We start from the raw sequence: 115,343 nt of genomic DNA, 5'->3' as shown, positions 1-115,343 counted from the left end.
TCAACGGCGGCCTCGGCTTCGATACCCTAAATGGTGGCGCGGGAAATGATATCCTTAACGGCGGCGACGGCAACGACCACCTCAACGGTGGCGCGGGCGACGACATGCTGGACGGAGGCGCCGGTAACGACGTGTTGGATGGTGGCAGCGGCGCGGACGTGTTGATCGGCGGCGCGGGAACGGACACCGCGACCTACGAAAACGCCGCCGCCGGAATGACGGTGGATCTGGCGACGGGCACGGCATCCGATGGCGATACCCTTAGCGGCATCGAAAACCTGATCGGATCGCAATTTGCCGATACTCTCTCCGGCGACGCCGGCGCCAATGTGATCGAAGGGCGTGGCGGCGACGATGTCATCGACGGGCGCGCCGGCAACGATACCCTGCGCGGTGAAGGCGGCAACGACATCCTGATTGGCGGCGCGGGCGACGATATTCTGGACGGCGGCGCGGGCAACGACACCCTCGACGGGGGTGCAGGCAACGACACCCTCAACGGCGGCCTCGGCTTCGATACCCTAAATGGTGGCGCGGGAAATGACGTCATCGACGGCGGCGCAGGCGATGACTTTATCGTCGGCGGCGTGGGCGCGGACCGCCTTAAGGGCGGGGCCGGTATTGACACGGCGTCGTATTTGGCATCCACGGCGGGCGTGGCGGTAAGTCTCGTCGCCGGGATGGGCACGGGCGGTGACGCCCAAGGCGATACGCTAACGGGTATCGAAAACTTGATCGGCTCTGAATTTTCGGACCGGCTTACCGGCGATAATGGCGCAAACGTTATCGGGGGCCGTGCGGGCAGCGACGTCATCAATGGTCTCGGCGGTAACGACACGCTCTACGGCGGGGCCGGAAACGACACGATCGACGGTGGCGCCGGCAATGACGTGATTTCCGGCGGCCTCGGCAACGATATCTTGAGTGGTGGCGTTGGTAACGACACGATCAGCGGAGGTGACGGGAATGACTTCATCGTTGGCGGCGCAGGCGCGGATGCCCTGGACGGCGGAGCGGGAATCGATACCGCATCCTATGAGACATCGACGGCAGGCGTCGACGTTAACCTTACCACCGGTCTTGGCGCGGGCGGCCATGCCCAGGGCGATACGCTGACGGGAATCGAAAACCTGATCGGCTCCACATTCGATGACCGATTGACCGGCGACGCCCATGCCAACCTGATCGAAGGGCGCGGCGGCAACGACACGATCCGTGGTCTTGGCGGCGACGATACGCTGCGTGGTGAGGGCGGCAACGACATCATCTTGGGCGGTCTTGGCAATGACCGCCTCGAAGGCGGCATCGGTTTCGATACGTTGAACGGCGGTGCGGGCAATGACACGCTTGAAGGCGGGCAAGGTGCCGACGTTCTGTTGGGAGGCGACGGCAACGATACCGCCGCTTACGACCGCTCATCGGCAGGCGTGACCGTGGACCTAAATTATAACTTCGAGGACGACCACGAACATGACGGCGAAGGCGACTATGGAGACGACGGTCATGGATATGGCGTTGCGCCGACTTTGAACCATGTCATGTCGTTGATCGGTCCTGATGTCTTGGCCGCCATGCCACGGCATGCGGACGATGGTGGGGACTATGGAGATGATCATCACTACGACGATCTGCCGCCGATTGGCATCGGTTTTGGTGGCGAGGCCCAGGGCGATATTCTGTTTGGGGTCGAAAATGTAATCGGGTCCAATTTTGCCGACCTTCTTAAAGGCGATCGCAACGCCAATATCTTGCGTGGCCTTGGCGGCAATGATGAAATCGACGGTCGGGGCGGCAACGATCTGTTGGACGGCGGTGCCGGCAATGATGAACTCGACGGTGGTTCCGGAAACGATCTGCTGTTGGGCGGTCTTGGCGATGACAAGCTTGATGGCGGTTCCGGCAACGATATTCTTCATGGCGGGGCCGGTAACGACGTGCTTAAGGGCGAAGGGGGCAACGATACCCTCTATGGCGACGCCGGAAACGACATCCTTAAAGGCAGTGGCGGAAACGACGCTCTCTATGGCGGCTCCGGCGACGACATTCTGCATGGCCAAGGCGGCAGTGATATCCTCGATGGCGGCGCGGGCAATGACATCCTCAAAAGCGACGGCGGCAATGATGTCCTTAAGGGAGGAGCCGGTGATGACATCCTGACCGCCAAGGGTGGGCACGACACTCTGTCCGGCGGAACGGGCAACGATGTGCTCAATGGCGGCGGCGATGGCGACACCTTCCTGTTTGGTCTTGGCGACGGTCGGGACCTCATTCTCACGGGCCATGGTAGCGGTCATGGCGAGGGTGGCGAGAAACACGACGACAAGGGCGACGCTGGAAAAGATGGCTCAAACGCTAAACTCAATGTTCTGGTTCTAGGTAAAGGGATCACTGCCGACGAGGTCTGGTTCGCACGCAGCAACTATGATCTGCAGATGTCCATCGTCGGCACCAAGGATCGGGTAAGTGTGCACAATTGGTATAAGGGAAAATCCAGTCGCCTGGACGAAATCCGCCTGGCTAATGGCGCTGTTCTGGTTGAATCTCAGGTTGAACAGTTGCGCCTAGCCATGGCCGCCTTCGCGCCGCCCGTCGGGTCGGATTCCAGCCTGCCGCCTGACGTTCAATCCGCACTACATCCCATGATCGCAGAGAGTTGGCAACCGTCACACGGTTTGTAATTTCCACTTGATTGGTATGAACCGTGCCGATGTGTTGTTTCGCCCGATAAGATTCGAACTCAAGGGCGCTGCCTCTAGTCTGCTTTGGGCAACGGGCAAGGTTGCGAACATGTCCGCTCCAAGGTCAACACCGGGCCCAGCACGGGGCCGTGGCGGATGGGTACGATCTGCATGATGCGCAGGTCGTCACGGCTGAGATAGAGGTCGAACGTCGCGCCGTCCCAAAGAATTTTGTGGCTCTTTTTAAAGCCCATGATAGGGACGGTTTCGACACGAAGGCGGTAGGCCGGGTATTTTTTTTCCATGATTGTGCGCGTGATCGGCCCCAGATAGCGGGCTTTCAGATCGAGGCGGCGTTTGCCGTCGAATACGGCGATGCTAAAATTCGCGGGCCCGCCGGAAAGATGTTCGCGCACGCCCTCGATTAATTGCGACAGGGCGCTTAACGGGTCGGTAACGTCGGTACGCAGTCGAGCGGGGATGTCCTTGTCGGCGGCCTTGTTCTCGATTTTCCCCGGGTGTCCGGGTAGTGGACGCGATCCCTTGCGGGCGTGCGCCGGGGCGTGGGGGGCGGAAAAGGTAATTTTGATCCAGCGCAATGCGTTCTTGGTGGTGTAATCGACACGATATTCTTGCGCCGTGTAGGTCGCCGCGGCGTCGTTTCCGGGGGGCGATTGGTGTAGCCCCGTCGCCGTCGCCGCGATATCGAAACGGGTAAACCACCCAAGAAGGCCACGGGTGACTAAGTGAAACGTGTTGACGTAGCGCCCTTTTTCATCGTCGAAGCCGAGAGTGAAATCGGCGACGTGCAGCCCGCTCCAGTTCGCCTGATAGCGTAGGTACGTGGTTCGCGCCAACCCCGGGCTCGGCGCGACTCCCACGAAAACCGTTGCGCATAAGACGGCGCCGGTGATGGTGCAAAATAATCGCCGCATGAGGCAAGGATACGTCCTTTGCGGGCGAAGGAAAAGGCAAAGTACCGTGTGCGACAAGCACCATTGCTCTTTCACAGTCAGAAAACAACAAGGGCGCAAGCGTAAAAAGTAAAATAAAAACAATATGTTTTTATAAAATGCAGTAATTACCCTCGATTGTGCGCGCGTAAAAATTATCATTTTTTTGACAATCAGGCCCTTGTTTAACACGGTTGAAGCGGTCATAAATTCTGGGCGCGCCTTTTCGATGGGAGATTAAGGTGTTCACTGGGGGGAAACGGGAACCATCCAATATGAAAATAGCGATACCGAAAGAACGCCGCACGGGCGAGAAGCGCGTCGCCGCCTCGCCCGACGTGGTCAAGAAACTCGTCGCCCTAGGGTTTGACGTGATCGTGGAAAAAGGCGCCGGTGTCGGCGCCGCCATCGAGGATGCGGCGTTTAAAGACGCCGGCGCCACGATCGCCAAGGACGCCGCGACAGCCTTGAAGGACGCCGATGTGGTGTTGAAAATCCAACGCCCGATCGTCGAGGGCGACGCCAATGAACTGGCGCTGATGAAAAAAGGCGCGGTGTTGATCGCCCACCTCGGCGCGCTGGCCCACCAGGAGGACGTTAAGGTCTATGCGACGCAGGGCATCACCGCCTTTGCGATGGAGTTGATGCCGCGCATTTCGCGCGCCCAGTCGATGGATATTCTCTCCTCGCAAAGCAACTTGGCCGGCTATAAGGCGGTCTTGGATGGCGCCGCGGAATACGGTAGCGCCTTTCCGATGATGATGACCGCGGCGGGCACGATCGCGCCGGCGAAGGTGTTCGTCATGGGCGTCGGCGTCGCCGGCCTGCAGGCGATCGCCACCGCCAAGCGCCTGGGCGCGGTGGTCACCGCAACCGACGTTCGTCCCGCCACCCGCGAACAAGTGGAAAGCCTGGGCGGCAAGTTCCTGACCGTTGACGCCGAAATGGAAAAGGACGCCGAAACCGAGGGCGGCTACGCCAAACAAATGCCGCCGGAATATTTCGAAAAACAAAAGGCGGTGGTCGCCGAACACATCAAGAAGCAAAACATCGTCATCACCACGGCGTTGATTCCGGGACGCCCCGCGCCCGAATTGGTCAGCGCCGACATGGTCGCAAGCATGGCCGCGGGCTCGGTGATCGTCGATCTCGCCGTCGAGGCGGGCGGCAACTGCGCCCTGGCCAAGCCGGGCAAAGTGGTGACGAGCAAGAACGGCGTTAAGATCGTGGGGCACGAAAACATGCCCTCGCGCCTGCCCAAGGACAGCAGCGTGTTGTTCGCTAAGAACTTGCTTAATTTCCTGACTCCGCATGTGGACCGGGAAAACAAGACCATCGCGTTTGATTGGGAGGATGAAACCGTCGGCGGGACCTGTGTCGTGCGCGACGGGCAGATCGTCCATCCCTTGCTGAGCGGGGAAGGAAAATGACCATGGATGCCGCAACCCTTTCAAATCAAATCAAGCAACTGGCCGATCAGGCGGCGCAATTGGCGGCCCAGGCCCATGACGCGGCTTTGTCCGCCGCCGGGCTCGCCGCGCAGGCGAACGGGGCGGGGCACGGTGAGCCGTTCATCTTTTTGTTCACGGTTTTTGTCCTGGCGTGTTTCGTCGGTTACTTCGTGGTGTGGTCCGTGACCCCGGCGCTGCATTCGCCGCTGATGGGCGTCACCAACGCCATTTCGTCGGTGATCATCGTCGGCGCCCTGATCGCGGCGGGGCCGGCGGATCTCAGCATTTCCAAGGTGCTCGGTTTCGTCGCCGTGACGCTGGCCTCGGTCAACATTTTCGGCGGGTTCATCGTAACCCAACGGATGTTGTCGATGTTCAAGAAAAAGAAGGCCTAGGGGGAAGCGGCACATGACCGGATCATACAGCGCGTTCGCGTATCTTATCGCCTCCGTTTGTTTCATTCTCGCCTTGCGCGGACTGAGTTCGCCCGAAACGTCGCGCAAGGGCAATATTTTGGGCATCATCGGCATGGCGATCGCCATCGTTACCACCCTGGCGGACCCCGACGTCGTCGGCTATGGGACAATTTTCTTGGGTCTGCTGATCGGCGGGTCGATCGGCACGCTTCTGGCGCTTAAAATCAAGATGACGGCTTTGCCGCAATTGGTGGCGGCGTTCCATTCCTTGGTCGGTCTGGCCGCCGTTTTCGTGGCCGCCGCGGCGCTGTTTCATCCGTCGGCCTACGGTATCGGTGAGATCGGCTCGATCGAACCGGGAAGCCTGGTCGAAATGGGCCTGGGCACGGCGATCGGCGCGGTGACCTTCACCGGCTCGCTAATCGCTTTCGCCAAACTTCAAGGCTTGATGTCCGGCGCGCCGATCACCTTCCCGATGCAACACAAGCTGAACGCCGCGTTGGGAATCTTGCTGGTCGTTTTGTTCGTGCTCTTTGCCGGTTCGGAATCGCACACGGTCTTCTTCTTGCTGGTGGCGTTGTCTCTCGCGCTCGGGTTCTTGATGATCATTCCGATCGGCGGGGCGGACATGCCGGTGGTGGTCTCGATGTTGAATTCCTATTCCGGTTGGGCCGCCGCCGGTATCGGCTTCACCCTGGGCAATCCGTTGTTGATTATCACCGGGGCGCTGGTCGGCTCGTCGGGCGCGATCCTCAGCTATATCATGTGCAAGGGCATGAACCGGTCGATCTTCAACGTCCTGTTGGGCGGCTTCGGCAGCTCCGGCGGCGGCGCCCCGGCGGGCGGCGGCGTCCAGGGCGACCGCGCGGTCAAGTCCGGCAGCGCCGACGATGCCGCCTTCATCATGAAGAACGCCTCGAAAGTGATCATCGTCCCCGGTTACGGCATGGCCGTCGCCCAGGCGCAACACGCGCTTCGCGAAATGGCCGACGTGCTGAAAGAAGAAGGGGTCGAGGTGTCGTACGCCATTCACCCGGTCGCCGGGCGTATGCCCGGGCACATGAACGTGCTGCTGGCCGAGGCCAACGTGCCTTATGACGAGGTCTTCGAACTGGAGGAAATCAACAACGCCTTCGCCACCGCCGATGTCGCCTTCGTCATCGGAGCCAACGACGTCACCAACCCGGCGGCGAAAACCGACCCGTCCAGCCCGATCTACGGGATGCCGATTTTGGACGTGGAAAAGGCGGGCACCGTTTTGTTCGTCAAACGCTCGATGGCGTCGGGATACGCCGGGGTGCAGAACGAATTGTTCTTCCGCGACAATACGATGATGCTGTTCGGCGACGCCAAGAAAATGACCGAACAAATCGTTCAGGGGTTGGGCTGACCTCGATCTGAATTTCGCAAAAACATCGAAATGAAAACGGCGTCCTTCCTTGGGGCGCCGTTTTTATATGCCCGCGCAGCTACAGCCACTTCATTTTTTTGAAAACCACCACTTCGATCACCGCCAGGGCCAGCAGGCCAAGGGATAACACGGTGAACCCCCAGGGCGAATTGGCGCCCGGGATACCGCCGACGTTGACCCCCAAAAGACCGGTCAGGAAGCTGAGGGGCAGGACGATCGTGGCGACCAGGGTGAGCAGGTAGATGGTTCTGTTCATATGGTCCGAAATCAGGTTGTAGACTTCGTCCTGAACCACGCTCGCCCGCTCGCGCAGGGCGTCCAGGTCTTCGACATTGCGCATTGTGCGGTCGGCGATTTCGCGAATGCGCCCGCGGTGCGTGGCGTCGAACCAGGGCGGCATTTCGCTGTGCAGGCGCACGAAGGCGTCGCGTTGGGGGGCCAGGTAACGCCGCAGTATGATCGCCTGCTGACGCAAGCGGGGCAATTCGCGGCGAATTTCTTGGGGCGATCGGCCTTCGGCAATGGCTTCTTCCAGATCATCGGCCCGTTCTTCCAGGGAATCGATGACCGGGCGCATCCTTTCGAGAAGGCGCTCGGAAAGTTGGATCAGAAAATCGGGGGGGGTTTGCGGGCCGGTCGAGGCGACTATTTTTTCATGAAGATCCCGGACCGCTTGAAGATGGCGCACGCGCACGGCGATAACGCGGTGTTCCTCGATCCACAGACGGATCGACACCATATCCTCGGGCGACGCCTCGGGATGCAGGTTGACGCCGCGAATGATGACCAGGATACCGCCGTTGATGGCGATCGACCGCGGTCGGGTTTCCTCGGCGAGCAGGGCTTCGCAGACGATCGGACTGATGGCGCTTTTGTCGATCAGCCAGCGCCGTGCGATTTCACTGGTTTGGTCGAGGAGCAGCCAAAGAGGGCCTTGCTCGGCGCGCCAATGGTTGATGTCCTTCCAGGTCAGTTCGGCGCCGCCACCGTTGCCGTCGAGCAGAAAGGCGAAGTCGTATCCGGGATGATCGGCGATAACGGCGTGATCCGTCATGGGACGTCTCCTGATGGGGGCGCCAGTATGCAGGGAAAAAGAGACTTGGCCAAGACTGACGATGTGATCGTGGTTGACGATGCGATGGGGTGGAGAAAATAAAAACGGCGGTCCTGAGTTAAAGACCGCCGTTTTTTATCTGCGTGCTTGCGTGATGACCGTGTTGCGATACGGCAAAGCGACGGCAAAAAATACCGTCAACTTCCCCGAAAACATCGTCCCGACCGTTGGTTGACCCTCGAATTAGGCATCCAGGGTCGTCGGCGCGGGAAGAAAAGCATGGTTCGTCGCGTGAATGAGGTCTTTATTAAAAGCCCTCACGCTCCAGACGCTTGCGTTCCATCTTGCGGGCGCGCGATACGGCCTCGGCCTTTTCGCGGGCGCGTCGTTGAGACGGCTTTTCAAAGGATTTACGCAGCTTCAACTCGCGAAAAATTCCTTCACGCTGCATTTTCTTTTTCAGGACTTTCAGGGCCTGATCGACGTTGTTGTCGCGAACGCTTACTTGCACGTTAAATCAACTCTCTTTCAAGAAGTGGGTATGACAAAGCCTTGTTGGCGATCGTTCCTGCCGAAAATCGAGGAAATTGCGTCAAAAACCGGCAAGAGGTGGGGTTCATATCACACTTAACGGGCGATGGAAACCTTTTGCTTGCGCCTCGGGCGGGACGTTTCGGCGCGCTTTACGCGTCCCGGCGGCGGGGCGAGGGCGATGCGGCCTCTTCCCTCTGTGGGTCGGGCGCGCTACCATCGCCCCATGACTTTATTGAAAATCGCCCGCATGGGCCATCCCATATTGTCGCGCGTCGCCGATCCGGTCGCCGACCCCGGCGCTCCGGCGGTCAAGCGGCTTGTCGATGACATGATCGAGACCATGCTCGACGCGCCGGGCACCGGCCTCGCCGCGCCACAGGTCCACGTTCCGTTGCGCGTCGTCGTTTTTTTCGTCTCGCCGCAGCGGGCGGGACAAAGCGGGGCCGAACACGACACCCCTTTGGAGCTGACCGCGATGATCAACCCCGAGATCGTTCCCCTGGATGCGGAGAAGGCCGACGATTTCGAAGGCTGCCTGTCGATTCCGAGGATGATCGGCAGGGTGCCGCGGTTCAAGAAAATTCGCTATAGCTATTGGACCTGCGCCGGCGTGCGGGTGGCGCGCGTAGCCGAGGGTTTCCATGCCCGCGTCGTGCAACATGAATGTGACCATTTGGACGCAATCTTGTATCCTCAACGGATTGAGGATTTGCGCAGCTTCGGTTTCGTCGAGGAAGTCATGCGCGCGCGATCTTCTCAGGACGGTAATGAGGCCTCTAACCCGCAGGCGGATGGATCATGACGGAAACAACCACACAGCGCGACGCCATCATGTTCGCCATGGCGGGGCACGTTCTTTTCGACGGCTGGAGCGACCTCGCCTTTCGCGCCGCGCTGGACGAGCTCGGCCTGAGCCTGGGCGAGGGGTTGCGCATCTACCCCAAAGGCCCGATCGACGTGCTGTCGCGCCTCGCCGATTGGGCCGACGAGCGGATGGCCGAAGGCATGGCCAAACGCGACCTTGAGCGCATGCGCGTGCGCGATAAGGTGGCCGCCGGGGTGCGCTTGCGCCTGGAGGCCCTGGCCCCCTACCGCGAGGCCGTGCGCCGGGGGAGCTTGGTGCTCGCCCTGCCGCAAAACGCGGCGTTGTCGTGCCGCCACACTTACAAGACGGTGGACGCCATTTGGCGTGCGGCGGGAGACACTTCGGTGGACTTCAATTTTTACACCAAGCGCGGGCTCCTGGCGGCGGTCTATGTGCCGTGTGTTTTGTATTGGTTGGCCGACGAGTCGGAGGATTTTGCCGATACGTGGGATTTTCTCAACCGGCGGATCGCCGACGTTCTGAAAATTCCGGGTCTTAAAGGAAAGCTCGAACGGCGCTTGAAATCCGCGCCCTCGCCGCTACGTCTATTGAAGAACTTCACCGCTCGAAGCGGGCGGCGCTATTGTTGATCGGAAGCGTCCTTCCGGGGCTGAAAAGGCGATGCTGACGTGATGTTGGACGGCGTAGATAGCAAAGATCAAGGGGGCGCCTCGGCGCGGGTGCGTTCCGGCGCGCCGCCGACCCTGGCCGATCACTTTGTGACGTGCTCTAAGCTGGGGCGCTACCTGACGCTGCCCAAAAGCCGTCGCTTCGTGATTTCCGACGATGTGACCGGGCAGACCCGAATGCGCACCGACGCCATCGCCATCGCCTCGATCTGCTCGCGCGACGCGCTGGTCGCCCAGGCGGCGATGTTGCCCCTGGGTCGGGCGGCCCTGGCGTCGCGGGCGCGCAAACGGGCCCAGTACGAAGAACTGTTCGACTTGATCGAACGCCAGGCCTTGGACGCCGACGTCAAGACGACGGCCCAAGGCCTACTTGAGGAAGACTTCGCCGAGGCGCGCATCCGCGCCCTGCAGGCCGATATCGGGGCTTTCGTTTCTCCGGCGCGAATGCGCTATCGCGCCTTTTTGGAGGTCGTCGGCGAACTGGTGAAGGGGCGGGTGTCGTCGGGCTATTTCCTCGATGAATTCGCCGACTTCACCAAGGCCGTGGCGGGGCGGCTGGATTTCGGCATCTACAGCTTCTGCCTCGACCGCCTGTTCGCCCTGGCGCGCATTCCGATGAAGGTGAAGAAAATGCTGGTGGCGGAAATCCTCGTCTATCCGCCGTTGATCCGCCGCGAATTGCTCTCTAATCTCTTGACCAATGCCCAGGCCGGACCGGGACTGATCGATTTTTCCCGTCAGGTGATGCATTTGAATCTAAGCAAGACCGACGTTCTCGAAATTGAATTGCTCGAAGCGGTGAAAAATCAGCGCATTACAATGGGCGAGATCGAAACGAGGTTTGCGCAAAACGCCGAGTCCTGAGGGTCTACCCGGATCGTTGACGTTCTTGTGGGGGAGACTATGCGAAGCATATTCGTGTCCGTGCTAATGGCGGCAATATTGATGGCGTCGCCGCTGCCCGCGCGCGCCGCCGCCGCCGCCGATTTTAACAAGGGGGTGCATGCCTACAACTCGGGAAACTATGCCGAGGGACTGAAATGGTTTCGCAAGGCGGCGGATCAGGGGTTTGCCCTGGCGCAAAATAATCTAGGTCTGATGTATCTTAATGGTCAGGGCGTCGTCCGCGATGACACGCAGGCGGCGAAATGGTTTCGCAAGGCGGCGGATCAGGGTGATGCTCTGGCGCAGAATAATATGGGCCTGGTGTACCTTAACGGTCGGGGTGTCGTCCGCGATGACGCGCAGGCGGCGAAATGGTTTCGCAAGGCGGCGGATCAGGGGTATGTCCAGGCGCAGCTCTTTCTCGGTGCGATGTATGACAAGGGACGGGGTGTCGCCCGGGACGAGGCGCAGGCGGCGAAGTGGTATCGCAAGGCGGCGGATCGGGGCGCTATCCGCGCACAGTACAATCTTGGCCTGATGTACGACAAGGGGCAAGGTGTCGCCCGGGACGAGGCGCAGGCGGCGAAATGGTTTCGCAAGGCGGCGGATCAGGGAGATGCCCTGGCGCGGAACAATCTAGGTACGATGTACGAGAAGGGCCGGGGCGTCGCCCGTGATTATGGGCAAGCGCTGAAATGGTATCGCAAAGCCGCGGATCAGGGGGTGCCCCAGGCGCAGAACAATCTTGGTCTGATGTATCTTAATGGCCGGGGCGTCGTCCGCGATGATGCGCGCGCGGCGAAATGGGTTCACAAAGCGGCGGATCGGGGGTACGCCGATGCGCAGCTCATTCTTGGTGCGATGTACGATAAGGGTCGGGGCGTTGCCCGGAATGACGCTCAAGCGATGAAATGGTATCGCAAGGCCGCGGACCAGGGGGACGCCCGGGCGCAGTTCATTCTTGGTGCGATGTATGACAAGGGCCGGGGCGTCGCCTGGGACGAGGCGCAAGCGGTGACATGGTACCGCAAGGCCGCGGAGCAGGGTATGCCCCGGGCGCAGAACAATCTTGGCCTGATGTACGCCATGGGCCGGGGCGTCGTCCGGGATTATGAGCAAGCACGGATGTGGTACCGTAAGGCCGCGGACCAGGGGGACGCCCGGGCGCAGAACAACTTGGGTACGATGTACGAGAAGGGGTGGGGAGGGGTTAAAAATATTGTTTCGGCGTATATGTGGCTTAGTATCGCGGCGTCGGGAGAGCTTCAAGAAGCGGCGCAACGCAGGGACGCCTTGGCGAAAAGGATGACCGCCGCCGATATTTCGCGCGCCCGCGCCCGCGCCCGAACGTGTCTGGCCTCAAAATATAGGCAGTGCGATTGAGAGGAGTGTCCCTCTGCCGATCCGTTCCGCATCGATTTCGCCCGCCGGATGATGCACTCGAACCCGAGTAAGGCCGATGTTCTTAAGATTGGACTGCGTGAAGCCGTTAAAAATCGGCGCATCACGATGGGCGAAATTGAAAACGGATTTCGCCAAAGCGCCGTGGTGAAAGATGAGGCCGCACGCACGCATAATTTTGGGTCTGGACGGGTAGGAAAATTTTAAGGAATCCGGATTATTCATGGAATTGCTAGCCTCGCCGTGCCGCGATTCCGTCGGCATGCCCCATCCAGAGAAACCGCCGAAGGTGGTCGAAATCCAACTTTTCCGGAGTCGCAACCCGACCGTCCGGTTATACTGAGCCGTTTCGATATGCGTGCCGCCGCGATATGTCCGCAGCCGCGGTTTCACGGTGCAATCGAGCGGGCTTGCATCTTTCAATCGGGGGGCGCTTCGGATCGATATCTCCCTGTGAATGTTAAGGAACGCCATGTCAGACGACTTAAGGAAATCCGCCCTGAAATATCACCGGGAGCCCCTGGCGGGTAAGATCGCCATCGCCTCCACCAAATCGCTGGTTAATCAGCGCGACCTGGCGCTCGCCTACTCGCCGGGGGTGGCCTATGCGTGCGAGGCGATCGTGGACGATCCCGCCCAGGCCGCCGTGCTTACGGCGCGGAGCAATTTGGTTGGGGTCGTTACGAACGGCAGCGCGGTCCTCGGTCTGGGCGATATCGGGCCGTTGGCGGCGAAACCGGTGATGGAGGGTAAGGCCGTTCTGTTCAAGAAGTTCGCCGGCATCGACGTGTTCGATATCGAACTCGACGCCAAGGACCCGGAACGAATGATCGAGATCATTGCCGCCCTCGAACCGACATTCGGCGCCATAAACCTGGAGGACATCAAGGCTCCAAACTGTTTCGAGATCGAAGAAAAACTGCAAGAACGCATGCGTATCCCGGTTTTTCACGACGATCAGCACGGCACGGCAATCGTCGCCGGCGCGGCGTTTCTCAACGGCCTTCGCGTCGTCGGCAAGGCGATCGATCAGGTCAAACTGGTGTCCACCGGCGGCGGTGCGGCGGGACTGGCGTGCCTGGATCTGATGGTTCACATGGGACTTCGGCGCGAGAACGTGACCTTGATCGATCGCGTCGGCGTTGTTTTCGAGGGGCGCTCCGAGGACATGAACCCGCGCAAGGCGCGGTACGCCCGGAAGACGCCCCATCGCACGCTGGGCGATGTTATGGCGGGCGCCGATGTGTTCCTCGGTCTTTCCGCCCCGGGGATACTCAAACCCGAGATGGTTAAGGTCATGGCCGACAAACCTCTGATCCTGGCGCTCGCCAATCCAACGCCTGAAATTATGCCCGATGAAGCCAAGGCGGTGCGCCCCGACGCCGTCATCGCCACCGGGCGATCGGACTATCCCAACCAAGTCAACAACGTGCTGTGCTTTCCCTTCATTTTCAGGGGCGCTCTTGACGTCGGCGCGACCACCATTAACGAGGAGATGAAGCTGGCCTGTTTGCGCGCCATCGCCGACCTAAGCATGGCCGAATCCTCGGAAGTCGTGGCGGCGGCCTATAGCGAAGAAGACCTCATGTTCGGTCCCGAATACCTGATCCCCAAGCCGTTCGACCCGCGCCTTATTATGGCGATCGCACCGGCCGTGGCCAAGGCGGCCATGGACAGCGGCATCGCCACCCGTCCGATTGAAGATTTCGACGCCTATCGTGAGCGGTTGAATCGCTTCGTATTTCGTACCGGCATGTTGATGCAGCCCGTGTTCGAACGTGCTCGAAAAAATCCGAAGCGCCTAATTTTCACCGAGGGCGAGGATGAACGGGTCCTTCGCGCAGTTCAGATTTTACGCGACGAGGGTCTCGCCCGGCCAATTTTGATTGGCCGGACCGAAGTCGTTGACATGCGGATCAAGAAGTTGGGACTGCACATCAAGCCGGGCGAAGACGTTGAGGTGGTCAATCCCGAGAGTGACCCGAGATACGACGCTTACTGGCGCTCGTACCATGAAATCATGGAACGCCGAGGCGTCTCTCCAGACACGGCGCGCACGGTCGTGCGCACGAACACCACCGTGATCGGCGCGCTGATGCTCCGATGCGGCGAGGCCGACGCCATGATTTGCGGCGCTTACGGTCAGTACAGTTGGCACCTGCGCCATATCCGCAATATCATCGGCCTTAAGGAAGATATCGCCGATTTCTCGGCTCTCGGCGTGTTGACCTTGGCGAGCGGTACTTTTTTCTTCTGCGACACTTACGTCAATTCCGACCCAACCGTCGAGGAAATCGTAAGCGCGACCATCCTTGCCGCCGAGGAAATCAAACGCTTCGGTATTCAGCCGAAAATCGCGCTGCTCTCCCATTCCAACTTCGGATCGGCGAATACGCCCACGGCGCGTAAAATGCGCGAAGCGGCGCGTATTCTTAACGAACGCGCGCCGAATCTTGAGGTCGAGGGCGAAATGCACGCCGACGCCGCCCTGAACGAGGAGTTGCGTCGGCGTATTTTCCCCAACGCGCGTTTCGAGGGGACGGCGAATTTGTTCGTCTTTCCCACGCTGGAGGCGGCCAATAACGCCTTTAACTTGGTTAAAATTCTGGGAGGCGGGCAGCCGGTGGGGCCGATTCTCATCGGTGCGGATAAGCCCGTTCATATCGTCACTCCGTCGGTTTCGGCGCGTGGTCTGGTCAATATTTCCGCCGTGGCCGTCGTTGACGCCGGTCTCGGGTCGGCGACTCCGCCTTCGTCGCCGGACCGCCATTGACAAGAAGGCGCCGCCTTCCGATATCAAACCCGTGACCGGCGATGGAGTTCGCCTTTAACCGCCCCGTGGGCTGATGACTCCTTTTTTGGCTGATTTTATTTTGCCGAAGGAGATGTGTGACGTGCCCGTTCCGCCGGTCGATCCTGCCTCTGATTCTTGCGTGGACGCTCCGGGCGCTTGCGGCGGAGTTTCCGCGCCGGGCGCGCCCCTTGCGCCCGGTGTCGCCGTTTTGCGCGATGTTTCCGCCGTCCACGAACAGCCTCATGACAACGTCCGCGAGGAGACCGCGGTTCCTTTGGACGAGGACAATCGTTTCCACGAGCACCGCGCCTGGGATGAGGACATGGCGTTCGAAAGTATCCTGTGGCCTCCGGCGCGCCGGGGAGAAAGCCCACGGGCCGCGGATCGTGGGGATATTCCGGCGTATTTTCGGGACATGAACCTCGATCAAATTGTCTCGGCGGTCGTCGCGGGTAAAGAGTCGTACGAACTTTCTTCTTTTTTTTATCGCCCGCTTCACGACATCGCCGCCATTGACTACCGCCATCGGATCTTTCGTGATCTCGAAAATCCACCTTTGTTTGCGATTGTCGAAGAGTTCGCTCGGTCGATGCACATTTCGCGAGAATATATCGCGCAGGTGGATGGGTTTTACTCCGTATATCAGAAGGCGTTGCGATTTCTCGACGGCATTGCGGCGTATTGCGATGCGCTCGAAACGCTGGAGCGGCGGTTGCGGGCGTCGAACCTGGGGTCGCGGGGCTTTCGCGCGTTGCGCGCGTATCTCGCCAAACATATCGGGTCGGGCCGGCATGCGGCGCTGGCCGCCGAGGTCGGGAAACTTAAAACGGAGTTGGCCGGCGTCACGTACTGCCTGCTTATCAAACCGGGCAAGATCGTCGTCGATACCTGCGTGGGGGAAAACGACTACGGTGCGCGGGTCGCACGAACGTTCGCGAAATTCGAACAAGGCGCGGTCAAGAGCCATCTGTTCGATTTTCCCGACGATATTCGGATGAATCACATCGAGGAGAGCGTACTCTCGATGGTCGCCAAACTGTATCCGGAGATATTCGCGCACCTCGATGCGTTCGTCGAAGGCAACAAGACGTTTGTCGATCCTTTGATCGGCGCGTTCGATCGGGAGGTTCAATTCTACATGTCCTATATCGAGCACATGGCGCGCCTGAGGCGGAGCGGGCTCGATTTTTGTTATCCCAAGATGTCGCGCACCGACAAGGCGGTTTTTAACAAAGATGGTTTCGATTTGGCGTTGGCGCACAAACGCACCAACGAGGGCTCACCCGTCGTATGCAATGATTTCGCGTTCGAGGGGGCGGAAAGGATCGCCGTCGTGTCCGGTCCGAACCAGGGCGGGAAAACCACCTTTGCGCGCACGTTCGGTCAGGTGCATTATCTTGCAAGTCTCGGCTGTCCCGTGCCGGGCAGCTCCGCGCGGCTCTTTTTGTTCGACGCCCTGTTTACGCATTTCGAGCGTCAAGAGAACATCACGGACCTCCGCGGGAAGCTCGAAGGGGATCTTGTGCGGATTCGCGACATTCTGCGAAAGGCGACGCCCGACAGCATCATCGTGCTCAACGAAATCTTCAACTCGACGACGCTCCGGGACCAGATTTATCTGGGCGGAAAAGTGTTGGAGAAGATCGTCGATCTCGATGCGTTGTGTGTTTGCGTCACGTTTATCGAGGAATTCGCCACTCTGGGCGAGAAGACGTTCTCGATGGTGAGCACCGTCGCCCCGCAAAACCCCGCCGAGCGGACGCTTAAGGTCGTGCGTCGCCCAGCCGACGGATTGGCCCATGCAATGGCGATCGCCAAAAAACACGGCGTCTCCTACGCTCAGTTGAAGGAGCGGTTTAAACCATGAAGACCTTTCTTCTTTATCGCGAACGGGACTTCGATTTCGATCGGGCGTTACCGCCGGGCTCGGATGACGTGATCGAAGATCTTGAACTAGAGACCGTATTCGGCGCGATGGCGCGCGGTGACGCATTTTTCTTCGACACGGCCAAAAATGTCCTACTGTCCGGGGCGCGAAACGACGCGGCGACGATCATTTATCGCCAGCACGTTCTTGAGGACTGTCTGCGTCACGGCGCGGCGGTTCGGGACGTCTACACGCTTTGTCTCGAAGCGATCGAACGGGAGAGAAAGAATCATTTTGGAATTTTTGGCCGCACCCCGGGAACGATACTGCATCGGTCCATCGAAGTGATGGCGATGTTCGTCGAGGTTCTTGGAAAACTGCGCCGTGTCGCCCACGCCAATGCCGATAATTTTAAGTCCGAAGGGTTGACGACTTTCGTCGCCATGCTCGAGCGCGAATTTAGCGATGACTATTTTTCCGAAATCGAGACCCATTTGGAGCAATTGAAGTTCCGTGGCGGCGTCGCGATGCGTGCGGTGTTGGGGGCCGGAGGGAAGGGAGAGGACTACACTTTAAGGGCGCCGGTGAAGGATTCTCGGAACTGGTTCCGGCGCGTTTTTTCGCCCGCGCCTTCGGGCTATACGATCACCCTCCATCCGCGTGACGACGCCGGGGCGCGGGCGCTGGACGAACTTCGCGATCGGGGGATCAATCAGGCCGCCAACGCACTCGCCCAGTCCAACGATCGTATCTTGAGTTTTCTTCAGATGCTCAAGGCGGAATTGGCCTTCTATCTCGGTTGTGTGAATTTGCATGAAACGCTGAGCGAAATTGCGGGACCTGCGGTCTTCCCAGAACCAGTTGAGGCGGTCGGTTCGCGCTGGAATTGCGCCGAGCTTTACGACGTTTCGCTGGCATTACGCATGGGCGAAAAAGTCGTGGGCAATACGGTCAACGCGGACGGCAAGCGTCTGGTGGTCGTCACGGGCGCGAACAGGGGCGGTAAATCGACCTTCCTGCGCAGCGTCGGAACGGCGCAGTTGATGATGCAGGCCGGCATGTTCGTGGCCGGGGAAAAATTTTGCGCGAGCCCGTGCGACGGGCTTTTCACGCACTACAAGCGCGAGGAAGATCGAACCATGACGAGCGGAAAATTCGACGAGGAACTGGTTCGTATGAGCGATCTTGCCGAGGCCGTCACGCCGCGATCGATGGTCCTGTTTAACGAATCCTTCGCCGCCACCAACGAACGGGAAGGCTCGGAAGTCGCGCGGCAAATCGTCGCGGCGCTCCTGGAAAACGGGTGTCGGGTATTTTTCGTCACGCACATGTACGAGTTGGCGCACGGCTATTACGAGAAAGCGCCCGAGGATACGGTATTTCTTCGCGCCTATAGGGAAGAAGATGGGTCGCGAAGTTTCAGGTTAAAACTGGGGGAACCTTTGCAAACCAGTTACGGCGAGGATCTTTATAGGACGATTTTTTCCACGGCGGCGCCCGAGGGTGGGTCGGGGGACGTCGTTAATTTATAGAAATTCACCAAATCGATTAAAGGTTCGTCGGATAAAATGGAGAACGCCATGTCTGAAAAAATTAAATCCGTGGATGCTTATGAAATTCTCGATTCCCGAGGCAACCCAACGGTGCGTGTTCGCGTCCACCTCGAAAGCGGTCACGTCGGCGTCGCGTCGGTTCCCTCGGGGGCATCGACGGGGGCATACGAGGCTATTGAGCTTCGCGACGACGACGCACGCCGTTATGGTGGGAAGGGTGTGCTGCGGGCGCTTTCCAACATCGCCACCGAGATCGCGCCGCGGATTGAGGGCATGGACCCGTTCCGCCAAGTCGAGATCGATCGTCTGATGATCGATCTCGACGGGACCGAAGACAAGTCGAATTTGGGCGCAAACGCCATCTTAGGCGTTTCGATGGCCGTCGCCAGAGCCGCCGCCCGAGCGGCGCGGACGCCCTTGTACGCCTATCTTGGAGGAAAGGACGCCTGTCGACTGCCGGTGCCGATGATGAATGTGATCAACGGCGGCGCGCACGCCGACAATTCGCTCGATTTTCAGGAATTCATGATCGTGCCGCACGGCGCGCCTACGCTTACCGAGGCGATTCGTTTCGGGGCGGAGACGTTTCATAGCCTAAAGCGGCTTTTGAAGGCGCGCGGTTATGCGACCAATGTTGGCGACGAGGGCGGGTTCGCTCCCGATCTGAAAAGCAATGAAGAAGCCTGCGAGGTGATTGTCGAGGCGATCGAGGCGGCGGGCTTCGTTCCTGGAAAGGACGTGGCGATCGCCCTGGATCCGGCGGCCACCGCTTTCGCCGTCAATGGCGAGTATAACCTGAAAAAATCGGGCGGCGGCGTCAAAAGTAGCGGCGAGATGACCGAACTTTACGCCGGCTGGATAGGGAAATATCCAATTGTTTCCATCGAGGATGGTCTGGGCGAACGCGACTGGGATGGGTTTCGGGATCACACGCGGACGCTTGGCGAACGGATTCAAATTGTTGGCGATGATATTTTTGTAACCAATCCGAAATTCATTCGTCGAGGCATCCGCGAACGGTCGTGCAATGCGGCCCTGATCAAACTCAATCAGATCGGCACCGTTACCGAGACGATCGAGGCCATCGAATTATGCCGCGAGGCCGGTTGGCGTTTCGTCATTTCGCACCGCTCGGGCGAGACGGAAGACACCTTTATCGCCGATTTCACCGTCGCCATGGGGGGCGGTCAAATCAAAACCGGTTCTCTTTGTCGCAGCGAACGGGTCGCCAAATACAACCGTCTTATGGAAATCGAGCGCGCGTTGGGTCCCGTGGCGACGTTCGATAGCCCCTTTGGCGACGGAACGTCCTGACCTTGGGAGGCTTCCGACACCGCAATGACGGCGTGCCGGTCCAGCGCGGGCTCGGCGTGGGGGGCATGGGGCATGACGGGGCGCGCGGGCAACGGGCGGCGAAGAAAACGAGGCCGCCCAATTCGTCGTGACGAGGGTCTCGCGTTGACAAAATTTCGACGCAATGTAACAGTTACAATCAATGATGGCGATGGAGTTCGCCTTTAACCGCCCTCGGGGCTGATGACTCCTTACTTGCGTCAATTGGCGAAAGGGAGGAGCTCGCGTGAAAGTCACCCGCAAACGTATCCGCGACGCGCGTGCGCATTTTCTCCCCTCCCCGACAGAGGGGAGCCGGTCGTGAGCGCGCGCGACGTTTTGCTTCAAATCGCACAAGTCGTGACCGTTATGAGCCTCGCCCCGTTGATCCAGGGCGTCATCGCCCAGTTCGAGGAACGCATACAACGGGGGCGGGGTCCCGGCGTTTTGCAGCCATATCGAGATCTCTGGAAGTTGTTTCACAAGGGCGTCGTCGTTCCGCAGACCGCATCTTGGCTGTTCTGGGCGGCGCCCGTGATCGCCTTCACCGCCATGCTTACGGTGCCGTTGCTGATTCCGGTTCTCACCAATTATCCGCTACCGCTCTCGGATATGGGCGACATTCTTGGGGGCGGGCTGATCCTCACGCTCGGCTCGTTCGTGCTTGTCCTAGCCGGTCTCGACACATCGAGCGCCTATGGCGGCATCGGTTCGAGCCGGGCGGTGATGGTGGCGATTCTCGCGGAACCGACCCTGATCGTTGTTTTCGTCGGCATCACGCTTTTGGCCAAGGCGATGTTGCCTTTCGTCGTCAATCATCTGTTGGTGGAAAACTGGGCGGCTTACTGGAGCCCGGCGCACTTGTTCGTGGTGGCGGCGTTCTTCATTCTGTTGCTCGTGGAGACCGACCGGATGCCCATTCATTCGAGCAGTTCCTTCGAGATCTACATGATCGAAGAAGCCCGTATCCTCGAATACTCCGGCCCCTTGTTGGGCCTGATTCGATGGGCTTCGATGATGAAGCAGTTCATTTTGTACACAATTTTCTGCAACGTTCTCGTGCTGCCGTGGGGATTGTCGGTCGAGGGAACCGGCCTGGGCGCGCTTGGTGCGGCGGGGGGGCTTGTGATTAAATTCATACTCGTCGCCGGGGTCGTCGTTACGGTCGAGACGGCCCAGTCGCGGCTTAGATTTTATCGTTACCAGGAACCGCTCGCCGCATCGTTCCTGCTGGCGGTTCTTTCCATCATCAGTACGCAGATGAGTTGAGCCATGTTGATTGAGCATCTTGATCCGGTCGCCTCGTCCCTCTTCAGCTTGTTGGCTATCGCCAGCCTGTTGCTTGCGTTTGTCATGCTGGGGTCGGGCTGGCTTAAGAATTATCTTTACGCCTTCGCCGCCGAATCTTGGGTCATCGCCATCATATCGGCGGCCAGCGGCTTTTACGGACACTATCCAGAACTTTACGTGATCGCGGTCCTGACCTGGCTTTTTCGCGGAATGTTGCTCCCTTATCTGATCTGGCGGATCATTCATCGTCTCGACGTCAATCGTGAAATCCATGTCATTTTGCAACCGAGCATGAGCCTTGTCATCGGAGCGTTGTTCGTCATGTTTGCGCTCGCCGTTTCCAATCGGGTGGCGACGGTTTTTCATCTCCAGCTTACGGTGGCGGTTTTGGCGTTGACCGTGATGCTATCGATGAAGCTCATCGGATTTCTCATGCTCGCCGTACGCCATGAGGCGATTAGTCAAATCCTCGGCCTACTCGTGCTCGAAAATGGCATATTTCTCGGTTCGCAGGTGTTGGTGCCGGGAATGCCCTTGCTCATTGAAATGGTTATCCTGTTCGATCTGCTCATCGTCGTCGTTTGTTTTGGCGTGCTGGTGCGCTATCTTAAGACCCACGCCGGAACGACGAGCAGTCTCGACCTTAAAAGGCTTGTCGGATGATGGTAGGCTGGCTCGTCCTTATTCTCGCACTCGCCCCATTGCTCGCCGTCCTGGGGTGTGTCGCCACGCGCCGGCCCCGCGTGAGCGAGAAGCTCAATCTCTTCGCAAGCGTCATTTCCTTCGCGGCGGCGCTGCCGTTGCCGTTTCTGACCGGCGCGCGCGCCGTCTTTTTTTTGAACGGCTATGTCATCGTTGACCGAATGGGCGCCTGGGTGGTTCTCTGCACCGCGATCGTCTACGCGTTGTCGTCGATTTACGCCGTCGGCTATATGCGCCTGTTGGGCGAAGACGCGCGGCTTGCCGACTTTTATGCCCTCTTCGCCGGCTTCGCCTTGACGACCCTCGTGGCTCCACTCATGAACAATGTCGGCATCTACTGGATCGCCATTGAACTGACCACGCTGGTCAGCACCTTTCTTGTGGCTTTCGAGCGCGCCGCCGAAAGTATGGAGGCGACGTGGAAATACATCATGGCGGTTTCGGCGGGCATTACGTTGGCGCTGCTCGGCACCGTTCTGTTCTATTGGGGGGGGACCTTCGTTTTCGGACCGACTTATCAGATGACGTGGGCGGCGCTAGCACGGGCGGCGCCGAAGATCGATCCCGTCTTGATGAACCTCGCCTTTCTTCTTGTCCTGGTGGGATACGGCACCAAAGTCGGTCTCGCCCCCATGCACAATTGGCTTCCAGATGCGCATAGCGAAAGTCCCGCGCCGGTTTCCGCCATGCTTTCGGGCGCGCTCCTCAACACCGCGATAATTGGCATCGCGCGCTTTCTCGGCGTCATGCATTCCGCCCAATTGGGTGCGCTTTCGGCGTTCGCGCTCGTTGTTTTAGGCGTGCTGTCGTTGTTGATCGGGGCGCTTTTCATCGTGCGACAACGGGGAATTAAGAGGCTGATGGCTTATTCCAGCGTCGAGCACATGGGCGTCATCGCGCTAGGCTTGGGTTTCGGCGGTCCTTTGGGTATCGCCGGCGCGCTCTACCACATGCTTAACCATTCATTGAACAAGGCGCTCATGTTTTTCGGCGCGGGCGTTATGATGCGCGCTTACGGGACCAAGGAAATCGAGAAAATTCGGGGTGTCTTTACTCATTTTCCCCGTTCCGGCGCGCTCTGGCTCGCCGGGGCCGTCGCCATAACGGGCGCTCCCCCGTTTGGATTGTTCATGAGCGAGTTCGCCATCATGCGCGCGGGCATGACGCCGAGGTTCTCGTGGGCGGTTTATGTCATGGCGGTTCTTCTTATCGTGATCTTCATCGGGTTTCTCAACCATTTTCGCGCCATGTATTACGACAATGCGGAAGATGGCGGCAAGACGGGATATCCCGCGAAGACGGAAGGGGTCTGGTGTATCGTCCCCATGGGCTTGGCCCTGGTCCCGCTTCTCGTGTTTGGCTTGTGGTGGCCGCCGGATCTTTGGCTCTATCTTGCATCCATTGCCCACAGCTTGTCTCCGGTGACGCCATGAGCGATGTGAAAGATATTGCGTCCCCGCCGGTGGAGATGCGCACCATCGATCCCGCGGCTTTGCCGGAGGCGGTGGGGGCGCTGATCGAAGGCGGGGGACGGATGCAAATGGCCTATGCCTTGCGCGACGGTTCGGGTGCGCTTGAACTGCGTTATCTTGCAAGCGGCAGACCGCGGGAGCCGTTTCTCGCCTGGCGCTGCCGGCCAAAGGATCCGGTGCCGAGCGTTGCCGCCGTCAGCCCGCTTATCGGTTGGTACGAGCGCGAGATCACGGACCTTTTCGGCGTGCGGTTCACCAACCAGCCCGAGCCGTATCCTCTTGTCTTACATCGCGGAGCCCATCCTCTCGTGCCGCCGCTGGATCCGGGCTATCCGGGCGACACGCCGATGGCGTTCCGCGAGACGGAAGGGGCGATGCCGGAAACCGACCATCCGGATATCCAGAAATTGCCGTTCGGACCGGTCCGCGCCGATGTCGTGGAGTCGGCTCAGTTTATTTTTCTTTACGTCGGCGAACATATTTTGCACCTGCAACCGCAACTTTTCTTCAAACATCGCGGTATGGAAAAACGTTTCGAGGGCAAGCCGCTTAGTCATGGGGTCATCCTTGCCGAGCGCGTATCCGGGGTGGGGGGCGTTGCTCATGCGCTGGCCTTCTGCCAAGCGGTGGAGCAGGCCGCCGGGTGCGCGGTTCCTCTCCGCGCGCGGATGTTGCGCTCTTTGCTGGCGGAACTGGAGCGCCTTTATAACCATCTTCACTACTTCGGGCATCTCGCCGACACCACGACGCTCAAGGTTGGTCAGGCCGAAGGGAAACTGTTGGAGGAGCGGGTCAAGCAGATCGGCGCCCGGCTGACCGGCAGCCGATTCTTGCGTGGCCTTCTGACTCCGGGAGGATTGCGCCGCGATCTCGACCCCGGGGCGAAAATGGGCGCCGAGCTTGACGCCTTGCGGCCCGCAATTGCGGATTATTTGCGCCGTCTCGACGGGACCAACAGTTATCTTGATCGGTTGATAAGCACGGGAATTTTGAGCCATAAGGTCGCGCTGGATCAGGGCGCCACCGGCCCGATCGAACGGGCGTCGGGGATCGATCGCGATTTGCGCCGCGATCATCCCTATGGCGGGTATGCGGAACTTTGCGTGACGGTGCCGGTTAGGGCGGAGGGCGACGCCCATGCCCGCGCCCGGGTGCGCATGGCGGAAATCGACGCCTCCCTTGCGCTCATTGAGCGGGTCGTGCGATCGCTGCCCGATGGTCCGGTGCGCGAGGCCTGCGTGCCCCGCCCGAATACCGAAGGATTGGGTTGGGCGGAATCGCCCCGGGGGTCTTTGTACTACGCCGTCCACATCGGGGCCGACGGCAGGCCGTCGCGTGTCAAGATCAAATCGCCGTCCTATTCGAATTGGCGGACGTTCCCCTTCACCGTTCACGACAGTAACCTCATGGACTATGCCATCAATGAAGCGAGCTTCGGGCTGACCGTGGCGGGATGCGATCGATAGGAGGCGACAATGCCGGCATGGACTCTTTTTGGACTTCTCAAAGGCAAAGCCACCACCGCTTGGCCCGGGCGCGACGCGGCGGGCAGTGAGGAATATAGCGGGCAGGACGGCCTTCTCGGCATGCCCCGCTTCGCTCCGCAACATTGTGGGGATGGATGTCGAATGTGCGCCGATGCCTGCCCAACGGACGCCATTTCCGTGAAAAACGACAGCAAGGGCGCCGAAAGATTGAGCGTTGATTACGGACGTTGCGTGGTTTGTCAACTTTGTATCGAGGCATGTCCCAAAGGCGTGGCGCGGGCGTCCTCGGACTGGGCGTTTGGCGCGCGCAACCGGAACGACCTCCAATTTCTTGTGGGTCCCGGCGGCGTGGCGGGGGGAGAAAAAAAGCCCACCGAACCGCGTGACGGATTTCGGCGGAGCCTGCATATTCGTCACGTCGATGCGGGATCGTGCAATGGGTGTGAATCCGAACTTCAGGCGCTTAACAACCCTTTTTACAACCTGCATCGTTTCGGTGTTTTTTTTACCCCCTCGCCCCGCTTCGCCGACCTTCTTCTGGTTACGGGATCGGTTACTTACGCCATGCGCGAACCGTTGCTGCGAACGTATGAAGCGATGGCGGAACCGCGTTGGGTCATGGCGTGCGGCGCCTGCGCCGTTTGCGGCGGGATCGCCGAAGGCGGTTATGCTTGTGGCCATGGCCTTGAGGGGGTCTTGCCGGTCGATCTTTATCTTCCGGGTTGTCCGCCCAATCCGGCGGCGATCATCGAGGCCGTGCTGATGTTTCTCGATCGCACGCGCCAGCGCGTGAAAGGAGGACGTCTTGTCGAATGAACTGGTCCTCGTCGCTCCGCTGACATGGGGCGTCGCCGCTCTCCTCGCCCTCGTCGGGTGGAGGATTGCGTTCGCCCGTATTTTGCTGGCCGTTGGGGGATTGTCGCTTTTGGCCGCCATCGTGATGCGCCTTCCAGGGGGGATGTCCGCCGTTCGCACGCCTCTGGGTTTTGACGGCGCGGTGTTTCAATTGACGCCCGATGCGCTCTGGCTGATGGGCTTCGGGCTTCCGGGGGCGGTCCTTGCGGGTTGGTTGGGAACGACGGCCCGCCGGCAACGGATGTGGATCGTGGGCGTCGCCCTCAGTCTTATCGGCGCGCTTGGTGTTTTTGGCTTGCAGGACGCGGTGAGTTTTGTCATCGCCTGGGAAATTATGAGCCTTGGCGGCGCGATTATGATTCTGGGCGAGCATTTACACGCCGAGACGGGACGTCCGGTTTTGTTCATGCTCGCCTTGCTCGAGGTCGGTGCGGTCGCGATGATTCTCGCCTTTGTCATGATCTCGGCCCAAGGTGGCGATATCTCCCTCTTCGACTTTGCCGCGCAAATGAAGGCGATGCCGCGCACAGAGCAGCTTTTCGTCGGGTTGCTCCTGTTGTTCGGCTTTGGGGCCAAGCTTGGCATGCTGCCGTTTTATGAATGGTTTCCGGGTGCTTATGGCGCGGGCAGTGGCGCGAGCGGGGCGATTTTATCGGGCGTCGTGCTCAACGCCGCCTTCTTCGGTTTGAGCCGGGGGGTTGTTTCCTGGCTGCCCGTGGGCGCCGCGTTCGCGGTGTCCTTACCGGGAATTTTTCTTGTCGCCATCGCGGTGATAAGCGCGATCTTGGCCGCGCTTTACGCCTTTCAGCAGGAGGATTGGCGCAGGTTGTTGAGCTTCTCGTCGGCGGAAAACGGGTCGATTGCGATCTGTTTACTCGGCGTCAGTTTGATGTTCCGCCACGATGGGCTGACCGACCTTGCGGGTCTCGCCTGGACCGTGGCGGCGATCCATCTCGCCGGACACGCCCTTGCCAAGGGGGCGATGTTTTTGGTGGCCGACGGCGTTTACCGCGCCAGCGGGAGCTACAGGATAGTGGGGCGCGGGTTTGTCGCGAAAAGTTCCTTTATTTTTGGCGTCGGCGCATTCTTTGCCGCCATGAGTCTCGCCGCTATGCCCCCGCAAGCCGGGTTCGTTAGCGAGTGGTTCTTGTTTCAGACGGTATTCCAGGGGTTCCACCTCACCAGTTTGGCCAGTCGGTTGACGGCGGCCCTTGCCGGCGCCGGTCTCGCCCTGACCGCCGCCATCGCCTTCGCCACTTATGTCAAGGTCTTTGGCATTGGGCTGCTGGGGCACAATGCCCAATCGAAATACCGGATGCCGGGGGCGACTTCGGCGGCGGTGGGCGCCTTGGGGGGGCTTGTCCTCGCGTTGGCCGTGGGCATGCCCGTCTGGCTTGGCGGTCTCGAAAAGGGGGTCACCACTTTGTTCGGTAGCGACGGCGTCTCGCGTATGCGCGAGGGCTGGCTCTTGGTGCCGCTGACGTCGAAATTCGCCTTTATTTCGCCAAGCATGCTCGTCATCGCCATGCCGCTACTTGCAATCATACCCCTTGGTCTGTTGCTTTTATCGCGCCGTAGAGCCGTCCGCGTCGTGCCCGTCTGGTACGGCGGCACCCGTCCCGATCCGGCGCGGGCGGCGACGACCACGCTGACGTTTTCGAACGCCTTGCGCACGTTCTACAGCTTTATTTACCAGCCGACCGTCACCACGGAACGCGAAGCCGCCCACGAAGGAAACGGGCAACCTTATTTTACCCGGCGGTTGATTTTCTCGCATGACGTGGCCCCCATTTTTGGACCATACCTATTCGCGCCACTGGAGAAATTCGTCGTCGCCTTGGCCGCGCGCCTGCGGGTTATTCAATCCGGTCATTTGAACGTGTATCTGGCGATGATCGGCTTACTTCTGCTTATTATCCTGCTCATCACCCTCCTGTAGGAAACAAGGGCAAATTAGGATATATTTCCTGAAACATCCAACGTCCGTCAACGACGGCCATTCGGATATGCGGGCCTCTTCCAACGGTCGGGCCGTCTTCAGGCCGCTGCGGTTTTCAAGCCCGGCGCCGCCCGAAGGCGGACTCCGCTGCTTTGGTAGCGCGAACGTCCACTTTGCCGTAAGCAGATGCTCACGACTTCTGCCTGTCTCGAACCTTTTTCTCGGCGCTGTCGTTCTTGCTCATGGGTTTTTATCTTATCTTCATTCCCCTAAACGACACCATTGCCCGAACGGGGCGTCGGCCCAGTTTGCTCGCGCGTGTGTTTAAAACAAATCGTATCCACACCCTGGTCATGTTGACGCCTAACGCGACGAATCCTTTTTTCGCCGAGGTTCCGCGTGGCGTGGAAGACGCCTGTTATGCGCATGGCGACAGCTTGATTTTATGCCGCCATTTCAAGTTAGAAGCGTTGACAGCGCCGCTGCGGGGGATTGTTTCAATGCGGGTCTGGCATACGGTTTGGCGGAACGGTGGCGCCTGAAAAAATCGGTTCGCTTCGCCGCCGCGTGCGGGTTGGGGATAAGGAATATTCATTCACTGCGCTTGGCGAAGGTGGGTTTCGGCGTGGGTCAGACCAAGAATTCGGATTTCGCTTCGAAAATAGGGCGTCATTCAAGCATATTAAGGTAGTGGTAACGATCGGTGCGGCAGCGGCTGATGCGGATTTCGATCGGTTGACGATCGAGATTGAAGGCGATGCGGTCGATTTCTAAAATCGGGGTTCCGACCTCGATGCTCAACGCGTCGGCGTCGTCTTCGTCGGCGCCGACGGCGCGAAGGCTTTCCGCGGCGCTGGTCACCGTCGTGTCGTATTTTTCCTGATACAGTTTATAGAGCGTGTTGGGCAAGCTTTCGGACATGTCCTTCAATGAGCCGAACGTCGCGGCCGACAACAGCACGGTTTCGTTGATAACCGGCGCGCCGCCGATGTCGCGCACGCGTTTGATGTCAAGCAAGGAACTTCCCGCCTTCAGCCCTAGGCGAGCGCACTCGGCGCTGAGGCCGCGCCGGATGCGAATCCGCCGCACCGCGCTGTGCGGAAGCTCGCGTCGATTTTGCGCGTCCACCAAGTGGAAAAAATAAAACAAACTGTGATCTGCGGTGTGGGTGGCGATGAAGCTTCCCTTGCCCTGTTGGCGGATGATGATGTTTTGCGTCACCAATTCGTCGATCGCTTTGCGCAGCGTGCCCTGACTGACGGAAAATTCCTCCGCCAGTTGATGCTCGGAAGGCAACATTTCTCCGGGTTTCCACCGGCGCGCCCGAATGGCGTCCAGTATTCGTTGTTTTACCTGAATATACAAAGGGTTGCGTGTCGGTCGCGTGGATGGGAATTGGCTTGCGGTGGAAGGGTCAAGCATCTCTATGATCCATTTTTGTCGTTGGGCCGCACGACGCGGCGTTGAGGGCAGGATTTCGCGAGACTTGTTCTTTCAGTATAGCACACGAGAAGTCAATGAATATAGATTTCATATGTCTTATATAAGACTTGATTGACTCATGTGTATTTTGCCTCTTATGATACCCCGAGCTTTCTTACTTAAAACCATGGAGGAACGTATGCCTGCTCCACAATTTATCGTCCACGACGCCAAAGATACGGTCGGCGTGGTCGTTGTCGAGGGCGTCAAGAAAGGCGCGGCGCTTGACGGCTGGGTCATGGAAAATGACAGCCGGATAGCCATCGCCGCTGCGGAGGATATCCCCCTGGGGCATAAAATCGCCCTCGGAGAAATCAAGAAGGGGGAGACGGTGCTCAAGTACGGCCACGATATCGGCAAGGCCGTCGCCGACATTCCGGCGGGCGCGCATGCCCATGTTCATAACGTCAAGACAAAGAAGTGGTAACGGCCATGTCGAATAAAACTTTTATGGGCTATCGCCGTGAAAACGGCCGTGTGGGCATTCGCAATCATGTCGTCGTTTTGCCGCTGGACGATTTGTCCAATGCGGCGTGTGAAAAGGTGGCGAACAATATCGAGGGCTGCCTTGCGTTGCCTCACGCTTACGGTCGTTTGCAGTTTGGCGAGGATTTGGAGTTGTTCTTTCGCACCTTGATCGGGACGGGGTGCAACCCCAACGTCGCGGCGGTCATCGTGATCGGGATCGAGCCAAAATGGACCGGGCGTATCGTTGATGGCGTCAAAACCACCGGCAAGCCGGTCGAGGGATTTGCGATCGAAGGACATGGCGAAATCAAGGTTGTCGCCGACGCGTCGCGCAAGGCGAAGGAGCTGGTTCAATGGGCGACGGAGCTGCAACGCGAAGAATGCGCATTGAACGAATTGTGGGTGTCCACGAAGTGCGGAGAATCGGATACGACCTCGGGCCTCGCCTCGTGTCCGACGGTAGGCAATCTGATCGATAAGATGGACGCCATCGGGGCGTACACCTGTTTTGGCGAAACGTCCGAAATCACCGGCGCCGAGCGCGTCTGCGCCGAACGCGCCGCGAGCCCTGAGATCGGCGAGAAATTTCTCAAGGTCTGGCAAGCGTACATGGATGAAGTTATCGAGCCGTACAAGACCTCGGATCTTTCGGAAAGCCAGCCGACGGCGGGGAATATCGCCGGGGGACTGACCACGATCGAGGAAAAGGCGTTCGGAAACCTTCAAAAAATCGGCAAAAACGCACGGTATATCGACGTTCTCGAGCCGGCCGAAACCCCCGGTCGGGGCGCGGGCCTTTACTACATGGATACATCGTCGGCGGCGGCGGAATGCGTCACCTTGCAAGCGGCGGCGGGATATGCGGTACATCTGTTTCCGACCGGACAGGGCAATATTATCGGCAATCCCATCGAACCGGTGATCAAAATAAGCGCCAACCCCAAGACCGTGCGCGAAATGGGAGAACATATTGATCTCGATTGCTCGGCGATTTTACGCGGCGAGATGGATCTCGATCAAGCGGGCGAAGCCCTAATCGAGCTTATGCTCCGCACCGCAAACGGTCGTTTGACGGCGGCAGAAGCGTTGAAGCACCGCGAATACGTCATGACAAAACTCTATCGAAGTGCGTGATGGTGAGGGGGGGGGGGACGCCCCATGGGCGAGTGGTTGCCCGGATGGTTCCCCCTTCATTTCTTTTAGGTCGCCGCGCGCGTCCCCAACGGCCTGAACGGATGGCCGCAATAATGCTCGGCAAAGAGCGCAAAATACGCATCAAACAGTTGGAGGTATCGGTATGTTTTCACATTTCAGGTTTAAACCCTTCCTAACCGCGTGGGCGCTTTCGGCGGGGGCGTTCTCGGCGCTGGCGTTCGTCGGTTCGCCCATGGGGGGCGTTGCGTCCGCCCAGGCCGGCGAGTACCCGGACAAGCCCATCCATTACATCATCCCCTTCGGTCCCGGGGGAGAATCCGATATTACGGCGCGCCTTCAGCAGGCATATTTCACCAAGGATTTCGGGCAGGATCTGGTGATCGAATACAAACCCGGCGGCGGCGGCGCCGTGGCTTGGTCACAGCTTAACGGGTATAAGGGCGACGGCTATACCTGGATGGGGGTGAACCTCCCGCACATCATCATCAAGCCGCGCCAGAAGAACGTTGGCTTCAAGACCGATGATTTAACCACGGTCTACATGTTTCAATATACTCCCGACGCCATTGTGGTGCCGAAGGACAGTCCCTTTAAGACCCTGCAAGATTTTATCGATTACGCCAAGGCCAACCCCGGAAAGTTGACCATGTCCGGTTCTGGAAAGGGGACGGCCAATCATTTGGCTAACGTGCGTTTCGATAAAATGGCGGGGATCAAAACGACCTATGTCGCCTTCAAGGGGACGGCGGCGGCCGTTGCCGCGGTGTTGGGCCATCAGGTCCGGGCCGAATGGGGATACACCTCGGTTGCGGCGACCCACGAGGGGAAATTTCGCCTGCTTGCCGTGGCGATGAATAAACGTCACCCCAAATTTCCCGATGTCCCGACGTTCAAGGAATTGGGCTTCGATATGGTCTCGGGGACGTATCGCGGTGTCGCGGTGCCCAAATCCACGCCCGAAAGTCTGCGGATCAAAATTTCCGACATGCTGGGAAAGGTCAACGCCAATCCCGAATACCGTAAGCGTATGAGGGACGACGGCATGGCTTTGTTGGATGTCGGCTACAAGGATATCCCCGCGTTCATGGCGAAAAAAACCGTCGAGGAGGTCGCCGCGGCGAAGAGTGCCGGTATTCTCAAATAATCCGCGTGCGAAGATTAAGGGAGGGAGAGGTAAATGCTTCCGGGTCTTGACCACCTTGTCGCCGCACTGACCCCCCTGAACTTGGCGTTCGCCTTGTTCGGGGTGGTTGCGGGGACCGTTATCGGCTCCTTGCCGGGCCTGACGGCCACCATGGCCATCGCCGTGTTGGTGCCTTTAACCTTCACCATGGTACCGACAAGCGCCCTGATTTTAATGGGCGCGATATATACCGGAGCGATCTATGGGGGGGCGTATTCGGCGATACTTCTCAATACGCCGGGGACGCCTTCGGCGATCGGCACGACGTTTGATGGCTTTCCGATGGCCAAACGCGGCGATGGCGATCTTGCGATTACGTTGGCGTGCTTGGCGTCGGTTACCGGGGGGCTGGTTGGGGCGGCGGCGTTATTGGTGATTGCGCCGCCGCTGGCCAAGGTGGCGCTGGCCTTCGGCCCGGTCGAGTATTTTTGGCTCGCTATTTTCGGATTGTCGCTGATTTCCGCTCTTTCGTCGGGGAACCTCCTCAAAAGTTTGATCGGCGCATGCTTGGGCCTGTTGATCTCGACGATCGGCGTCGCCACGGTGTCCGCGGATGTCCGCTTTACGTTCGGATCGCCCATCCTGTTGGGCGGGGTGGAGAAAATTTCCGCCCTGATCGGACTTTACGCCGTGCCCGTGTTGATCGATTTGGTCGCGACGCCGGCGCGTCACCTTGAGGTCGCCGCCGAGCCGCGTGGGTTTCGCCTTCTAGAGGCCTTGAGGATTTCCTGGGCCGGAAAATTCAACCTATTGCGCAGTTCGTTGATAGGCACCTTCGTTGGGATTCTTCCCGGCGCGGGGGGGTCGATCGCCGCCCTGGTTTCTTATTCGGAGGCGCGCCGCGCCTCGAAAACGCCGGAAAGGTTCGGAAAGGGGGAACCTCAGGGTATTCAGGCCACCGAGTCGGCCAATAACGCGACGGTGGGCGGCGGATTTATTCCGACGCTCGTTTTGGGCATACCCGGCACGCCGCCCGACGCCGTTATCTTGGGCGCGCTTCTGGTTCAAGGCGTGCGCACGGGGCCGGAACTGTTCACCGACAAAGGGTCCATCGTTTACACCTTCGTTTACGGTCTTTTTCTCGGCACCGTTTTGATGCTTCCGGTCGGGTTGGTTATCGGTCGTTACGCCTATAAGTTCATTATCCACGTACCAAAGGCGCTGTTGGTTCCATCCGTCGCTTTCATGACGGTGATCGGTTCCTACGCCATACGCAACGATATCTCCGACGTGGTGATCATGACGGTGTTGGGCGTTTTTGGGTGGGTTCTGGACCGTTTCGGGTTTTCCCCTTCGCCCATCGTATTGGGGTTGATTTTGGGCAACATCGCCGAGCAAGGCTTCGTTCAAGCCTGGACCATAGGGTCGGCGACGGACAATCTGGGGGGGATGTTTTTTGGGCGACCGATTTCGTTGGCCATCATTGCGTTCACATTGTTGTCGCTATTTTATCCCTTGATCGCCCGTTTGATCCTCAAGCGTGGGGACGTATGGCCCAAAAAGGCGCGAGGAGGGTCGTCATGAACGCGCCATTATCTCCACGACCGCAAAATAAGGATGCGCCGGGAACCATTTTGGCGGTCGTCTTCATCGCCATGGGATGTCTGGCTTGGTGGGATACCTATTCGATGAGCGATGCGGATTCTTATATGTTTCCGCGCGCCATCATCGTGACCCTGATTTTGTGCTGTCTGCTTCTTATCGGACGCAATCTGATATGGGGGGGCGGTCGGCGAGGGCAGCCGTTGCGTGGTTCTTTGTGGCGGCGGGCCGCTCTGGTGCTGGTCATGTTGGGCGCGGCGTTGGCGATGCCCGTGGTTGGCTTCGTTCCCGTTGGGTTGGTGTTGTTCGCCGTTTCGATGTTGCTCGCGATGTTCGAACCGTGGACCCGCAAAAAGGCGATCATGTATCCGCTGATCGGTGTTGGGGTCGTCGCGATGTTCTACGCCCTGTTCGCCATGCTGCTTAACGTCGCGCTACCGACGGGTGTGATGTTCTCGTGAAAAGTTGCGCAAGAGGAGAAAAAAAGGAAGAGAGATGGCGGATATTGTGATTTCGGAATTCATGGACGAAGACGCCGTCGCCACGCTGGCGGATGGTTATGAGGTTCTTTACGACCCGCATTTGGTTGACGATCCCGATGCGCTCGCCCGTGCCGTGTGCGACGCCAAGGCGTTGATTGTGCGCAATCGCACTCAGGTGCGAGAAAAACTTCTGGCGTCGGCGAAGGTGCTGAAGGCGGTCGGTCGCCTCGGCGTCGGTCTTGACAATATCGATCTCGATGCCTGCGCGCGCCGTGGGATCGCCGTTCTCCCGGCCAAGGGGGCGAATGATGACGCCGTGGCGGAATACGTGATCGCGACGGCGATGATTTTGTTGCGCGGATGTTATTTCGGCTCGGCGCAGGTGGCGGCTGGGCGGTGGCCCCGCCAGGCAATGATCGGCAGGGAAATTATGGGTGCGACGATCGGGTTTATCGGTTTTGGTGGAATAGCGCGCGCCACGGCGCGGCGCGCCAAGGCGCTTGGCATGAAGGTCGCCGCCTACGATCCCCTCCTCTCAAAAGACGCCGATGTATGGCGCGATGTGCGCCGCTGCGCCACGTTGCAAGAGGTATTGTCCGCAGGTGAGGTGGTCAGCGTTCATGTTCCGCTGAACGCGCAAACTCGGGGGCTGATCGACGCGCCCGCCTTGGCGCTGATGAAAGAAGACGCGGTATTGATCAACACCGCGCGGGGCGGCGTCGTCGATGAGGATGCATTGGTTCACGCGTTGAAATCCGGAAAATTGCAGGGCGCCGCCATGGATGTGTTCGAAGACGAACCTTTATCGGTGGATGGCGGAAAAAAATATGCGGGCTTGGACAACATTATTCTGACTGCGCACATCGCCGGGGTAACGGCGCAGTCAAACGTTCGGGTCAGCGCATTAACGGCGGAAAACGTTTTGCGTGTTCTCGGGGGATGAAAATGAACGATAAAACCTACTCGGTCGCGCATCTGCGCGATCTGGCTATGCGTGTTCTCATGGCTCATGACGTCGGCTCGGCCAACGCCGCATTCGTTGCCGACGCCCTGATCGCGGCCCAGGTTGACGGTCACGGCGGCCATGGTTTGTCGCGTCTCGCCGCCTACAGCGCCCAGGCGGCCAGCGGCAAGGTCGATGGTCACGCCGTTCCCGTTTTGCGCGAAGTCGCCCCGGCGGCGGTACGCATAGACGCCGCCAACGGGTTTGCCTACCCGGCCATGGTCCTGGCGGTGGACGATCTTGTCGGGCGGGCGACGAAGACCGGAATCGCGGCGGCGACGGTTTGTCGTTCCCATCATTTCGGTGCGGCGGGCTATCACGTCGAAAAGTTGGCGGCCAAGGGATTGATCGGTTTGGTGTTCGGCAATAGTCCTCGGGCGATCGCGCCATGGGGCGGGCGTAAGGGCGTGTTCGGGACCAATCCCATCGCCTTCGCCGCGCCGCGGGCGGATGGGGCGGCGCTGCTGATTGATCTCAGCTTGAGTAAAGTGGCCCGGGGCAGGGTGATGCTCGCCGCGAAATTAGGCGACGCCATTCCCGAAGGATGGGCCTTGGATAGGGACGGACATCCAACCACCGATGCGAAGGCCGCCCTGGAAGGAACCATGCTGCCGATGGGCGGCGCCAAGGGCGCGGCGTTGGTGTTGATGGTTGAAATCCTGGCGGCGGCTTTGTCCGGGGCGCATTTCGGCTACGAGGCGTCGTCCTTTTTTGAAGCCGAAGGCGCGCCTCCCGGGGTTGGGCAGTGCCTTATCGCGATTGATCCCGCGCCGTTTTCCGGGGGCGGGTTCGCCGCCCGATTGGAAGCTCTCTTGGCGGAGATGCTCTCCCAGGACGGTGTTCGCCTGCCCGGCGCGCGCCGCCTTCATGCCCGCGAGGCGGTACAAAAGGACGGCGTGCCCGTCCCTAACGTTTTGTATGACGAACTGGTGCGCCTGGCCGGATGATCGCCCCCTGTCGTGCGGCGAGATAAAAGGCCGACAACCTCCCCCCATCGCGCGCCGTTCGGACTCGCGATGGGGGGAATAGATTAATAGATTCTGACCCCAGTCTAACCGACTTGAGAGATGGTCGTTTTTACCGTCATTATTTTTTGGCGGGTTCTTTTGTTTTAAATCAACACAAATTAAATGTGTTTTTTGTTGCATGGGTTTTTGACGGCTTTGGGCGGACGGCGCAAGCGGTCCCGACCCTAATCAGAACGTGTGGATATTGAATTTGACAGACGTAAATCGCGTATGATAGCATATTTTTGAAATTGATTTTCGTAATATGAAAATCTCTCTGAATAAAATAAAAAAAGATGAAATGCGCCGTACGGTTTGGCGCGGTCGGAGCGGAAATCCGCGAGTATTGGGGAGGTATGGTTTTGAACGGTAAGGTGTCGCGCGCCGCGTCTTCTTCGACAGGCTCGCCAAAAGGCGCTGTTTTGCGCACGAAGACGTCAGGCGTCGGCGCCGTGCGCGCGTCCGTCAAGGTGGCGACCAAGAAGGGCGGAACGATCCAGTCGGTCGCGCGCGCTTTTAAGATTCTCGACATTTTGGCCCAGGGGGATGGTCCCGTTGCGCTGACCGCGATTTCCTCGGGTGCGGGGCTAAACATCAGCACATGCCATCACTTGTTGAACACGTTGTCCCAACTGGGCTGCGTGTTTCAAGATCCGCGCACCCGAGAGTACGCGTTGGGAAATAAATTATTCGAATTGAGTAACGCGCGTATCCGGCAGATCGATTTGGGTTCTCTGGCCATGCCTTTTTTACGCGACCTTAATAACCGCACCGGAGAAGCGGTTCATCTCGCGGTGATCCAGGGGGTCGAGCTCATGACGCTCGCCAAGCTCGACACCTTGCACGCCGTCAAGGTCGATAGTGGTTATGTCGGTAAAAGCAAGGCGGCCCACGCCACGGCGACGGGTAAGGCGATATTGGCTTACCTGGGTGACGCCGACTTCAAGCGTATTATTCTCGCGGAGAAACTGGAACGGTTCACCGAACATACCTTGTGCTCCAGAAAAGCCCTGCTGCAAAACCTCAAGGAGGTGCGCAGCCTGGGGTATGCCGAGGACCGTGAAGAATTCCAGCCCGGCGTGCACTGTGTCGGCGCGCCGATCCGCAACAACGCCGGTGAGGTCGTCGCCTCGGTCAGTTGTTCCGTGCCGACCATGCGCGCCACGGCTGATTTTTTTGACCAAGTGCGTGGTTTGGTGATCGAGACCGCGGCAAAAATTTCACAAGAACTGGGATACCTCACCCCGGGCTGAGGCCGCGCAGGAAACGATAAATAAGAAGATCCTCTAAGGGACGAAAAAAAGCAAACAGGATGTATCGCGTAAGTAATGGGCGCTGATCTAAAGCGTTCCTTGGGAGACCGTTTAATGACGAAGACGATATCAGGCGCCAACCTCGGTGGAACCGCGGAAGGTTTCGATGTTCCCGAAACGATGAAGGCATGGGTTTTGGGCGATCCCGAAGAGTTGACTTTGGTGGATAAGCCCGTCCCCACGCCGGGCGCGGCCGAAGTTCTCGTCCGTATCGACGCCATCGCGGTGTGTGCGACCGATATCGAAATCATTCGTCACGGTCCCCCGGCGCAGATCGAGGGAGGGTTGCCGTTCAATAAAAATTTCACCCCCGGGCACGAATACATGGGCACCGTGGTCAAGTTGGGGCCGGGGGTGGACGAGTATCGGCTCGGCGATCGGGTGACGGTGGAGATCCATGCCGGTTGCGGGCGTTGCGAGCGTTGCCGTATGGGCATGTACACGTCGTGTCTGAATTACGGCGAAAATTATGAAGGGCACAACAAGGGGCACCGCGCCAACGGTTTCACCACCGACGGCGGTTTTGCCCAGTACGCGGTGAACAACGTCAATACCTTGGTTCATGTCCCCGACGATATGAGCGATGAAGAGGCCACTTTGGTGGTGACCGCGGGAACGGCCATGTACGGCTTGGACGCCCTGGGCGGCCTGGTTGCGGGCGAGCCCCTGGTGGTGACGGGACCGGGGCCGATCGGCTTGATGGGCGTCGCCGTGGGCAAGGCCCTGGGGGCCGATCCCGTGATCTTGACCGGAACGCGGGATTCGCGCTTGGAAATGGGGATCAAGTTGGGGGCGGATCACGTCGTGAACGTGCGCAACGAAGATCCGGTGGAGGCGGTAAACCGGATCACCGCCGGCAAGGGCGTGCATTATGTTCTGGAATGTTCCGGCGCCCCGAACGCCTTGAACGAGGCGGCCAAAATGGTCAACCGGGGCGGCAAAATATGTCTCGCGGCGTTCCCCGGCGCGCCGGTCCCGGTCGATGTCGCCCATCTGGTGCGCAACAATATCTATGTCTTCGGCATTCGCGGAGAGGGCAAAAGCGCGACGCATCGCGCGGCGGCGTTTATGAAGCAAAAGCGCTTCGATGCGTCGATTATCCACACCCACACGTTCGCGCTCGAAGACGTTCCCGAGGCCCTGCGTTACGCCAGGGAACGTATCGAGGACGCCATTAAAGTGGTCGTCAAGATGCGCTGATGCGACGCATGGCCAGGAAGAAGTAAACACCATGTTGCAATGCGACACATATGTTGTCCCCAAAACCCTGGGAGAGGCCTTCGACGCCATGGCGCGCCATGGCGCGGCCTGCCGATTGCTTGGCGGGGCGACGGACATTCTGCCCCATGCCAGGAAAGAACGGCGGGAAGACGCCCATATTCCTTGTGTGATCGATCTTTCCCGCGTGCCTCAGATGCGCGCCGTGTCCCTTGAGGCGGGCCGTCTCGTTTTGGGCGGGGGCGTTCCCTTTCAACGGTTTCTCGACCAAGAAATCCTTGTAAAAAACGCCGCCGTCATGGGGGCGTGCGCGGCGTGGTTCGCCGACGCTCAGATTCGCGAGCAGGCGACCATCGGCGGCAATATCGTCAACGCCTCTCCCGCCGCCGATGGCGTTCCGCCATTGCTGGCGCTCAACGCCGAGGTGGTTTTGCACCGCCGCGTCGGGGGAAATATCCTCGAACGCACGGTGGCGTTGGCCGATTTCGTCACCGGACCGGGAAAAACGCTGATCGGCGCGGATGAGATCCTCACGACCGTTCGCGTCGATGCCCTGCCCGGTTACGGCGCGGCGTTCGAGAAGGTCGGGCGTCGCCGCTCCTTGGTTATTTCCACGGTTTGTCTGGCGGCGGCGGTCGAACTCGACCCGTCGGGAACCGTCATCGCCGATGCGCGGCTGGCCCTGGGCGGTGTCGGGCCGGTTGCGGCGCGCCTTGACGAATGCGAGGCCATGTTGATCGGCGAGACGGTAACGGCGCAATTGATCGAGGCCGTCGCCCAAAAACCGGTGGAGCGGGTCGCCTCGCGCACACGCCGGGCCTATCGCCGCGACGTGGTGCGGGGCTTCGTCATGCGTGCGCTCTACGGCGCCCTGGAAAATGCCGGGTGGGCGCAGGACGTCCCCCTTCGAACGGAGACCTCGTGATGACCGAAACCATTTTGCGCATGACCGTGAACGGCCGCCCCGTCGAAAAGGCGGTCAGTCCGGATCTGCGCCTTGTCGATTTTCTCCGTGATACGCTGGACCTGACGGCCACTAAGGAAGGCTGTGGGGCGGGCGAATGCGGGACGTGCTCGGTGTTCGTCAACGGCGCGTTGGTGAAAAGTTGCCTGACGATGGCGATGAAGGCGGATGGGGCCGACGTCGTCACCCTCGAAGGGATCGCGCGGCCGGGCGCCATGTCGGTCATTCAAAAAGCCTTTCACAAAGCCGGCGCCAGTCAGTGCGGCTATTGCATTCCCGGCATGGTGATGGCGGCGACGGCGACGCTTCGGCGCAACCCGAACGCCGGACGCGAGGAAATCAAGGAAGGTTTGGGCGGTAATATTTGTCGGTGTACCGGCTATCAGAAAATTTTCGACGCGGTCGAGCTTGCGCGCGATGTTTTGAACGGCGCCGCGTCCGAGAGCGCGCTTGAAGAAGATGGCGACGAGGGCGCCTTCATCGGGGCCAACGTGCGGCGTATCGACGCCCCGTCCAAGGTGACCGGCGCCTTGCGCTATGCCGGCGATATGACGATGTCGGGAATGTTGCATATGCACATTTTGCGCAGTGATCGGCCGCACGCCAGAATTGTTTCGCTGGACCCGTCCCGCGCCATGGCGATCCCCGGTGTGGAAGCCGTCGTTACGTGCGACGACGTGCCCGGCGAGGACGGTTTCGGCGTGTTCGTCGAGGACCAGCCCGTTTTGGCGCGCGGTAAGGTGCGTTTTGTCGGCGAGGCGGTGGCCGCCGTGGTCGCCGTCGATGCGCGCACGGCGCGCCGTGCCGCCGCTGAGATCAATCTGGTTTACGAAGACCTTCCTTGCGTTTTTGATCCCGAGGAGGCGATGCAACCCGGCGCCCCGGTGATCCACGAATACGCCCCGGACAATCGGGTTAAGCATATTCCGCTGCGCAAGGGGAATGTCGAAGACGGCTTCGCGAAATCCGATTTGATCGTCGAGGAAACCTATACCACCCAAGCCATCGAGCACGCCTATTTGGAGCCCGAGGCGGGGCTGGCCTATCTCGACCACGACGGCGTGATGACGATCCATTCGCCGAGCCAGAACATCACCCACCACCGCCACATGCTGTCCAAGATATTGGCGATGCCGATCAACAAGGTGCGCATGATCATGAGCCCGGTGGGCGGCGGTTTCGGCGGCAAGGAAGACATGATCTACCAGGGCATCTTGGCGCTGGCGGTGCTCAAGACCCACCGTCCGGTGCGTTGCGTGTTCACGCGCGAGGAATCGATCCTGGCGAGCGCCAAACGCCACCCCGCGCGGATCGGCTACAAGATGGGCTTATCGCGCGAGGGTAAAATCCTGGCGAGTGAAATCCGTATGATCGCCGACGGCGGGGCCTATGGCTGTTCGACCGAGGGGGTCATGCGCAAGGCGGCTATTCTGGCGGCGGGGCCTTATGCGATCGCCAACGTTAAGGTGGACACGATCGGTGTGTACACCAACAACACGCCGTCTGGGGCCATGCGCAGTTTCGGCGCATTGCAGGCCGAGTTCGCCACCGAAAGCCATCTTGACATGTGCGCCGAAAAGCTGGGGATGGATCCGATCGCCTTGCGTCTTTTGAACGCCATGGAAGATGGCGCGGTGACGCACACCCAACAGAAATTGGGTTCGGTCAGCCTGCGACGTTGCCTGGAGGAGGCGGCGGCGGCGGCGGGTTGGGAGCCGGGACCGTCGAATGTGCGCGGCGGCGCGCGCGGCGATCTCGATGGGCCGGGAACGCGCGCGCCGGCGACCCCGGGCGCGGCGCTGCGTGCGCGAGAAAACGAGGAAAAGAGCTGTGCGTGAGGATTTGAAGAAGACGAAAAAACGCGGCCGGGGCGTCGCCGCCGCTTGGTATGGAATCGCCCGCACGGCGGCGATCGACCGCGCCGGCGCGTGGGCGGAATTGGACGATGGCGGAACGGCGAAGATCGTCACCGGCGTCACCGAAATCGGCGAGGGCATCTTGACCGTTCTCGCTCAGGTGGCGGCCGATGAACTGGGTGTGCGCCCGCAGGACGTGACCATCGGCGACAACGATACCGCCCGCGCGCCCGAGGCGGCTCACGCCGGGGCGACCCGGCAGACCTACATGATCGCCAATGCGGTGGCGCTGGCGAGCCGGGATGCGCGGGCCAAGCTGTTCGCCGAAATCGCAGATCATTGGGGGGTCCCCGAAGATGTAATTAACGCCCACGGTGGGGAAATTTGGGCCCGCGATCATAATTTGAGAATGACGATGGACGAGGCGGTGGCGATCTGTAAGGGGCGCGGCGTGGTGCCTGTGGGCAGCGCCTCGTTTACCGCCCATCATACCGGTCTGGATGCGCGCGACGGCAGCGGAAAACCGTGGCAGGCTTATGTTTTTGGCGCCCAGATCGCCGAGGTCGAGGTCGATACCGCAACCGGTGAGGTCCAGGTCCTGGGGGTCTGGGCGGCCCATGATGTCGGCCGCGCCGTCAACCCGAAGGGTGTCGAGGGCCAAATCGAAGGCGGTGTCGTGCAGGCGATCGGGCAGGCGCTGATGGAAGAGTACGCGCTTAAGGACGGCTATACGACGACGCCGGATTTCGCCAAATATATCCTACCGACGTCGCTCGACATTCCTGAAATCACATCGTGCATCATCGAGGATCCCGACCCGCTCAGCCCCCTGGGGGCGAAGGGAATTGGCGAGCCGTCGATGATTCCGACCGCGCCGGCGATCGCCAATGCGATTTATGACGCCATAGGCGTGCGTATGACCGCCCTTCCCGCGACGCCGGAAAGGGTTTTGGCGGCTTTGAGGGCGCGCGAGGCGAAAAACGCGTAAAGCGTAGGCAGCCTCTAAAAAGAAACGAATGACGGGCAGAAAAATGTCCGCATCTTGGCTTCATTTAAGGAGAGCGGAGACATGTTTTCTAGGTATGCGTTTATTAAGAAAGTGAGTGTGGCGATCGCGCTCGGTGCGGTGGCCGTTTATGCCGGATCGAGTGCGACGGCGCGCGCGGAATATCCCGATCGTCCAATTGAAATGACGGTCCTGTTCGGCGGCTCGGCACTGGCCACCGCGCAGGTTCTGGCCGAAGGGATGAGCCAGCGGTTGCCCCAGCCCGTGGCCGCGGTTAGCCGCACCGGCGGCGGCGGGGCGGTCGGCTATAGTTATGTTCATTCCATGCCCGCCGACGGCTACAATATCGTGTGGAACTCCAACTCCATCAGCACGACCTATCACAAGGGGAACATGCCGTTCGACTACAAGGCCTTCGATCCCGTCGCCCAAGTCAGCGTCGAGGTTCCCGCCCTTGCGGTCAACGCGTCCTCGGGGTGGAATTCCCTCGCCGACCTGATCAAGGCGGCGAAGGCGAAGGGCGGCAAGCTGAAGGTGGGCATTTCCGGAAAGGGAAGTTTCACCCACCTGACCTCGGAGGCTTTATTTTCCAAGGCCGGGGTCAAGGTCATTTATGTGCCGTATGGCAAAGGCAGCGCCCAGGCCGAATTGTTGGGCGGGCGTATCGACGCCGCGGTGCAGTGGCCGTCGCAGTTCATCTCTTTGGCGCAGGCGGGAAAATTGAAAATTCTCGCCGTGACCAGCGCCAAGCGGATCGACGCCTTGCCCGACGTTCCCACCGCCAAGGAACAAGGGATCGACATCGACATTAAGATGTGGCGGGGAATCGCCGTTCCCAAGGGGACGCCGAAACGGGTCATCGGACGGCTCGAAGAGGTGATCCAGCACGTCGTCAACAGTAAGGCGTTCCGTGCGGCGGGTAAAAAACTCGGGTTCAAGCCGGCGTATCTTCCCGCCAACATTTTCGGAAAGGTCATCGCCTCCGACGACACCAAAATCGCGGCTCTGATGGAAGAGCTGCACATGAAGAAGCAGTGACATGATGAGCCAAAGCGCCATAGACCGCGTCTTGGGCGGGGTCTTGTTCGCGATTGCCGTGGCGTGGACGTGGGGCGTGGTTGACACGATCGCGCCCGCGTCCGGCCCGGCGATGTCCGGTCCCCGCTTTTTTCCTCTGGTTCTCGGAATTCTTTTAGGCGTGCTTGCCCTGGCGGTTGTCTTGTCCACGTTTTCGGGACGCGCCGCGGCGAAGATTCCCGATGCCGCGGATCAGGTTTTCGTTCACGAGCGCGAACCGTTGAGCAAGGAAGTGCGCATCGTCGTGTCGGTCTTCGTCTTGATGGTGGCGTATACCTTTTTCATGGACAAGGTCGGTTTTTTGATCGCGACCCCTATCGCCGTTGTCGTGGCGCTCAACGGTATCTTGAGGATCAAGTCCTGGAAGGCGTCGATCCTGCTCGCCTTGGGGATGACCGTGGGGTGTCACCTGATTTTCGACGTTTTGATGAACGCCTATTTGCCGCGCGGCACATGGCTTCATTTCTTTTAGGAGTGAGACGGCGATGGATCCTCTGATACACGCCCTACATATGGCGCTTTCAGCCAACGCCATCGGTGCGGTCGCCATCGGTTCGGTGGTGGGGCTGATTTTCGGCTCGATTCCGGGACTGACCTATTCGATGGCGTTGGCGTTGATTTTGCCGGTAACCTTTTCCATGGGACCTACTCCGGCGATCGCCTTGTTGATTGGCACCTATATCGGCGGTATGACGGGAGGCTCGGTGTCGGCGATTTTGATCGGCGTTCCGGGGACACCGTCCGCCGCCGCGACCGTGATCGACGGGCATATGATGGCGAAAAACGGCAATGCGGGCGTCGCTTTGGGCACCGCCGTGATTGTGTCGGTTTTTGGCGGCCTGTTCAGCCTCGTGGTGATGATCGTTTCCATCCATTTGGTGGCGAAAATCGCTATCACCTTTGGCCCTCAGGACATCTTCGCCTTGGTTTTCTTCGGTCTGTCAACCATATGCGGATTGGCCGAAAAGTCTCTGGTCCGTGGGTTTATCGCCGGGGTCGTCGGCTTGATGTTGATGACCATCGGCATGGATCAGATCGAAGGCACCGCGCGAATGACCTTCGGCAGCATTCAGCTTCTGCAAGGCATAAATCTTCTCGTGGCGATGATCGGTCTGTTCGCCGTGCCGCAGATTTTGTTCACCTTCGTCGATCACGGAAAGCCCGATGAGTTGGGTCCGATGACGAAAAAAATTACGGCGAAGTTACCCTCCATCAAATTGCTGTTAAGCAATTTCTGGCTGATGGTGCGCTGCGCCGTGTTGGGAACGGGGATCGGCGCGATTCCGGGAACGGGCGGCCCGGTCGCGGCGTTCCTGGCTTACGATCACGCCAAACGGTTTTCCAAGCATCCGGAGACATTCGGCAAGGGAGAATGCGCCGGGGTCGTCGCGCCGGAAACCGCCAACAACGCGGTGACGGGCGGGGCGATGATCCCCTTGTTGAGCTTGGGAATTCCGGGCGATCCGGCGACCGCGATCGTCCTGGGCGGTTTGTTGATCCACGGCATCAATCCCGGCCCGATGTTGTTTCAAACGAACATCACCCAAGTTTACACGATCTATATCGCAATCATGCTGGCCTACGCCGTGGTGCTGGTGGTCCAGCTTCTGGGCATTCGCCTTTTGGTGCGCATATTGCACATCCCGTCTCATTATCTGGCGGTCGGTATTTTGGTGATGTGCGTCGTGGGTTCATACGCCATCCGCCATTCCTTTTTCGACGTTTACACGATGTTGGCGATGGGGTTCGTCGGGTACCTTTTTCAACGTCTCGACATTCCGGTAACGCCGGTCATCTTGGGCATGGTTTTGGGCAAAACTTTGGAAAACAAGTTTCGTATGGCCCTGATCATGACGGACGGCGATGCGACGACGTTTTTTACCTCCGGGACTTCGGCTTTTTTTCTTTCCCTTTCCGCGCTCGTCATCGTCATGCAGGTGATTTCGATGCGGCGCAAGAACAAGAAGAAGCGCGAGGCGCTTCATGTCTCCGCCCAACCGGGCAACTAGGCTTCTCACTTTGATTATGGATCATTGAACATGGATACGCAGAACTCTTCGTCGTCCTTGCAAGACAAAACCGCAGCCATGCGCGCCCGCGCCCGCGCGATTCTCCGGGCCGGGGGCGTGAACCAAGCGATCCGGGACGGATCCTTGACACGCCTGTTTCAGTGCACGCTGTCCGAGGCCTTGGTCCTGGGGTTGTTGAAACAGGGCGTGCGCAAGTATCTGGCTATTTTCGGGCATGGTTCGACGGATCTGGGCGAGGTTTTGCGCGTCTACGAGGAAGAAGGCGTGACCAAGACCTATAACTTTCGCAACGAAGTCGCGATGGCCCACGGGGCGACGGCGTTGTCGTGGCAGTATGGGGAAATTCCCGCCGTGATCACCTCGATCGGGCCGGGCGCGCTGCAGGCGATGTCCGGTTCGCTGGCCGCCGCCTCCAACGGGGTGGGCGTTTACCATATCTACGGTGACGAGACGACCCACGGCGAAGGCTACAACATGCAGCAGATACCCAAGCCGGAACAGGGCCTGTACGGTCGTCTGACGGCGTTGATGGGTGAATCTTACGTTTTGCACACCCCCGAAGCCCTGCGCGACGCCCTGCGCCGGGGGACCCAACGGGTGCACCATCCTTATAAGGCCGGGCCGTTTTATCTTCTGCTCCCGCTCAATACCCAGCCTCGGGAAATGGTCCTGAATTTGGAACGGATGCCGCAGCGCCTCTCTCTCGAAGCGGGTGCGCCCTCCGGGGAGAGGCCCTACCTGAAGGCGCTCGGCATGTTGCGCGCGCACCGACGCATCGTCATCAAGGCGGGCGGCGGCACGCGCCCCTTCGCCGACGCGGTACGCCGTCTCGCCCACGCCGTCGGCGCCGCCGTGGTGCTGTCTCCGGGGGCGTTGGGGGTTCTTCCCGACGGCGACCCGCGGAACATGCATGTCGGCGGCTCGAAAGGTTCGATCAGCGGAAATTTCGCCATGCGCGAGGCGGATTTGGTGATCATGATCGGTTCGCGCGGGGTCTGTCAGGCCGATTGTTCCGGGATCGGGTACGACAAGGCCGAGGCCGTGATCAACATCAACGCCGACGTGAACGATGTCGCCCACTATAACCGGACGATGGCGCTGTGCGGCGACATCGGCGCGGTGATCGACCGTCTTCTTGAGGTGACGGAACGTTCCGGCGGTTTGGAATTGGACGACAAGCGCCCTTGGTTGGAGGCGTGCGCCGAACAAAAGGCGCGATGGACCGCTTTTAAAAAGGAACGTTACGCGAGCCCCCTTCTGAGCGACGACGCCTTTGACGCGCCGGTGTTGAGCCAACCGGCGGCGATTAAAATCGTCGCCGATTTCGCCAAGTCGATCGACGCGGTGAAGTATTTTGACGCCGGAGACGTGCAGGCCAACGGCTTTCAGATCGTCGAAGACGACGACCCTTTGCAAACCATCACCGAGACCGGGGCGTCTTACATGGGTTTCGCCGTCAGCGCGTTGGCGGCGGGCGGCATCGCCGAGACGCCACGTTACGCGATCGCCTTCACCGGGGACGGTTCGTTCATGATGAACCCACAGATCCTAATCGACGCGGTGCGCCATGGCGTGCGGGCGATGGTCGTGATTTTCGACAATCGGCGCATGGCGGCGATTTCGGGCCTCCAGTGGGCGCAGTACGACCATGATTTTCGCACCGACGACGGCATCGCCGTTGACTATGCGCGTATGGCTTCGTCGGTGGAAGGCGTCGCGGCCTTCACCGTCGATGGCGCGGGCGGCGGTGACGCCGAGGCCGAGGCCGAGACCCTAAAATCGGCGCTCGCGCGGGCGCATGCGCATGACGGCCTGTCGGTCGTTCATGTCCGCGTTTACGGCGGGCGGGACGAACGCGGCGGCATGGGGGCGTATGGTTCGTGGAACGTCGGAAATTGGGTTGACGATGTCCAGCGCCACTACCTCGAACGAGGGCTTTGAACGCAACGCTACCGTTTGGTGGACCTATTTTTTTTCTCTCTCAGGAAGACGATAAATGATCAAAAAACACGGCTTGTATATCGACGGACAATGGCGCGCGGCGTCGGATGGGCAAACGAAGGATGTTTACAATCCGGCGACCGAAGAGGTCATCGCCACGATCGCGGCGGCGACGCAAGAGGATTTGGACGCGGCGTTGGCGGCGGCCCGGCAAGCCTTTAAGGCTTGGCGCAAGACGTCGCCTTGGGAGCGGTCGAAAAAACTGCGGGCGGTGGCCGAACGAATTCGCGCCCGCGCCGAGGATATCGGCATGACCATGACTCTCGAAACCGGCAAGCCGCTGGCCGAAGCCGTCGCCGAGACCAATGCCGCGGCCGATCAGTTCGAGTGGTACAGCGAGGAAACCAAACGCATCTACGGGCAAACCATCGAGGGGCGCACACCGGATGTCCGCATGAGCGTGGTTTATCAGCCGGTCGGCGTCGTCGCGGCGTTTTCGGCGTGGAATTTTCCCGCCTTGTTGCCCGCGCGCAAGATGGCCGCGGCCATGGCGGCGGGCTGTTCGATCATCATCAAACCCGCCGGTGAAGCGCCGGGGTCGTGTTTCGCTTTGGCCGAAGCGTGCCATGACGAAGGAATTCCGGCGGGTGTCGTCAACGTGGTCAGTGGGGCGTCGTCCCTGATCGCGCCTTATCTCGTAAAATCCCCGATTGTGCGTAAGGTGTCGTTGACGGGATCCGTTTCGGTGGGCAAGCAGATTTTGCACATGGCCGCCGACGGCGTGAAAAAGGTGACGATGGAACTGGGCGGGCACGGTCCGGTGATCGTTTTCGCCGACGGCGACGCGGCGGCGGCGGGAAAAGCGTGCGCGACGACGAAATTCCGCAACTGCGGACAGGTTTGCATTTCGCCCAGCCGGTTTTTCGTACACGAAAGTCGGTACGACACATTCTGCGCCGCCTTCAGCGAAACGGCCAAGGGGTTGAAAATCGGCCCCGGCGTCGAAGAAGGCGTGCAGGTCGGCCCGATGGCCAATCGGCGCGGGCTGGAAACCGCCCGCGAGATGATCGACGACGCCGTCGCCCGCGGTGCGGAAATCCTTTCCGGCGGCAAAACGCCGGACGGCCTGGAGAAGGGCTTCTTCATCGAACCGACGGTTCTCGGTCGGGTGTCCGACGACGCCAAGATCATGAACGAGGAACCCTTCGCGCCGGTCGCCCCGATCACCACGTTCACGGATTATGACGATGTGATCGCGCGCGCCAACGCCCTGCCGTTCGGCTTGGCCGGGTACGTCTTTACGCAATCCTTGCGTCTGGCGCACATGGCCTCCGACGATTTGGAGGTGGGCATGGTCGGGGTCAACGAGATGCTGCTCGCGACGGCCGAGGCGCCATTTGGCGGCGTCAAGGAAAGCGGCATGGGCCGCGAAGGCGGCGCGCTGGGTATCCACGATTACCTGGAGCCGAAATACGTCAAAATGAAACTCTGAGGGCGATGCGATGAACAACGAAAAAAAACCCCAAGATCGGGTCCGGGCGCAAAACCGGGATCAAGACCGAGATGCGCCCCAAGCCCACGGCTTGGCTCGGGGGTTGACCAATTATGGGGATACGGGTTTCGCGCTGTATCTGCGGCGCTCTTTCGCCAAATCGATGGGCTATTCCAGCGAGCTTCTGAAAAAGCCCATCGTCGGCATCGCCTATACGCCAAGCGGGTTTAACAATTGCCACCGCCATTTTCCGGAACTGCTTGAGGCGGTAAAGCGCGGCGTGATCGCAGAGGGAGGGTTGCCCCTGGAATTTCCGACGATCTCCCTCGGCGAGGTTTTTCTCAATCCGACCAGCTTGAAATTTCGCAACCTCATGTCGATGGACACCGAGGAAATGATCCGCGCGCAGCCGATCGATGCCGTGGTGCTGATGGGCGGGTGCGACAAGACGGTGCCCGCCCAATTGATGGGGGCGTCCTCGGCGGGCGTTCCCGCCATTCAATTGGTCGCGGGGCCGATGATGACCAGCCGCTATAAGGAAGAGCGCCTGGGCGCATGCACCGATTGCCGTCGATTTTGGGCGAAATACCGCGCCACCGAGGTGTCGTCCGACGAAATCCAGGTGATCGAAGGCAGTTTATCGACCACGGCGGGGACCTGCGCCGTGATGGGCACCGCCAGCACCATGGCGTGCCTGACCGAGGCGATGGGCATGATGTTGCCCGGCACCGCGGCGATACCCGCCGTTCACGCCGACCGGCTGCGCGCCGGTGAAGCGACCGGGCGCCGGGCGATGGCCTTGGTCGGTAGCGCCTTGACCCCCGATCGGATCATCACCCCCGAGGCGATCGAAAACGCCTTGCGGGTGTTGCTGTCCATCGGCGGATCGACCAATGCGATCATCCATTTGACGGCCATCGCCGGGCGGCTGGGGATCAAGGTGCCCCTCGACAAGCTGAATGCGCTGAGCGACGGTACGCCCGTTCTGGTCAACCTGAAGCCGACAGGCGAACATTACATGGAGGACTTTTTCGCCGCCGGCGGTATGTCGGCGGTGTTGCGCGAGCTGAAGGACCTTTTGCATCTCGACTGCATGACCGTCACCGGAGAAACCCTGGGTCAGCGGATCGCCGCCGAGGAAGGGGGCTACGTCAACCGCACCGTCGTGTGCGCGCGCGCGGAGCCGGTCGAAGAAGTGGGTGGGTTGGTCGCCTTGTTCGGCAATCTCGCCCCACGTGGAGCGATCTTGAAGCGTTCGGCCGCCGATAAATCCTTGTTCGAAAAGGAAGGTCGCGCCGTGGTCTTTACCTCTCTGGAGGATCTGGCCGCGCGTATCGACAGTCCAGACTTGGACGTCACCGCGGACGATTTTCTGGTGTTGCAAAATGCCGGACCGGAAAGTTCCTCGGGCATGCCGGAGGCGGGGTACCTTCCGATACCGGGGAAGCTCGCCCGGACCGGCGTCAAGGATATGGTGCGTATTTCCGATGCGCGCATGAGCGGGACGGCGTTCGGCACGGTGGTCTTGCATGTCTCTCCGGAGGCGGCGGCCGGCGGGCCGCTGGCGTTGGTGAAAAACGGCGATAAAATCCGCCTGAGCGTAAGCAAGCGAACCTTGGATCTTCTTGTTGACGATAAAGAACTAGAGCGCCGCCGCGGCGAATTCGAGGCGCGCGCCCAGACCGCCCCGCCGCCGCGCGGATATGCGAGATTATACCGTCGAAGCGTGCTTCAGGCCGACGAAGGGTGCGATTTCGATTTCTTGCGCGATGCGACGATCGTTTCTTAAGAGGTTCTGAGCCTAATTCGGAGCCGGCGGAAAGCCGCATAAGGACGGGTGAAAAAAATGGCAATCTCCACGGTCTCGATCACTGCGGTTCTTCTCGCCGCCGGTCGTTCGCGTCGTTTCGGCTCGGAGAATAAGTTGCTCGCCGACATGGGGGGCGCGCCGATGGTGCGCCGGACGGCGGAACGGCTGTGTGCCGGCAAGGCGGCACGGGTCGTGGTCGTGGTCGGACACGAAGGAGACCGGGTGGCCGCCGCCCTCGCCGGATTGCCGGTGGCGGTGGTGCGCAATGCGCGTCACCGCGACGGTTTGGCCTCCTCGGTTCGCGCCGGCCTCGCGGCGGTGGACGGCGATGCGGCGGGGGCGATGATGTGCCTGGCCGACCAACCGCTCCTGGAGCCGGAGCACTACAATGCCCTGATCGACGCTTTCGCCGCCCGCCCGGGGCGTATCCTCGTCCCCTATTTCGAGGGAAAAAGAGGTAATCCCGTGATCCTGCCCGCGGCGATATTGGGGGCGGTATTGGGCACGGCCCTCGAAGGCGGGGCGGACAGCGGATTTCGCGTCTTCATCGACGCGCACCCCGATTGGGTCGATCGTCTCGAAATGGGCAGTCCGGCCTACACGATCGATTTCGACACGCCCCGAGCCCTGGCGGCATTGGATAAGGCGAATAAGGATGGGCCGAAGGATCAACACCTCAAACGGGCGATGGAGCCATGACGATACACACGGGCGATTATTTACTGGATCACGCCAAAGCATGGTCGCGTGACGGGCTGGGCGTTGCCTTGGCGACGGTGGTTCAGACGTGGGGCTCCTCGCCGTGTCCTACCGGCAGCCAGATGGTGATCAACGCCAAGGCCGGCTTCGAAGGCAGCGTGTCGGGGGGGTGTATTGAGGCCTCGGTCGTCTCGGAGAGTCTGGAGGCCCTGAAATCCGGCGCTTTCGAGATTGCAGAATACGGCGTTTCCAAGGAAATGAGCTTTGCCGCGGGGCTGTCGTGCGGCGGCTCCGTGCGGGTGATGCTGGAAGTTTTGGACGATGCGCTTTTGGCGGCGCTCTCGGGGCCGCGTCCCGCGGTGCGTATCGTCGATATGAGGGACGGAAAATGGACCGTCGTTCGTGGCGAGGCGGCTATGGGGCGCTTGCCCGCCGACGGGGACATGATCGCGCGCGCCGCAAAGGTCCTCTCCACGGGACGGGCGTGCATTGCCGAAGGATGCGAGGGAGGCGACTGTTTTTACCAACCATTGCTCGCGCCTTATCGCATGTTGGTGGTCGGCGCGGTGCGTATCGCTCAGATTCTCGCGCCCATGGCCGCTGAAGTGGGCTTCCATGTCACCGTCATCGACCCACGGCGGGCTTTTTCCACCGACGCGCGCTTCCCCGAAACCGACATGGTTCGCGAATGGCCGGATAAAGCGGTCGCGAAATTGGGACTCGATGCGCAAACGGCGCTGGTCGCGCTGACCCACGACGCCAAGCCCGACGACATGGCGCTAGGCTTGGCGGTACGTTCCGATGCGTTTTATGTGGGTGCGCTGGGCAGCAAAAGGACACACGCCTCGCGCGTCGCACGACTGCGCGAGGCGGGATACACCGAGGCCGAGATTGGGCGAATTCACGCGCCGGTCGGCCTCGATATCGGGGCGCGCACGCCGGGGGAAATCGCGGTGTCGATCTTGGCCCAGGTGATTGCCGCCAGGAACGGTCGCGCCTGAGGGCGCGGCCCGCCCCGACGCCTATTCGTCGGGCGCATTTTCCGGGCACGCGGTGGGCTGAGAATCGGGTTCGCTCAGGGTGACCTCGGGCAAGACGACGCGTGGCCGTTTGATTTTTTCCATCGGGGCGATGACCAGGGCGGCGCCCTCGATGACGGTGGCGCCGTCTTGGTTGGCGCAGACGCACGCGAATTTCACGCGATGGCGCTTGGCGTCTTTTTCTTGCGCCGTCACGGTGACGGTGACCGTATCGCCGAGGCCGATCGGCGCCAAGAAGCGCAAGCTTTGATCGAGGTAGATCGTTCCCGGTCCGGGCAATTCGGTGCCCAACACGGTGGAGATCAGGGCCCCGCCCCACATGCCGTGGGCGATGATCTTATGGAACATGTCGCTTTTGGCGAACTCGGGATCGACGTGCGCCGGGTTGACGTCGCCCGACATGACGGCGAAAAGTTCGATGTCGCGTCGGGTCAGCGTCCGCGTCAGGCCGGCCGTCTCGCCGATCGCAATTTCATCGAAGGTGCGGTTTTCGATACAGGGATCGTTCGGTGTCATTGATGGCGTCCCATAAAAAAGCAAAGACCAAAGAGCGTCGTGCGCGTGTTCATTCCATGAGAACATATGTGCCGGGCGCGTCGCAGAGCGGAGGGTATCCCGCTTCCGCCTTGCCCATGGCGGGCGGTTTTCTCCGCGCGCCGGAGTGCTTGACCAACCATGCTTGCCAGGCGGGCCACCACGAACCGGGATGTTCCTCCGTGGTCTCGATCCAATCTTCGGGCGATATGTAAGGGTCGCACCCTGGTTTGGTGGCTATACGATGATGGCGGCGCGGATGGTCGGGAGGACTGATGATCCCGGCGTTATGCCCCCCGCTGGTGAGCAGAAAAGTAACCTCGACATCGGCGAAGAAATTGATTTTATAGACCGATTTCCAGGGCGCGACGTGGTCTTTTTCGGCCCCGACGGCGAAGATCGGAACGCGGATGTCGCTTGGAGTTGCGGGCTTGTCGCCGACGTAATAGTGCCCCTCGGCGAAGGCGTTCTTGAGGAAGAGCTTGCGCAGATATTCCGAATGCATGCGGTAGGGCATGCGCGTCGCGTCGGCGTTCCAGGCCATCAGATCGATCATCGCCCGACGATTGCCCAGCAAGTACTCATGCACGATGCGCGACCAGATGAGGTCGTTGGAGCGCAACATCTGAAAGGCGCCGGTCATTTGTTTGGTGTCCAGATAGCCCTTATCCCACATCAGATCCTCAAGATAGGCGATCTGGCTTTGGTCGATGAACAGCATCAATTCGCCGGCCTCGGTGAAGTCGGTCTGCGCGGCGAATAAGGTCATGGACTTGAGCCGGTCCTCGCCGTCCCGTCCCAAGGCCGCCGCCGCGATAGACAGTAGCGTGCCGCCGATGCAGTACCCGACGGCGTGAACTTTTTCCTCGGGGACGATCGCACGGACCGCCGCCAGCGCGGCCGTCACGCCGCCGTCAATGTAATCGTCCATGCCGAGGTTGCGGTCTTCCTCGTGGGGATTCTTCCACGAAATCATGAATACGGTGTGGCCGCCATCGACAAGGTATTTGACCAGGGAATTGTGCGGCGAGAGGTCCAAAATGTAATACTTCATGATCCAGGCGGGAACGATCAGAACCGGCTCGGGATGAACCGTTTTTCCGCTTGGCGCGTATTGGATCACTTCGATCAAATTGTTGCGGTAGACGACTTTTCCAGGGGTGATCGCGACGTCCTTGCCGACCCGAAAATTTTCCGTTCCCAGAGGCGGCTTTTGCAGGGCGGCGCGTGCCCAATCCTCGAAAAAGTTCTGTGCGCCGCGCACCAAATTCATGCCTCCCGACTCCAGCGTGATTTTAAGCGCCTCGGGGTTGGTTAGAAGAAAATTCGACGGCGCGAAGACGTCGAGAAACTGCCGCGCGCAGAACGCCACGACATCCTGGTGGTGGTCGGAAACGCCTTCCACGCTGGTGGTGGCGTTATGCCACCATTGTTGCAGAAGTAGGAACGCCTGATAGTAAAAGATGTAAGGCGGGCGGCGCCAATCCTCGCCGCGAAAACGATTGTCTTGCGCCAATGGCTCGATACACGGGGTCCCCTCTTTTTCCAAGAGAGCTTCGCCGACGTGGGCATTGAATTTGAGGCTCTTGCGAAATGCCTTTTCGAACAGTTCGCCGATCTTACCCGGTGAATTGGCGAGATGGGCGGCCCAGTCCAGATAGGCCGACAGGGCGGACGATGGGGATAGGCCCGCGGTCAGCCGGGCCTCGCCCGCGTGCAAGAAGCGATCTATGGGAAAAACATGCTTGGGCGTCGTGGGGTGTTCCATCGTCATGGCTCTCCGGGGTTGTCCTCGATATGTTTGTTCTAGGCTAGTGGTGCAGCCGCGCCTCGATTCGCCGGATATGGCGGGCCTGCGCCGACACGCGGTGGCGGATGAGGCGACGTACGAACACCTTGGCGGCGTTCTCGATCGGTATCCACAACAAGGCATAGCCCCAGACCGCGAGGGCGTATTTCCAGCCGATCGGCGCGCCGCCCGCCCAACCGTATACGGCAGCCAGCGTGCCGAGAATTTGAGTGAATTCGGTGGTGGCGAAAAGTTTCCAGTCGGGCCAGGGGCGTTCCCAAAACCAGCCGTCGCCGCGCGCTACATAGAGGGTCAGATGGCCGGCGACGAGAAGTTTAAGAAAAATAATCGTCTGGATAACGTCCCTGGGAACGGCGAGATAGGTATCCACAAACCAGAACAGCAAGAACGTCTCGATCACGCCGACGACACCCAGCACGATGCTCAAGGTGAGGACGCGATGCATGTTCCAGCGTACCGGGCGCTTCGCCACGGGGGCGTTGTCGTAGGCGATCATCATGATCGGGAAATCGTTCAAGATCGCCAGCAACACGATCATCGCCGCCGTGACCGGGTAAAAATTGAAGACCAAAATCGAAAGCGTCATGAACAAAAGCACGCGGATGGTCTCGGCGATGCGAAAGACCGCGTAGTTGTTCATGCGCTCGAAGATTTTTCGCGACTGCTCGATCGCTCCGGTAATCACGCCGAGGCCGACGTCGGTCAAGATAAGATCGGCGGCGGCGCGCGCGGCGTCGGTGGCGCCGCTGACGGCGATGCCGATGTCGGCCTGTTTCAGCGCCGGGGCGTCGTTGACCCCATCGCCGGTCATGCCGACGATATGACCGCCGGCCTGCAACGCCTGAACGATCTTGAACTTGTGTTCGGGAAAAACCTGGGCGAAGCCGTCGGCGGCTTCGATCTGGGCGTTGTCGCTGCGCGCGGTGTCGCCGAAGGCCTCGGAGGCCGCGACGATATTGGTCCCCAGGCCCAGTTGACCGGCGATTTCTCGGGCGATGGCGGCGTGATCGCCGGTCACCATGCGCACCTCCAACCCCATGGATTGGGTCTCGCGGATGGTTTGGCGGGCGTCGTCGCGCGGCGGATCGGATAGGGGCAATAGGCCAAGATAGGACCATGCCTGGTGCGCGTCGGCGCGCGCCACGCCCAGTGTGCGGTAGCCCTTGTCGGCCATGGCGTCGATCTCGGCGGTGATGCGGGCGCGAAGCGCGCGATCGGCCTCGACGAGGTCGGCGATCGCTTGCGGCGCGCCCTTGGCGACGCGAAAGGCGCCATCCTCGGCGGCCACCTCGGCCTCCGCCCGCTTGGCGACGGGATCGAAGGGGGTGAAGGCGCGCACCCGATAGGTCTCCAGCGCGGCGCTGTCTTTTAGGCCCTTGATAATGGCTTGGTCGATGGCGTCCGGGTTTTCGCGTTCCGAGGCGAGCGCGGCGGCCAAGACGACGTCTTCGCCATCGTGGGCGGCCAGGATGACCGGTGCGCCCAAAAGCAGTTCGTTCTTGGTCAAAGTGCCGGTTTTGTCGGAGCAGAGAATATCCATTCCGGCCAATTCCTCGATCGAAACCAGGCGCGAGACGATCGCCTTCATCCGCGCCAGCGTCACTGCGCCGACGGCCATGGTGACGGAAAGAACGGCGGGCAGGGCGACGGGGATCGCCGCCACGGTGAGGATCAAGGCGAATTGAACGGTTTCGATCAAAGGGTCGTGGCGAAACAGGGCGACGATCAAAATCAACGCCACCATGCCCAACGTCGTCAGAATCAAGAAATTGCCGATTTTGAGGACGGCGGTTTGAAAATGCGACGACGTTCCCGCGCTCGCGACCAGCTTTGCCGTGCGTCCGAAATAGGTTTCCTCGCCGATCGCCGTCACGATCGCCGTCATTTCGCCCATCCTGGCGATGGAACTGGAATAGGCGGTGTCGCCGATGGACTTGTCTACCGGCAGCGATTCGCCGGTCAGCGCCGATTGATCGACGCTCAGATACGCGCCCTGGACCAGTTGGACGTCGGCGGGAACGATATTGCCCAGGCGTAGTGAAATCACATCACCGGGCACCAGATCCCGCGCCGCGATGTGCGCCCAAACGCCGTCACGCAAGGCGTAAGCCTTCAGCGCTAGGGTTTTTTTCAGCGCCGCGATGGCGCTGTCGGCCTTGAATTCCTCCCAGAAGCCGACCCCGGCGTTGATCAAAAGCATGATGAGGATGATCGTGAAATCTTCCCAATGGCGCACCACCGCCGACAGGATGGCGGCGGTTCCGATCATCCATGGGATGGGGCCCCAAAAATAGGACAGGAACTTGAGTAGGGCGTTGGTGTGTTCCTCATGCAGGGCGTTGGGACCGAAACGCGCCCGGCGGCGCGCGACCTCTTGTGCGCAAAGCCCCGTTTGAAGGTCGGTGTTCAGGTTCGGGTCCGGCGTGGCGGGAGCGAGCGACCCTTCGGGCGCGGGGGAGGCGAGGACATGGCGTGGCACGAGAATGGCCCCTTGAAACCGGCGCAAGCACCTTGACGCGGATCGTGTCTCGGGGTCTTGCCTGGATGAGCGTGAGACACACGGAACACCGTGTTTTTGCGGCCTAAAATGACGCGGGCGAAGGAAAACGTCCCACGACGCAAGGCCGCCACCTGAGATTGTATATCCACTGTCGGCGAAGGGCTAATCAATTTTTCGGGTAGCCCGAACGACGATACGTGGGTCGGCGTCCATCGGCGCCGACGAGATCGTGAATTTTCGTCGTCAGGTCGCCACGGCGGCATCGGGAAAGGCGAGTTGCTCGCGGTCGCGCCAGTTTTGCACATAGTTGATCTCCATGAGTCGGCGCACCCCTTCGATAGGGCGTTTATCGAAGCCGTGCCATGTGTTGTCGCCGGGAATGAAAATCACCGCGGAGTTAAACTGCGCGGCCGCCCGTCCGACCCACTTGCGATCGGCATCGTAGATATCCGTGCCCCAGTCCTGTGCATCGGGCCCGGTGCACAGGTAGATCACCATCGAGAACAACTTGTCGGGGATATCTCTGTGCGGTTCCAGCCAGGCGCCATCGATATCCTGGATATATTCAATTCGCAGAGAACTTCCGTCGGCGTTAATGCCAACCGTTTCTTCCAGTTGTCGCGCGACATCGGGGCGCTGCAGAGCGTCCGCAAGAACGCTGCAGGTCGGGAACTGTTCTCTTCGTTCCGGCGTGAAGAAGGCTCGGCTTTTATTATAGCTATCGCGCGTCCCATCCGTATCGCCGAGCACCGGCGGGGCGATCGGCAATGTGAGTATTCCCGTGCACATGTCCACGGGCAACACATCGGTCAGTTTCCAATGCAGGTAGGGGGTTTCGGCGCGCTCGGCATTGCGCAGGGAATGACAAAAATGCTCGGCGACGCGCGCGGCGTCGGGTATCGGCGGATAGGTCATGGATAAATCTCCTGATAATATGCTCTAGAACATGGGTAAATCGGGTCTCGCGCCGCGCGCCACCGCGACGCCTTCGGCCTCGACGAGCCACTCGGGGCGACAGATCGCTCCCTTGACGATGAACATCGGCAAGTTGGGGTAATGGGTATCGAGATACGTCTTGACGCGAGTGTAGTCGCTCGGGTCGCGTAGATAGACGATCAGATATTTCATATCCTCAAGGCGCGCGCCGCCCGAGAGCAGAAGCGCATCAATGTTGTCGAGCGCCCTTTCGAGTTGACGCATGACATCGCCGGGGTGAACGACTTGGCCATACCTGTCGATACTTGCGGTGCCCGAAATGAAGTATTGCGAGCGTTCGGCATAGGCGATCCGGGTGCCCCGCTCGAAGGTGACATTGTAGTCCTCCGTAGGACAAAGGTGGTCGAAATCGTTAAGATGGGACACCTGCTTTGGGGCGAGACCAAAAACCGAATAGGCGTCCATTCCCACCAAATCGTGGCGATGGGCGCACGCGCCTTCGATTCCGGTGCTGGCGATATAGTGGGTATCGCCGTTCATGCCGTTGCGGACAAACAGTTCGCTGCGGCCATCGACCATGCCTTGGTAGAAAACGTCCACGTCCTTCAGGTAGATCCATGTCCGCATGCAGTTGTCTCTCAGGGTGCCGCCCTGCCTTCTAAGCGCGCCGATCAGATCGTCGAAGACCTGGTGTGTCTGGCTGCCGACCGAACGTGATCCATGGTCGCTTCCGGTGCATAGTCTCGTGCTCCAAAGGTGCCTCAGCCCGTTCTTCGCCATCACGATGTGTTTTTCCGATAGCCTCGTCTTCGTCATCGGCGTGGGGCTTTCAATGTGGTAGGCCAGCATCGAAATTTTCGCCCCTCGCAGGGGCGGTTGCTGAACAATGGATACCGCGACGGGGTTGTCGGGAAGGCCGCAGGCCAGTTCGGTATCGCTCAAAAACGGCGCCTGGTTCATGATGTCGCTGAGGAACAACCGCCGAAATATCGCCGTCTCGGGACCAAGTCCCAACGCGTTCGCCGCCGCCTTATAGGTCTCGTCGAGATGGCTAACTTGCTCTTCGAAAGTGCCTCCGGGAGGCGGTGAGACGGCGATGAAATGTTCCGTTCCGCTTCTTGGGTCGCTGAAGGCGCTATGCGCAATCGGGTCTGTTGCCGACATTTTGGTTCGTCTCCCGAGGGTATTCTTTCCGACCACGCCCCGGCTTCTTGACGGCGCCCTCGGTCCACAAGGCGCGCACCCGCATTTCCAACGCTCCGCATCTCCAAGATTTCGTGATTTTGGAGTACGTCTCCGATCATCTGGAGGGCACTTTACGAAAAGTGTCCACAACACTCCGCAAACAGCCTCGGCCACCCTACCCTGGGTCCGGGGATTTGGTGATCGGGTCGGTGATGGGCCGGGCTGACAATGGATCGGGCCGAGTTTGAATCCATGGGGGACGTTTGTCCAGCATTTACAAATGAATTCGTTGTGGCGATCGTCTGCATTATCGCTTGGGCGGAGGGGCGGGTATCGCGCCCATTCGTGTAAAAATTTGTCCGATACCCGAGGGATATCGGTTTGCACCTCCTTCACAAGCCTCGTCACCGTCTCCGGCGGCGACAATTTTGGGGATGGGCGGTCTTGATTCGGTGTCCCGATCCAGCCGGCTCATATGTCGAGGGAGCTTCCCTTGGGGTGCAGCCTGTTGACGTGGCCCATCTTGCGCCCCGGTCGGGCTTCGTGCTTGCCGTATAGGTGCAGTTTGTTGTCCGGATCGCCGAGAATATTTAGCCAATCGTCGGCCTCGCCGCCGATCAGGTTTTTCATCACCGTGTCGCTGTGGCGGGCGGGAGAGCCTAGGGGAAGGCCGCAGACGGCGCGAATAAACTGCTCGAACTGCGAGGTAACCGCGCCGTCTTGGGTCCAATGTCCGGAATTGTGCGGGCGCGGCGCGATTTCGTTGACGCTTAGCCGATCGTCGGGGGTGAGGAAAAACTCCACCGCGAGCAGTCCGACCAAATCGAGAGCCTGGGCGATTTTCTCGGCGATCGCGGTTGCCTCCGTAGTGACCGTGGCGGGGATCGTGGCGGGGGCGATGGTGGTGTTCAAAATACCACCGACGTGGCGATTTTCGACGGGATCGTAGGCGGCCGTCGCGCCGTCGGGTCCGCGTGCGACAATCACCGACAGTTCCATCTTGAAATCGACAAAGCCTTCAAGCACGGCGCTGGTGGTTTCCAGGGCGGCCCACGCCGAGGCGCATTCCGTGTCCTTATCGACACGGATTTGCCCTTTGCCGTCATACCCCAAGCGCGCCGTCTTCAAAATCGCCCGTTCGGGGATGTCCTTAAGGGCCGCGCATAGATCTTCGCCGCCGTGGATCGCGCGCCACGGGGCGGTGGCGACGCCCAGGGCGTTGAGAAAGGTCTTTTCGACGATCCGGTCCTGGGATGTGGCTAGGCTTTTCCAGCCGGGGCGCACCGGCGCGCGCGCGGCGAGCCACTGGACGCAGGTCTTGGGGATATTTTCAAATTCGAAGGTGATTACGTCGCAGGCCTCGGCGAAGGCTTTCAGGGCCCGCTCGTCGGTGTATGCCGCGCGGGTATGGCGTGCGGCGACTTGAAACGCGGGGCCGTCTTCCTCGGGGGCGAAAACGTGGGTGCGGTAGCCCAGTTCCGCCGCGGCGACGGCGCTCATCCGGCCCAACTGTCCGGCCCCGATGATGCCGATCGTTGCACCGGGCGCGATGATCGCGGTCATGGTTTAGCCCTCGAGCGGCGACGGCGTGGCGGCGACGGCGGCGCTCTGGCGTGCGCGCCAATCGTCCAGGGCATGGGCGACGTCGGGATCACCCAGGGCGATCACGGCGGCGGCGAGCAGCGCGGCGTTGATCGCGCCCGCCTTGCCGATGGCCAGGGCGCCGACCGGGATTCCGGCGGGCATCTGGACGATCGAAAGCAGGCTATCCATGCCCTTTAAGGCCCGGCTTTCCATGGGGACGCCGAATACCGGAAGGGGCGTCAGGCTGGCCGTCATGCCGGGCAGGTGCGCGGCGCCGCCCGCGCCCGCGATCACCACCTGAAAACCCCGCTCGCGGGCCGTTTTGGCGAAATCGTAAAGGCGCTCCGGCGTACGGTGGGCGGAAACAATCCGAGTTTCATAGGGGATGCCCAGAGTTTCAAGGGTTTGCGGGGCGTGACGCATGATCTCCCAGTCCGACTGACTGCCCATGATAACGGCGACGAGAGGAGGACGTTCGGTTGCTGATTGCGTCATCGTGTGGTCCTTGTGCGGGTGTCCTTGTGCGTGACGATCGCCCGGTAATACGAAAAGTGCGCGCGGGGGAAATTCTACGCTAGGTAAAGCGGGCAATTATAGGGATCGCGCCCGTCGGCGCAAGGGGGGGGGCGCATCGGTGTTTTTTATCGTTCTGTGCTATGCTGAGCGGGTCAAAGTCGAGACAAAGACCATCGCAAGTGAAATAACGTCGGGAGCAAGGCATGGACGTCAATCCGATGGATCCCAAAACGCCACCGTCCGCGGTGGGGTCCGGGGGGCGTAGAAGAAATGAAGAACGCCCGGAAAAACGCCATTTGGGGGCCTCGGGACATGACGCCCATTCCGGCGCGCCGCCCGCCGAGCGTAATTTTGACGACGAAGTGTCCTTGCTGGGGATTCCCCGTAAAGACTTGAGCGCGCCGGTGCGCGCGGCGATACAAGAGCTTTTCGATGAAATTAATGAGTTGCGTCAGAAATTATACCAAAGCAGGGGGCATGAGGCGTACCTGGAACGCCAGGTGGAGGAAGACGCGACGCTGGGCGTGCTGAACCGGCGCGCCCTGTTGGGGCGACTGGCGCGATTGTTGGCCTATATGGCGCAAAACGGCGGATCGGCGTCGTTCGTGTATATCGTAATGCGAAATGTTGGCGAAATTCATTTGGTGCACGGTCACGGCGCGGCCAGCCGAGCTATGGTCGAGGCCGCGAGTGCGCTCAAAGAAGTCCTGCGCGACGGAGAGGTGCTCGGGATGCTCGATGCCTCGGGGTTTGGCGTTATCCTACCGACGCTCGGCGCGAAAGAGGCCCGCGCGCGCGGCGAACAATTAGCCCGGGTGATCGCCGCGCGGATATTTTTCTGGAACACCACCCCCGTGCGATTAGGCGCGTCCTACGGGGCTTATGAAATTGCCCCCGAAGACGATATCAATAGCGTGATCGATGCCGTCGATGCGGACTTGATCGCCCGGTTTAAAGAGGAATTTTCCTGAATAGGGTCCTGACCTTAGGCGATAATGTCCGGGACAAGTAGGCTTTGCATTTTTGCGATCTGATCTTTTAGGGCCAGTTTCCGTTTTTTCAAACGTTGCAATAAAATGCGATCGGACGCCGGGTCATCGATGAGATGGGCGATGACGTCGTCCAGATCGCGATGCTCGATCTTCAATTCCTCCAGATCGTCGGATAGGGATTTTTCGGTCATGGCGTCCATCGTTATGAGGGGGCGTGCGGAGGGTGAAATGCACGCAAAAACCGCACCTTCCCGTGGCGTTTGAAAAAAAACGGGGTGCGTCGCAGGAGAGTTATAGCATTTTGCGACCAAAGAACAATCGACCCAATTGTATATGGCGTCGTGGGTTCTTATATCTATTGTCCGCACCGTGGGAGATAGAGAGAGGCACGCTTTTCGGTATGTACGCGGCCGTTAAGTAAAGCGTCAGGTGGGGGCGTGGAGGGGTTTCTTTGTCTGTCATAATTTTGTAAAATGGCGATGCTTGAAATTTAACTTTTAGGGAGAAATGCGATGAGCATGGAAGGCCGGATCGACGCACTGAAGGCGAAGCACCAAGCCCTGGAAGACGCGATCATTAAAGAAACCGCGCGCCCCAATCCCGATATCACAGAGATCCATGCCCTCAAAAAAGAAAAACTTAAAATCAAGGATGAATTAAATTTCCATCCCTAATCTCCGCGAGGAGGCGCACAGGCCGTGGGCGCGTACATCCAAAGATGCGCGCAGGCCGAGATAAAGCCAAAAAACGCCGCGCCCCCCGGTGGGGATATCTTCCCCACCGGGGGGCGCATTCACTCCGCGAGTGGGTTGCTACGCGCCTACTCTTTCACGCAATTTGAATTTTTGAATTTTTCCCGTCGATGTCTTGGGCAAGGGGCCGAAGACGACGTGGCGGGGGCATTTGAAGTGGGCCAGGTTGTCCCGGCAAAAGGCGATGATCTCCTCGCTCGTTGGTTCGGGCGCGTCGTCTTTCAGCTCGACGAAGGCGCACGGCGTCTCCCCCCATTTTGGATCGGACTTGGCGACCACGGCGGCGGCGAGGACGGCGGGATGCTTATAGAGCGCGCCCTCAACCTCGATCGAGGAGATGTTTTCGCCTCCGGAAATGATGATGTCCTTGGCGCGGTCCTTGATTTCGACGTAACCGTCGGGGTGCATGACCGCAAGGTCGCCGGAGTGAAACCAGCCCCCCGCGAACGCCTTGGCGCTGGCGCCGGGATTTTTCAGGTATCCTTTCATCACCACGTTGCCTTTGAACATGATCTCGCCGATGGTTTGCCCGTCGCGGGGGACCGGGACCATGGTGTCGCCGTCCATGACCTCAAGGTCTTCGAGCACCGGGTAACGCACGCCCTGGCGGGCGCGCAGGCGCATTTGGACGTCATGGTCTAGAGCGTCCCACGGTTCCTGCCAGGCGTTGTAGACGGCAGGACCGTAAGTCTCGGTCAGGCCATAGGCGTGCGTGACGTCGAACCCCATCGCCTCCATGGCGTCCAGGGTCGCCGGTGGCGGCGGCGCGGCGGCGGTCATGACGTAAACCGTTTGCGAGAAATCCCGCCGTTCATCAGCCTTGGCGTTGATCAGCAGATTGTGGACGATCGGCGCGCCGCAATAATGGGTGACTCCCAAGTCGGCGAAGGCGTCGAACATGGCCTTGGCGCCGACCCGGCGCAGGCAGACGTTGGTTCCTCCTAGCGCAGCGAGGGTCCAGGGAAAGCACCAACCGTTGCAATGAAACATGGGCAGAGTCCACAGATAGATCGGGCGGCTGGGCATGTCCCAGGCGATGATGTTGGACAGGGCGTTCAAATAGGCGCCGCGATGATGGTAGACCACGCCCTTGGGATTGCCGGTGGTGCCCGATGTGTAATTGAGGCTGATGGCGTCCCATTCGTCGGCGGGTAGCGCCCAGGCGAAATCGGGATCGCCGGAGCGTAAAAAAGATTCGTAGTCGGTCTCGCCGAGACGTTCGCCGGGGCCGTCGTATTCGCCATCGTCGATGTCGATCACGATCAGCTCGCGTCCCAGCCCGGCCAGGGCATCCTTGACGGCGGGGGCGAATTCGCGGTCGGTGATCAGGACCTTGGCCTCGCCATGGTTCAGGCAAAACGCCAAGGTGGCGCCGTCCAGGCGGATGTTGAGCGGGTTGAGCACCGCGCCGGCCATCGCGACGGCGAACGCGCACTCGTACATTTCCGGGGTGTTCGCCCCCATCACCGCGACGGTGTCGTTCTTGGCGATGCCGCGCTTGTTCAAGGCCGAGGCCAAGCGTGTCGTGCGTTCCAGGGTTTCGGCCCAGGTATACCGTCGTCCGCCGTGGATCAGCGCCGTTTTGGTGGGGAAGATGTCGGCGGCGCGCCGCAGCAGGCTGAGCGGGGAAAGCGCGGTGAAATTGGCCGCGTTCTTGTCGAGATGGTCTTGATATGGGTTGGTGGGCGCGCGCAACGCGCCGTGATCGTTGGTCATTGGCGATGTCCTCCCTGACATGCTGTATTGTTTCCCGGTACGATGGTATACGCCCGCGTTGCAAAAAACGATTAATTGAACGAAACTCTCCACAGTATGGATTTAAGAACACGGCGTCGAAAAAAGATACGCCAGGGGAGGAGTCGCCAATGGACCGCTACCAGGAAGCCTATACACGATCGTTGCAAGACCCGGCCGGTTTTTGGGGGGAGGTGGCCGAGGATGTGCGTTGGGTAAAAAAGTGGGACTGCGTGCTCGATGACGCCAACCCGCCGTTTTACCACTGGTTTTCCGGCGCCGAGGTCAACACGTGCTTTAACGCCCTGGACCGCCATGTCGAGGAAGGCCGCGCCGAACAGGCCGCCCTGATCTACGACAGTCCGATGGCCGGGGGCGTCCGGCGGACCTTTAGCTATCGCCAATTGCGCGATCGGGTCGCTTTGGTCGCGGGCGCGCTCGCCGATCTGGGGGTAGTCAAGGGCGACCGGGTGATCCTTTACATGCCGATGATCCCCGAGGCGGTGATGGCGATGCTGGCCTGCGCCCGTCTGGGTGCGGTGCATTCGGTGGTGTTCGGCGGCTTCGCCGCCAACGAACTGGCGGCGCGCATTGACGACGCCAAACCGAAAGTGGTTATCAGCGCCTCGTGCGGGTTGGAGCCGGGGCGGACCATCGCCTACAAGCCGCTGCTCGACGCCGCGATCGACATCGCGGCGCACAAGCCCGATCATTGCGTCGTCGTTCAACGCCCGGAGGTCAGCGCCGACTTGCATCAGGGGCGCGATCACGCCTGGGCGGACGTTGTCGCCCGCGCCCGGCCCCACGACTGCGTCGCGGTCGCCGCGACCGATCCTCTGTACATTCTTTACACTTCGGGGACGACGGGCCGACCTAAGGGAATCGTGCGCGATAACGGCGGGCATCTGGTGGCCCTGAAGTGGTCGATGAAGGCGGTTTACGACCTCGATCCCGGCGACGTCTTTTGGACCGCGTCCGACGTCGGCTGGGTGGTCGGTCATTCCTATATCGTTTACGGCCCGCTGTTTCAGGGCTGCACCACGGTGATGTACGAGGGCAAGCCGGTCGGCACGCCGGACGCCGGGGCGTTTTGGCGGGTGATCGCCGATCACAAGGTCAAGGTCTTGTTTACCGCGCCGACGGCGTTTCGCGCCATCAAACGCGAGGACCCCGACGGCGCCTTGATCGAGAAATACGATCTTGGAGCCTTTAAAATGCTGTTTCTCGCCGGTGAGCGTACCGACCCCGCGACGTTGGCGTGGGCCGAGGACAAACTGAAGGTCCCGGTGATCGACCATTGGTGGCAAACCGAAACGGGTTGGGCGATCGCGGCCAATTGCATGGGGTTGCACCCTTACCCGGTGAAGCCCGGATCGCCGACAAAGGCGGCCCCGGGGTGGGACGTCCGGGTGTTGGACGACGACGGCAATCCGGTCAAGACCGGCGAGATCGGGGCGATCTGCTGCCGTCTGCCGCTGCCGCCGGGGGCGCTGCCCACCTTGTGGCGCGCCGACGCGCGCTACAAGGAGGCCTATCTCGACGATTTTCCCGGTTTTTACAAAACCGGCGACGCCGGGTATGTGGATCGGGACGGCTATGTCTTCGTCATGTCGCGTACCGATGACATTATCAACGTGGCCGGCCACCGGCTGTCCACCGGGGCGATGGAGGAGGTTCTCGCCGCCCATCCCGATGTCGCCGAATGCGCGGTGATCGGGGTCGCCGACGAGCTTAAGGGGCAACTGCCGCTGGGGTTTCTGGTTCTCAGGGCCGGCGCCGCGCGCGCCGAACGGGAGATCGTCGCCGACGTGGTGGCCGATGTTCGCGGCAAGATCGGACCGGTGGCGGCGTTCAAGACCGCCTGCGTGGTGGGCCGCCTGCCGAAGACGCGTTCAGGAAAAATTCTACGTGGGACGATGCAAAAAATCGCCGATAATGTACCCTATAAAGCGCCGGCGACGATCGACGATCCGGCGATTTTGGACGACATCGAAAGCGCCCTGCGCGGTGTCGGCTATGCCGGGGGGCGGGCGTGAGCAGAGCGTGGAAATCGATGGCCTGGAAGGTATGCCGATATTATGAAATTAGACAATAAGGTTGCGATCGTGTCGGGTGGGGCGCAGGGGATCGGCCTCGCCTGCGCCCGGCGTTTCGTGATGGAAGGGGCGAAAGTCGTCATCGCCGATATCGACGAGACTCAGGGCGACAGCGCCGCTCATGCCCTCAAGGGGATCGGCGGCGAAGCCGCGTTCATCAAATGCGACGTTTCGCAAAAAGATCAGGTCGATCGTTTGGTGACGCGCACGGTGGATCTCTACGGTCGGATCGACGTATTGCTAAATAATGCGGCGGTGGTCCACGTCTGCGATTTTCTCGACCTGGAAGAAGCGGATTTCGACCGCGTCGTCGATATCAATCTGAAGGGCTATTTTCTGTTGGGCCAGGCGGTGGCGCGCGAGATGGTGCGCAGCCGGAACGGCGGGGCGATCGTCAATATGTCGTCGGTCAACGCGGTGATGGCGATCCCGTCGATCGCTTCGTACGTGGTGTGCAAGGGCGGCGTCAACCAGTTGACAAAGGTGATGGCCCTGGCCCTGGCCAGCGCCAATATCCGTGTCAACGCCATCGGCCCGGGCACGATCATGACCGATCTCGCCGCCAAGGTGATGGAGGACCCCGAAGCGAAAGACCGCATCATGTCGCGCACCCCGATGGGACGCCTGGGCGATCCCGACGAAATCGCCGCCATCGCGGTTTTCCTCGCCAGTGACGACGCCAGCTATATGACAGGGCAATGTCTGTACGCCGACGGTGGGCGCATGGCGTTGAACTACACGGTCCCCGTCGAGGCGTGATTGTGTCGTCGAGGACGCCATCTTTTAGAATAAAAATAAAAAGACCGCCTGAGCGGGAGGATTGTCCTCGGTCAGGCGGTCTTTTAGACTTTATCTTAAATTTTACGCTGTCAATGGGCGCGAAGTTATTTCTCTCTCGTTTCGGAGATCGCTGTGTCGAGAGGTTCCGCCGGCGCGGCGCCACCGCGAGTAGTGCCGGCGCGGGCGCGGGCGATGGCGACCTGTTTTTCCAGGTCGGCCTGGGCGCATAAGCCGAGGCTGACGGGATTTTGCGCCTTGATGTTGGCGATGTTCCAGTGCGACCGGTCGCGAATTGAAGCGATCGTCGATTTTGTGGTGCCGACCAGCTTGGAAATCTGGCTGTCGCCCAATTCGGGATAATTCTTGAGCAGCCAAGCTATTCCGTCGGGACGGTCTTGGCGTTTGGAAACCGGGGTATAACGGGCGCCTTTCGCCCGTGCGCGGGCTTGGGGAAGTGTCGCCTTGGTCATCACGAGGTGGGCGTTGGGGTCGGCGACGCAACGATCGATTTCTTTTTGCGTCAGGATGTTGGCCGCGATCGGGTCCATGCCTTGCATGCCAACCGCGACTTCGCCGTCGGCGATGGCTTGAACTTCCAGTTCGTGCAATGCGCAAAACGCGGCGATCTGGCCGAACGTCAACGCGGTATTTTCCACCAGCCACACGGCCGTAGCCTTGGGCATAAGGGGGTGTGTCATCGATGTTGTCCTTTACTTTATTATCCAGATGACAGGGGCGCGTATATTCAAGCCCCTAAAAAGTGAACGCTTAGCCCCTTTATAACCTTGCTTCAAGCACAAGGTCAAACCCCTCTACATCCCACAACACGCGGATTTTCGCGCGTCCTCAAAGGGTCAGAACGATCTTTCCTATGTGCTGGCCTTGTTCCATCATTCGGTGGGCTTCGGCGGCGTCATCCAGGGCGAACGTGGCATGGATGACCGGTCTTATTTTACCATCTTCGATAAGCGGCCAGACGTTTTTTCTCAACGCATCGGCGATTTCCCCTTTGACGTCGATCGCGCGCGCGCGAAGGGTCGATCCGGTTAGCGTCAAGCGCTTGAGCATGACCGCCATAAGATCGACGGTAACTTTCGAGCCGTGCAGAAAGGCGATATTGACCAGGCGTCCGTCGGGGGCGAGCGCCTTGATGTTGCGTTGAACGTAATCTCCCCCGACCATGTCGAGGATAACGTTGACGCCCTTGCCGTCATTGAAGGTTTTGGCGTGCTCGACAAAGTCTTGGGTCGGATAGGTGATGGCGAGGTCCGCGCCCAGCTCGCGGCAAACTTGGCACTTTTCCTCGGTGGCGGCGGTGGTCATAACCTTTGCGCCGAAGTGGTGGGCCAGTTGAATGGCGGTGGTGCCGATCCCGCTGGAGCCGCCGTGGACAAGCAGCGTTTCCCCGGCGGTGAGCGCGGCGCGTTCGAAAATATTGTTCCAAACCGTGAAGTAAGTTTCGGGCAGGGCGGCGGCCTCGATATAGGTCAGGCCTTTGGGTATGGGCAAGCACTGGGGAGCGGGCGCGATGGCGTAGGCGCCGTAGCCGCCGCCCGTCAACAGCGCCGTGACTCGTGCGCCGAGGCTTGGCGTCGCGACGCCTTCGCCCACGGCGTCGATCGTTCCCGCCACTTCCAGACCGGGGATGTCACTGGCTCCCGGCGGGGGTGGATATTTCCCCTCGCGCTGTAGGATATCCGGACGATTCACGCCGGCGGCGGCGACCTTGATGCGCACCATGCCGGGGCCGGGGGAGGGGATGGGACGCTGGGCCGGGACCAGCATTTGCGGGCCTCCCGGTTGTTTTATTTCGATGCACCGCATCAGATTGCTCATCGTGAACGAACTCCTTGGGGAAATGCATTGAGGATGGGTGGCGAGGATGCCCCCCGGGGAGGCCGTCAGCGTACAGTCCAGGGGCTTGATCGGCAATGATTTGCTCGGTGATGGTGGCGTGTTCTCGCCCTGTGGGTTCACGCCGTGATCGTCATCGCGGGCGCTTACGGGCAATTTTTCTCCGCATCAATGCGCGCTTAACCGCCCCCCATGGACGACCGTCAATGGCCGCGAGGCCGATGCCGATCAACGCCATGCCGACGAGATGTTCGGGGCGTAGGTTTTCGCTAAGAAAAAGCACACCCAGAACGATTGCGCTGACCGGAATAAGAAAGGTGACCAACAGGAGGTTTGTCGCCCCGGCGGTGGCGAGAATGCGAAAATATAAGATATAGGCGAGCGCAGTCGAGAAAATGGCGATCCCAAACAGGGCCGCCGCGCCCCCCGGACTAGTGGTTTGAGTTTAACATTTGAGTCTGATGCTATTGGACACAAATGTGTGAAGAAATCAAACTGCAACAAAAAGATAGATAGTGGTCGGCCCGATGGTTCGCGGGAGCGAAACGTCGGAGTCGATCCACTAGGCGGTGGTAACGTCCAGGGACGGTCGATCAATCCCATCAACGGGAACAGCATCAGGCTCGACGCCGTCACCTGACCCGTCGCCGTGGCGATCGGCGCGATCCCCAGGGCGCGAAAGCGTCGCCCGTAAACACCGGCAAAGGCATAGGACAGCGCCGCGCCGAGGACCGCGATTTGGGCCACGACGTCAACGCCGAGCGCGTTTCGGGCCGTCTCCCCGATCATCGCCGCGACACCGAGGAGTCCGGCGGCGACGCCTATCAGACGGGATGGCGTTATCTTTTCGTCGTGGGTTAGCCGATGGCCGACAAGAACCGTGAAAAAGGGCGTCGCCGCGTTTAAAATCGCCGCCACGCCAGAGGAAATGTGTCCCAAACTCCAAACGATCAAGGTGAATGGTAGGACGTTGTTCAAAAACCCCATGATGAAAAAAGCCGACCACACCCGGCGGTTTCGGGGCATCTTCAAACCCCGGAGCCGCACGACGCCCCAAAGCGCCAAGGCGGCCAACGCCATCCGGCCGAAGACGATGGTTAGCGGCGGAAGCTCGCGAACGATAATCCCATTTAAAAAAAACGCGCCCCCCCAAAGCATGGAAAGGGCGACAAGCATGCCCCATTCGAGAGCCGACATTGACGCGTTGATCCGGGCGTGCGAAGACATCGAGTATCCTTATCTGTATCCGTGTCTGTATCCGTGCGTGGCGCGATGCGGAATCTGTTTTGCACGGCCTTGCGCGGTGGGGCATCCCGTTTCTTGCGTCTAAATTCAATAAATTTTGGGCGCAAAAGAAAAAGGCGCTTGATGCCCTCCGTCTTCCTGCGGTTCATAATGTACGGATGAATGGCGACGCGCGCGATGGGGCGGCGCTGTCGCGTTTATGCGAAAACCCAGCTAAGGGAGATAAGAGGGACGCGATGATGGATGAAGAAGAACAAACTTCCCGACGAGGGCGCCCACCACAAAAAAACTTGGATGAGATGTCGATCGAAGCCCTTCAGGGTTATTTGCTTGAACTCAAAGAAGAAATTGAACGTGTAACCAAGGTTATCGACGACAAGGTCCAGGCCCGTAGTGGCGCGGAAGCCTTTTTCAAAAACTGACGCCGACCACCTTGAATGCAACTTATAATATATTATTTTATTGCAAATGCCCGCACAGTTAAGTAATGATTAACCCGCGACACATACCCTGAGGCGGCGTCGGACGGGGTGTATTCGATACGCTCGACGCCTCCCTGTTAAACTCGCGCCACCCTCTATTCGGGTGGCGCCTTTTTCGCTTTGTTTCAAATTGTTTCAAATGGTCCTTGACCGACGCAGTTATATTTGGTTACAGTCGCAACTATAAACAATAAGAGTATGCGAGTTTAACAGGCTCGAGGGGTAAAGACAGGGTCGCCGTTGGCGGCCCTTCTTCTTTGGTTTGGAGATGGTTTTTTCCGCCCGTTCGGATGCCTTAATCTTGTCGTAAGACGCCGACCTTGAAGTATCCCCTGAAGCAAGCCCCCAGGAGTGTGTTATGGCGGCCAAAAATGATCGTTTTGTCCGGCGTGCCGATTTTCCCTTGATAACCGATGTTCAGACGCGTTGGGAAGACAACGACATGCTGGGGCATGTTAATAACGTCGTTTTTTATTCATATTTTCAAGCGGCGGTGATGCACTTGCTCGACGCCTGCCCCTTGGATTGGAGCGGCGCGCCTCAGGTCGCCTACGCCGCCGAAACGCAATGCCGTTTTTTTCGCCCCTTGAGCTATCCCGAGACGGTAGAGGCGGCGATCGGCGTCACCCGGCTGGGAAACACCAGCCTGAGCTATAAGGTGGCCCTGTTTTCCAAGGGAATCGAGGACGCGGCCGGAGTCGGACGCTTCGTTCATGTTATCGTCGATCGCAAAAGCGCAACCCCGTGTTCGATACCGGCCTATATGCGTGAGGCGCTCGAACGCTTTGTCATGAAAGGCGACGCGGAGCAATCCCAAACGATCGCCTGAAGGCAAGCCGTCGGGTCGAACGGGCACGCCCGCCCCAGCCGGACGGGCGGAACCCACCCGGCTGAGGCCGGTTTTATGGACAGTTCGGAAAGTTAGGCCAAAGAACTTAGACCGGCAATTAGTCCGGAGGGGTATCGTTCTTGGTACGGCAGGTGTTCATGCCAAAAATCGCATACGGTGGGCACCATCCGATCAAGGCCGTTCCCAGGGGGATCAATCCGACAAGCGCCCAATACCGCGCATTGCCTTCGAGGATAAAAAACAACGATAAGATCGCCAATCCCAAAATGATTCTGATGATGCGATCCGCGCCGCCAACATTCTTCTTCATTGCGTCCCTCTCTCATTTCAAATTGTACAAGATAAAACTATACAACTCGAAGAAAGAAAGGCCAATCGCCTCGTGCGCCCAACCGGCATATTCACGAGGAAGTGATCCCCCGTGGTGGGTGCAAAACCCAGCACGGGGGAGAAAAAGAGCCTCAAGGGCGCGATAAAGGCCCCAGTGGATCGATACCGACGTTTCGCGCCCGCGAACCATCGGGCCGACCACGATCCCTCTTTTTATTGCGGTTTGATTTGTTCACACGTTTGTGTCCAACGGCATCGGACACAAATGGTAAACGCAAACCACTAGGCGGCTTTGTTCTCAATGGATTTTTGAACGTTCCCGCCGGGCTTTGCCGTGATTTCTATTTTCCGCGGCTTCATTTCCTCGGGGACTTCTCGTTTAAGATCGATATGCAATAGGCCATTGGCCAAATCGGCGGCGACAACCTTGATGTGGTCGGCCAATTCGAATCGGCGTTCGAACGTTCGTCCCGCTATGCCACGGTGGAGGTACTTGACTTCCGCCTCGGGGTGATCTTGGCGACCGGAGACGACCAAGGTGCTTTCCTTGACCGTGACGTCCAGGTCGCCGGCGTCGAAACCCGCGACGGCCAGACTGATTCGATAGTCATTTTCGCTGCGCGCCTCGATATTATACGGCGGATAGGATTGGGTGGTCTCGTCCAATCGGCTGAGCGTATCCAGCTGGCGCTGCATGTGATCGAAACCGACGGCGAAACGGTGAAGTGGGGAAAGATCGATAGTACGCATTTCTGTTTCTCCTTTGATAAGCAAGATACATGTTCGGCCCACCAAAACGGCTGGGCGCGCGATTGCTCGCATTCAGGGATCCGAAAAATGGCATCGCTGAACAGTGCTGATGTATGAGGGTAATGATCCCCACGCAAGGGGGGGAGCGCTGAAAAGAGATGCGGCAAACGCGCCTGTGGCGTGCAAGCTTCCGGTCTTATGCGTTTGTCGGCGCCTTGGCGGGCGGCGCGGCGGGAGAAGAAGAGGCGCGCGTCTGCGCGGCCCCGTCAGTGAGCACAGTGGTCGCGTCGCTCGGTGTCGGGGAAGGCTGGGAGGCGATGGGGTCGGGGGACGCCTCCGGAAGACCGGCGGCCCGGGCCAACCGGGCGTTTTCCGCGGCGGCCTCTTTTTGCAGTACGGGAATGTCGGTCCGGCTATCCCAGACGACTTCGTATAGATAAGCGGGGCCGTCGATACCCTTCATCATGTACGGTCCGCGTTTGATAAATTGAATATCGCCGCCCTTGGACATGCCGTGGACGGTTTCGGAAACCAAAATCTGATCGGCCTGCGCCTTATCGACGATGCGCGCCGCCAACTGCACGGTAACGCCGTAAAGATCGTTCTCTTCGGCGAGGGCGCGCCCGACGTTGACGCCGATTTTTATTTTCAGTGGCGTATCGGTGTTATTCTGGTTGTGAAGAGCGACTTGGCGCTGTATCTCGGCGGTGGCGAAAACGCTTTTTTGCACGTTTTCGAACGAAGCCATGATGCCGTCGCCGGTGTGCTTGACCTCATGTCCGCCGGTGCGAGAAAGGATGTCGCGAACGATCGTATTATGGGCGCGTACGATTTCCTGGGCGCCTTTGTTTCCTTTTTCGTGAGTCATCGCGGTCGAGCCGACCAAGTCGGTGAACATCACGGTGACTTCTCTTTCCGGGTCGTCGGGTTCCTTCGGTTTGTTCCAGGCAAGCAGCGCGTTCGACAAGCCGGTTTCCTCGCCATTCATCGGCTTGCCATCACCGGGCGCGCCGAGATATTGGTTCATGTCGAGGCGTCCGGATTGAAACATTTGCATGTAGCGGCTGTCTTGCAAAAGGTAATCGTGGTAACGCTCGGAAAAGGTTTCGGCGTTTTCTTTTTTAAATCCCATGATTTGGACGCTTTCGCGCAGGATATGGGCGGTCGCGGCGGGCTCCAGTCCGCGTTCGCTTCCCAGCGTTTCTGACGCGCCGGCGAGGTAGAGATTGACCCCAAATTTGTTGTAAGTATCCATTTTTTTCTGGGCGGCGGTTAACGTGCCCAGTGCCTGTCCGAAGAAGGTCATCATTTGCGCCTTTTGTTTTTCAACGAAAGGCGTGAGTACGGGATCTTTTTCGGGCTCGGGCTCGGGCTCGGGTTCGGGTTCGGGTTCGGTGTCTTCCTCCGTCTCGGGTTCTTCGGTCTCGGCTTCCGCGTCTTCCTCTTCCTCTTTCTCGGTCTCGGGGGCTTCCTCGGTTTCGCTTTGCGCCTCTTCGTCGTCGGTGCTCGCCTCTTCCCGGTCGTCGTCGGTCTGCGCGGCCTCGTAGAGAGGTTTTTTCGGTTTTTTCTTGCGCGCGCGAGGGGCCTTCAGGTCATCCTTCGAAATGAAGGCGACGGCCGAGGACAGCAGAGTAAATAGGAAGAAAACAATAAAAAAACCGAGAAGGGCGTTCGAACGCGTTTGGCCGTAAAATGCAATACCGAAAATTTTCTCGGCGGGAAGCATTTCGCCGGCGATGATGGTGATCAAGGCGGCGACAACCATGCTAAACAACGTCACCAAGACCAATTTTGTGAAAAAACCCGGGCCACGTTTTTTACCGTTCTTGCTTGCGCCCCCCGAGGGGGTTAAGCCCAGGTCAATATCCACATCGGAGGCGGTGGAACGCGATTTCCAGTTTTGCTGCGCCCCGGCGCCCCGTGAAGCCCCCACCGAAGGCCCGCCCCAAAGACCGGAACCGGAGCCGCCGGTCATCATACGGGTATGTTTGTAAACGACGTGCTCGTGGCTTTCGCCGGTGCGAGAATTATAGACGTCGCTGACCACCTTGATATCGCCAAACCCCCGAATTTCCTGAAGTGATTTGGCTTCGTCTATGGCGTCTTCTTTTTGAGTGGCGGGGTATTGGGCATGAATCATCCACCGCCCAGATTGAAAAACCTGGATTTCATATGTCTTGGAGCCACTCTGGCCAGGGCGTTTCATTCTACCTCCGCTATGCGCGGTCTCGGCCGCAGTTCATGCACGGGTTCGTCAAGAGCACGTTGGATATGGGAATTGCGCGTAAGGATTTCATCGTTTGCGGTCGTGAAACGTTCCAATGAAATTTTTCGAGGAAAAAAACTTGGACGATTGTAGGTAAAAAGCCTTTCCCCGAGAACCTTATCCTCGCAACCTCCCAAAAGTAAATGGAGCTTCCGGTGCGGTCGCACGCCCGACTACCCTAGAGACAACGGAAAATGGCGCGAGGATAATCCACCCTCGCGCCATTTTTTATGTCCGTGCATGACTTCGATCAGTTTTTAATGCCGAAGTCTTTGAAACGCTTGTTGAATTTGGCCAATCGACCGCCGCTGTCCATAAGGCGATGCACGCCGGTCCAGGCGGGATGCGTTTTCGGATCGATGTCCAATTTCAAGGTATCCCCTTCGGCGCCCCAAGTGGATCGCGTCTTGAAGGAGGTGCCGTCGGTCATCACGACAGTGATTTCGTGATAGTCAGGGTGAATATTTTTTTTCATGAGTTCGCTCCGGAAACAAGGCGCTCTATATACCCAAGAGCAGGCTTGGGCACAAGGCTTTCCTGGCTTAATGCAAAGGTTTTTTCATCTCTTGCGCTGGAAAGGGGCGAAAGGGCACAATATTTTCACCGTTTCGATGCTTCCATCTCCCCAAAATGAAAGAGAAAATGACCATGGACGAAAAGACGTTTCATCTTCGCGCCGACGAGACCCTGGAAACCGTGTTCGATAAAATCGAAGCTCAGTTGGGTGACCGCGCGGATGTCGATTGGGAGGAGGGCATTCTTACCGTGGCATGGGATGGAGGGGAAACCTACGTCATCAACAAACATGCGCCCAATAGCCAAATATGGATGTCTTCTCCACTCAGTGGGGCTTCTCATTTTTCCTGGGACGCCGCCGCCGCGGCCTGGTGCAATACCCGCGGCGGAGAAGAGCTTTTGCAGACCCTGGAAGAGGAGTTGACGCGCACGGCCGGGGCGCGGGTGACGTTGCGTTAGCCCCGGATCGCGCGACAACGCGCCAGCGCCCGCACACGCCCCGCCCCCGCACACGCCTATGCGCCCGCCTACTCGCCTTGGGGCGGGTTCACGTTGACGGCGGCGCGCTTCGCCTCGATATTCGCCTTCATCGAGACAATGGCGATCACGCCGACCACAACCATGATGACCGCACCGCCATAATAGGGCCACGCCTTGCCCAGGGACGCAAACAGGAAACCGGCCCACAGCGGCCCTATGACGCGGGCCATAGTGGTCGCCGAGCGGGTCACGCCCATGGTCGAACCCTGATGAACATTGGTGACTTGAAGCGAAATCAAGCTGTTCAGCGAGGGGTTGATGACGCTGAATCCATAAGCGACGATGGTCATGGCGACCAGCAGAACCGGCAAACTGGTTGAAAAGGGGATGATCGCCATGCCGAGGGCCAAGGCGAACGCGCCCTGGATGATCAAATTCGCCTCGCCGAAACGTTTCGCCAGTCGACCGACCAGTCCGCCCTGAAGCAAGGCGGCCATGACGCCGATGTAGGCGAACAGGTAGCCATTTTGTTGCGGACCCCAGCCGAATTGACGGCGCGACCACATGGCGAAGGTGGTTTCCATGCCGGAAAAGACGAACGTGGCGAGAAACGACAGTCCGATCAGAAGCGCGATGTTGGGGATCGTGAGCGCGTCCTGGAATTGGGCCCAGCGGCTTTTCTTCGGTTGAGCACGGGCGTGGGCGCGGGCCTCGGCGGGGAGGGACTCCTTGAGAAAGATCGCGGTCATGATCAGGGCCAGACACGACAGCCCGGCGGCGGCGAGGGCCGGGCTTTGAAAGTCGGCGTTGACCGGGTCGGGGCCGGCCAGAATGCCGCCCAATGCCGGTCCGGCGATAAATCCAAGACCGAAGGCGGCCCCGATTAGACCCATGCCCCGGGCCCGATTTTCCGCGGTGGTGACATCGGCGATATAGGCGAAGGCGGTGGATATGTTGCCGGCCATCAAGCCGCCGAAGGCGCGCGCGGCGAACAACATCAACAGACTGCCGGCGAACGCCAAGCCGACGTAGGACAGAACCGCGCCGCCCAGGCTGAGAATGAGAACCGGCCTACGTCCGATACGGTCGCTCAATCCGCCCCAAAAGGGGGCGGCGATGAACTGGGTCAGCGAATAGATCGCCATCAACATCGCCACGGTGAACGGCGTTGCGGCGAAATGTTCGCCGTAGAACGGAAGCAGGGGAATGACCACGCCAAAACCGACCAAATCAATGAACACGATCAGAAAAAGAGTGAGAAGACCGGAACGCTTGGAGCGGTCGGATTTGGTTTTGTCGCGGGTCTGTGTTGGGCTCATTGTCGGCATAATCCAAATCTATGGGACAGGGGCCTGGCCTGGGTCGTGGGGTGGGGATGACCAAAGTCAGCGGACGATGTCCTGGGGTTTATCGGGGCGAAGGTCCCGTGCGAAAAAACCGTAGGCGCGGACGGTGGCTCATGGTGAGGTCCGCGCTGAGGGACGCCGGGAGGTTCGCGAGAATTTACATTAGGAACGCTCTAATTATTCAGAACCATCAGCGCTGTGTCAATTTAAGTTCGATGCGCCGGTTGCGTCGATAAGCGATTTCGTCGTCCCGATTGTCGATCGGCTGGTATTGGCCAAACCCGGCGGCGACCAGCCGGGAAGGTGGAATTCCCTTAGATATTAGATACTTAACGACGGATATCGCGCGCGCCGAGCTGAGTTCCCAATTCGATGCGAATTTATTGTTATGGATCGGCACCTTGTCTGTATGGCCATCGACGCGCAGCACCCAATCGATACCTTTGGGAATTTTTTGCGCCAATTCACGCAGGGTCGTCGCCAGTTTGTCCAACTGCGCCTGGCCGTTCGGGCCGATGTCGGCCTCGCCACTGGCGAATAGAACTTCCGATTGAAAAACGAAACGATCGCCGACGATGCGAATGCCCGCCTGATTGCCCAGAACTTGACGCAGGCGACCGAAAAACTCGGACCGATAGCGCGACAGTTCCTGGACCTTGGAGGCAAGCGCCGAATTCAGCCGTTTGCCGAGGGCGACGATTTGCACGTTTTGCGCCTTGGCGCGTTTTTCCGAAGCGTCCAGGGCGGCCGAGATCTGCGCCAGTTGGTCGCGTAGCGCCGCCATTTGTTGGTTCAGCAAGGCGACCTTGGCGCGCGCCGAGTTCGAGATGTCCTGTTCGCGCAGCAACGAACCCTTGGTTTCATCCAATTTCGAGGCCATCTGCGCGATCTTGCTTTCCAGATCCTTCTTCAGGGCCGAAAGGCTGGCGACGTCTCCGGAAAGCGCGGCGATTTTTTCCTGGGCCTTGGTGGTCGCCGTCTTCAGAGTGTCGCGTTCGGACAAGGTCGATTGGAGTTCCGTGCTGAGGTCGTTGACGTTGGCGCGCAGGGCCTGATTGCTCTTGCGCTCCAGGGCCAGAAGGTCGCTCAATTGCGAGACCTCGCCGCCGAGTTTCTTAAGTGCGCTTTCGCGTCCGCGCAGCGTCTCGCCCAACAGAATCTGGGCGAGAGCGAAAACCAAGACCAGAAACACCACGACCATCAACAGCGATGCTAAGGCATCGACGAACCCGGGCCAGGTGTTGGCGGTATAGCGGGATCTACGGGATAAACCGGGCATCGCGGATCACTCGTTCGAACGGGCGGCGATGGTGCGCGCCAGAAGTCGGAATTCCGAACGCAATTGTTCGACCAATTCGCTGCGCCCATTGCCGATTTCCTCAAGCAGGCGCGCCACGTAAACGTCCAGGTTGCGGATATGGGCGCGCGTAGCCCCGTCCATGGTCGCTTCGTCGCTTGTGGAGCGATCGACGATCTTGGTCAAAATGGCTTTCAACTCGATCTGATTTTCCGCCATTTTCTTCATCAGCATCTGTTCGGTCTGCATGAAGTCGTTAAGCACGCCCAGTTTGTCGGTCAACTGGATAAGATGGGTGTTGGCGGAAATACGGTTTTCCTCGCCGCGGGCGAGGGTGCGCTGCAAATTGTCCAGGCTGTCGGCGGATTGTTCGAGCAAGGCCTGCACATAGGCGGGCACCGATTGATCGCCTTCGATGCTCAACGATCCGCTGGACAGGCGGGTTAGGCTGGATAGCCAGTCTTCCAGTTCGGTGTAGAAGCGATTCTGCGCCTGCCCCGCCTGAAGATCGAGGAAACCCAGGATCAAAGATCCCGCCAACCCGAAAAGAGAGGACGAAAAGGCGGTTCCCATGCCGGTGAGCGGCGCTTCGAGGCCGCTTTTCAGATCGGCGAAAACACGGGTGACGTCGCCGCCGCCGACATTCAGTCCGGCGATCACGTCGCGAATCGCCCCCACGGTGGACAGCAGCCCCCAGAAGGTGCCGAGAAGACCGAGGAAAATCAGCAGCCCAATGGTGTAGCGTGCGATATCTCGGGTTTCCTCCAGGCGTGAGGCGATCCCGTCCAACAGCGATCGCATCGACAGGGTGGACAGGCTGATCGAATCGCGTTTTTCCCCGAGCATGGTGGCCATTGGGGCGAGCAAACGGGGCGGCGTTTGCGAGGAGACGGACGATTGGTTGGTGCGAAAATTTTCAATCCATTCGATTTCCGGGACAATCGAAAAAACCTGCCTGAAGTTGTAAACCGCGCCCAGGATGAACACGCCGACGATCATGCCGTTGAGTGGCGGATTGCCCATGAACGCCGATTTTAGAGGCACGTACAAGACGGCGGCCGCGACGGCGACAACCATCAAAAACATAATCATGCGTATGAAATACAAACGGGGCCGACTCATCGAGGGCGTCTCCTTGGAGGTTGACGTCGTATGTGTCCCGTGTCCCGTCGGCTTCGTCGCGCGGGCTTGGGGCCGTGCTTGTGGGGTAGGCGGCGGTCTCCCCCCGAGCGGGTCAAAATTAACGTTCCACGATTGTGATATCGACCCGGTTCGGATCGCCCTTCGAAGATTTATCGCCCAGCGCACGGACATCGATACGGGTGCTGCGCACGCCGCTTTGAATCAGGTGCGAGCGTACGCTCAAAGCGCGCGAGAGAGAAAGTCGGCGCGCCTTGCTGGCGTTTAAATCCGCGCCGCCGGCATAGGCCAGAAGCTGCAGACGCAAGGCGTCGTTCCCTTTCATTCTTTGCGCCAATGTCCCGAGAGCGTTCAAAGCGTCGTCGGGAATTTTGGTTTGTTCGGGAGGGAACAGGACCTGCATCGTGTTGCCCTTCACGACGGCGTCCGGCGATGGGGGTGTCGCCGTTTGTTGTTCCGGCGCGGTTTTCGGCGTCAGCCGGGCCTGCAAGGAACCGTCGAGCGCGCCCGTGGCGGGCGTCGCCTGCGCGGATTGTGTGGAAGGTGCGCCCGTGGCGGGTTTTTTCGGGGGCGGCGGAATATCGAGTACGACGGAAGGCGATGGCTGGGACGGCGGCGGGGGCACGTTTAAACCGCCTTGCGGAAGATGGGTGGTGGACGGTTCCGTGGACGGCGAGCTCTCCCCCATGGGGGCGGCGGGGGCGGCGGGGGCGGAGCTGGGCGCGCCGGGAGCCGGGAGCCGTTTCATTGCTTGGGGCGCGATGGGCGCTGTGGGCGCCATGGGTGTCGGTGGCGTCGGGAGCGCTTTCACCGTGTTTTCCGTCGCCGCTCCGGTCTTTTTCTGGGCGCTTATGTGCGGTGATGTCGGCGCTGTGGGCGTCTGAACGGAAGGTGTCGCGATGGAAGGGCTCGCGATGGAAGGGCTATGGACCGCGGTTTCCGTCGAGTTCAGTGCGGTCATCCGATCTGCGGCGGGTGCGCCCTTCGTCGTCGCGACGGAGGGCGGCATTGGCGCGGGTTCCGGAGCCTTGGCGATGACCGGAACGGGCGGTATAGCGGAGGCGGGCGCGTCGGGCGCACCCGACGTTGGTTGTGCCGGCCTTTGCACCGTGGCGGGGGGCGTCGGTGTCTCCGGAACGGGCATCTTCGGCGTTTCCGAGAGCGTGATCGGCGCCGGTTTTTCGCCGGGCTTTGGCGGTGCGATCGTGACTGTGTCCGATGCCACCCGGGTAGGAGGCGATTCTTCTGTCGGAGGGGTCGCCAGGGCAACCGGTCGTGGCGCCAAATGTCGAGGTGCGACAATCCTAACCGGCTTTTTCGGCTGTACCAGCAATTGGGAAACCGGCATCTTCGCTCCAGGCATGCGGTGAGGAAGAGCATTGTCCATTGGGGTCGGCGAAACGCCCGCGCCGGGAACCCGTCCACCGTCGGTCAAGACGCTGAGGTCAACGACCACGCTGGGGTCGCTGACATCGACCGTGTTTTCTTGCGCCCATGCCGAGGGAACGAAAGATCCCGGCCCCCCGCTCAGGGTAACGCCCTGGACCGTCAAAACGCCCGCCACCAAAAGGGCCTTTAGCGAAACGTCCGCCACCACGACGCCTAAGGATTTATACATGAACGCGCTCCGGGCTTTGCGCACGCCGAAAACCCTAATTTTGGAAGGTATCACCACCGCATCCGTCTTCATTGCATCCGCCATAAGTCGATCGCTCCCCCTAAAACGAAGTCTTTCACGCCTTTACCCCTCCGTCAACGCGCCGCCGGCCCGTCGCGCAGCCCCCGCCGGGGCGATGCGTCTGTCGTGATCACACGACCGTCCGGCGTGTGCGCCATTGTTTACCGTTTTTGTCGCCTCCGCAACATTACCAACACTAGGTGCGGGTTGCGTATGGTTTTCACACTAACGGACCTTACCCAAGGGGAAAGGGTGAGACAACAGATTAACGCCACGCCACGCGTCGCAGTTTGGCCGGCATTGACGGCAAAAATATGACAGGGCGTCGGCGCATAAAACTTCTATGAACATTGGGAGCATTGGGCGTTCGGCCCGGGATAAGCTCAGGGCGCTCACCTAGCGAAGAAGGCGCGTAAGCGGTTCGTGAAGATTGGCGTTGGCGGCGATCACCGATCCATTCGACAGCATGTCCTTGGTTCCGTCGATGTCGCAAACATATCCTCCGGCCTCGCGCACCAGAACGATTCCCGCGGCGATATCCCACGAACACAGACCGGCTTCCCAATATCCCTCGTAGCGTCCGGCGGCGACGTAGGCGAGGTCCAGGGCGGCCGACCCGAAACGGCGCACGCCGGCCGTTTGGTTCATGACCGCCTCCAAACGGCTCAGAAACTGGGCGTCCTTGTTGGCGCCGAGGAACGGGATACCCGTGGCGAATAGAGATTCTTGGAGGTTCGCCCGCGCCGAGACCCGTAGCCGCCGACCGTTTAGGAAAGCGCCCTGGCCTTTTTCGGCCCAAAACATTTCATCGCTGATCGGGTTGTAGACGACCCCGGCATGGGGCGCGCCATCACGCACCAGGGCGATCGAAATTGCGAAGTGGGGAATGGCGTGAAGGAAGTTCGTGGTGCCGTCGAGGGGATCGACGACCCAGGTGTTGGAACTGTCCTTACCCTTGACCACGCCGCTTTCTTCCATGACGAAGCCATAGGTCGGGCGCGCCTTGGCCAGTTCGTCGCGGATCGTCTTTTCGGCGGTATGGTCGGCGGTGCTGACAAAATCGGCAGGTCCCTTACGAGAAACTTGAAGATTTTCGACTTCGCCAAAATCACGGACCAGTTTGCGCGATGCTTTCGTCGCGGCGCCGGCCATGACATTGATAAGGGCGGAACGTGGGTGGGCCATTGCGTGCCTTCTCTGTTTTCTACAAGTTCAAATATTTTAGCGGCGTTTGTCGCCGAAGGGGATGCGCGATGCGCCGGTATGCCTAATCCTTGGCGCGCTCGACGTAGGACCCGTCGGCCGTGTTGATGATCACCCGCGTGCCGGTTTCGATATGCGGCGGCACCAAGGTGCGCACGCCGTTTTCCAACAGAGCCGGCTTATAGCTCGACGATGCGGTTTGCCCTTTAACGACGGCGTCGGCCTCGACGATATCCAGGGCGACGGTGTCGGGCAACTGCATCGCGATCGGGTCGTCGTCATGGCTTTCGATGGTGACGGTCATGCCTTCTTGGAGATAGGGGGCCTGATCTTCGCCGATCAAATCGCCGCTTAGGGTGATTTGATCGTAGGTTTCGGTATCCATGAAGGTGAACATATCGCCTTCGGAAAAAATAAACTGATAATCCTTTTGATCGAGGCGCGCGCGTTCGACCGTTTCGGACGACCGAAAGCGGTCGTTTAGTTTGGTTCCGCTGCGGATGTCTTTTAATTCGACTTGGAGATACGCCCCGCCCTTACCGGGTTGGGTGTGTTGAATTTTAACCGCACGCCAGAGGCGGCCTTGATGTTCGATGACCATGCCGGGGCGGATGGCGTTACCGTTGATCTTCATGCTCTGATCCCGTGAAAGCCTTGATGCGTTGTCGTCAATGTATCCGAAGGCGCGGAAGCTATCATCACGTTTGACGATAAGCAAGTTCGCTAAACCGCCGAAGACACCCTATCCACGGTAAAAAGCTAGGCGGAATGGGATGCGGGGCGAATCAGGGAATGTCGCTGTCGGACACGACGCGGTTTTTACCCTTGCGTTTGGCGTTGTACATCGATTGGTCGGCGCGGAAAATCATTTTATGGGGGTTGTCGCCCGCGCGAAAGGATGAAACCCCGATGGATAGGGTGACTTTTCCTAGTTCCTCGCCGGTTTCTTTGTTGCGGATCGTACGCTGTTCGAGTCCGCCGCGGACGTTATCGGCCACATGCATGGCGTTGGCGTTGGTGGTGTTGGGCAAAATCGCAGCGAATTCATCTCCGCCCCAACGCGCGATAATGTCGCTGCCCTTGAGATTTCGAGCGAAATTTTCCGCCACCAGACGCAATACCTGATCGCCGACGTGGTGGCCGAGGGTGTCGTTGATCGATTTGAAATTGTCGATATCCGCCAGCAGGACGGAAATTTGATTGTTGAATTCGCTGATCTTGCCCAAGAACAGCTTCAAGGCCTCCTCGAATTTACGCCGGTTTCCGATGCCTGTCGTCGGATCGACCATGGCTTCCAGCTTGGTTTTTTCCAATTGCCGGTTCAGGTGGATAATTTCCTTGCCGTATGCGGTAATACGCTTCTCGAAGGCATGACCGATATTGACGATATCGGAGACCTGAGTGTGGATCGTGCTCAGCAATTGGGCTATGGGATCGCCGGTTTTATTGGGTTGCGCATCTTCATGGCTTTCGTTGAGGAAGAGTCTGTTTTCCGCCGCAACGTTCTCGATCGCCGCGATGACGTCTTCCAAGCCATGGGTAATTCGGCCAGCGCTGCCCTTCAGTTCTTCAATACCGCGCTCGAAGCTGTTTTTTTGCTGGTCCATTATCCATCCTGTAGGGCAAAGAAAGGGGGAGGTAAGATGAAGCTATGCCAGCGCCCGGCACACAGTGTCATTTTGCACCAAGGCTGTCCATAAGTTCATTGAAAAGGCGCACGGCCCGGGCGGGGCCTTGGGGGTGGCTCCAAATGCCGTTGCTGACGGCAAGGAAATCGGCTCCCGCTTCGATCAATGGCGTGCAATTTTCGGTCGTGATTCCGCCAATGGCGACGCAAGGTACTTGCGTGGCGGTACTCCAAATTTGCAGCAATTGCGGCTCGGCGGTCGTCTTTGGGGTTTTTGTCCGGGTGTCGTAAAAGGCCCCGAAGGCGACGTAATCGGCGCTCTGTTCGGCGGCCAACATCGCGAGGTGGCGCGAATTGTGGCAGGTCGCGCCGATGATGGCCTCCTCGCCCAGGATATCGCGCGCCCGGACGATGGAGACGTCGTCTTGACCCAGGTGAACGCCGTCGGCTCCACTCTTTTTGGCGATATCGGGGCGGTCATTGACGATCCAGGCGACATCGTGGCGGTGCGCGATCGGCATTAAAATTTCGCAGGCGTCGAGAAGTTCCCGGTCGGAAACGTCCTTCAAGCGCAATTGAACGCAGGCGACGTCGCCCGCTTGGAGAGCCGACGAGAGAACGGGGGCGAATGCGGTGGGAGCCAGGGTGGGAGGGGTGATAATATAAAGCCGGGATCTCATCGCGAGGGGGGTCTTCCTGTGCGCGGGGAGCGCCATTCTCGCACCCCTCTTTTTATGTCTCCATCAAACCACTATACGAGGGGATTGATCAAGGCTCGGTGCGAAAATGCAGATGGCGAGGGTAAAAACGGAGGCCGAAAGCGCCCTGTTACGGGGTCGGAAGACATCAAAGATCGGCTTAAAGGCCCTTCGTCCGAGATCGACTTTTGACACAAAAGCGGGGCCGTTAGGCCCCGCTTGAGTTTTTGTGACGTTGTAAAAGGAACCGTTATCCGACGTTATGCAAGGCGACGGCGGTGTCGGACATGCGGTTGGAGAAGCCCCACTCGTTATCGTACCACGACACCACGCGCACGAAGTCGCCCTCGCCCATGACTTGGGTCTGGGTGGCGTCGAAGATCGAACTGTGAGGGTTGTGGTTGAAATCGACCGACACCAAGGGCGCGGTGTTGTAAGCCAAGACGCCCTTGAGGTGGCCTTCGGCGGCGGCCTTGATGGCGGCGTTGACGTCTTCGACCGAGGTGTTTTTCATCGGCACGAATTTCAAATCAACCATCGAGACGTTCGGCGTCGGCACGCGCACCGAGGAGCCGTCGAGCTTACCGTTCAGTTCCGGCAGCACCAAGCCGACGGCCTTGGCCGCCCCGGTCGAGGCGGGGATCATCGACAGCGATGCGGCGCGGGCGCGGCGCAGATCCTTGTGCAGGGTATCCACGGTGCGCTGATCGCCGGTGAAGGAGTGGATGGTGGTCATGTAACCCTGCTTGATGCCGATCGCCTTATTCAAGACGTCGGCCACGGGGGCCAGACAGTTGGTGGTGCACGAGGCGTTGGAAACGACTTTGTGCTCGGCGGTCAATTTGTCATGGTTGACGCCATAGACGACGGTCAGGTCGGCGCCGGAGGCGGGCGCCGAAACCAAGACCTTTTTAGCGCCGGCGTTCATGTGTACGGCGGCTTTGTCGCGGGCGGTGAAAATGCCGGTGCATTCATACACGATGTCCACGTTCAGATCCGCCCATGGCAGGGCGGAGGGGTCGCGTTCGGCGATGACCCGGGTTTTTTTGCCGTTAACGACCATGCTGTCGCCTTCGACGTGAACGTCGGCGGGCAAGGTTCCGTGCACGGAATCGTATTTTAAAAGGTGGGCGTTGGCGTCAACCGAACCCAGGTCGTTAATGCCCACGACCTCGATATCCGTGCGCCCGGATTCGACCAAGGCGCGAAACGCCAAGCGTCCAATCCGTCCAAAACCATTAATAGCAACGCGAACCGCCATACCGTCCTCCTGAATAAATGTTGCGGCAGAAAAATACCATGAAGCCTTAAATCAATTTGCCGTTTTCTAGCACAAACGGATGGTTATCACGAACACTCTCGTGGGGAGGCTGCAAACCCACCTTAAAGTGTGGCATTCGCGAGGCGTCAAACACAATCAAAAAAACACGTGGGGTTGGGCGAGCGGTTGGGGGAAAACCCGGATCACTCGGCGCAGGGCTGTTGACGCTTACGATGGGGAAACTTACTGTTACGATTGTATTGCAGAAGATTCGTTCCAGTGACCATCATGGCGTCGCGGTCTTCGGGAGATCCCACCCGAGGGAATTTCCTTTCCGTGTAACGTGGCGCCATGTCGGGCCGGTTGGCGTGTTCGCCCGGTTCCGTAATGGGCTGATGGGGTGTCATGCGGTCGCGGCAAAGAGTGCTTTTCATGACGACCGCCCGCTATACGAACAAGCATAAGGGGGAAGCCTTACCGTGAGTGATGTCGCAACATCAATGGGGACGGGTCTCGTCGCTGAAAGAACCGCCACCGCGCGGCCCGGCGCCGGACAAGATGGTAAGGATGCGTCCGAAACCTCCGAGGATGCGCAGACGATGGACGCCCAGGTTTCCGACGCCCAGGTTTCCGACGTCAAGGCGCGCCTGGAGAGCGCCTTGGCGCGCCTTGAGAACGCCTTGCACGAGAAAGCGGAGCGCGACCTTGCGACGGGAAGTGACCCCGCGGACGGCGGGCTCAAGAATGGCGGCGTGTCGGCGGAACTGCAGCGCCGGCTTGACGTCCTGACGACAGAAAACGATCGGCTTCAGCGTAAGCACCAACTGCTGGGCGAGCGCTTGGACGCGACGATCGACCGGATTAAACGCCTGATGCAAGGATAAGCCGCCGCCATGGCCCAAGTCGCGATAACGATTAATGACCAACCCTATAAGATCGCCTGTGATGACGGACAGGAAAGCCACCTCTTGGATTTGGCCGATTATGTCGGCAAGCGGGTCGATCAACTCGCCGCGGCCGTCGGTGATGTCGGGGAAAGTCGCCTGCTGGTGATGACCTGCTTGCTTATCGCCGACGAATTGAGCGACGCTTTTCGGGAAGTCGAGGCGTTGCGCGCCGGGACCGCGGGGGGCGGCGTTGCCCCCGCGCCGAAAGACCCGTCTTCCGCGGTCGAGAAGGGTGCGGACGGCGTGCCGGTCGATGTCGCTACCCTGGATTTTTGGGCCGGGCGGATCGAAAAGATTGCGCGGCGGATCGAACAGTCATAGATACTAGGGCAGGGGCGGTGCTGTGGAGTGCGTTAGGCCATTTTTCCCTGGGGCTTTCTTTCTCTAGGGAGCTGTCCCTGTCGGACCCCTGGGTTCGGTATATGGCGCCCACCTGCACATGCAGGCCACAGAGGATCTATCGTGCCGACGGCTCATATGGCTCCGCCCTGTTTTTCGTTCCGCCTTACGCCCGGGAGGGTTCGTGACGTTGGGTGACGCTTCCCCTTCTCCCCTTGATGCCGCAAAGACGTTGTTGCGCGCCCAGGCGCGGGCGCGGCGCGAAGAGATCGCCCCGGATGCGCGCGCCCGGGCCAGCCGGCGGCTGTGCGCCCGTTTCCTGGCGATGATGGCGGACGGGGTCATTCCCTTGCGAACGGGCGAAAGCATTGGCGGCTATTGGCCGATGGGCGCCGAAGTCGATCTGCGTTCCTTGTATGAACGCCTGGCCAAGCGGGGCCATTTTCTTGCGCTGGCGCGCGTGCGGACCCGGGACGCGCCCTTGGAGTTTCGTCGCTGGCGACCGGGGGACCCCTTGGAAACAGGCGTTTACGGCACGTCTCATCCTCTCGACGGTGCGCCATTGGTATTTCCCCGACTCGTATTGGCGCCGCTGCTGGCGTTCGATCGCTTGGGGGGGCGTTTGGGCTATGGCGGGGGGTATTACGATCGCACCCTTGAAAAAGATCGCAAAACCGGCGATATCACGGCGGTGGGCGTCGCCTTCAGCGCCCAGGAAGTCGCGCGTGTTCCGGTGGATCGGCGCGATCAACCGCTCGACTGGATCGTGACCGAAAAAGAGGCCATTCAAAAACCATGAAAATTTTATACTGCGGCGACGTCGTCGGACAGTCCGGGCGGCGGGCGGTGATCGACCACGTGCCGACGCTGCGCCGGGAACTCGATCTCGATTTCGTTATCGTCAACGCCGAAAACGCGGCCCATGGCTTTGGTTTGACCGGGAAAATCTGCCAGGGGTTCTATGACATCGGGGTCGATGCGATTACCACCGGTAACCACGTTTGGGATCAGCGTGAGATTATCGACTACATCGCCCGCGATCCGCGTCTGCTCCGACCGTTGAACTATCCGGAAGGAACGCCGGGGCGGGGCTGGAACATATACGACGTCGCAGGCGGGGCGAAAATCATGGTGGCGCAGGTGATGGGGCGTTTGTTCATGGACCCCTTGGACGATCCTTTCGCGGGCGTCGATATTGCGCTTTTGAATAAACGCCTGGGCCACGGCGTGGCGGCGATCATTGTCGATATCCATTGCGAGGCGACCAGCGAGAAGATGAGCATGGGGCATTACCTGGACGGTCGGGTTTCCGCCGTGATCGGCACCCACAGTCACGTTCCCACGGCGGATGCGCAGATTTTGCCGGGGGGGACGGCATACCAGACCGATGCCGGTATGTGTGGGGATTACGATTCGGTGATCGGCATGGTTAAGGATGGGGCGATCTCGCGATTTCTCAAAAAAATACCGTCGGCCCGCCTGCAACCGGCCTTGGGTGAAGCGACCCTGTGCGCGGTATATATCGAGACCGACGATGCCAGCGGCCTCGCCCGCGTCGTCGCGCCGCTCCGCCGGGGCGGGCGTCTGGCGTCGTGCACGCCGCAGGGCGGCTGAATACGCTGGTCGCGAAATAGATACGGATTGAAAACGCCCCAATGCTGCCATATTGCTCTGGCAGCTTAAGGGCTGTATTGAATGGCCGTTATCCCCCCCTACCGCGTGCGGAAACATGGTATATAAAGCGATCATTAGGGAAAGGGTTCCCGATTCCGTGGCGCTCCGCCGAGAGCGCGGTGGGGGTTGCAGTGACGTTAGACAGAGAAAAGAGACATGGCCGGTCATTCCAAGTTTAAGAACATCATGCACCGCAAGGGCGCGCAGGACGCCAAGCGGGCGAAAATTTTCGCCAAGCATGCACGTGAAATTTTCGTAGCGGCGAAGTCGGGCTTGCCCGACCCCGACCAAAACGCCAGTTTGCGCGGCGCGGTGATCGCGGCGCGCGCGGTCAATATGCCCAAGGACAACATCGACCGCGCGATCAAAAAAGCCGCCGGCGGCGATGGCGAAATGTACGAAGAGGTGCGCTACGAAGGCTATGGGCCGGGCGGCGTCGCGATGATTGTCGAGGTGTTGACCGATAACCGCAACCGCAGCGCTTCGGACGTGCGGTCCGCCTTCACCAAGCACGGCGGCAACCTGGGTGAAACGGGCAGCGTCGGGTTCATGTTCGATCGCGTAGGTGTGGTGCGCTTCGCCGTCGGCGTGGCCGATGGCGATACCGTCTTCGAAGCCGCCCTTGAAGCTGGCGCGGATAACGTGACCAGCGACGAGGAGGGCCACGAGATCACGTGCGCTCCGGACGATTTCAGCGCCGTGCGCGATGCCCTGACGGAGCGTTTCGGCGACCCCGAAGAGGCCAGTTTGGATTGGAAGCCGACAACCACGACCGAGGTGGACGAAAGCACGGCGCAGACCTTGTTCAAGTTGATCGACGTGCTTGAAGACAACGACGACGTTCAACGCGTGGCGGCCAATTTCGAAGTGTCCGACGAGGTGATGGAAAGGTTGAGCGCCTAACGACATCGGGCGACACGACGCCCGGGAGGATCCTGGGAGGGTGTTGCAACACGCCGCGGCCGCGGGCCGGGCGCTGAAGGAGCGGTTGAAGACGATATGCGGTTAATCGGACTTGATCCTGGGCTTCAACATACCGGATGGGGCGTGATCGACGTGGAGGGCAATCGGTTGCGCTATGTCGCCGACGGCGCGGTATCGACCGACAGGACCCGATCCTTGCCCGACCGTTTGGTGCAATTGTTCGAGGGCGTCGCCGCGGTGATCGCGCGCTTCACCCCCGACGAGGCGGCGGTCGAGGAGACGTTCGTCAATAAAAACCCGTCCTCGACCCTGAAGCTGGGGCAAGCCCGCGGCATCGTCTTGCTGGTTCCCGCGCAGGCGGGTCTTGTGGTCGGCGAGTATTCGCCCAACCTGATCAAGAAAACCGTCGTCGGCGGTGGTTTGGCGGGTAAGGCGCAGGTCCAGATGATGGTCAAGACCCTGCTGCCCGGCTATACCTTTTCCGGCGCCGACGCCGCCGATGCGTTGGCGGTGGCGATCTGCCACGCCCATCACCGTGAAACCGCCAGGCGCGTCGCGGTCGGTAGCGGGGCAATAGGTAGCAGGGCAATACCGGTAGCGGGGCGGGAAACCGGGGGCGGCGCGTGGCGCGAAGAGGGTGGGGCGATGATCGCGAAACTTAGCGGAACGATAGACCAACTGGGCGACGACTGGACGATTGTCGATGTCGGGGGTGTCGGCTATTTGGTGTTTTGCTCGGGGAAAACCCTGTCGCGGCTGTTCGTCGGCGAACCCGCGCGCCTCAGCATCGAAACCCATGTTCGCGAAGATCATATCCATTTGTACGGCTTTTACGATGCGCACGAGCGGGACTGGTTCAAATTGTTGACCACCGTTCAGGGGGTCGGGGCGAAAGTGGCGCTGGGAATCTTATCGGCTTTGTCGGGGGATGAATTGACGCACGCCATCGCCGCCGCCGATAAGGCGGCGATTTCCCGCGCGCCCGGCGTCGGCCCCAAGCTGGCGGCGCGCATCGCCAGCGAATTGAAGGACAAGGTCGCCAAACTGACTTTGGGTATGGCGCCCTCCGGCGCTTCGCAAAAAAGCCCTCCCCCGCTCGGTGCGGGCGGTGATGACGCCGCCCTGCGCGACGCCGTTTCGGCGTTGGTCAATCTGGGTTACGGCGCGTCCGATGCGCTGGGCGCAGTGGCGCACGCGGCTTCGACGTTGGAGGATCCGCCACGGGTGGAGGATCTGATCCGCCTGGGTTTGGGTGAGCTTGGCCTGAAAGAGGGGCTGTGATGGTCGATGAGGATCGCCTGGTGGCGCCTGCTCCGCAGGGGGATGATTTCGGCGAAGTCAGCCTGCGTCCGACCAGCTTGGACGATTTTGTCGGCCAGCGCCCGGTCTGCGAAAATTTGAAAATTTTTATCCAGGCCGCGCGCGCGCGCGCCGAGGCGATGGACCACACCCTGTTTTACGGTCCGCCCGGCTTGGGAAAGACGACATTGGCGCAAATCGTCGCCCGCGAACTGGGGGTCGGTTTTCGCGCGACCTCCGGGCCGGTGATCGCCAAGGCCGGCGATTTGGCGGCGATCTTGACCAATTTGCAACCCCGGGACGTTCTGTTCATTGACGAAATTCACCGCCTTAACCCGGTGGTCGAGGAAATTCTCTATCCCGCGATGGAGGATTTCCAACTCGACCTGATCATCGGCGAGGGCCCGGCGGCGCGGTCAGTGCGCATCGACCTGCCGCCGTTCACCCTGGTGGGGGCGACCACCCGTTCGGGCCTGATCACCACGCCGCTGCGCGAGCGCTTCGGCATACCGCTGCGCATGATGTTTTATTCGCCCGAGGAACTGATCGGCATCATCAAACGCGGGGCGCGGTTGCTGGACGTGGAGATGACCGAGGACGGCGCGATGGAGATCGCACGGCGCGCCCGCGGCACGCCCCGGGTGGCCGGACGCCTGTTGCGCCGGGTTCGCGATTTCGCCGGCGTCGCCGAGAATACCCTAGTTGATGAGACCGTGGCCGACGGCGCGCTCAACCGTCTCGAAGTCGATAAGGCCGGGTTGGATGGCATGGATCGGCGCTATTTGATATGCATCGCCGAAAATTACGGCGGCGGGCCGGTTGGCGTCGAAACCTTGGCGGCGGCGCTGTCCGAACAGCGCGACACCATAGAGGAGGTGATCGAGCCGTATTTGATTCAGCAAGGGTTTTTATTGCGCACCCCGCGTGGACGCGCCTTGGCGCCGGGGGCCTATGGGCATCTGGGCTTGAATTTTCCGGCCTCCGGGGCGCAACTCGAATTGATCGGCCAGGACGATGACTAAGACGTTAAACAAAGAAATGTCCGACCCGCGGCTCGGCGCAAGGGGCGTGTTCGTGCTGCCGGTGCGCGTTTATTACGAAGACACCGACGCCGGCGGCGTCGTTTATTACGCCAATTATTTAAAATTCGCCGAGCGCGCGCGCAGCGAAATGTTGCGCCGACTGGGCATTGAAAACGCCACTCTGCAAGAGCGCCATCGTTTGACCTTTGTCGTGCGCTCCGTGTCGGCGCAGTATTTCAAGCCGGCGCGCCTGGACGACCTGCTGGATGTCGGGTTGCGCCTGACCAAGGTCGGCGGGGCCTCGCTGGAGGGGGTGCAGTCGATCCGCCGGGACGGCGAGGAACTGGTGCGTCTTGAAATTCGCCTGGGGTGCATGAAGCTGGATGGCGGTCCGGGGCGCATGCCCGAGGCGATCCGGCGCAAGCTGCAAGATTTTATTAAAGCCTGATGAGAGATGATCGGGCGATGCGCAACGCACGCCCCGTTACCGAGGATAAAGTATGCAAAGCAATGTCATCGATGCCGTTAACCTGGGGGCATCCGCCGCTCAAATGAATTTTTCCGTGTGGGCGCTGTTCATGCGCGCCGACTGGCTGGTCAAGACGGTGCTTTTCCTGTTGTTGCTGGCTTCCGTGTGGTCGTGGGCGATTATTTTCGAAAAAGTGATGGGACTGCGTAAGTTGAACCGTTTGGCGGCGGCGTTCGAGCAGCGCTTCTGGTCGGGTCAACCGCTCGATTCACTATACGATAAGGTCGGCGCGCATCCCGAGGACCCGATGTCGGCGGTTTTTTCCTCGGGCATGCGTGAATGGCGCCGCGCCCTGGAAAAGGGCAAGGGCGATGCGCGGCTCAGCGCCTCGTTGTCCGAACGCATCGATCGGGTGATGCAAATCACGGTATCGCGGGAAATGAGCCGGATCGAGCGTTACATGACGTTCCTCGCCTCGACCGGATCGACGGCCCCGTTCGTCGGCCTGTTCGGCACTGTTTGGGGGATTATGAACAGCTTCCAGTCGATTGCGTTGACCAAGAACACCTCGTTGGCGGTGGTCGCGCCGGGCATCGCCGAAGCGCTGTTCGCGACCGCCTTGGGCTTGTTGGCGGCGATTCCGGCGGTGCTGGCGTACAACAAGTTGTCCAGCGATCTTGACCGTTACGGCGCCCGGCTCGATGGCTTCGCGGTGGAATTCGGGGCGATTTTATCGCGCCAGATGGAAGAAAAGGCGTAACCCATGGCCGCCATGGTAAATATTAGGGGGCGGCATGGGGGATCGCGACGCGCCCGCCGCCGCCCGATGAGCGAAATTAACGTGACCCCGATGGTCGATGTGATGCTGGTGCTTTTGGTCGTCTTCATGGTGACGGCGCCGCTGTTGACGGTGGGGGTGCAGGTCGAGTTGCCGAAGACGAAGGCCTCGGTGATCAGCGGTCATGACGAGCCGCTGGCGGTCAGTATCGACAAAAAAGGCCGTATCTATGTACAGGATACCGAGGTCAAGTTGTCCACTCTGACGGCGCGTCTGATGGCGATCAGCCACAATAACCCCGGTGTGCGCATCTTCGTGCGCGGCGATGAGAACATCGATTACGGGCGGGTGATGACGGTGATCGGGGTGCTGAACGGCGCCGGGTTTCAAAAAGTCGCCCTGATTACCCGGCAGGTTCATCCGTCCGCTCCGACCCCCTCGAAAACGCCCGGGCGGTAGGTGGGGGACGCGGTGTATAAGAATTTGGCGCTGTCGGTTGGAATACATACCCTGGTGCTTGCGCTGGCCTATTTTGGCCTGCCGATGCTGCACCGTCCGGTTCAGAACGTCGATGTGCCGGTTTTTGTCGATGTCCTGACCGTCGCCGACAAGACCAATGTCGGCGCTACCCGTCCGAAACCCGAGAAGGCCGATGTCAAGCCCGTCAAAAAGACCGAAGCCGTTAAAAAAACGCCGCCGCCGAAAGTGAAACCCAAGGCCTCCCCACCGCCGAAGCCAAAACCGAAACCCAAGGCGTCCCCGCCGCCCAAGCCCAAGGCGTCCCCGCCGCCCAAGCCCAAGGCGCCTCCGGTTCCCAAGGCGCCCAAGGCGGTGGCCGCCCCGCCCAGCGTGACCCAGGTCAAGGCGAAGAAGCAGGACAAGCCAAAACCGAAACCGAAACCAGAGCCAAAGCCAAAGCCAAAGCCAAAAAAGAAGCCGGCGCCCGATCCCTTCGCGTCGGTGCTCCATACGGTCGAAAAGCTGAACGCGCCGCCGCCGCCCAAGGTGGAGAAAAAACAGGTTCAAAAGAGCGCGCCGGCCAAGACATCGTTCGCGGACAAGATCGCCAAGGTATTACAAAAGGCGACGCCCGATTACATGGCGTCGCAGCCGTTGACGATCAGCGAGAAAGATTTAGTGCGCCGCCAGATTGCTCAATGCTGGAATCCGCCCGCCGGGGCGAAAAACGCGCAGGACATGATCATCACCATAGCGATGGCGATGAATCCCGACGGCACGGTGCGCGAAGCGCGCCTGGAGGGCGCGGGCCAAATGCGCTCGGACCCGTTTTATCGCGCCATGGCCGAAAGCGCGTTGCGGGCGGTTTTGAACCCGCGTTGTTCGCCCTTCAAGTTGCCGCCGGAAAAATATGCGACCTGGCAAAAAATGACGTTGACGTTTAACCCCAAGGAGATGTTCGGCTTATGACACGCCCTAGAGTTTTTGCTGTTCCGGCTTTCCTGTTGTTCCTGGTGGTGGCGTTGGGCATGATCGGGCCCACGCCCGAGGCCCGCGCCGAACTGCGCATCGACATCACCCGAGGGACCGTCGCCCCGATGCCGATCGCGGTGACGCGGTTTTATGGGGATAACGCGTACGAGCAAAATTACGGGCGTGATATCGCCTCGGTCATTGCCGCCGATCTGGAACGTTCGGGCTTGTTCGCACCGATCGATTCGAAGGCGTTTATTCAGGCCGACACCTCGCTGAACGTCTTGCCGCGCTTTGGCGACTGGCGCATCATCAACGCCCAGGCGCTGGTCCAAGGACGGGTGATCCAAACCAACGACGGTCGCCTGCGGGTCGAGTTTCGCCTGTGGGATGTTTTCGCCGAACGGCAGATGGCCGGGGTCGCCTATTACACGGTGCCGTCCAATTGGCGGCGGGTCGGGCACATCATCGCCGACGCCATCTACGAGCGGATCACCGGTGAAAGCGGCTACTTCGACACACGGATCGTCTACGTCGCCGAATCGGGGCCAAAGAATCACCGCATAAAACGGTTGGCGATCATGGATCAAGACGGCGCCAATAACCGCTTCTTGACCGATGGCTCATCGTTGGTGTTGACGCCACGCTTCTCGCCGACGCTTCAGGAAATCACCTACCTGTCCTATTTCAAGAACACGCCCCGGGTTTACATTTTCAATATTGACAGCGGCCGTCAGGAGCGGCTCGGCGATTTTCCCGGGATGACTTTCGCGCCGCGGTTTTCGCCCGATGGCCGCAAGGTGATTATGAGTATGGCCAAGGACGGCAACTCGGAAATCTATATAATGGACCTGGCGACCCGGGAAGTGCGCCGTCTGACCCATAACTCGGCGATCGACACCTCGCCCAGCATGTCGCCCGACGGCAAGAAAGTCGCCTTTAACTCGGATCGTGGCGGTTCTCAGCAACTTTACGTCATGGATTCGGATGGGAGCAACGTCAAACGGATTAGTTTCGGTAAAGGGCGTTACGCCACCCCGGTGTGGTCGCCGCGTGGTGATTTGATCGCCTTTACCAAGATGGCGAACCATAAGTTCTATATCGGCGTGATGCATCCGGACGGTAGTGGCGAACGTCTGCTGGCCGAAGGTTTTTTGGTTGAATCGCCGACCTGGGCGCCCAACGGGCGGGTTTTGATGTTCTACCGTCAGACCCCCAGCGACGACAAGGGGCGGGGGGGAACCTCTCGTCTTTACACCATAGACCTGACTGGGGCGAACGAACGTGAGGTCATTACGCCGACGGATGCGTCCGATCCTGCGTGGTCCCCCTTGATTCCCTGAAATATTAGCCCTATAGTCGCAGCGTAAAGGCCTTTATTATCCGAACATTAGGCAAAGAAATATTGAGGCGAGTTATCTTTGCGTTTGGTCACAAAAGGGTCAAACGAAATGGTTAGTTTCGTGTTTCCAGAGGGCTAGAGTCGTTTTGTGTCGCACTCGGCGGACGGCTGTTGAAAATTGAACGCTCCAGAAGGTCAGGAGATATAGATGCGTTTTAAAGTTTTAAGCATGATTGCGGTTGTGTCCCTCGTTGCCGCGTGCAGCACCACCCCGACAGAAACCGGTTCCACCGCCGGGACCGGGGGGGCAAGCGCGCCGATGACGACGACAGCACCCTCGGCGCCCTCCGGGGCCGTGGTTTCGGGGCCCGCTGCGGGCACTCAGGAAGACTTGGTGGTCAATGTCGGCGATCGGGTTCATTTCGGGTTTGACAAATACAACCTCACGTCCGAAGCGCGTTACGTCCTGCAAAAGCAGGCGGCTTGGCTGAAAGCCAACCCAAGCGTTCGGGTGACGATCGAGGGGCATACCGATGAACGGGGAACCCGCGAATACAACCTCGCCCTCGGCGAGCGCCGCGCCAACGCGGTGCGCGACTATCTTGTCTCTCAGGGGATTTCTCCCGATCGCATGGATGTTGTCTCCTACGGCAAGGAACGTCCGGTGGCCTTGGGTTCCAACGAGCAGGCCTGGGCGCAAAATCGCCGTGCCGTGACGGTCGTAAAGTGATTCGCGCATAGAGGCTTCGCGCGCCCCGCGTATTGCGCGCACGCAAGGTTAAAAAGCGCCTGTCCTTCCGGTTTTTCCGTGAAGGTCGGGCGCTTTTGCGTCTACGCCACACTTTCGCCCTAAAAAATGCGTCTGATGTCGGCGTGCCTCTGCGCTCTGATCGGCGCGCGCCGCGTGGCGTATGCGACGGTGTGGAAATTCGGCGCGGCGGGCCGTATGATTTGGTGTGATTTGGGTGGCCGTCCGAGGTTTGCTATACGCGGGGATCGGTGTGTCCGGTCGAGATCGGCGTGTGCAGGACAGATGTCGCGCGCCGAAAAATCCGAAAACGCCGAGGATTATTGAAGATATTGGGGATGAACATATGAATAGAAAGTTGGCGCGTGTCCTCACGGTGGCGGTCGTCGCGATGAGCATACGACTGGTCGGCGCCCCCACTCCGGCGTGGGCGCAAAGTTCCGATGGAACGCCCCCCGACGGAACCACCATCGAACAGCTGGTCCATCGGATCGACCGTTTGCAGCGGGATATTCGCACCTTGCATATGCAATTGGCGACGGGCCGCACGGATGCCCCGACTTCGTTGCCCTCCCCGGCGACGTCCTCGGCGGGTGCGCCAACGTCCCCGTCCGGCGCCACGCCTCCAGGCGTGGGGGCGGACAATTACACCCTAGATCGCTTCGATGAACGCATTTCCGCCCTTGAGGGCGAAATGCGCCAACAAACCGGGGCGAACGAAACGCTATCGTACAAGGTCGATAAATTGACCCAGCGCCTCGATAAATTGGTCGCCGATGTCGATTTTCGCTTAAGCAGCCTTGAAGGACGGGTCGCGGGGAGCGCCACGTCGGCGCAGCCGCTTACCCAGGGGGCGCCCGCGCCGGGAGAGGTTGTGCGCGGTGAAGCGATGCCGTCCGTGGGTGCGCCCGCGCACCCCCTGGGGACGATCACGCAATCGGAATTGGACAAACAGGCGGAATTGGATAAACAGGCGGAATTGAGCAAAAGTGCGCAGCAGGGAAACCGCAGCCAGACCGGGGCGGCGACCTCGCCGACGTCCGTTTCCGAACAAGCCGCGACCTCCGAGTCGGTGTTGCCGCCGGGAGACGCCAAAAGCCAATATAAATATGTTTTCGGATTGTTGAGCGACGGCAAATACGATACGGCGGAAACCGCCCTGAAGGCGTTCATTGACCGCAATGGGAAAGATCCCCTGGTCGATAATGCCCGCTACTGGCTGGGGGAGACGTACTACGTGCGGGCGCAGTACGTTCCTGCGGCGAAGGCCTTTCTCGAAGCCTATCAGAAAGCGCCCAAGGGACCGAAAGCGCCCGACAGCCTGCTAAAGCTAGGCATGTCCCTGGGCAACCTGGGCAAGAAGACGGAAGCCTGCGCCGCCTTTTCCAAAGTGAAAAGTGCGTATCCCAAGATGCGTGCGCCGATCGCAACGACGCTAAAGCGCGAGGAGGCGCATTACGGGTGCTCGAAGTAATCGAAGCCGCGTCTCCGCCCTCCGATCTTGGCGGTCGCTGCGACGGATGGGTTCTTGGGGTGTGACGTTTGTACGCGACGAGAGGCGGACATGACGTTGAACGGGGACGATCGAATGGACGCTGGAGACGTGCGATTCGAACGTCCGCCCGCGTTGGAGCAGACGTGGACGGGCGCTCTCGATGACCGATTGTTCGCGCGTCTGATGGCGCGTCTCGAACTTCCCGACGTGCGCCGTGGCGGTTTGGCGGTGGCGGTTTCCGGTGGGGCCGATAGCATGGCCTTGACGTGTCTCGTCGCCGACTGGTGCGCTCGGCGGGACGTTGCGATGACCGCCCTTGGAGTGGATCATGCCCTGCGTGAAAATTCGGCGCGGGAAGCCGCTCGGGTTGCGTGCTGGCTGGCGGCCCGCGGGGTCGCCCATGTCACGTTGCGTTGGCGCGGCGTCAAGCCCCGCACAGCCATTCAAGAAGCCGCCCGAACCGCCCGCTACGCCTTGTTGACCGACTGGTGTCGCGACAACGGGGTGACGACGGTGTTGTTGGCGCATCATGAGGATGATCAGGCGGAAACCGCGCTGATGCGTCTGGCGCGTGGCGGAGAGATCGAAACTTTGGCCGCCATGCGTTCGACACTGGTGCGCGATGGAATCGTTCTTGCGCGGCCTTTGTTGGAAATTTCGCCATCTTCCTTGCGGGCGACGTTGCGCGCGAAAGGGCAATCGTGGATCGAGGACCCGTCGAACCGAGACCGGCGCTATGAGCGCGTTCGGGTGCGCCAGGCGTTGGCGCGTCCGGGTGGGGCGGCGCTCAAGGATGGCGCGCTCGGCGTCTGCCGCAAGGCGGGCGTTTTGCGCGAATTGATCGAAGCGCTGGCGTATTCTTGGATTGACCGCCATGTCCGCTTTTTCGAGGCCGGTTATGCCCAAATCGAACTTTCACCTTTGCGCGCCGCCCATCGCGCCTTGGCGCGGCGCGTTCTGGCGTGGGTCTTGGCGCGGGTCGGGGGGCGAAACTACGCCGCTCGGCGCGACGGCTTGGACGCCTTGTTGGGCGCGCTCGTCCCGGTCGGGGGCGGGGACGGGGACGGGGACGGGGACGGGGACGGGGACGGGGACGGGGACGGGGACAAGACCTTTGCCGGTCGCACCTTGGCGGGATGCCGTCTCCTTGTTCAGGCTCCGGGAACGGGGTCTGAAGCCGACCCGGGGACACTTTTGGTGGCGCGCGAAATTCGCGGCGTATCGGCGCTGCCATTGACGCCGGGACGTCATACGTTCGACCATCGTTTCGAGGTCGATGTGCGGGCGGATGCGCCCGTGGGGCGTTATCTCGACGCGCTGGACAGTGCGGGGTGGCGGGAACTGGCGGTGCGTGCGCCGGGCTTGAAAAGCCATCCGATTCCCCTTATCGCGCGGATGTCCTTGCCCGCCGTCAAGGATGATTTGGGCGTGGTGGCGGTGCCTCATTTGGGCTACCGGCGGGATTGGGGGCTTGCGCGTTTGCCCGTTTTGCGCCACGTTGCCGGAAACACCGTAAGGCTGGCGCACGAGGTCTTCGCGTAAGCGTTGGTCATGGAATATAGTGGAAGATAAAAGAGTTTGCCCTTGCGTGGCGGTGAAGCGGGATTATCTCAGAAAGGTTCCGTGGTATGCTACGGAGTGTGATGCGGATGCTCGTTGATCGGGCGGGGCGCGGCGAAAACGGTCGCGTTTGAATTTAAAGTTTAATGAAGGGATACGCCGGTGAACTTCAGCAGGAACATGGCGCTCTGGGTTATTATCGCGCTTTTGGTCTTCGCCCTGTTTAACCTGTTTCAGGGGACGACGCAGAAAAGTGCGCAGAGCACGATTTCCTATTCTGCGTTCTTGTCGTCCGTTGACGCCAAGGAAGTCAGCAGCGTGACCCTTAAAGGGGCGGCCTCGGGCTATGATATCTTAGGCACGCGCCGCGATGGCGGGACGTTCTCCACCTTCGCGCCGACCGACCCCAACCTGATATCCAAGCTGACGGCGCAAAATGTGCATATCACGGCGGTGCCGTCGGACGCCGGATCGCCGACCCTGATGGGGATCTTGATTTCCTGGTTCCCGATGTTGTTGTTGATCGGGGTGTGGATTTACCTGATGCGCCAAATGCAGGGCGGGGCGGGCGGCAAGGCGATGGGGTTCGGCAAATCCAAGGCCAAGCTTCTGACGGAACGCCAGGGCCGGGTCACTTTTCAGGATGTCGCGGGTATCGATGAAGCCAAGCAAGAGTTGGAAGAAATCGTCGAATTCCTCAAAGATCCTCAGAAATTTCAGCGCCTGGGTGGAAAAATTCCCAAGGGGTGCCTTCTGGTCGGTCCTCCGGGAACCGGCAAGACCCTTCTTGCGCGCGCCATCGCCGGCGAGGCGAATGTGCCGTTCTTCACCATTTCCGGCTCGGACTTCGTCGAAATGTTCGTCGGCGTCGGCGCGTCGCGGGTGCGCGATATGTTCGAACAGGGCAAGAAAAACGCGCCCTGCATCATTTTCATCGATGAAATCGACGCCGTCGGTCGCCATCGCGGCGCCGGCCTGGGCGGAGGCAACGACGAACGCGAACAGACCCTCAACCAGTTGCTGGTCGAAATGGATGGCTTCGAATCCAACGAGGGCGTGATCTTGATCGCGGCGACCAACCGGCCCGACGTTCTCGACCCGGCCTTGCTGCGCCCGGGGCGTTTCGACCGCCAGGTTACGGTGCCCAATCCGGATATCTTGGGACGTGAGAAGATTCTCAAGGTGCATATGAAAAAAGTGCCACTGGCCCCCGATGTCGAAGCACGGGTTATCGCGCGGGGAACGCCGGGGTTTTCCGGCGCCGATCTCGCTAATCTGGTTAACGAGGCGGCCCTGATCGCCGCCCGCGCCAGTAAAAGGTACGTCACCATGGCCGATTTCGAATTCGCCAAGGATAAGGTTATGATGGGGGCGGAACGACGCTCCATGGTGATGACCGACGAGGAAAAGAAACTGACCGCCTATCACGAGGCCGGTCACGCCTTGGTCGGTATTTACACGCCCAAATCGGACCCCTTGCACAAGGTGACGATTATCCCGCGCGGCCGCGCCCTCGGCGTGACGATGAACCTGCCCGAGCGGGATCAATACACGTTCTCGCGGGTACAGTTGCAGTCCCGCCTGGCGATGATGTTTGGTGGACGGGTCGCCGAGGAATTGATCTTCGGGAAGGAAAATATCACCACGGGCGCGGGCAACGATATCCAGCAAGCGACCAATATCGCCCGTCGGATGGTTACCGAATACGGATTTTCCGATAAGTTGGGGCCGTTGCGTTACAATGAGAACGACGAGGAAATTTTCCTCGGCCATTCGGTTACCCAACACAAAAATATTTCCGATGCGACGGCGAGCCTGATCGATAGCGAGGTGCGCGGGTTGATCGATACCGCCGAAACCACGGCGCGCTCTATTCTGACCGAGCACGACGACGATCTGGATGTCGTGGCGCAGGCGCTGCTTGAATACGAGACCCTTTCGGGAGATGAGGTTCGGGCGCTTCTACGTGGAGAGACCCTGCACCGTCCCGAAGATGACGACGCCGCCAGCGAGGGTGGGCGTAAATCGTCGGTGCCGAGCAGCGGCGCGCGCAAGGGACCCAAGTCTCCGCCCAAGGACGAAGGCGCGGAGGGACTGGGCGCCCATCCCCAGCCGGAGGGATGATATCCGACGCCTCGGGCGTTCTTTTTCGAAAAAATCTCGCCTTGTGCGGGATTTTTTTTGGGGCCATTGTGTGCGCATGACACATAATGTACACGATACGTTCGCGGGTTTGACGCTACGCCGCCCTTTGCTGATGGGGATCGTGAACGTCACGCCGGACAGTTTTTCCGACGGCGGCGAGGCGTTCGACCGCGCCGCCGCTATCGCTCGAGGGCGGGCGCTTACCGCTCAGGGCGCGGACATTATCGACATCGGCGGCGAATCGACCCGTCCCGGCGCGCAGCCCGTCACCATTGATGAGGAATGCGCCCGCGTCGTCCCGGTAATCGAAACCCTAAGCGCCGAGGGAATCGTCGTTTCCGTCGATACCCGCCATAGCTTGGTGATGGCCGAGGCGGCGCGCGCCGGGGCGCGGATCATTAACGACGTTTCGGGACTCGAGGGCGATGGCGACGCCCTTCGCGTCGCCGCCCAAAGCGGGACCGATATCGTTCTCATGCACATGCGCGGCGAGCCGGGAACGATGCAAAAAGCCCCACATTACGTCGATGTTTGCGCCGAAGTGCTCGGCTACCTCGAAGCACGTGTCGCGGCTTGCGTCGCCGCTGGAATCGCACGGGAAAAAATAGCGCTTGATCCGGGAATAGGTTTCGGCAAAACCGATGCCCATAACCTGACCTTGATCGCGGGACTCGAACGTTTTTCGGCGCTTGGTCTGCCTATTCTCCTGGGGGTGTCGCGCAAAAGTTTCATCGGGCGCATCGCCGGGGTGGACGATCCCAAGGCGCGCCTCGGCGGGTCGCTGGCGGCGGCCTTGTTCGGGATCGCCCGAGGGGCGGCTATCGTGCGCGTTCACGACGTCGCGCAGACGCGCCAGGCGGTCGATATCTGGTGCGCGCTCGCGGAGTCATCGTCATAAACGGAAACAATTTTTTACGCCGCATTAAGGCGATCCGGGGTATGTAACGAAAGCTTCGGATTTGGACCCCGGGGCGACGCGTGATGGTATGGAAAAAACAATGAAACTTTTCGGCACCGACGGCATTCGCGCCACCGCCAATACCCCGCCGATGACGGCGGACATGGCGCTGCGCGTCGGCCAGGCCGCCGCCCTGCATTTCAACCGCGGCGATCACCGTCACCGGGTGGTGATCGGCAAGGATACCCGACTTTCCGGCTATATGATCGAACAGGCCCTGAGCGCCGGATTCCTGTCGATGGGGATGGATGTATTTCTGGTCGGCCCGATGCCGACCCCGGCCGTCGCCATGCTGACCCGTTCGATGCGCGCCGATATCGGGGTGATGATCTCGGCGTCGCACAACCCCTATGCGGATAACGGGATCAAGCTGTTCGGACCCGACGGGCATAAACTGTCCGACGCGGTGGAGCACGAAATCGAAGCGCGCGTGCAGGGCGATATGGATACGGGGCTCGCCGCGCCGGCGCACTTGGGGCGCGCGAAACGGGTCGAGGACGCCCAGGGACGTTATATCGAATTCGTCAAGCAGACCTTCCCCCGCGGCGCCTCGCTGGAAGGTTTGAAGGTGGTGCTCGATTGCGCCCACGGCGCGGCCTACAAGGTCGCCCCCGAGGTTCTGTGGGAACTGGGCGCCGAGGTCGTGGTGATCGGGGCGTCGCCCGACGGCTTCAACATCAACGCCGGGTGCGGTTCGACCCATCCCGAGGCGCTTTGCCGTCGGGTGTGCGAAGAAGGCGCGGATGTCGGGATTACCTTGGATGGCGACGCCGACCGCATCTTGGTGTCCGACGAAAAGGGAAAACTTGTCGATGGCGACCAATTAATGGCGCTGATCGCCGGACGGTGGGCGGATATCGGGGCGCTGAAGGGCGGCGGCTTGGTCGCCACCGTGATGTCCAACATGGGGCTGGAACATTACCTGCGTGGGCGCGGCCTGACCCTGGAACGCACCCCGGTGGGCGACCGATATGTTGTCGAGCGGATGCGTGGCGGCGGCTTCAATGTCGGCGGCGAGCAGTCGGGCCATATCGTGTTGTCCGATTTCGGTACTACCGGTGACGGTCTTGTCGCGGCGCTGCAAATTTTGGCCATTTTAGGCGCGCAGGACAAATCGGCGAGCGACCTTTTTCGGATTTTCGATCCGCTGCCCCAGCATCTTCGCAATGTGCGATTTTCCAATGGGAAACCCCTCGACGCCCCGGCGGTTAGAGGGGCCATCGCCGACGGCGAAAAACGTCTGGGCGGTCGTGGACGATTGTTGATCCGAAAATCGGGCACCGAGCCTCTGATCCGGGTGATGGCGGAAGGCGAGGACGAACACGTGATCCGTGGAATCATCGACACCATCGCGCAGGCGATTGAACGTGCCCAGAGTTAGGGGCGATCGCGGCGAGGACGCCATGACGCGGACGCAAGGCCGGGTGCTGATTATCGCGGGCTCCGATTCGGGGGGCGGCGCGGGGGTTCAGGGCGACATCAAAACGGTGACCTGCCTGGGTGGCTATGCGATGACCGCGATCAGCGCCCTGACGGCGCAAAACACCCGGGGGGTGCGCGCGATTTTTGATATCCCCGCCGCGTTTGTCGGCGAACAGATGCGCGCCTGCCTGGAAGACATCGGGGCCGACGCCGTCAAGATCGGCATGCTCCACAAAAAAGAAACCATCGATGTCGTCTGTGATATTCTTGCCGAGACGTGCCCGCGAACGCCGCTCGTCGTCGATCCGGTGATGGTGGCCAAGGGCGGGCAGTCGTTGCTCGACCCCGAGGCGTTGGCGACGCTGAAAAGCCGCCTGCTGCCCAGGGCCACGGTGTTGACCCCAAACATCCCGGAGGCCGAAGCGTTAAGCGGTATCGCCATTGGCGGCGACAGCGATCTCGCCGCCGCCGCCCTGATCCTGGAAAAGCAGGGCGCAAAGGCGGTTCTTATAAAAGGGGGGCACCGCGACGTCGATCCGGTGGTGGATGTTTTGTGGTCGGGCGGACGGGTGGCGGCCACGTTTAGTGGTGCGCGAATCGATACCCCCCATACCCACGGCACCGGTTGCGCCCTAGCCTCGGCGATCGCCTGTTCGCTGGCCCAGGGCATGACCCTTGAGGATGCCGCGGAGCGGGCGCACGCCTACGTGCGCGGGGCGATCGAAAGTGCGCCGGGATTGGGTCGCGGCCACGGCCCCTTGAACCACGGCCACCCCTGCGCCCCCTTCGACGCCTAACTTCCAAGGTTGTTAAGGGCTCAAGGCCTGCTGGTCGCCTGGAACTGAAATACGGTTCATATATGATCCTCCATACGGCGCGCCCGATAGGAGAGGGCGTGAAGGCGATGCGGTTCATCGGCGAGCGTCCTTGACGCAGCGGGCGCGCCGTATGGGGGACCCGCTTTGCCTCTATGATCGTTTGGGCGCACGGAAAAAAGGCTTCGGACGTCGTCATGGCCCGCTTATGATGTTCCCGCATTATGGCGCGGACCCTTCCTAGCCGAAGCCTTTTTCCGTGCGTCATATGTGCACCGTATTTCAGTTCCAGGTGACCAGCGTGAGGCCCCTCACATCATGGCGAAATTTATCGCACTCGGGTTTTCGATGGCGTCGCGCACGATGTGCAGCCCCTCGACCATCCGCTCGATCGGCCCCGCCGCCCCCAGACAGAGGCGAATGGCGTTGGGCAACGGCCCCTTGCCGGCCATGAACGGCCCCGGCGGGGTGACCGAAACGCCGCGGTCGATGGCGGCGCTGACCACGGCGTCGGGACGCAGGCCGTCGGGCAGGGTGAGCCAGACGTGCATCGCCTCGGGTTGGGTGGTCAGGTCGAATCCTCCGAGAAGATCGTGGGCGATGACGACCCGCTTGCGGGCGTCTTCGCCGTGCCAATGAATGAGGTCGGCGGCGATACCGCTTTGGATCCAGCGCGTCAGCACCTCGCCCATTAGGGGCGGGATCATCCATCCGGTGGCCTGAATGCCCAGGCCGATCGCGTGCTTGTGCTTTTTCGGCGGCACCATGACGCCGACGCGCAGGCCGGGGGCGATGCTTTTTGTCGCACTGGTGACGTAGCATACTTGATCGGGGGCGATGACCGCCAGCGGCGGCGGCGTTTCGCTGGGTTGGAAGCCGTAGACGTCGTCCTCGATGATGATCACGCCGTGACGCCTTGCGACGGCGATGATGTCTTCACGGCGTTGGCGGCTCATCGTCGCGGTGGTCGGGTTATGATGGGTCGGCAGGGTGTAGACGGCCTTCGCTCGGCTTGTTCGGCAGGCGGCGTCGAAGGCGTCGGGTATCAAACCCTCCGCGTCGATTTCGACGCCAAGAAGCTTGATGCCTAAACTGTGGGCGAGGCCGACCAGCCCCGGATAGGTCAAGCGCTCGGTGAGCAAGACATCTCCCCGCCCCAGCAGGGCGATGGCCGCCCCGGCCATGCTGTGTTGCGCGCCGTTGGTAAGAATAACCGCCGCGCCGTGCACGGCGAAGCCCAAGCGGGCGAGCAGGGCGGCGGCGGCGTCGCGGTGGTGAGGCATGCCGTTGGCGGGCTGATACTCGGTCAGGTATTTAATGTTCGGCGAGTCCGCGATGTCGCGCAAGGTGTCGGCCAGCATGTCGCCTTCGGGGCCGATCGCGGGGCGGTTCATCGACAGGTTGATAACCCCCGACGGTTCCGGGCTGCGCACGTCGTAGACCGACAACGGTCGCTGCATTTCCAGGACGTAGGTTCCGCGTCCGACTTCGCCGCCGATAAGATTATGGCGCTGCGCCTCGCCATAGGCGCGGGTCACGGTGCCGACCGTAACCCCCAAACGGAACGCCAGTTCCCGATGGGTCGGCATGCGGGCGCCCGGCGGCAACTTGCCGGCGCGGACATCGTCTTCCAGCGCCTGGGCGATGGCCAGGTACTTGGGGCCGTCATAGGATGAAAGGTCTGGGATCCATATTGTCATAATGACAATGTAATCATTGACCCCATACAAATGTCAACAATAATGGAAATTGTATCGAAGATAAAAATAACGGAATCGCCGCGAAAGGATTCGATGTGCCGTGTCGGATGGGTGAGATATCGAAATTTGACGAAGCCGGACGCGGTCTTGCCATCGATGGCGTTCGATATTCGCACGCGCCCGTGAACCGTTTCGCCGGGGGGGTATGATTATGCCCGCCTCTTCTTCATTCGGGGGGCGTCGCGTCGCGGGCGCGCCGATAAAAAACCTATTCCCGGCTTACGCCGCCGGGGCCACGGTCGTCGTGATTTGGGGGGCGACGCCGGCGGCGACGCGTTTGGCGGTCGATGCGGTTGACCCTGTTTTCGTCGCCCTGGCGCGGACTTTTTTGGCGGCGGCGTTGGTCGCGCCGTTTTTGTTATGGCGTCGGCGCGCGCGTCCTCGAACGGGAGGGCAGTGGATATCGGTGATGACGGCCGGGGTGGCCGGTTTTATCGTATTTCCCCTGGCGTTCAGCATCGGGGTCAAGGCGACTTCACCCACTCACGCGGCTTTGATTAACGCGGTTATTCCCGTGTTTTCGGGTTTTTTCGGCGTTTTGTTCGAGCGGCGCCGTCCCGGCGGGCGTTGGTTTTTGGGTATGGCGATCGCGGTGCTGGGGGTCGTTTTTTTGATTGTTCTACGCTCTAGGGGCGTCGGGGAAGCGACGGTGCGTGGTGATTTATTGTGCCTGCTTTCCTCGGCGATGGCGGGGTTGGGCTATGTTGTCGGGAGCCGCGCGAGCCGCACCTTGGGAAGCGTCGTCGTGACATTTTGGGCGATCGCGATTGCTGCGGCCCTTCTGCTGTCGGCGACCTTCTTGATGCCGTTTGGGGCATTGTCCATATCCCCGGTCATGGCGCGGGATGTGGGGGCGATTGCCTGGGGCGCGATCTTTTATCTCGGGTTCGGGGCGACGGTCGTCGCCTATGTCTTGTGGAATTGGGCGCTCGCCGAGGCCGGGGTAACGCGCATCGCGCCCCTGCAATTCGCGATGCCATTGGTCAGCTTGAGCCTAGCGGTGGTTCTTTTTCATCAACATTTCTCGGTTCCCCTGGCGTTGTCGGTCGGCGCCGTGCTTCTGGGCATTTTTCTTTCGCGCAGGGGCTAAGCGGAACCGGACGCCTAAAAAACGAAAGAAAGGACGGATTTGTGAGCACTTTTGATTTGAATTTGGACGCCATTGAAAAGGCCGGAGCGGACATCTATCGCCACATGTCGCCGACGGCGCAGTATCGATGGCCCTTGCTATCGCGGCGTTGCGGTTGTGACGTTTGGGTTAAACACGAAAACCACACGCCGGTCGGCGCGTTCAAGGTGCGCGGCGGTTTGGCCTATATGGCCGAGCTGGCCCGTCGCCAACCCAATTTGCCGGGCGTGGTCTCGGCGACCCGGGGCAATCACGGCCAATCGCTGGCTTTTGCGTCGGCCAAGGTCGGCAAGAACGCCACCATCGTCGTTCCCCATGGGAACGATTCGGAAAAAAATGCCGCGATGCGCGCCTTGGGCGCGGAGTTGATCGAACACGGCGCGGATTTTCAAGAAGCGCTCGAATTCGCCGGGACGTTGGCCGAACGGCGGGGACTGTATCCGATCGGCCCGTTTGAGGAGCAGCTTATCCGCGGCGTGGCGACATACGCGCTCGAATTCTTCGGGGCGGTTTCGGACCTCGATACCGTGTATGTTCCGATCGGCATGGGATCGGGGATCTGCGGGCTGATTGCGGTGCGCGATGCGTTGGGGCTGAAGACCGAAATTGTCGGCGTCGTCAGCGAACAGGCCCCGGCCTATGCGCTGTCCTTCGAGGCCGGGCGTGCGATTCCCGGGGCCGAGACCGTGGAAACGATCGCCGACGGCGTCGCCTGCCGGGTCCCCAATCCGGATGCGGTGGCGATGATAGTCAAGGGGGCGGCGCGGGTGATCCGGGTCGGCGACGACGCCATCCGCGCGGCCATGGCGGCCTATTTCAGCGATACCCACAACGTCGCCGAGGGGGCGGGGGCGATCCCCCTGGCGGGCCTGATGGTCGAGAAGGAAAAAATGGCGGGGCGCAAGGTGGGCCTGATTCTCAGCGGCGCGAATGTGAGCCGGAAAACGTTCGCTGACGTGCTATCATCCGTGGCCTAGACGCCAACCCTTCACGGACCTCAAGGAGTGAACATGACCGAAACGCTCTTTCGTGACGACGCTTATCTCGGTCGGGCGACGGCCAAGGTCGTGCGCGCCGATGCCGGAGGTATCGTTCTGCAACGGACGATTTTCTACCCTGCGGGCGGCGGTCAGCCGGGCGACCGGGGGACCTTGACCTGGGGTGGGGAGACGATCGAGATCGTCGATACTCTCAAGGACAAGGAGACGGGCGATATTATCCACGTCCCGGCCTCCGGCGCCGCGCTTCCCGAAAACGACCGGGAGGTGCGGTTGGATTTGGATTGGCCGCGCCGTTACGCCCACATGCGCATGCACACCTGCTTGCATCTGCTGTGCGCCGTCGTCGATGGCGCCGTCACCGGCGGGCAGATTTCCACCGAAAAGGGCCGCCTCGACTTCAACTTGGCGCAAAGCCCGGATAAGGAGGCCCTGAACGTCGCCCTCAATCGTCTGATCGCGGATAATTTGCCGGTGACGTCACGCTGGATCGAAGACGCCGAGCTTGCCGCCAACCCGGACATGGTGCGCACGCTGTCGGTCAAACCGCCGATGGGAACGGGGCGAGTGCGCGTGATCGACATCGCGGGGGCCGACAGTCAGCCCTGCGGCGGCACCCATGTGCGCGCCACCGGGGAAATCGGTCCGGTGCGCATCGGCAAGATCGAAAATAAGGGCAAGCAAAACCGCCGCATCAACATCCTGTTCGAGGGGTGAGACGATGGCTATCGTTTATGCGCTCGAAAACGATCTTTGCGCCGCCGACTTTCTCGCGGTGCTCGACGGCTCGGGCCTGGCCGAGCGTCGCCCCGTCGGCGATCTCGAACGGATCGCCAAGATGCTGAAACACGCCGATTTGATCGTCACCGCGCGGGACGAGGCGGGCGGGATCGTCGGCGTCGCCCGCTCGGTCACCGATTTCAGTTTTTGTTGCTATCTGTCCGACTTGGCGGTGGATAAGGCTTTTCAGGGCCAGGGGATCGGCGCCCGCTTGATCAAGCGCACCCGGGCCGAGGCGGGCCGGGAGACCACGCTGGTGCTGCTCTCCGCGCCCCAGGCCATGACCTATTATCCCAAGGTCGGACTCGACGTTTTCGACAACTGCTTCGGGCTCAAACGTCCATGGACGGAGGATTGATTATGGACCAGGGTCTTCCCCTGTATCAGGTTGACGCCTTTACCGACGCGGTGTTTTCCGGCAACCCGGCGGCGGTCTGTCCGCTCGCTTCGTGGTTGGACGACGCGTTGATGCAAAAGATCGCGGCGGAAAACAATCTGTCGGAAACGGCTTTTTTCGTTCCCCAACCGGAAGGCGGCGATACCGATTTCGCCTTGCGCTGGTTTACGCCCAAAACCGAGGTCGATTTGTGCGGCCACGCCACCTTGGCCACGGGATGGACGGTGTTCAACGAACTGAGGTTCGCCGGCGACGTGGTGCGTTTTTCCAGCAAAAGCGGGATATTGGCCGTTCGCCGTGCGGAGGCGGGACTTGAGTTGGATTTTCCCGCCCGCCCGGGTGAACGGAAAACACCGCCCGCGGGACTGAAAAAGGCCATCGGCGCGGATGTCGAGGCGTTCTACGCCGCCGACAAACCGATGGCGGTGCTGGCGAGCGCCGATATGGTGCGTTCGCTCGTTCCCGATTCCGAGGCCATCGTCGCGCTGGGCGGCGACGGCCTGATTGTCACTGCGCCGGGTGACGATTGCGATTTCGTGTCGCGCTACTTCGCCCCCCATCATGGTATTCCCGAAGATCCCGTGACCGGGTCGGCTCATTGCGTTCTGACGCCCTATTGGGCCGCGCGGCTGAACAAAGACACGTTGTTCGCCCGCCAGGTTTCCGCGCGGGGTGGGGTTTTGCGTTGCCGCCTGGGCGGGGATAGGGTTTTTATCTCCGGCGCGGCGGTTCTATATATGCGCGGGCGTATTTTTCCCTAAGGCCGGGACCTTGCCGCGCCGTTCCGGGCATGACCATAAAAGGGGGCGGGAAGGAAGCACAGGAAAGAACATGCGCAAGGGTGCGCGCATTGTCGCCCTTACCCCCCTACAAAACGGAGGAGCCATGGTCTATATACTGAGTATGCCGTGACTCCGAGGCCCGTGGGGGGCCACGTTTTGGAATAAGGATTACGCCCGATGATGCTCAGAACTACGTCGTTTTTGATTTTCGCCGTCATAGCGTTGTCCGCCGTTTCGCCACGCCCCGCAATGGCCCAATTGCCGGGTGAAAACAATCACATACAGATGAAATTCATCATGGCTCCGGTAAAGGATTACAAGGGGCGCTCGCGGGGACCGATGCCGGTGACCCCGGTAATGACCGTGCCGCGCGCCGACGATGCCGCGATTGTTTGCCAAAGCGCGCCGCGCATCAATGACGCGATTATTGGCGTCTTTTTTTCCCACCCTTTGATTTTACAAAGAGACGGACATCTCCAACTCGATGGCGCCGGCCCCAAACTTGTCGGGCCGATCAATCGCGCCTTGGGTAAAGCCATGGTGAGCGAAGTGTTTTTGATTCAGGGTGGAAAAAAGCTGGGTAAGGGGGTGATGGCGAGTCTGCCTTTCGCAACCACACAGGGCTGCGGTCGCGTCCTCGACGAGTATGAAGCGCGGATGAAAAAGCTCAAAGGCGAGTAGGGCGGGGTGCGCCGCCCATTGGTCCGCCGACGTCGGGTCGGGTGCATGAATTGTTTTCAAAAAGTTGGGATATTTTTGTAATTCAGGTACTATCCCTGGTGTCGTGCGGGGGACGAAGGCCGTTTCGCGCGCTTGGGAATCTGATAGAGATTGCATGATGATCGAAAGGGGTCAACGGTGACGGGGCATCGAATTCGGCTGTTGGCGGTCGCGGCCACGCTTTTGGTCTTGGGCGGCTGTAGCGCGCTTCAGGATGGGGAAATTCTAAAGCCGGAGTTTTGGGCGTCCAGCCCTCTGAAAGACAATACCGAGGCCGAATTGGGGCTCGGTGAAATGGCCAAGGGCGACAATGTCAAGGCGATGACGCACTTCCAGAAGGCCTTGAAAGCCAATCCCAACGATGTTGATGCGTTGCTCGGTTTTGGCTTGTTGTACAAGAACACGGGCCAGAAAACCAAGGCCCGGCAGATGTTTGAGGCCGTCTTGGCTTTGCGCCCGGACGACAATAAGCAAATGTTGGTTTGGGCGGATAGACAGCCGCAACCCATATCGAAAATTGCAAGCGTCAACTTGGGTCTGCTCGATGGCGCGCCGCCACCGGAAGCGCACGCCGTATCCGGCGACGGAAGTGGGACCGACGGCGAGGCTATGGCGTCGAAACCGCCCGTTCAATCCGCTATGGGGACGATGTCGGACTCTTCGAGTCAGCCTTTCGTCGAAGCGGATAGCAATGTGGAGCGCCGATTTAAAATTTTACGCGACCTTCTCGATCAAGGTTTGATCACCAAGGACGAGTTCATCGCCCGTCGCCAAGCCAACGTGGGGGCGTTGTTGCCGCTAACGTCGCCGCCGCCCGCGGCGGGCTTGGATCGCCCGGTGCCCTCCGCCGAACAGATATCGGGGCGTCTGCGGGCGATTGGACGGGCGCTTGAGATGCGCGCCATGAGCGTGGCTCAGCATACCGCGGAACGGACCATGATCCTGGACGCCCTGATGCCCGCCACTCCGGTAGCCATCGCCAATCCCGGAGAGCCGCCGCAGGGTCTGATGCAGGCCGCCGATGCCGTGCGCCGCTTGGAAAAGCTCAAGGAAGAACACCTGATTACCTCCGACGAATACACCAAGGAACGCGCCGCGATCGAACGGGCGATGCAACCCGCGCCGATGAAACCCACGACAAGTAAGGCTCCGTCGGCGCAAAATGGCGGAGAACCGGCCGCGCTGAAGGGGTTTCGTCCGGGTGTTCACCTCGCCTCGTATCGTTCGAAACGGGCCGCCGATATCGGCTGGCGAAAGCTCCTCAAAAGCGACGCCCGCCTGCTCAGGGGCTTGTCACACCATGTCGAGCGTGTCGATTTGGGCGGGCGCAAAGGGATCTACTATCGCCTCAAGGCGGGGCCGCTTAAAAATAACGACGCGGCGAAGGCTCTTTGCCGCAAGTTCAAGGCGCGCCGCCAGTACTGCGTCCCGACGATGATCAATTTTGGATAAATGCTCCGGTTTGGTCTCGTTCTCGGTGCCGTGTCGGCCTTCCTGAGGGCGGATTTTTCGTTGTGGCGCGGACGATAGTTGAACGCCTCGGTAGATATATTGGCCGGCGATCGGCAGTCGCGGTGCGAGGGGAGGTATTCCGCCATGCCCTTACATCAAAATCATCCCTTTGCGCGTGAGAAATATTATGGAATAGCGCTTAATATCGGGAGAATCTCTGATGAAGAAAATTGTATTTTTAGCCTTAATTTTAGCCTGCTATCCAACATTATCCTTCTCTCAGTCTTTCTTTGAAAATGACGCAAAAAACCAAAACAACACAAAAAATCAAGACGACGCAAAAAGCCGTTTAGCCGCCGCGAATCGTTACGCGGACACAATGGATTTCAACAAAATGATGGCCAACATGACAGCGCAAATGGCCACGAAAATGCCCGAAAACAAGCGCGCTTCATTTGTTCGGGAAATGAGTTCTCTCGACTGGTCGTGGATGCGCAAATTGATGGTCACGTCGATGGTTCAGGTGTTCTCAACAAAAGAACTCAATACCCTTGCGGATTTCTATGGAAGCCCGACCGGACGGGAAATTACGCGGAAACTTCCCGCCTATATGGCGTCTTTTTTATCCGTCGCAGAACGGCAGATCACGCAGGAGATGGCCGCGAGCAAGAACCGGTAAAAAAACCGACATCGACTTGCGCACGGCGCCGAAGGCGCGCCCCGCCCTTTTCCCGCACCCACCGCGCAACCGTCAACTGGTGGCGCCGATGCCCACCCCCGTCATCATCACCGTGGCCGCGCGAAAGGCGGAAGCGCCCATGATGGTCTCGGGAGTGGGGCGTCCGGGGCGCTATATCGCTACAAATGAAGCGCCATCACTAAATTTTAGTTCGTTTGTATCATGGCAGATGCATCAAAAGAGCGGATGCGACAAAAAACAAAAAAACGGGCGCGGTCTTCTCGGCGGCTTGATAGGTACGCTCGCCCACGGTCGATTCTTGGGCCGATTCTTGGGTCGATGCTTGTTTCTCAGCGCGTTGGCGCGCCGCGCTCGGCTCCTTCGTGAGGAGAAACCGTGAGGATGATGTTGGACCCACGCAAGCTGGCGTCCGATATTTGAACGGATAAGACCCGCTGGCCACGTTGCGAGGTCAAAATGCTGACATTCCCACGCACCGA

General features: G+C 60.1%; 106 protein-coding genes, 1 other RNA gene, 2 pseudogenes and 2 riboswitches (2 of these 111 cut by a window edge). Of the genes and pseudogenes, 75 read left to right on the top strand and 34 right to left on the bottom strand.

The window, feature by feature from the left end; translation table 11 throughout:
* Nucleotides 1-2,678, top strand: partial view of a beta strand repeat-containing protein gene (locus P3M64_RS05790; RefSeq protein WP_243644749.1) — the 3' portion only. It extends 2,644 nt beyond the left edge of the window; only the last 2,678 of its 5,322 coding nucleotides appear in the window; its start codon lies off the left edge, out of view; its stop codon occupies nt 2,676-2,678.
* Nucleotides 2,679-2,752: 74 nt separating this feature from the next.
* Here the strand turns inward: P3M64_RS05790 and P3M64_RS05785 are convergent, their stop codons facing one another.
* Nucleotides 2,753-3,613 carry a DUF3108 domain-containing protein gene (locus P3M64_RS05785; RefSeq protein ID WP_165886281.1) on the bottom strand — a complete coding sequence of 287 codons (861 nt, stop codon included), beginning with the start codon at nt 3,611-3,613 and terminating at the stop codon, nt 2,753-2,755.
* A gap of 293 nt (nt 3,614-3,906) precedes the next feature.
* On the opposite strand from P3M64_RS05785, the gene P3M64_RS05780 reads away from it, so the two are divergent.
* Genes P3M64_RS05780 through P3M64_RS05770 form a run of 3 tightly spaced genes read left to right on the top strand, consistent with a single transcriptional unit; the run spans nt 3,907 to nt 6,888 of the window.
* Complete coding sequence (locus tag P3M64_RS05780; protein ID WP_132938797.1) at nt 3,907-5,061, top strand: Re/Si-specific NAD(P)(+) transhydrogenase subunit alpha; 1,155 nt, start codon at nt 3,907-3,909, stop codon at nt 5,059-5,061.
* Nucleotides 5,058-5,477 (top strand): proton-translocating transhydrogenase family protein, encoded by a 420-nt coding sequence (locus tag P3M64_RS05775; protein WP_132938798.1) that lies wholly within the window; start codon nt 5,058-5,060, stop codon nt 5,475-5,477. The genes P3M64_RS05780 and P3M64_RS05775 overlap by 4 nt, the downstream gene beginning before the upstream one ends.
* 13 nt (nt 5,478-5,490) lie before the next feature.
* Nucleotides 5,491-6,888, top strand: a complete 1,398-nt coding sequence (locus tag P3M64_RS05770) for an NAD(P)(+) transhydrogenase (Re/Si-specific) subunit beta (RefSeq protein ID WP_132938799.1) — start codon at nt 5,491-5,493, stop codon at nt 6,886-6,888.
* A gap of 79 nt (nt 6,889-6,967) precedes the next feature.
* Here P3M64_RS05770 and P3M64_RS05765 read toward each other — a convergent pair whose 3' ends face one another.
* Both P3M64_RS05765 and rpsU read right to left on the bottom strand, forming a co-directional pair.
* Nucleotides 6,968-7,963: a zinc transporter ZntB gene (locus P3M64_RS05765; protein WP_207893139.1), complete on the bottom strand. Its 996-nt coding sequence runs from the start codon at nt 7,961-7,963 to the stop codon at nt 6,968-6,970.
* 307 nt (nt 7,964-8,270) lie between these two features.
* Nucleotides 8,271-8,474 carry a 30S ribosomal protein S21 gene (gene rpsU / locus P3M64_RS05760; protein WP_132938800.1) on the bottom strand — a complete coding sequence of 68 codons (204 nt, stop codon included), beginning with the start codon at nt 8,472-8,474 and terminating at the stop codon, nt 8,271-8,273.
* Nucleotides 8,475-8,720: 246 nt separating this feature from the next.
* On the opposite strand from rpsU, the gene def reads away from it, so the two are divergent.
* The 4 genes from def to P3M64_RS05740 all read left to right on the top strand — a co-directional run bounded on the left by def (nt 8,721) and on the right by P3M64_RS05740 (nt 12,259).
* Nucleotides 8,721-9,299 (top strand): peptide deformylase, encoded by a 579-nt coding sequence (def, locus tag P3M64_RS05755; protein WP_132938801.1) that lies wholly within the window; start codon nt 8,721-8,723, stop codon nt 9,297-9,299.
* Entirely contained in the window at nt 9,296-9,952 is a 657-nt protein-coding gene (locus P3M64_RS05750; RefSeq protein ID WP_132938802.1) for a COQ9 family protein, read from the top strand. The genes def and P3M64_RS05750 overlap by 4 nt, the downstream gene beginning before the upstream one ends.
* 42 nt (nt 9,953-9,994) lie before the next feature.
* A complete protein-coding gene (locus P3M64_RS05745) occupies nt 9,995-10,855 on the top strand; it encodes a hypothetical protein (RefSeq protein WP_132938803.1) in 861 nt (286 codons plus the stop codon).
* 81 nt (nt 10,856-10,936) lie between these two features.
* A complete protein-coding gene (locus P3M64_RS05740) occupies nt 10,937-12,259 on the top strand; it encodes an SEL1-like repeat protein (protein ID WP_165886283.1) in 1,323 nt (440 codons plus the stop codon).
* On the opposite strand, the gene P3M64_RS05735 is transcribed toward P3M64_RS05740, so the two are convergent.
* Entirely contained in the window at nt 12,236-12,700 is a 465-nt protein-coding gene (locus tag P3M64_RS05735; protein WP_132938805.1) for a hypothetical protein, read from the bottom strand. The two genes, P3M64_RS05740 and P3M64_RS05735, sit on opposite strands and share 24 nt — an antisense overlap.
* 49 nt (nt 12,701-12,749) lie before the next feature.
* Here P3M64_RS05735 and P3M64_RS05730 point away from each other — a divergent pair, with 49 nt between their 5' ends.
* The 11 genes from P3M64_RS05730 (at nt 12,750) to P3M64_RS05680 (ending at nt 28,259) form a co-directional block, all read left to right on the top strand.
* Entirely contained in the window at nt 12,750-15,050 is a 2,301-nt protein-coding gene (locus P3M64_RS05730) for an NADP-dependent malic enzyme (protein ID WP_132938806.1), read from the top strand.
* Nucleotides 15,051-15,078: 28 nt separating this feature from the next.
* A riboswitch (Fluoride riboswitch) is annotated at nt 15,079-15,140 on the top strand.
* 31 nt (nt 15,141-15,171) lie between these two features.
* Nucleotides 15,172-16,938 (top strand): MutS-related protein, encoded by a 1,767-nt coding sequence (locus P3M64_RS05725; RefSeq protein WP_243644750.1) that lies wholly within the window; start codon nt 15,172-15,174, stop codon nt 16,936-16,938.
* On the top strand, nt 16,935-18,470 hold the full coding sequence (locus P3M64_RS05720; RefSeq protein ID WP_132938807.1) for a MutS-related protein: 1,536 nt from the start codon (nt 16,935-16,937) through the stop codon (nt 18,468-18,470). The genes P3M64_RS05725 and P3M64_RS05720 overlap by 4 nt, the downstream gene beginning before the upstream one ends.
* Before the next feature lie 48 nt (nt 18,471-18,518).
* Nucleotides 18,519-19,805 (top strand): phosphopyruvate hydratase, encoded by a 1,287-nt coding sequence (gene eno, locus P3M64_RS05715; RefSeq protein ID WP_132938808.1) that lies wholly within the window; start codon nt 18,519-18,521, stop codon nt 19,803-19,805.
* 177 nt (nt 19,806-19,982) lie between these two features.
* A riboswitch (Fluoride riboswitch) is annotated at nt 19,983-20,044 on the top strand.
* Between the two features lie 100 nt (nt 20,045-20,144).
* Nucleotides 20,145-21,092 (top strand): respiratory chain complex I subunit 1 family protein, encoded by a 948-nt coding sequence (locus P3M64_RS05710; protein WP_132938809.1) that lies wholly within the window; start codon nt 20,145-20,147, stop codon nt 21,090-21,092.
* A gap of 3 nt (nt 21,093-21,095) precedes the next feature.
* Nucleotides 21,096-21,776, top strand: coding sequence for a hydrogenase (locus P3M64_RS05705; protein WP_132938810.1), 681 nt, complete (start codon nt 21,096-21,098; stop codon nt 21,774-21,776).
* A complete protein-coding gene (locus P3M64_RS05700) occupies nt 21,773-23,248 on the top strand; it encodes a proton-conducting transporter transmembrane domain-containing protein (protein WP_243644751.1) in 1,476 nt (491 codons plus the stop codon). Before P3M64_RS05705 ends, P3M64_RS05700 begins: the two co-directional genes overlap by 4 nt.
* Nucleotides 23,245-24,753, top strand: a complete 1,509-nt coding sequence (locus P3M64_RS05695; RefSeq protein ID WP_243644752.1) for a hydrogenase large subunit — start codon at nt 23,245-23,247, stop codon at nt 24,751-24,753. Before P3M64_RS05700 ends, P3M64_RS05695 begins: the two co-directional genes overlap by 4 nt.
* Nucleotides 24,754-24,762: 9 nt before the next feature.
* Complete coding sequence (nuoB, locus tag P3M64_RS05690; RefSeq protein WP_132938811.1) at nt 24,763-25,590, top strand: NADH-quinone oxidoreductase subunit NuoB; 828 nt, start codon at nt 24,763-24,765, stop codon at nt 25,588-25,590.
* The gene (locus P3M64_RS05685) at nt 25,580-27,568 is read left to right on the top strand and encodes a proton-conducting transporter transmembrane domain-containing protein (RefSeq protein ID WP_132938812.1); all 1,989 of its coding nucleotides are present in this window, start codon (nt 25,580-25,582) and stop codon (nt 27,566-27,568) included. The genes nuoB and P3M64_RS05685 overlap by 11 nt, the downstream gene beginning before the upstream one ends.
* A gap of 445 nt (nt 27,569-28,013) precedes the next feature.
* On the top strand, nt 28,014-28,259 hold the full coding sequence (locus P3M64_RS05680) for a PfkB family carbohydrate kinase (protein ID WP_132938813.1): 246 nt from the start codon (nt 28,014-28,016) through the stop codon (nt 28,257-28,259).
* Here the strand turns inward: P3M64_RS05680 and P3M64_RS05675 are convergent.
* Nucleotides 28,238-28,990: a GntR family transcriptional regulator gene (locus P3M64_RS05675; RefSeq protein WP_132938814.1), complete on the bottom strand. Its 753-nt coding sequence runs from the start codon at nt 28,988-28,990 to the stop codon at nt 28,238-28,240. The two genes, P3M64_RS05680 and P3M64_RS05675, sit on opposite strands and share 22 nt — an antisense overlap.
* A 199-nt stretch (nt 28,991-29,189) precedes the next feature.
* Here P3M64_RS05675 and P3M64_RS05670 point away from each other — a divergent pair, with 199 nt between their 5' ends.
* From P3M64_RS05670 to P3M64_RS05575, 20 genes are all read left to right on the top strand, one after another.
* On the top strand, nt 29,190-29,477 hold the full coding sequence (locus P3M64_RS05670; RefSeq protein WP_132938815.1) for a UxaA family hydrolase: 288 nt from the start codon (nt 29,190-29,192) through the stop codon (nt 29,475-29,477).
* Between the two features lie 5 nt (nt 29,478-29,482).
* Entirely contained in the window at nt 29,483-30,652 is a 1,170-nt protein-coding gene (locus P3M64_RS05665) for a UxaA family hydrolase (RefSeq protein WP_132938816.1), read from the top strand.
* A gap of 163 nt (nt 30,653-30,815) precedes the next feature.
* Entirely contained in the window at nt 30,816-31,817 is a 1,002-nt protein-coding gene (locus P3M64_RS05660) for a tripartite tricarboxylate transporter substrate binding protein (protein ID WP_207893140.1), read from the top strand.
* Nucleotides 31,818-31,850: 33 nt separating this feature from the next.
* A complete protein-coding gene (locus P3M64_RS05655) occupies nt 31,851-33,380 on the top strand; it encodes a tripartite tricarboxylate transporter permease (protein ID WP_132938817.1) in 1,530 nt (509 codons plus the stop codon).
* Nucleotides 33,377-33,859, top strand: a complete 483-nt coding sequence (locus tag P3M64_RS05650) for a tripartite tricarboxylate transporter TctB family protein (protein WP_165886284.1) — start codon at nt 33,377-33,379, stop codon at nt 33,857-33,859. The genes P3M64_RS05655 and P3M64_RS05650 overlap by 4 nt, the downstream gene beginning before the upstream one ends.
* Before the next feature lie 34 nt (nt 33,860-33,893).
* Complete coding sequence (locus tag P3M64_RS05645) at nt 33,894-34,823, top strand: hydroxyacid dehydrogenase (protein ID WP_132938819.1); 930 nt, start codon at nt 33,894-33,896, stop codon at nt 34,821-34,823.
* Between the two features lie 2 nt (nt 34,824-34,825).
* Nucleotides 34,826-35,830, top strand: a complete 1,005-nt coding sequence (locus tag P3M64_RS05640) for an Ldh family oxidoreductase (protein ID WP_132938820.1) — start codon at nt 34,826-34,828, stop codon at nt 35,828-35,830.
* A 356-nt stretch (nt 35,831-36,186) separates the two neighbouring features.
* A complete protein-coding gene (locus tag P3M64_RS05635) occupies nt 36,187-37,143 on the top strand; it encodes an IclR family transcriptional regulator (RefSeq protein WP_132938821.1) in 957 nt (318 codons plus the stop codon).
* Nucleotides 37,144-37,257: 114 nt separating this feature from the next.
* A complete protein-coding gene (locus tag P3M64_RS05630) occupies nt 37,258-38,403 on the top strand; it encodes a zinc-dependent alcohol dehydrogenase (RefSeq protein WP_132938822.1) in 1,146 nt (381 codons plus the stop codon).
* A 31-nt stretch (nt 38,404-38,434) separates the two neighbouring features.
* Nucleotides 38,435-39,346 (top strand): FAD binding domain-containing protein, encoded by a 912-nt coding sequence (locus P3M64_RS05625; protein WP_132938823.1) that lies wholly within the window; start codon nt 38,435-38,437, stop codon nt 39,344-39,346.
* The gene (locus tag P3M64_RS05620) at nt 39,346-41,223 is read left to right on the top strand and encodes a molybdopterin-dependent oxidoreductase (protein WP_165886285.1); all 1,878 of its coding nucleotides are present in this window, start codon (nt 39,346-39,348) and stop codon (nt 41,221-41,223) included. Before P3M64_RS05625 ends, P3M64_RS05620 begins: the two co-directional genes overlap by 1 nt.
* Nucleotides 41,216-42,229, top strand: coding sequence for a xanthine dehydrogenase family protein molybdopterin-binding subunit (locus P3M64_RS05615; RefSeq protein ID WP_207893141.1), 1,014 nt, complete (start codon nt 41,216-41,218; stop codon nt 42,227-42,229). Before P3M64_RS05620 ends, P3M64_RS05615 begins: the two co-directional genes overlap by 8 nt.
* A gap of 81 nt (nt 42,230-42,310) precedes the next feature.
* Nucleotides 42,311-43,285, top strand: a complete 975-nt coding sequence (locus P3M64_RS05610) for a Bug family tripartite tricarboxylate transporter substrate binding protein (RefSeq protein WP_132938824.1) — start codon at nt 42,311-42,313, stop codon at nt 43,283-43,285.
* Nucleotide 43,286: 1 nt separating this feature from the next.
* On the top strand, nt 43,287-43,796 hold the full coding sequence (locus tag P3M64_RS05605; RefSeq protein WP_132938825.1) for a tripartite tricarboxylate transporter TctB family protein: 510 nt from the start codon (nt 43,287-43,289) through the stop codon (nt 43,794-43,796).
* 13 nt (nt 43,797-43,809) lie between these two features.
* Nucleotides 43,810-45,333 (top strand): tripartite tricarboxylate transporter permease, encoded by a 1,524-nt coding sequence (locus tag P3M64_RS05600; protein WP_132938826.1) that lies wholly within the window; start codon nt 43,810-43,812, stop codon nt 45,331-45,333.
* A gap of 30 nt (nt 45,334-45,363) precedes the next feature.
* Nucleotides 45,364-47,295: a thiamine pyrophosphate-dependent enzyme gene (locus tag P3M64_RS05595; RefSeq protein WP_207893142.1), complete on the top strand. Its 1,932-nt coding sequence runs from the start codon at nt 45,364-45,366 to the stop codon at nt 47,293-47,295.
* A gap of 55 nt (nt 47,296-47,350) precedes the next feature.
* Entirely contained in the window at nt 47,351-48,787 is a 1,437-nt protein-coding gene (locus tag P3M64_RS05590) for an NAD-dependent succinate-semialdehyde dehydrogenase (protein WP_132938827.1), read from the top strand.
* A 10-nt stretch (nt 48,788-48,797) separates the two neighbouring features.
* A complete protein-coding gene (locus P3M64_RS05585; protein WP_132938828.1) occupies nt 48,798-50,576 on the top strand; it encodes an IlvD/Edd family dehydratase in 1,779 nt (592 codons plus the stop codon).
* Between the two features lie 57 nt (nt 50,577-50,633).
* Nucleotides 50,634-51,296: a nucleotidyltransferase family protein gene (locus P3M64_RS05580; protein ID WP_132938829.1), complete on the top strand. Its 663-nt coding sequence runs from the start codon at nt 50,634-50,636 to the stop codon at nt 51,294-51,296.
* A complete protein-coding gene (locus P3M64_RS05575; RefSeq protein WP_132938830.1) occupies nt 51,293-52,297 on the top strand; it encodes an XdhC family protein in 1,005 nt (334 codons plus the stop codon). Before P3M64_RS05580 ends, P3M64_RS05575 begins: the two co-directional genes overlap by 4 nt.
* Before the next feature lie 21 nt (nt 52,298-52,318).
* Here the strand turns inward: P3M64_RS05575 and P3M64_RS05570 are convergent, their stop codons facing one another.
* The 7 genes from P3M64_RS05570 to purE all read right to left on the bottom strand — a co-directional run bounded on the left by P3M64_RS05570 (nt 52,319) and on the right by purE (nt 61,380).
* Nucleotides 52,319-52,852 carry a MaoC/PaaZ C-terminal domain-containing protein gene (locus tag P3M64_RS05570; RefSeq protein ID WP_132938831.1) on the bottom strand — a complete coding sequence of 178 codons (534 nt, stop codon included), beginning with the start codon at nt 52,850-52,852 and terminating at the stop codon, nt 52,319-52,321.
* Between the two features lie 49 nt (nt 52,853-52,901).
* A complete protein-coding gene (locus P3M64_RS05565) occupies nt 52,902-54,644 on the bottom strand; it encodes a PHA/PHB synthase family protein (RefSeq protein ID WP_207893143.1) in 1,743 nt (580 codons plus the stop codon).
* Between the two features lie 37 nt (nt 54,645-54,681).
* Nucleotides 54,682-57,159, bottom strand: a complete 2,478-nt coding sequence (locus P3M64_RS05560; protein WP_207893144.1) for a plasma-membrane proton-efflux P-type ATPase — start codon at nt 57,157-57,159, stop codon at nt 54,682-54,684.
* Between the two features lie 264 nt (nt 57,160-57,423).
* Complete coding sequence (locus tag P3M64_RS05555) at nt 57,424-58,095, bottom strand: 2OG-Fe(II) oxygenase (protein WP_207893145.1); 672 nt, start codon at nt 58,093-58,095, stop codon at nt 57,424-57,426.
* A gap of 24 nt (nt 58,096-58,119) precedes the next feature.
* The gene (locus P3M64_RS05550) at nt 58,120-59,280 is read right to left on the bottom strand and encodes a Rid family hydrolase (RefSeq protein ID WP_132938832.1); all 1,161 of its coding nucleotides are present in this window, start codon (nt 59,278-59,280) and stop codon (nt 58,120-58,122) included.
* A gap of 492 nt (nt 59,281-59,772) precedes the next feature.
* Entirely contained in the window at nt 59,773-60,864 is a 1,092-nt protein-coding gene (locus P3M64_RS05545) for a 5-(carboxyamino)imidazole ribonucleotide synthase (RefSeq protein ID WP_132938833.1), read from the bottom strand.
* Between the two features lie 3 nt (nt 60,865-60,867).
* Nucleotides 60,868-61,380 (bottom strand): 5-(carboxyamino)imidazole ribonucleotide mutase, encoded by a 513-nt coding sequence (gene purE / locus P3M64_RS05540; RefSeq protein ID WP_132938834.1) that lies wholly within the window; start codon nt 61,378-61,380, stop codon nt 60,868-60,870.
* Between the two features lie 224 nt (nt 61,381-61,604).
* Between purE and P3M64_RS05535 the strand changes: the two genes are divergently transcribed.
* The gene (locus P3M64_RS05535; protein ID WP_132938835.1) at nt 61,605-62,372 is read left to right on the top strand and encodes a GGDEF domain-containing protein; all 768 of its coding nucleotides are present in this window, start codon (nt 61,605-61,607) and stop codon (nt 62,370-62,372) included.
* Nucleotides 62,373-62,386: 14 nt separating this feature from the next.
* Here P3M64_RS05535 and P3M64_RS05530 read toward each other — a convergent pair whose 3' ends face one another.
* On the bottom strand, nt 62,387-62,593 hold the full coding sequence (locus tag P3M64_RS05530; RefSeq protein WP_456119834.1) for a YdcH family protein: 207 nt from the start codon (nt 62,591-62,593) through the stop codon (nt 62,387-62,389).
* A 312-nt stretch (nt 62,594-62,905) separates the two neighbouring features.
* Here P3M64_RS05530 and P3M64_RS05525 point away from each other — a divergent pair, with 312 nt between their 5' ends.
* The gene (locus tag P3M64_RS05525; RefSeq protein WP_132938837.1) at nt 62,906-63,067 is read left to right on the top strand and encodes a YdcH family protein; all 162 of its coding nucleotides are present in this window, start codon (nt 62,906-62,908) and stop codon (nt 63,065-63,067) included.
* A 138-nt stretch (nt 63,068-63,205) separates the two neighbouring features.
* Here P3M64_RS05525 and P3M64_RS05520 read toward each other — a convergent pair whose 3' ends face one another.
* Nucleotides 63,206-64,861 (bottom strand): acyl-CoA synthetase, encoded by a 1,656-nt coding sequence (locus tag P3M64_RS05520; protein ID WP_132938838.1) that lies wholly within the window; start codon nt 64,859-64,861, stop codon nt 63,206-63,208.
* A gap of 149 nt (nt 64,862-65,010) precedes the next feature.
* Between P3M64_RS05520 and P3M64_RS05515 the strand changes: the two genes are divergently transcribed.
* Together P3M64_RS05515 and P3M64_RS05510 are read left to right on the top strand one after the other, a co-directional pair.
* A complete protein-coding gene (locus P3M64_RS05515) occupies nt 65,011-66,915 on the top strand; it encodes a propionyl-CoA synthetase (RefSeq protein WP_132938839.1) in 1,905 nt (634 codons plus the stop codon).
* A 42-nt stretch (nt 66,916-66,957) separates the two neighbouring features.
* Entirely contained in the window at nt 66,958-67,734 is a 777-nt protein-coding gene (locus tag P3M64_RS05510; protein ID WP_132938840.1) for an SDR family NAD(P)-dependent oxidoreductase, read from the top strand.
* A 125-nt stretch (nt 67,735-67,859) separates the two neighbouring features.
* On the opposite strand, the gene P3M64_RS05505 is transcribed toward P3M64_RS05510, so the two are convergent.
* From P3M64_RS05505 to P3M64_RS05490, 4 genes and pseudogenes are all read right to left on the bottom strand, one after another.
* The gene (locus tag P3M64_RS05505; RefSeq protein ID WP_132938841.1) at nt 67,860-68,453 is read right to left on the bottom strand and encodes a DUF1013 domain-containing protein; all 594 of its coding nucleotides are present in this window, start codon (nt 68,451-68,453) and stop codon (nt 67,860-67,862) included.
* 148 nt (nt 68,454-68,601) lie between these two features.
* On the bottom strand, nt 68,602-69,591 hold the full coding sequence (locus P3M64_RS05500) for an NAD(P)H-quinone oxidoreductase (RefSeq protein WP_165886294.1): 990 nt from the start codon (nt 69,589-69,591) through the stop codon (nt 68,602-68,604).
* A gap of 151 nt (nt 69,592-69,742) precedes the next feature.
* Nucleotides 69,743-69,982 (bottom strand): EamA family transporter, encoded by a 240-nt coding sequence (locus tag P3M64_RS05495; protein WP_322111249.1) that lies wholly within the window; start codon nt 69,980-69,982, stop codon nt 69,743-69,745.
* A 473-nt stretch (nt 69,983-70,455) separates the two neighbouring features.
* Nucleotides 70,456-70,767: pseudogene (locus tag P3M64_RS05490) on the bottom strand (EamA family transporter); the annotation flags it as partial.
* 128 nt (nt 70,768-70,895) lie between these two features.
* Between P3M64_RS05490 and P3M64_RS05485 the strand changes: the two are divergent.
* Both P3M64_RS05485 and P3M64_RS05480 read left to right on the top strand, forming a co-directional pair.
* Entirely contained in the window at nt 70,896-71,276 is a 381-nt protein-coding gene (locus tag P3M64_RS05485; protein WP_243644753.1) for a DUF1192 domain-containing protein, read from the top strand.
* 418 nt (nt 71,277-71,694) lie between these two features.
* Nucleotides 71,695-72,165 (top strand): acyl-CoA thioesterase, encoded by a 471-nt coding sequence (locus P3M64_RS05480; RefSeq protein WP_132938842.1) that lies wholly within the window; start codon nt 71,695-71,697, stop codon nt 72,163-72,165.
* A gap of 118 nt (nt 72,166-72,283) precedes the next feature.
* Here the strand turns inward: P3M64_RS05480 and P3M64_RS05475 are convergent, their stop codons facing one another.
* From P3M64_RS05475 to rpmE, 4 genes are all read right to left on the bottom strand, one after another.
* A complete protein-coding gene (locus P3M64_RS05475) occupies nt 72,284-72,496 on the bottom strand; it encodes a YgaP family membrane protein (protein WP_132938843.1) in 213 nt (70 codons plus the stop codon).
* 302 nt (nt 72,497-72,798) lie between these two features.
* The gene (locus tag P3M64_RS05470; protein WP_132938844.1) at nt 72,799-73,266 is read right to left on the bottom strand and encodes an Hsp20 family protein; all 468 of its coding nucleotides are present in this window, start codon (nt 73,264-73,266) and stop codon (nt 72,799-72,801) included.
* A gap of 196 nt (nt 73,267-73,462) precedes the next feature.
* A complete protein-coding gene (locus P3M64_RS05465; RefSeq protein WP_165886287.1) occupies nt 73,463-75,472 on the bottom strand; it encodes an adenylate/guanylate cyclase domain-containing protein in 2,010 nt (669 codons plus the stop codon).
* Between the two features lie 310 nt (nt 75,473-75,782).
* A complete protein-coding gene (gene rpmE, locus P3M64_RS05460) occupies nt 75,783-76,007 on the bottom strand; it encodes a 50S ribosomal protein L31 (RefSeq protein ID WP_132938847.1) in 225 nt (74 codons plus the stop codon).
* A 173-nt stretch (nt 76,008-76,180) separates the two neighbouring features.
* Here rpmE and cyaY point away from each other — a divergent pair, with 173 nt between their 5' ends.
* Nucleotides 76,181-76,507 carry an iron donor protein CyaY gene (cyaY, locus tag P3M64_RS05455; RefSeq protein ID WP_165886288.1) on the top strand — a complete coding sequence of 109 codons (327 nt, stop codon included), beginning with the start codon at nt 76,181-76,183 and terminating at the stop codon, nt 76,505-76,507.
* 68 nt (nt 76,508-76,575) lie between these two features.
* Here cyaY and P3M64_RS05450 read toward each other — a convergent pair whose 3' ends face one another.
* The 10 genes from P3M64_RS05450 to P3M64_RS05405 form a co-directional block, all read right to left on the bottom strand.
* A complete protein-coding gene (locus P3M64_RS05450) occupies nt 76,576-77,847 on the bottom strand; it encodes an MFS transporter (protein WP_165886289.1) in 1,272 nt (423 codons plus the stop codon).
* A 217-nt stretch (nt 77,848-78,064) separates the two neighbouring features.
* Entirely contained in the window at nt 78,065-79,153 is a 1,089-nt protein-coding gene (locus P3M64_RS05445) for a peptidoglycan -binding protein (protein WP_132938850.1), read from the bottom strand.
* A gap of 6 nt (nt 79,154-79,159) precedes the next feature.
* Nucleotides 79,160-80,293: a flagellar motor protein MotA gene (locus P3M64_RS05440; RefSeq protein ID WP_132938851.1), complete on the bottom strand. Its 1,134-nt coding sequence runs from the start codon at nt 80,291-80,293 to the stop codon at nt 79,160-79,162.
* A 118-nt stretch (nt 80,294-80,411) separates the two neighbouring features.
* Nucleotides 80,412-81,929, bottom strand: a complete 1,518-nt coding sequence (locus P3M64_RS05435) for an OmpA family protein (RefSeq protein WP_132938852.1) — start codon at nt 81,927-81,929, stop codon at nt 80,412-80,414.
* 456 nt (nt 81,930-82,385) lie between these two features.
* Nucleotides 82,386-83,174: an inositol monophosphatase family protein gene (locus P3M64_RS05430; RefSeq protein ID WP_132938853.1), complete on the bottom strand. Its 789-nt coding sequence runs from the start codon at nt 83,172-83,174 to the stop codon at nt 82,386-82,388.
* Nucleotides 83,175-83,256: 82 nt separating this feature from the next.
* Nucleotides 83,257-83,826: an elongation factor P gene (gene efp / locus P3M64_RS05425; RefSeq protein WP_132938854.1), complete on the bottom strand. Its 570-nt coding sequence runs from the start codon at nt 83,824-83,826 to the stop codon at nt 83,257-83,259.
* A 151-nt stretch (nt 83,827-83,977) separates the two neighbouring features.
* Nucleotides 83,978-84,799: a GGDEF domain-containing protein gene (locus tag P3M64_RS05420; protein WP_132938855.1), complete on the bottom strand. Its 822-nt coding sequence runs from the start codon at nt 84,797-84,799 to the stop codon at nt 83,978-83,980.
* A 67-nt stretch (nt 84,800-84,866) separates the two neighbouring features.
* Nucleotides 84,867-85,499, bottom strand: coding sequence for a thiamine phosphate synthase (gene thiE, locus P3M64_RS05415; protein WP_132938856.1), 633 nt, complete (start codon nt 85,497-85,499; stop codon nt 84,867-84,869).
* A 268-nt stretch (nt 85,500-85,767) separates the two neighbouring features.
* The gene (gene gap / locus P3M64_RS05410; protein ID WP_132938857.1) at nt 85,768-86,778 is read right to left on the bottom strand and encodes a type I glyceraldehyde-3-phosphate dehydrogenase; all 1,011 of its coding nucleotides are present in this window, start codon (nt 86,776-86,778) and stop codon (nt 85,768-85,770) included.
* Nucleotides 86,779-86,981: 203 nt separating this feature from the next.
* Entirely contained in the window at nt 86,982-87,212 is a 231-nt protein-coding gene (locus tag P3M64_RS05405) for a hypothetical protein (RefSeq protein WP_132938858.1), read from the bottom strand.
* Nucleotides 87,213-87,257: 45 nt separating this feature from the next.
* Here P3M64_RS05405 and P3M64_RS05400 point away from each other — a divergent pair, with 45 nt between their 5' ends.
* From P3M64_RS05400 to thiD, 21 genes and pseudogenes are all read left to right on the top strand, one after another.
* Nucleotides 87,258-87,662 carry a hypothetical protein gene (locus P3M64_RS05400; protein WP_132938859.1) on the top strand — a complete coding sequence of 135 codons (405 nt, stop codon included), beginning with the start codon at nt 87,258-87,260 and terminating at the stop codon, nt 87,660-87,662.
* Between the two features lie 9 nt (nt 87,663-87,671).
* The gene (locus P3M64_RS05395) at nt 87,672-88,046 is read left to right on the top strand and encodes a cell division protein ZapA (protein WP_132938860.1); all 375 of its coding nucleotides are present in this window, start codon (nt 87,672-87,674) and stop codon (nt 88,044-88,046) included.
* 14 nt (nt 88,047-88,060) lie between these two features.
* A non-coding RNA gene (gene ssrS / locus P3M64_RS05390) (6S RNA) lies at nt 88,061-88,213 on the top strand.
* Between the two features lie 35 nt (nt 88,214-88,248).
* On the top strand, nt 88,249-88,863 hold the full coding sequence (locus tag P3M64_RS05385) for a 5-formyltetrahydrofolate cyclo-ligase (protein ID WP_243644754.1): 615 nt from the start codon (nt 88,249-88,251) through the stop codon (nt 88,861-88,863).
* Nucleotides 88,860-89,678, top strand: a complete 819-nt coding sequence (locus tag P3M64_RS05380) for a TIGR00282 family metallophosphoesterase (protein WP_132938861.1) — start codon at nt 88,860-88,862, stop codon at nt 89,676-89,678. Before P3M64_RS05385 ends, P3M64_RS05380 begins: the two co-directional genes overlap by 4 nt.
* 216 nt (nt 89,679-89,894) lie before the next feature.
* A complete protein-coding gene (locus tag P3M64_RS05375) occupies nt 89,895-90,641 on the top strand; it encodes a YebC/PmpR family DNA-binding transcriptional regulator (RefSeq protein ID WP_132938862.1) in 747 nt (248 codons plus the stop codon).
* Between the two features lie 96 nt (nt 90,642-90,737).
* Nucleotides 90,738-91,241: pseudogene (gene ruvC, locus P3M64_RS05370) on the top strand (crossover junction endodeoxyribonuclease RuvC); the annotation flags it as partial.
* 66 nt (nt 91,242-91,307) lie between these two features.
* Nucleotides 91,308-91,943 carry a Holliday junction branch migration protein RuvA gene (gene ruvA, locus P3M64_RS05365; protein ID WP_132938864.1) on the top strand — a complete coding sequence of 212 codons (636 nt, stop codon included), beginning with the start codon at nt 91,308-91,310 and terminating at the stop codon, nt 91,941-91,943.
* Nucleotides 91,943-92,983 carry a Holliday junction branch migration DNA helicase RuvB gene (ruvB, locus tag P3M64_RS05360; protein WP_132938865.1) on the top strand — a complete coding sequence of 347 codons (1,041 nt, stop codon included), beginning with the start codon at nt 91,943-91,945 and terminating at the stop codon, nt 92,981-92,983. Before ruvA ends, ruvB begins: the two co-directional genes overlap by 1 nt.
* Nucleotides 92,976-93,431 carry a tol-pal system-associated acyl-CoA thioesterase gene (ybgC, locus tag P3M64_RS05355; RefSeq protein WP_243644755.1) on the top strand — a complete coding sequence of 152 codons (456 nt, stop codon included), beginning with the start codon at nt 92,976-92,978 and terminating at the stop codon, nt 93,429-93,431. The genes ruvB and ybgC overlap by 8 nt, the downstream gene beginning before the upstream one ends.
* A gap of 52 nt (nt 93,432-93,483) precedes the next feature.
* Nucleotides 93,484-94,212, top strand: a complete 729-nt coding sequence (gene tolQ, locus P3M64_RS05350) for a protein TolQ (RefSeq protein ID WP_132938866.1) — start codon at nt 93,484-93,486, stop codon at nt 94,210-94,212.
* Between the two features lie 3 nt (nt 94,213-94,215).
* Nucleotides 94,216-94,689, top strand: a complete 474-nt coding sequence (tolR, locus tag P3M64_RS05345) for a protein TolR (protein WP_132938867.1) — start codon at nt 94,216-94,218, stop codon at nt 94,687-94,689.
* A 12-nt stretch (nt 94,690-94,701) separates the two neighbouring features.
* A complete protein-coding gene (locus tag P3M64_RS05340) occupies nt 94,702-95,658 on the top strand; it encodes a hypothetical protein (RefSeq protein WP_132938868.1) in 957 nt (318 codons plus the stop codon).
* Nucleotides 95,659-95,717: 59 nt separating this feature from the next.
* On the top strand, nt 95,718-97,004 hold the full coding sequence (gene tolB, locus P3M64_RS05335; protein ID WP_243644763.1) for a Tol-Pal system beta propeller repeat protein TolB: 1,287 nt from the start codon (nt 95,718-95,720) through the stop codon (nt 97,002-97,004).
* A 207-nt stretch (nt 97,005-97,211) separates the two neighbouring features.
* Nucleotides 97,212-97,733 (top strand): peptidoglycan-associated lipoprotein Pal, encoded by a 522-nt coding sequence (pal, locus tag P3M64_RS05330; protein ID WP_132938870.1) that lies wholly within the window; start codon nt 97,212-97,214, stop codon nt 97,731-97,733.
* Between the two features lie 364 nt (nt 97,734-98,097).
* Nucleotides 98,098-99,225 carry a tol-pal system protein YbgF gene (gene ybgF, locus P3M64_RS05325; RefSeq protein WP_132938871.1) on the top strand — a complete coding sequence of 376 codons (1,128 nt, stop codon included), beginning with the start codon at nt 98,098-98,100 and terminating at the stop codon, nt 99,223-99,225.
* Nucleotides 99,226-99,315: 90 nt separating this feature from the next.
* The gene (tilS, locus tag P3M64_RS05320; RefSeq protein WP_132938872.1) at nt 99,316-100,788 is read left to right on the top strand and encodes a tRNA lysidine(34) synthetase TilS; all 1,473 of its coding nucleotides are present in this window, start codon (nt 99,316-99,318) and stop codon (nt 100,786-100,788) included.
* Between the two features lie 180 nt (nt 100,789-100,968).
* Nucleotides 100,969-102,930, top strand: coding sequence for an ATP-dependent zinc metalloprotease FtsH (gene ftsH / locus P3M64_RS05315; RefSeq protein ID WP_165886291.1), 1,962 nt, complete (start codon nt 100,969-100,971; stop codon nt 102,928-102,930).
* A gap of 76 nt (nt 102,931-103,006) precedes the next feature.
* On the top strand, nt 103,007-103,849 hold the full coding sequence (gene folP / locus P3M64_RS05310) for a dihydropteroate synthase (RefSeq protein WP_165886270.1): 843 nt from the start codon (nt 103,007-103,009) through the stop codon (nt 103,847-103,849).
* 100 nt (nt 103,850-103,949) lie between these two features.
* A complete protein-coding gene (gene glmM / locus P3M64_RS05305; RefSeq protein WP_243644756.1) occupies nt 103,950-105,290 on the top strand; it encodes a phosphoglucosamine mutase in 1,341 nt (446 codons plus the stop codon).
* Nucleotides 105,277-106,128 (top strand): bifunctional hydroxymethylpyrimidine kinase/phosphomethylpyrimidine kinase, encoded by an 852-nt coding sequence (thiD, locus tag P3M64_RS05300; RefSeq protein ID WP_322111140.1) that lies wholly within the window; start codon nt 105,277-105,279, stop codon nt 106,126-106,128. The genes glmM and thiD overlap by 14 nt, the downstream gene beginning before the upstream one ends.
* Before the next feature lie 329 nt (nt 106,129-106,457).
* On the opposite strand, the gene P3M64_RS05295 is transcribed toward thiD, so the two are convergent.
* Nucleotides 106,458-107,846, bottom strand: a complete 1,389-nt coding sequence (locus P3M64_RS05295) for an aminotransferase-like domain-containing protein (RefSeq protein WP_132938875.1) — start codon at nt 107,844-107,846, stop codon at nt 106,458-106,460.
* Nucleotides 107,847-108,057: 211 nt separating this feature from the next.
* Between P3M64_RS05295 and P3M64_RS05290 the strand changes: the two genes are divergently transcribed.
* The 8 genes from P3M64_RS05290 to P3M64_RS05255 all read left to right on the top strand — a co-directional run bounded on the left by P3M64_RS05290 (nt 108,058) and on the right by P3M64_RS05255 (nt 114,843).
* A complete protein-coding gene (locus P3M64_RS05290) occupies nt 108,058-108,996 on the top strand; it encodes a DMT family transporter (protein WP_165886292.1) in 939 nt (312 codons plus the stop codon).
* A gap of 41 nt (nt 108,997-109,037) precedes the next feature.
* Nucleotides 109,038-110,012, top strand: coding sequence for a threonine dehydratase (locus tag P3M64_RS05285; RefSeq protein WP_243644757.1), 975 nt, complete (start codon nt 109,038-109,040; stop codon nt 110,010-110,012).
* Between the two features lie 33 nt (nt 110,013-110,045).
* Nucleotides 110,046-110,750 (top strand): alanyl-tRNA editing protein, encoded by a 705-nt coding sequence (locus tag P3M64_RS05280; RefSeq protein ID WP_132938877.1) that lies wholly within the window; start codon nt 110,046-110,048, stop codon nt 110,748-110,750.
* A gap of 4 nt (nt 110,751-110,754) precedes the next feature.
* Nucleotides 110,755-111,171, top strand: a complete 417-nt coding sequence (locus tag P3M64_RS05275) for a GNAT family N-acetyltransferase (protein WP_132938878.1) — start codon at nt 110,755-110,757, stop codon at nt 111,169-111,171.
* 2 nt (nt 111,172-111,173) lie between these two features.
* Entirely contained in the window at nt 111,174-111,971 is a 798-nt protein-coding gene (locus P3M64_RS05270; protein ID WP_132938879.1) for a PhzF family phenazine biosynthesis protein, read from the top strand.
* Nucleotides 111,972-112,169: 198 nt separating this feature from the next.
* The gene (locus P3M64_RS05265) at nt 112,170-112,673 is read left to right on the top strand and encodes a hypothetical protein (RefSeq protein WP_132938880.1); all 504 of its coding nucleotides are present in this window, start codon (nt 112,170-112,172) and stop codon (nt 112,671-112,673) included.
* Between the two features lie 177 nt (nt 112,674-112,850).
* Nucleotides 112,851-114,164, top strand: a complete 1,314-nt coding sequence (locus tag P3M64_RS05260; protein WP_132938881.1) for a tetratricopeptide repeat protein — start codon at nt 112,851-112,853, stop codon at nt 114,162-114,164.
* A 220-nt stretch (nt 114,165-114,384) separates the two neighbouring features.
* Nucleotides 114,385-114,843, top strand: coding sequence for a DUF2059 domain-containing protein (locus tag P3M64_RS05255; RefSeq protein ID WP_132938882.1), 459 nt, complete (start codon nt 114,385-114,387; stop codon nt 114,841-114,843).
* 350 nt (nt 114,844-115,193) lie between these two features.
* On the opposite strand, the gene P3M64_RS05250 is transcribed toward P3M64_RS05255, so the two are convergent.
* A protein-coding gene (locus tag P3M64_RS05250) for a hypothetical protein (RefSeq protein ID WP_132938883.1) crosses the window boundary here: on the bottom strand, nt 115,194-115,343 show its 3' portion. 345 nt of this gene lie beyond the right edge of the window; only the last 150 of its 495 coding nucleotides appear in the window; its start codon lies beyond the right edge, outside the window; its stop codon occupies nt 115,194-115,196.

The organism is Varunaivibrio sulfuroxidans (assembly GCF_029318635.1).
GTDB lineage: Bacteria > Pseudomonadota > Alphaproteobacteria > Rhodospirillales > Magnetovibrionaceae > Varunaivibrio > Varunaivibrio sulfuroxidans.
Note: the sequence above shows the minus strand (reverse complement) of the source record. Positions and strands in the feature narration are given on the sequence as shown.

Bases quoted from the DNA above. Each gene is read 5' to 3' on its own strand.
- P3M64_RS05515 (WP_132938839.1), top strand. From the start codon at position 65,011: ATGGACCGCTACCAGGAAGCCTATACACGATCGTTGCAAGACCCGGCC.
- P3M64_RS05265 (WP_132938880.1), top strand. From the start codon at position 112,170: ATGATGCTCAGAACTACGTCGTTTTTGATTTTCGCCGTCATAGCGTTG.
- rpmE (WP_132938847.1), bottom strand. From the start codon at position 76,007: ATGAAAAAAAATATTCACCCTGACTATCACGAAATCACTGTCGTGATG.
- P3M64_RS05595 (WP_207893142.1), top strand. From the start codon at position 45,364: ATGGATACGCAGAACTCTTCGTCGTCCTTGCAAGACAAAACCGCAGCC.
- glmM (WP_243644756.1), top strand. From the start codon at position 103,950: ATGAAACTTTTCGGCACCGACGGCATTCGCGCCACCGCCAATACCCCG.
- P3M64_RS05625 (WP_132938823.1), top strand. From the start codon at position 38,435: ATGTTGCAATGCGACACATATGTTGTCCCCAAAACCCTGGGAGAGGCC.
- P3M64_RS05620 (WP_165886285.1), top strand. From the start codon at position 39,346: ATGACCGAAACCATTTTGCGCATGACCGTGAACGGCCGCCCCGTCGAA.
- P3M64_RS05750 (WP_132938802.1), top strand. From the start codon at position 9,296: ATGACGGAAACAACCACACAGCGCGACGCCATCATGTTCGCCATGGCG.
- ruvB (WP_132938865.1), top strand. From the start codon at position 91,943: ATGGTCGATGAGGATCGCCTGGTGGCGCCTGCTCCGCAGGGGGATGAT.
- P3M64_RS05525 (WP_132938837.1), top strand. From the start codon at position 62,906: ATGAGCATGGAAGGCCGGATCGACGCACTGAAGGCGAAGCACCAAGCC.
- P3M64_RS05435 (WP_132938852.1), bottom strand. From the start codon at position 81,929: ATGTATAAATCCTTAGGCGTCGTGGTGGCGGACGTTTCGCTAAAGGCC.
- P3M64_RS05280 (WP_132938877.1), top strand. From the start codon at position 110,046: ATGACCGAAACGCTCTTTCGTGACGACGCTTATCTCGGTCGGGCGACG.
- efp (WP_132938854.1), bottom strand. From the start codon at position 83,826: ATGAAGATCAACGGTAACGCCATCCGCCCCGGCATGGTCATCGAACAT.
- P3M64_RS05655 (WP_132938817.1), top strand. From the start codon at position 31,851: ATGCTTCCGGGTCTTGACCACCTTGTCGCCGCACTGACCCCCCTGAAC.
- P3M64_RS05480 (WP_132938842.1), top strand. From the start codon at position 71,695: ATGGCGGCCAAAAATGATCGTTTTGTCCGGCGTGCCGATTTTCCCTTG.
- P3M64_RS05770 (WP_132938799.1), top strand. From the start codon at position 5,491: ATGACCGGATCATACAGCGCGTTCGCGTATCTTATCGCCTCCGTTTGT.
- purE (WP_132938834.1), bottom strand. From the start codon at position 61,380: ATGACGCAATCAGCAACCGAACGTCCTCCTCTCGTCGCCGTTATCATG.
- P3M64_RS05440 (WP_132938851.1), bottom strand. From the start codon at position 80,293: ATGAGTCGGCCCCGTTTGTATTTCATACGCATGATTATGTTTTTGATG.
- P3M64_RS05465 (WP_165886287.1), bottom strand. From the start codon at position 75,472: ATGAAACGCCCTGGCCAGAGTGGCTCCAAGACATATGAAATCCAGGTT.
- P3M64_RS05375 (WP_132938862.1), top strand. From the start codon at position 89,895: ATGGCCGGTCATTCCAAGTTTAAGAACATCATGCACCGCAAGGGCGCG.
- P3M64_RS05405 (WP_132938858.1), bottom strand. From the start codon at position 87,212: ATGAAAAGCACTCTTTGCCGCGACCGCATGACACCCCATCAGCCCATT.
- P3M64_RS05380 (WP_132938861.1), top strand. From the start codon at position 88,860: ATGAAAATTTTATACTGCGGCGACGTCGTCGGACAGTCCGGGCGGCGG.
- P3M64_RS05680 (WP_132938813.1), top strand. From the start codon at position 28,014: ATGCCGCCATTTCAAGTTAGAAGCGTTGACAGCGCCGCTGCGGGGGAT.
- P3M64_RS05640 (WP_132938820.1), top strand. From the start codon at position 34,826: ATGAACGATAAAACCTACTCGGTCGCGCATCTGCGCGATCTGGCTATG.
- ybgC (WP_243644755.1), top strand. From the start codon at position 92,976: ATGACTAAGACGTTAAACAAAGAAATGTCCGACCCGCGGCTCGGCGCA.
- P3M64_RS05555 (WP_207893145.1), bottom strand. From the start codon at position 58,095: ATGACCTATCCGCCGATACCCGACGCCGCGCGCGTCGCCGAGCATTTT.
- pal (WP_132938870.1), top strand. From the start codon at position 97,212: ATGCGTTTTAAAGTTTTAAGCATGATTGCGGTTGTGTCCCTCGTTGCC.
- P3M64_RS05785 (WP_165886281.1), bottom strand. From the start codon at position 3,613: ATGCGGCGATTATTTTGCACCATCACCGGCGCCGTCTTATGCGCAACG.
- P3M64_RS05585 (WP_132938828.1), top strand. From the start codon at position 48,798: ATGAACAACGAAAAAAAACCCCAAGATCGGGTCCGGGCGCAAAACCGG.
- P3M64_RS05675 (WP_132938814.1), bottom strand. From the start codon at position 28,990: ATGCTTGACCCTTCCACCGCAAGCCAATTCCCATCCACGCGACCGACA.
- P3M64_RS05600 (WP_132938826.1), top strand. From the start codon at position 43,810: ATGGATCCTCTGATACACGCCCTACATATGGCGCTTTCAGCCAACGCC.
- P3M64_RS05765 (WP_207893139.1), bottom strand. From the start codon at position 7,963: ATGACGGATCACGCCGTTATCGCCGATCATCCCGGATACGACTTCGCC.
- P3M64_RS05565 (WP_207893143.1), bottom strand. From the start codon at position 54,644: ATGACGATGGAACACCCCACGACGCCCAAGCATGTTTTTCCCATAGAT.
- P3M64_RS05520 (WP_132938838.1), bottom strand. From the start codon at position 64,861: ATGACCAACGATCACGGCGCGTTGCGCGCGCCCACCAACCCATATCAA.
- P3M64_RS05720 (WP_132938807.1), top strand. From the start codon at position 16,935: ATGAAGACCTTTCTTCTTTATCGCGAACGGGACTTCGATTTCGATCGG.
- P3M64_RS05270 (WP_132938879.1), top strand. From the start codon at position 111,174: ATGGACCAGGGTCTTCCCCTGTATCAGGTTGACGCCTTTACCGACGCG.
- P3M64_RS05575 (WP_132938830.1), top strand. From the start codon at position 51,293: ATGACGATACACACGGGCGATTATTTACTGGATCACGCCAAAGCATGG.
- P3M64_RS05530 (WP_456119834.1), bottom strand. From the start codon at position 62,593: ATGGACGCCATGACCGAAAAATCCCTATCCGACGATCTGGAGGAATTG.
- eno (WP_132938808.1), top strand. From the start codon at position 18,519: ATGTCTGAAAAAATTAAATCCGTGGATGCTTATGAAATTCTCGATTCC.
- P3M64_RS05420 (WP_132938855.1), bottom strand. From the start codon at position 84,799: ATGGACCAGCAAAAAAACAGCTTCGAGCGCGGTATTGAAGAACTGAAG.
- P3M64_RS05650 (WP_165886284.1), top strand. From the start codon at position 33,377: ATGAACGCGCCATTATCTCCACGACCGCAAAATAAGGATGCGCCGGGA.
- P3M64_RS05665 (WP_132938816.1), top strand. From the start codon at position 29,483: ATGTCGAATAAAACTTTTATGGGCTATCGCCGTGAAAACGGCCGTGTG.
- tilS (WP_132938872.1), top strand. From the start codon at position 99,316: ATGACGTTGAACGGGGACGATCGAATGGACGCTGGAGACGTGCGATTC.
- P3M64_RS05635 (WP_132938821.1), top strand. From the start codon at position 36,187: ATGAAATGCGCCGTACGGTTTGGCGCGGTCGGAGCGGAAATCCGCGAG.
- P3M64_RS05255 (WP_132938882.1), top strand. From the start codon at position 114,385: ATGAAGAAAATTGTATTTTTAGCCTTAATTTTAGCCTGCTATCCAACA.
- P3M64_RS05670 (WP_132938815.1), top strand. From the start codon at position 29,190: ATGCCTGCTCCACAATTTATCGTCCACGACGCCAAAGATACGGTCGGC.
- P3M64_RS05605 (WP_132938825.1), top strand. From the start codon at position 43,287: ATGATGAGCCAAAGCGCCATAGACCGCGTCTTGGGCGGGGTCTTGTTC.
- P3M64_RS05630 (WP_132938822.1), top strand. From the start codon at position 37,258: ATGACGAAGACGATATCAGGCGCCAACCTCGGTGGAACCGCGGAAGGT.
- tolQ (WP_132938866.1), top strand. From the start codon at position 93,484: ATGCAAAGCAATGTCATCGATGCCGTTAACCTGGGGGCATCCGCCGCT.
- P3M64_RS05550 (WP_132938832.1), bottom strand. From the start codon at position 59,280: ATGTCGGCAACAGACCCGATTGCGCATAGCGCCTTCAGCGACCCAAGA.
- P3M64_RS05450 (WP_165886289.1), bottom strand. From the start codon at position 77,847: ATGAGCCCAACACAGACCCGCGACAAAACCAAATCCGACCGCTCCAAG.
- cyaY (WP_165886288.1), top strand. From the start codon at position 76,181: ATGGACGAAAAGACGTTTCATCTTCGCGCCGACGAGACCCTGGAAACC.
- ruvA (WP_132938864.1), top strand. From the start codon at position 91,308: ATGATCGCGAAACTTAGCGGAACGATAGACCAACTGGGCGACGACTGG.
- P3M64_RS05700 (WP_243644751.1), top strand. From the start codon at position 21,773: ATGATGGTAGGCTGGCTCGTCCTTATTCTCGCACTCGCCCCATTGCTC.
- P3M64_RS05745 (WP_132938803.1), top strand. From the start codon at position 9,995: ATGTTGGACGGCGTAGATAGCAAAGATCAAGGGGGCGCCTCGGCGCGG.
- gap (WP_132938857.1), bottom strand. From the start codon at position 86,778: ATGGCGGTTCGCGTTGCTATTAATGGTTTTGGACGGATTGGACGCTTG.
- P3M64_RS05430 (WP_132938853.1), bottom strand. From the start codon at position 83,174: ATGGCCCACCCACGTTCCGCCCTTATCAATGTCATGGCCGGCGCCGCG.
- nuoB (WP_132938811.1), top strand. From the start codon at position 24,763: ATGCCGGCATGGACTCTTTTTGGACTTCTCAAAGGCAAAGCCACCACC.
- P3M64_RS05695 (WP_243644752.1), top strand. From the start codon at position 23,245: ATGAGCGATGTGAAAGATATTGCGTCCCCGCCGGTGGAGATGCGCACC.
- P3M64_RS05505 (WP_132938841.1), bottom strand. From the start codon at position 68,453: ATGACACACCCCCTTATGCCCAAGGCTACGGCCGTGTGGCTGGTGGAA.
- P3M64_RS05445 (WP_132938850.1), bottom strand. From the start codon at position 79,153: ATGCCCGGTTTATCCCGTAGATCCCGCTATACCGCCAACACCTGGCCC.
- P3M64_RS05275 (WP_132938878.1), top strand. From the start codon at position 110,755: ATGGCTATCGTTTATGCGCTCGAAAACGATCTTTGCGCCGCCGACTTT.
- P3M64_RS05610 (WP_132938824.1), top strand. From the start codon at position 42,311: ATGTTTTCTAGGTATGCGTTTATTAAGAAAGTGAGTGTGGCGATCGCG.
- P3M64_RS05780 (WP_132938797.1), top strand. From the start codon at position 3,907: ATGAAAATAGCGATACCGAAAGAACGCCGCACGGGCGAGAAGCGCGTC.
- folP (WP_165886270.1), top strand. From the start codon at position 103,007: ATGACACATAATGTACACGATACGTTCGCGGGTTTGACGCTACGCCGC.
- P3M64_RS05290 (WP_165886292.1), top strand. From the start codon at position 108,058: ATGCCCGCCTCTTCTTCATTCGGGGGGCGTCGCGTCGCGGGCGCGCCG.
- P3M64_RS05570 (WP_132938831.1), bottom strand. From the start codon at position 52,852: ATGACACCGAACGATCCCTGTATCGAAAACCGCACCTTCGATGAAATT.
- P3M64_RS05590 (WP_132938827.1), top strand. From the start codon at position 47,351: ATGATCAAAAAACACGGCTTGTATATCGACGGACAATGGCGCGCGGCG.
- P3M64_RS05775 (WP_132938798.1), top strand. From the start codon at position 5,058: ATGACCATGGATGCCGCAACCCTTTCAAATCAAATCAAGCAACTGGCC.
- P3M64_RS05500 (WP_165886294.1), bottom strand. From the start codon at position 69,591: ATGAGCAATCTGATGCGGTGCATCGAAATAAAACAACCGGGAGGCCCG.
- P3M64_RS05470 (WP_132938844.1), bottom strand. From the start codon at position 73,266: ATGCGTACTATCGATCTTTCCCCACTTCACCGTTTCGCCGTCGGTTTC.
- P3M64_RS05295 (WP_132938875.1), bottom strand. From the start codon at position 107,846: ATGACAATATGGATCCCAGACCTTTCATCCTATGACGGCCCCAAGTAC.
- P3M64_RS05475 (WP_132938843.1), bottom strand. From the start codon at position 72,496: ATGAAGAAGAATGTTGGCGGCGCGGATCGCATCATCAGAATCATTTTG.
- P3M64_RS05535 (WP_132938835.1), top strand. From the start codon at position 61,605: ATGGACGTCAATCCGATGGATCCCAAAACGCCACCGTCCGCGGTGGGG.
- tolR (WP_132938867.1), top strand. From the start codon at position 94,216: ATGGCCGCCATGGTAAATATTAGGGGGCGGCATGGGGGATCGCGACGC.
- P3M64_RS05660 (WP_207893140.1), top strand. From the start codon at position 30,816: ATGTTTTCACATTTCAGGTTTAAACCCTTCCTAACCGCGTGGGCGCTT.
- P3M64_RS05740 (WP_165886283.1), top strand. From the start codon at position 10,937: ATGGCGTCGCCGCTGCCCGCGCGCGCCGCCGCCGCCGCCGATTTTAAC.
- thiE (WP_132938856.1), bottom strand. From the start codon at position 85,499: ATGAGATCCCGGCTTTATATTATCACCCCTCCCACCCTGGCTCCCACC.
- tolB (WP_243644763.1), top strand. From the start codon at position 95,718: ATGATCGGGCCCACGCCCGAGGCCCGCGCCGAACTGCGCATCGACATC.
- P3M64_RS05705 (WP_132938810.1), top strand. From the start codon at position 21,096: ATGTTGATTGAGCATCTTGATCCGGTCGCCTCGTCCCTCTTCAGCTTG.
- P3M64_RS05395 (WP_132938860.1), top strand. From the start codon at position 87,672: ATGGCCCAAGTCGCGATAACGATTAATGACCAACCCTATAAGATCGCC.
- P3M64_RS05545 (WP_132938833.1), bottom strand. From the start codon at position 60,864: ATGACCGCGATCATCGCGCCCGGTGCAACGATCGGCATCATCGGGGCC.
- P3M64_RS05580 (WP_132938829.1), top strand. From the start codon at position 50,634: ATGGCAATCTCCACGGTCTCGATCACTGCGGTTCTTCTCGCCGCCGGT.
- P3M64_RS05645 (WP_132938819.1), top strand. From the start codon at position 33,894: ATGGCGGATATTGTGATTTCGGAATTCATGGACGAAGACGCCGTCGCC.
- def (WP_132938801.1), top strand. From the start codon at position 8,721: ATGACTTTATTGAAAATCGCCCGCATGGGCCATCCCATATTGTCGCGC.
- P3M64_RS05730 (WP_132938806.1), top strand. From the start codon at position 12,750: ATGTCAGACGACTTAAGGAAATCCGCCCTGAAATATCACCGGGAGCCC.
- ybgF (WP_132938871.1), top strand. From the start codon at position 98,098: ATGAATAGAAAGTTGGCGCGTGTCCTCACGGTGGCGGTCGTCGCGATG.
- P3M64_RS05510 (WP_132938840.1), top strand. From the start codon at position 66,958: ATGAAATTAGACAATAAGGTTGCGATCGTGTCGGGTGGGGCGCAGGGG.